Here is a 115,343-nt window from a genome sequence, read left to right as displayed (position 1 = left end):
CATTGTCCTTATCGGCGTCATCCGGAAGCTCGTAATTCGGCGGCGTCTTGAAGCTGAGCTGACCTGCGGTCGTAATATTGAAGCGCGATACGTCCGGGCCACCCGCGATCGAGAATGTGATGGCGTTACCCTCAGGGTCTGTGGCGGCCGCCAGATAGATCGCCCCAGCGCTGTTTTCCGACACGCTCGCCGCATTGATCGATGTAAACGAGGGCGCCTGGTTGGACGGGGAAGGCGAAGGGGTTGGCGCTCCCCCACCTCCGCCTCCGCCGCAAGATGTTGCCGTAGTCAGCGCTATGGCCAATACCGACGCGCGCACAAAACCAATCGGGCTTAAAGCCCGACAACCATCTTTGAACGCCACTCCGACTACCCCCGAATAAATCCCCTGACACATGACGTATAGTCAGAATTCGGCATTCTCAATAACTTTGAGTCTCCGCCGAAAGATTATACCGCGGTAAAGGAATCGGTATTTTCCGCGAGCAGTATTTGGCTCTATCACGGGTTCGTTGCTAAAGAGCTGGGCGTTGCTGCTCGTGTGCGCTTGGCTAGCCTCTATCGCTCGCCATATTGCTCCGCCTTCTACGCTCGGCTAGGCAGCGTCGCCGTGCCCCTGTGGTGGAATTGGTAGACGCGCTCGACTCAAAATCGAGTTCCGCAAGGAGTGTCGGTTCGAGTCCGACCAGGGGCACCATTTGTTCTTTTCATGACATCTCATATCGATCGACAAAACGGCAGAAATCTGCCACTTTCTAGCTTGTGCTGTCCCAATCGGTCTCATTTCGTTCTAGATCATCTGGAGGAAAGTGGGGCCACCGATGGGGCCATAAATGGGGCCATGGGATCGATGCCCATACGCATCGATCCAAGGGCTCGCGAGTTCAGGCCGATTCATCTGAATGGCCAGCTCGCTTTGCTAGGAAGGGAAGGCGATGGCCCTAAGAGATATCGAGATACGAGCACTTCGGCCGCAGGCGCGCGTCTATAAGCGAGCAGATGCGAATGGGCTCTTCCTAGAGATACATCCGAGCGGGTCGAAGCTGTGGCGCTTCAAGTATCGCCAGCACGACAAGGATAAGCGCATTGCCCTTGGACGCTATCCGGAGGTGGGACTGTCGGAAGCGCGCCGTCTTCGCGACGAGGTTCGACGAAAGGTGTGGGAGGGTGGAGACCCAGTGACCGAACGGCGCCACGCAAAGCTGGTCGCCAAGTTCAATGCAGCGAATACCTTCGGCGAGGTCGCGACGGAATATATCGACAAGACCGTTGCCGAAGGTCGGGCGGTCGCCACGATCTGCAAAGCGAACTGGCTCCTGGAACAGCTGTCGCCGCTAGCGAATTGCGCCATTGCCGATCTCAAACCCGTTGAAGTGCTAGCCGCATTGAAGCGCATCGATGCGTCGGGTCGGCACGAAACGGCGGCGCGTTGCCGGTCCTTTGCCAGCCGGGTTTTCAGATATGCTGTTGCAACGGGTCGAGGCGAAACCGATCCGACATCTGTGCTGCGGGGGGCCTTGACGGCTCCGAAGGCATGCCATCACGCTGCAATCGTCGATCCTGTAGTGCTTGGTGCGCTGCTTCGCGAAGTGGACAGATACGGCGGAAGTCCGGTCACGCGACTCGCCATGCAGATATTGCCGCATGTCATGTCGCGGCCTGGCGAATTGCGCTTCGCGCAATGGCGCGAATTCGACCTGGAGGCAGCAGTCTGGAAGATCCCGCAGGAACGGATGAAGATGCGCAGACCACATGCCGTACCGCTCTCGCGGCAGGTTCTGGCGCGCCTCGACGAACTTCGTCAGCTGACCGGGGAGGCGGGCTTTGCCTTCCCAGCTTATCACTCGTCTCGAAAGCCGCAGTGCGAGAACACGATCAACCAGGCATTTCGACGAATGGGGTTCGCGAAGGGCGTGGTGACGGCGCACGGTCTGCGCACGACTGCGTCGACGCTGCTCAACGAGAGCGGCCGGTGGAGCGCGGATGCGATCGAACGTTCGCTGGCTCATGCCGACGCCAATGCCGTGCGAGGTATCTATAATCGTGGGTCGTATTGGGACGAGCGCGTCTCCATGCACCAGTGGTGGAGCGACTATCTCGACGATGTCCGGGACGATGACGCGAGCGCTTCACCGCCGGGATAGAGCTATCGTTTCATCATCCAAACCCCTCGGGTAGACGCCTCTTTACGAAGACAATGCAGTATGCGTCCAAGCAAGCAGGCTCGGTTCGCTCATTGCCTAGGCTGAGTCGTCAATCGATCCCACCGAGCTGAAGCACTTTTGTGGACGCCAGTCAGTCACTTGGGGTGGTCTCCACTCGAAAACTTTGACTGCGTTCGCGGGAACGGCCGAAGCAGTCGTGGCGTTTAGGCGATATCAAATGAAGGGAGCGAGCCATGGCGACAACTACCCGTTCGCGGAGCAATTCGGCGCGCGTTTCCGACAACAAGACGAGCTTTCTCCTCGGTGCATTGGCCGCAGGCGCCGCGGCCGGCATCGCAGCCGTGGTGGCGCGGAAGGGCGCGGCGCAGGCGCCTAGCTACTTTGCCGGAGAATGGGACGAGGCCCTCAAGGCAGAGCATGACGCGGTCCGCGCAATTTTCGACGCGCTCGAGGAAAGCGGCGATGATGCTAAGATCAAGCGGACGGCGTTGCTGGCCAAGCTCAAATATGCGCTGACCAAACATGCGATCGAAGAGGAAAATGTGATCTATCCGGCGCTTCGGGAGAGCGGCCGTTCGGAAGAGGCCGACGAGCTGAATCGCGAGCATGGATATGTGAAGCAATTCCTGTTTGAGCTGTCGAACACGCCGGCGAATTCACCGAAGTTTCTCGAGACCGTCCGGCGCTTCCGCGCCGACATCGAGGATCATATGCGCGAGGAGGAAGAGAAGCTGTTTCCCCAATTGCGCGCACAGCTAGGAAACGAGCGCAATCGGGAGCTGACCCGGACCATTAACCTTGAAGGCTTCAAGGTCGCATGATTGCAGACGGCCGTAAATCGCCCGAAGCGCAGGAGCGCGGCCGGAAGCCGTGGATCGAACCGAATGGGGAGGTCCACGGTAGCGGCTCTGGCGCTGGCGGCGGCAACCCGGGGGAGGATTTCGATGACGACCTTGGGCCGATTAATCCGGCCCCGGACGAGGCGCCCGATGCCCGCTAGCCGCCATCCGCTTCCAGCTTCCGACGAGGCAAATATCGATGAGGTGCCGGCATCGGCAAAACGCGCAAAAGGAAAAGGAAGTGACGACGCCGAGCGTTCGCGGGATGATGCCGTCACTCCGTCGGGACGACCCTATCCTCCGGGCGCCGCAGGCAATTGCAAATCCTGATCTGAGTGAATGGTAGTCGTCGCTTGCTGCGTTACGGCGCGGGCAAGGAGATTTGCCCATGCTCACCGTGGCTACCGAATTGCGGCCAAGCGTCATTCACGGAATAGGAGTTTTTCTTCTGGAGCCGGTGAGGGCGGGCCAGCTCGTGTGGCAGTTCGATAGCAGAATCGATCGCGTGTACGCAGACTACGAGTTGGCGCAGTTGCCGGAAGGCTTGGGAAGCTTTCTGAGAACCTATTCGACATTGCACGCGGCTACGCGCCTCTGGGTGCTGTGCGGAGACAATGGACGCCATTTCAATCATTCGGAAACGCCCAATACGCTGTCCAAAGGCATCGCCTTCGGGGACGACGTGGCGGCGCGGGACCTTCGGGCTGGCGAGGAGCTGACCTCCGACTATCGAACGATTTGCGATACGTTCGCGGATGGTGCTCCTATCTTCCCCAGCTGATCAGATGAGGCCGAGTGACTGGACGCGTTCGAGATCGCTCCGGATCAGCTTATCGCCGATATCTTCGCGGTAACGCATGTCCGAGATGGCCAGCGCCTCCAGATGTTCATAGGCCGCGGACGCGGCGGAAACTACAGTCGGACCCGTGCCGGTGACGACCGCGGACCAGCCATACAGGCCGCTCGTGACCATCATGTCGTGCGACATCCCGACCTCGCCCCAGTGAATGTGTGCGCGATCCGCAGCGTGCAGCTTCTTGTCGATCCAGACCGGGAGACCGACCGGAGCCTCGACCTCCTTGCGCGAATAGGGAAAGGGCGGCGTCGTAACGACGACGCCGGCCGAAAAATCTGCGCTTGTTTCGAAATAGGTGCTCTCCGGATCGCTCATGCGAGCGAACAGATCCCCCCAACCACGGGTCTGAAGAGGATCGAGGACGGCGAAACCGGGGTAGCCGAAGCGACAGGTGAATTCGAGCGGGAAGATGCCGCTCTCGTTCACGATGGTGTTGAGATTGACGTAGCCGACATGCCCGTGCGCGCGCAGCGCCGGCTCGATCCGCTCCAATGTCTGGCGAAAGAATTCGCCATTGGAGCGATAGGTGGCGATCGTCCCCATCTCACCGGTCAGTTCGCCCAGATCGCCGGGAAAGAACCGCTTGTGCTCCCAGTCGAGACAGGTCGGCCGGAGAAAGCGTGCGCCGTTGAAATAGCCGCCGATGCCCATCTCGACGCCCGCCACAAAATCCATGAGTACGAAAGGCGGGAGCGATGCCCCACGCGCCGCACGCAGCACCGCCGCGACATCGGCTCCGTCGTCGCGCACGCCGACGAAGTTGCGCGCACTTCCGTCACCTGCTCCGTGGAACTTCAACGCGTAGCGATGCGGACGCTCCGCGATGTAGGCGTGGCCCGCCGCGGCATCGTCGAAGCGCCGCTGGGGCGCGGTTGCGAAACCGAGTTCTTCCAGCAGGCCGAACGCGAAATCGCGGTCATTCTCCAGACGATCGCCGAACGCGCTGCCGCCGATGACGCTATAGCCCTGCGCGCGAAGATCGTCCTCGAGCGCGCCCAAGCCTTCGGACACCGCTTCGAACAGGATCGCGCTTCCTCGGCCGCCGGCGCGCACCCAATCGAGCTCGGCGCGCCAATCTTCCGTTCTGGGCACCAGACCGCGCATCGTGCCATCGGCAAGCGGCTCGCTCACCGAGACGCGGACTTCATGCCCCTCCTCGATCAACCGAAGATAGAGCGAGCCGAGGTCGCAGGTTTCCGAAACACCAAGAAATCGCATCCGCCAATTACGCGCGACACTGAGATTCGACACGGAACTATTTGCATAACGCATGTAAAGGTATGGCAATTCTGCCGGAACAAGCGTGCGTCGCCCTCGTCTCTCCCTCATCAGATGGGGACAACATATTTTGGCGACGCAACTCAAATTCTCGAGCGCACCTGTGCTGGGCGACTATCGGGCCGACACACCGCAGCGCCGACTGGCGGCCTGGAACCGAATGCGGCTGGAACCGGGATTTCCGGCCCACGACTGGCGAGGCGCTCTTGCGCGTGACCAGGCAATGGCCTGCGAAGAAGCAGAATTCTTGGAGGCGCTTCGTGTCGAAGTTGCCGCTGAAGCGGCTTGCGTCCCGCGCGATCCTGCGGGGTTCGTCCGCTGGTTCGAGGCACTCGAGATCAACGGCCCCGGCCAGGGAGATCCGTTGTTCGATTGGCTGGCGACCGAAGCCGATGTCGAGCAATTTCGCTGGTTCATGACGCAGGAGGCGGCAGGCGAGGCAGGCTTCGACGATCTCGTGGCGCTCGCCCAGATCAAGATGCCGGTCCGCCCCAAACTGGAACTTGCCCGCAATTACTGGGATGAGATGGGCCGCGGCAACCGCAAGGGAATGCACGGGCCGATGCTGGATGCGTTGGTCGAACGCCTCGCACTGACGCCCGAGATCGACACGACCGTCTGGGAAAGCCTCTGTCTTGCGAATGCCATGACGGCGATGGCGACGTCGCGGCGACACGCCTTTCACGCGGTCGGCGCCCTTGGCGCAATCGAGCTTACCGCGCCGGGTCGTGCAGCCAAGGTCGCGCAAGGTTTGCGGCGGCTCGCCTTCACGGGCCGGGAACGGCACTATTTCGAGCTTCACGCGGTGCTGGACGTCAAGCACAGCGAGGCGTGGAACGCCGAAGTCATCGAGCCGCTGGTTGCCGAGGATCCCGATCGGGCGCTTGCGATCGCAGAGGGCGCGTTGATCCGCCTGCATTGCGGTGCACGCTGCTTCGAGCGGTATCGCCAGCATTTATGGAGCTGAGACCTCCGGCTGCCGCGGATCAGGTGCTTGCCGAATTGCTCGATCGGCTGGTAGCTCTCGATTATAATTTCGTCACGCCGACACCGGCGACGCATCAGCGGTACCTGCAGCGAAATCGGCGGCGCGCTCGGTCGTTGCGCGATATCTTCGGGTGGTCGCTGCCCTTCTCGCCCGCCGACATCGATGCTGATCTGCTGGCGCTCCTCGAGCGCGGCGCGTTTATCGAGCCGCAAGGCCACTGGCTTCGGCCGCTGATCCGCGTGTCGTCCTTGGGCGGGGCGCTGTTCGTTCATTCTGCATTCCCGACGCTGGAGCGGGACGCCGTTTTCTTCGGGCCTGACACGTATCGCTTCGCTGCCTTCATTATGCGCGAACTGCCCGCTTCGGACGGACATATTCTCGACATCGGCGCCGGGAGTGGCGCGGGTGGAATCAGCGCCGTGCGCGCCGGAAAGGCAGCGCGCGCGACATTGCTGGACATCAACGCGAGGGCTCTCTGGATGGCCGGGCATAACGCCCGGGCTGCGAATATCGCCGCGGAAACGACAATGGCCGACCTTACGGCTTTGCCGGACCAGACCTATGACGCCGTCGTCATGAACCCGCCCTACATGGTGGACGGCGAACATCGCCAATATCGCGACGGCGGCGAGGACCGGGGATTGGATCTGGCCGTAAGCTGGACGCTCGCGGCGACCCACCTCGTCAAGCCGGGCGGCCAGATCCTGGTGTATTGCGGAAGCCCCGTCGTGGAGGGCGAGGTGTTGCTCGCAGCCCGGCTCATGGGAGAATTGGGACCGGAGTGGCGGATGGAGGCGAGCGAAATCGACCCGGACATCTTCGGCGAAGAGCTCGACCGCGAAGAATATCGCGATGTCGAGCGCATCGCGGCTTTGGGCATCAGGATCGAAGGCGGTTGAACAAGGGTCAGCCGCCTTTGGCAGGCGCATTCGGATTGTCGGGGCCAGCATCCTGATCGCCGAGTTGTCCAGAGCCGTGATATGCGATCTCGCTCTGGCCGCCATGTTTCGAAGCGCCCTTTCGTCTGCGGCGGGGAGCTGGATAGGAACCGCCCGCGCTTTCGCCGCCGCCTTCCCATTTTTCCGCGCTGATCTCGGGTGGCTTTTTCAATTCTGTCATTGGCTTCTTCCTCAATCGGAATTCGAGGGCATGCAAGGCTCACCCTCGTCTGGACGACTCCAGGGGTCGACGGTTGCAGATCCCGCTATCTTTTCCGCGAGATATCGCGCGCCCGCTCATGCGGGCGGATGGGACCGGCAGCGCTGGGGGCGTGGGCAATGTGGGATCCAACCCGTGCTTTGGCATAAGGCTCAACGCGCGCGAGCGCTTCTTGGTGCGCAGGGACCTGCTGCCGCAGATACGCGTTGTCGAACCCGGCTCCGTTGGCCTTCCGCGGAGCGACGAAATTGCCCCGCTGCTTCGCATCCATTCGCGCAGCGAGGTCAACCGGGGGGCGCATTTCTTTGACCTCGCGCATCAGCCGCTCGATACATCCTGTGATTATTCTCGATCATGCCGACGAGGTTGCGCACCTCCGATTTCCGCCGCGATCCGCACCGCTTCGATCTCGTACCGGTCGCTGGCCGCCGCGCGTGCGGCATATTCGGCCGGTGCGACCCCAGCGCGCTGACCACGTTTCGCTACCATCCGCTGCGGGCCGGTTTGAGCATGCGCCGGGACTGCAAGCCAGCTGGAGCCGGCAATCATGGTGCAGAGACCGATTTTTGGGACATGTCGCAGCATTGGCCTCTCCCATCGAACCCGCAGAATCAGAAACTATTTGCCTTGGTTCCGTCAAATCAAATCTACAATACTAATTTTGAGGAACAGGATGATTTGTAACATAAGATAAATTTATCAAAAATTGATCTACGTAAATAATAATCTTTCCAGGTCTTCGGAACATTGCTGGGCTCTACTTGCTTATATCCTCATCAGGAGGCGGCATAATGTTCATTCACAACAAACGACTGCAATATACGGTACGTGTGGCGGAGCCCGATCCCGTTCTGGCGTCCTACATGCTGGAACAATTCGGTGGCCCGGATGGCGAGCTGGCCGCCGCCATGAGATATTTTACGCAAGGTCTCGGCGACGAGGATCCGGGCCGAAAGGACCTGTTGCTCGACATCGCGACGGAGGAGCTGAGCCACTTGGAAGTGATCGGATCGATCGTCGCGATGTTGAACAAGGGTGTAAAAGCCCGGATTTCCGAAGGTGCGATGGAGGAAGCGGAACTCTACATGTCGCTCAATCGCGGCGGCAACAGTCACACGCAGGCGATCCTATACGGAGGTGGCCCGTCGCTCACCAACTCCGCAGGAGTGCCGTGGACCGCGGCCTATATCGACAGTCGCGGCGATCCGACGTGTGATCTGCGATCGAACATCGCCGCCGAAAGCCGGGCGAAGATCGTCTACGAGCGGCTTATCAACGTGACCGACGACCCGGGCGTCAAGGACGCGCTCGGCTTTCTGATGACCCGCGAGATCGCCCACCAGAAGAGCTTCGAGAAGGCGCTATATGCGATCGAGGACAATTTTCCGCCGGGTAAGCTTCCAGGTGTCGAGCGCTACGCCAACGTCTACGTCAATACGTCGCAAGGCGAGGGAGACATGGATGGCCCTTGGAACAGCGGCGAGCAATGGGAGCGTGTCGACGATGTCACGAGCGAACTCCCGGTCGACGGCGGTGATGGCCTGGCGACCGTGGGACTCGGTGACGAGGACGGCGCAACGCTTGCCGCGCTTGCGAGCCGGACGAAGTCGCACGCGGGCGGCGATCCCGCGACCGGCGTCGAACTCGGTGCCGGCCCCGGTGCCGGCAAGGTGACGGGCGCGGATCACGGGGGCGCCGAGGATATCGACGATGCCCGGACCATGGCGCAATCGCTCACACCGTCCCGCTAAACCCCGATCCAGGAGATTTCCTATGCCTTCCCAAAAGGAAGTAATGCGCGACATCTTTGTCGTCGGGCTGCGCGACGCGCACGCTTTGGAGCATCAGGCGCTTGCTCTCATGAACCGGCAGGTGGACCGCCTCGCCAATTACCCCGAGATCGAAGCGCGTCTGCGCAGCCATATCGAGGAAACGCACGGACAAGTGGAGCGAATCGAGGAAATACTTGCCTCGCTGGACGAGAGCCACTCGTCCATCAAGGATGCCGGATTGGCAGTCGCGGGAAACCTCGCTGCCATTGGTCATGTCTTCGCCGGGGACGAGATCATCAAGAACAGCTTTGCCAATCACGCTTTCGAGAACTTCGAAGTGGCGAGCTACACCGGGCTTATCACACTTGCAGAGGATGGCGGCTTCACGTCGGCGATCACTGGCCTGAAGCAGTCGCTTGGCGAGGAGCAGGCCATGGCGGAATTCGTGCTCAGCGGCATTCCGGACATCACCCGAAAATTCGTTGCGCGGCGTGCCGCCGGCGAAACCGCCAGCCACTGAAAAAGGAAGATCCACCGAGAAGCTCAGGCGTTGCTTTGGGCCTCACCTTTTTCGGCCGGGCGTGGCCGAAGATCGGTTCGGCCCGGATGTCGCTGATGCCTGGTGAAGACGCTCGACCATCGCTCAGCGATCGGTGGTCGATAGAGCCGCAACGGCGCACCGCATTCTCGCGACCCCCGTCGGGTTGGGGAGCCGCGCAGCCCGGTGACGTACTTAACTTTTTTGGCGCTCCTGGAAAGCCTTCCCGGCGACCACTCAGACAGCCCACGAGTTGGGACGTGATCGCCTTTCGTTCTCGCTGCCGCCGTCGGCGTCCCCGTCGCATTGTGCATCGTTCGGGAAGCGCCGACGGCTGACTGCTGCGGGCTTGATTCAAATCAAAGACGTGCACGCTAACCTGCTGCAAGGGTCGGCAGCCGTTGCATTGAGGACTAGGGAATGCCGCGTTACTTCCTGCATGTGCTGAACGGCGACGGTTTGACCGAGGACGAAGAGGGCCTAGATCTTCCGGATATGGAAGCGGCAATCGAGGAAGCAAAGCAGAGTATTCGTTTCATCGTGGCGGAAGAGGCGCGGGCGGGTCATCTCCACCTTCGGGGATCGATACGGATCGACTCTCCATTAGGAGAGCGGCAGTGCGAGGTAGATTTCGCGGACGCGTTCGAGGCTCAGCAGCCGGGTGAGGCATCGTGATCGAGACATTGCTTGCACGGATTGAGGCACGGGACCCGCTTGCCGACCGCGAGCGGGACGCCCTTGTCGATGCGTTCGACTCTCCCACGTTGGTCGGCAGCGGCAGGGTCTTTATCCGCCAGGGCCAGCGGCTCGATCGTTCGACCTTGCTGCTTTCGGGGCTGGTGGGCCGTTTTAAGGACCTGTCGCGAGGCGAGCGCCAGATAAGCGCCCTGCATATTCCCGGCGATTTCGTCGACCTCCATAGTTTTTCGTTGAAGGCGTTGGATCACAACGTCGTCGCGCTCGCGCCCTGCATGGTGGCGGCCATCCCGCACACGCGTCTGGAAAACCTGACGCGCGAACATCCCCATCTCACGCGGCTTCTCTGGTTTCTGACCAATGTCGATGCCGCAATGCACCGCGAATGGGAACTGTCGCTGGGGCGCCGCGATGCAGTGGCCCGAATTGCCCATCTTTTTTGTGAGTTGCGGGCTCGGCTCGAGATCGTCGGCCTCGTCGACGAAGGGGGCTATACGCTTCCGCTATCGCAAGCCGCACTGGCCGAATGCACGGGGCTGACGCCGGTACACGTCAACCGGACGCTGAAGCAGCTACGCGAGCGGGACCTGGTCGAGTTCCGGCAAAAGTGGGTTTGTATCAAGGATTTCCAGGGCCTGCAGCAGGTCGCCGAATTCGATCCTGCCTATCTCTATCTCCGGCCCGAGTGTCAGTAGCGAGCTGCAGATCATAATCGACATTAGTGAAAGGCCGGTGTTGGTCGTCTTTGAGGCTCGCTCCGCCTCATTACTGATCTGATTTAATGACGAAAACTTTGCTGCGCGGGAGGCGGGCCACTGCGTTGCTGTGCCCGAACGAACCTCCAGACGGAGCTCCCCTTGGCTAAACTAATCGATTCCGCCGCCGCCGGCGGCGCCGCGCCGTGCGCTCCGCAATTGCCGGACTGCATGCTGCTATGCTTCTCGCACCTTCGTTGGAACTTCGTGTTCCAGCGGCCGCAGCATCTGATGAGCCGGTTCGCGCGCGAACGGCAGGTCGTATATTGGGAGGAGCCTTTCGAGGGGAAGGCCGGGGATGCGCCGCATCTCGTCGTGCGCGATTGTTCGGAGACGGGCGTGCGGGTCGTGACGCCGGGGCTGCCGCAGGGGCTGTCGGAGGACGGCCGCGACGCGGCGCTGCGTCACCTGCTGGCGGACTTTCTTGCCCAGCAAAGCAAGCCGGTTCTCGCCTGGTTTTATACGCCGATGATGCTGTCGTTCAGCCGCGACATGGACGCACTGGGCATCGTCTATGATTGCATGGACGAGCTCGCCAACTTTCGCTTCGCGCCGCCGACGCTCCTTCACTTGGAAGCCGAACTGTTCGAGCGCGCGGACATCGTCTTCACCGGGGGCTACAGTCTCTACGAAGCCAAGAAGGATCGCCACGCCAGCATCCACCCCTTTCCCTCCAGCGTCGATCGCGAGCATTTCGCAAAGGCTCGTTCTCCACAGGTGCAGCCTGGGGACCAGACCGGGATTGCGACGCCGCGCGTCGGCTATTTCGGGGTCATCGACGAACGCATGGACCTGGAACTTCTGGCCACGCTTGCCGACGCTCGTCCGGACTGGTCGATCATCATGGTCGGCCCCGTGGTCAAGATCGATGCGGAGAGTCTGCCGCGCCGCCCGAACATTCATTACCTCGGCGGGAAATCCTATGAAGAGCTCCCAGGCTATCTCGCCGGCTGGGATGTCGCGCTCATGCCGTTCGCGCAGAACGAGTCGACGCGTTTCATTTCGCCGACCAAGACTCCCGAATATCTGAGCGGCGGGAAGCCGGTGGTTTCGACACCGGTCATCGATGTCGTTCGCCATTACGGCTCGCTCGAAGCGGTGAAAATCGCAGCCGGCCCGGATGCGTTCGTCGGGGCGTGCGAGGAAGCGCTCGAACTGACACGCGACTGCGGCGCTTGGCTGGAGGAAGCCGACGCGCACCTTGCCGACATGAGTTGGGACCGGACCCATGCCGAGATGTCCGCGCTGATCGCGCTGTCGCTGGCGCCGCCGGCGGCCCCGGCCATCCACACCGGCCGGCGCAAGCGTTACGACCATGTCATCGTCGGTGCCGGCTTCGCGGGTTCGGTGCTTGCCGAGCGGCTTGCCAGCCAGCACGATGCGAAGGTGCTGATCATCGACCGCCGCGACCATGTCGGCGGCAATGCCTATGACCGGCTGGATGACGCCGGCGTGCTGATCCATCAATATGGTCCGCACATCTTCCATACCAATTCGGACGAAATCGTCGCCTATCTGTCGCAATTCACTAAGTGGCGATCTTACGAGCACCGGGTGCTCGCCGAGGTCCGGGGCATGCTGGTGCCCATCCCCATCAACCGCACGACGCTCAACCGGCTGTTTGACCTCGCCCTCGGCAGCGACGAGGACGCCGCCCGCTATCTTGCGGGGCGCTCCGAGCCCGTCGACGACATACGCACGTCCGAGGATGTCGTCGTGAATGCGGTCGGACGGGAACTCTATGAGATGTTCTTTCGCGGCTACACGCGCAAGCAATGGGGCATGGATCCCAGTGAGCTCGACCGGGCGGTTACCGCTCGCATCCCCACCCGGACCGGGACCGACGACCGCTACTTCGGCGATGTGCATCAGATAATGCCGGCCGACGGCTATACCGCCATGTTCGAGCGCATGCTCGACCATCCCAATATCGAGCGCGCGCTGGGGACCGACTGGCGCGACGTGCGCGATACTGTCGACGCCGCGCATCTCGTCTACACCGGCCCGATCGACGAATATTTCGATCACCGGTTCGGCAAGCTTCCCTACCGCAGCTTGCGGTTCGAGCACCGCACGGTAGAGGCCGAGCAATTTCAGCCGGTGGCTGTGATCAACTATCCGGATGAGGCGGTGCCGTACACCCGCGTCACCGAATATAAGCATCTCACCGGCCAGCAGCACCCTGCGACCAGCCTGACCTACGAGTATCCGGCCGCTGGCGGAGACCCCTTCTATCCAATTCCCCGACCCGAAAATCAGGTTCTATTCAAGAAATACGAAGCGCTGGCGGACGCGACGCCCGACGTCTCCTTCGTCGGGCGGCTTGCCACTTACCGCTACTACAATATGGACCAAGTCGTGGGACAGGCGCTGGCAACCTTCCGGCGGCTCGATCGGGCGAGAGAAGAGGCACGCCAGAACCTGATGGCGGCCGCAAGCTGAGCGGTGAGTAACGCCGCGCCGCCCTTCGCTAGCTATTACATGGCAGGCTTCGAGGCGGCATCGCACCGGAGACGGGACGGTCGACGGCTCGACCTGATCCGGGCGACCGCTCACGACAGCCATGTCCGTAGCGATTACGCCCAGTGCCGCGAGGCCGGTCTCGGCACGATCCGCGACGCTCTGCGCTGGCATTTGATCGATGCTTCGGCGGATCGGCGCGATTGGAGCAGCTGGCTGCCGATGCTTGAGGCGGGAGTGGCGGAGGGTGTCCAGGTCATCTGGACGCTTTTCCATTATGGGACGCCGGATCGGCTCGATCCGATGGCACCGGACTTTCCCGCCGCCTTCGCGGACTACGCGCGGGCAGCAGCGCAGCTGCAGCGCAGCGTCACGGGACAATCCGGTTTGTTCTGCCCGATCAATGAAATGTCGTTCTTCGCCTGGGCGGTGGGGAAGCGCTATTTCCTTTCAGCCTCCCGCACATCGGGAGCTGCCTTCAAGCGCCAGCTGGTCCTTGCGGCGATTGCCGCCGCCCGCGCCATCCGTGACGCTGACCCCGACAGCCACATCTTATGGGCCGAGCCTCTCGTTCACATCGCGCCGCGCGACCGTTCTTCGCAGGAGGTGCGGAGCGCGGAACGGCGCCGCCTGGCGCAATTTGAAGCCGCCGACATGCTGCTTGGCGTGACGCATCCGGAACTCGGCGGTCGTCCGGACCTCGCGGATTGGCTTGGGCTGAACTTCTATCCGCACAACCAATGGTATTATCGCGGCGCGACCATCCCGCTCGGTCACCATGAATATCGCCCGCTCGCCGACATGCTTGTCGAAGCCCAAGCGCGCTACGCGAAGCCCTTGCTCATTGCGGAGACAGGCGCGGAGGGCTCCGCGCGTCCGGCTTGGCTCCACTACGTGTGCGATGAGGTACGCGAGGCGAGGCGCCGCGGCGCGCGCGTGGAGGGCATCTGCCTCTATCCAGTAACCGCCTACCCGGGATGGGACAACGAGCGGCATGCCGAGGCCGGCTTGTTTTCGAGTATCATGTCTGATGGCCGCCGCCGGCTGTATGGCCCGCTTGCCGAGGAACTGAGCCGACAGGCGTTGTCAGGCTAACCTGCGCGGACCGGGCACTTCCGTGCTCGGGCGGCGAGCCGTCGCAGCCATCGCTGCGGGCACCTTCGCTTACCCTCGTTCGCCGGTTGGGAGCGTCAGTCAGGTCTCTGCCAACTCGGCGCGTTCGGCGCCATGGCGGGCCACGAGCCGCATCGGCCGTCCTCGCACCCAAAGCCTCTCGACCTCGATCGACCGCCATCCCTCCGGCAGAATGATCGGGCGGCGGGGCCAGCGATCGGGCGCTCCGCCGTCGATCGTCATGCCGCTAAACCCGTAGAGCAAGCCGGTGAGCATACCGCCGATATTGGCGAAAAATGGTCCCGCCGGCACTTCCGAATCCGGAAAGTCGGGTCGATACTCGAGACACTGGTGGAAGCGTCCATGGTCGTAGGCGGCATAGCCCTCCTCAAAGAGTTGAAGGGCAAGCCGCCTGTCGCCCGCCATGGCCGCCCATATTGGGTAGAGCGCGGGCAACATCGGCGATCCGACATAAGCGCGCCAGCGGGGGAGAAAAAGCGCGAGCGTCGCCGTCCTTTCCTCTTGGGACAAGGGATATTCCAGCGGGAAAAGGCCTGCGAGCGGCGAGGGCGTCGTTCCCTTGTCCTCGTCGATGCGAAAGTCGTCGTGCGACGCGATCGCACCGTCGCTGCGCCTGGGTAGGTAAAGACCGGCGAGCGCCTTCTGCCAGTCCGGCGGGCAAGGCCCGCCGAGACGCGCGGCCGCGTCGATCGCGCGCCGCAGCACGTCGTGCATCGCCATGAGCGTGAAGGCGTCATTGTTGGGCGGCACCGGCACCTCTGCCGGTCCCATTGCCCGGCAGAGCTCATACCCTCGCTCCGTTCTCGTGAGGCGGCTGACCGCCCAGTCCGCGGCGCCGGCGAGTATCGGCCAGGCCTTTTCGCGCAGATAGCGGAGGTCGGGGACGCTGTCGGCCAACATGGAGGCCGCGCGCGCCACGTGCAGGGTGACATGATCCTCGGTAGCAGCAGCGTCGCCGCCGCCGGGCGCGGACTCGTCGCCGGACGCCGGGCCGGACTGCCATGGGAACTGGACACCGCGGCGCCCTTCGAGGCGAGCCTTTCGCCGGGCGACATCCAACGTCCGGATTCGGAAGGACATCAGACCGCGCGCCGCTTCCGGCTGGAGCAGGGTCAGCGGCGGGACGCAGAAAGCGTCGATGTCCCACATCACATGGCCATAGTAATAATGATAATCCGGCCAGCTCGCGAGACCGAAGATCGATGTCGCCGCGGGCGAGGCCGGATGAACCGAGCTGTTAAGGTAGAAGAAACCGGCATCGATCAACGCCTGATGCTGTACGCTCGCGCCGTCGACCATGATGCGGGACTTCCACAGCTCCAACCAGGCCTCCCGATTCCGCGCGCGCAACAGATCGAACCCGAGCCTGCCCGCTTCGGCGACGCGGCGGACTGCTTCTTCGTGCGGCCGGTCATGGACGATGGAGGGGATGAGCGCGGCTATCTGGCGCAGACGCAGCGGTCGGCCAGGCCGCGCATCGGCGCCGTAGCGCGTTTGGAGAGGGCCCCGGGCGTCCCAATCGGCGACGCTGCGATCGGCCTCAGTGCCGTCCAGTGTGCTGAGCAGCGCAATCCCGCATCGGCTGAGCGCCCCGTGGCTTTCCCAATGCAGGCTACCGTCGCAAACGGCGCTCTTCTCGCCCGGTGTCCCGGTCCGGCGTTCGCGAATAATACCGCGCGCGGCTTTCGGATCGACCGCCGCAACAAGTTCGATTCGGCACGGCGCATCCACCGTCAGCGCGACCTCCTGCAGCACGAGCGGCGCATGCGATCTGCTAGCGAATGTCAGAATCTCCACCGTTGCGCGGCGGTCTCCCGCGCCAAAGGCGAAGCGGCTCGTAAGTTCGCCTGTTGCGAAATCATAGCTTTGGGCCAGGTCTTGGGCCGCCCAGGGCTCATCGCTGAGCCGCACGCCGTCGATCGCGATGTCGCCGGCAAGCGGGTAGGGGACTGGAGCCGCGGCCTCGATGCGGCGTTCGCAATGTTCGCCTGCGACGCCGCTCACGATGGCGCTCCCCGCGACAAGGGGAATTTCACGCACCCGCAGCCCAACGAGCCCGTTGCTCACGTAAGCAGGGAGCGCTCCCCCTCGGGTTCCTGAGCAGGACGGTGGACTGATCGGACCGGGCATGATGTTGGCCTCCGGGGGTCGAACCGTCACGCGCCCGATCGCGTTCCCCCGAAAATCCGGGCCAAGGCGCCCTCGATGGCTCGGAACCACTCGCGCGGGTCGCGCGCTGGCCCGGTACAGTCTGGAGTGCTCATGTCCCCACAAGAAATCTGCCCTGTCGAAGATCAGGTCCTCCTCATCACCGGCGCAACCTCGGGCATCGGGCTGGCAACGGCGCAAATGGCCGGGGGGCGGGGCGCGAAGCTTTTCCTCGTGGCCCGAGGGGAAGCGGCGCTCGCGCAGGTCGCGCGCGACGTGCGGTTACGAGGCGGCGAAGCCGACTATGCAGTTGCCGATGTTGCGGATGTCGCAGCTGTCGAAGCAGCCGCCGACGCAGCCCTCGTGCGCTACGGCCGGATCGACACCTGGGTGAATTGCGCGGGCGTCGCGATCTATGCGAAACTGCTCGAGCTGCCTGATGCCGAGCACCGGAGGCTCTTCGACACCAATTATTTCGGAGTGGTCAACGGTGCGCGCGCCGCTGCGCGCCGGATGAGGCGCGGCACAATCATCACCGTCGCATCGATCGCATCCGACTTTCCATCGCCGATCCTCGGCGCCTACGCCGCCTCCAAGCATGCGGTGGCGGGGTTCATCGGCTCGCTGCGCATAGAATTGGAATCTGAGGGATCTCCGCTCAGGCTGAGCCTCGTCAAACCTTCCGGCATGGCGACGCCGATCGCCGATCATGCGGTCAACCACCGGCCCGGCCGCGCACGCGTGCCGCCCCCGGCTTACGATCCCGACCTTGCGGCCAGCACGATCCTGGCCTGCGCAGAGCGATATCGCCGCGAGGTGACGGTCGGCGGGTTCGGGCGCGCGCAGACTCTCTTTGCCGCACATTTTCCCACGATTGCGGATCGCATTTCGGCGCTGATCATACCCTGGTTGTCGCGTGGTCCGCGCATCGATGCGCGGGATTCCTTGTTCCTGCCCGTCGAGAGGGTTCGTGTTCGTGCGCACAATGAGACCGGCCGGCGGGCCAGCGTCTATGGCACCCTCGACCGGCTCCGGGCGCCCGTTCTGCTGGCCACAGCCGGGGCGTCTGGCCTCCTCCTATGGCGCACATTCCGGTCGCGACGGCTCGCTACCTCCGAATAGACCGTACCGCCCAAGTGAACGGACCCACCCTTTCTCATGCACCGCGCGCGCCATTGGCGACGGGAGCCGCTACCGGCGTTACGCGCCATATCGTGTTGGAGAGATCGTCGGCGACAATCAACGCGCCGCGCGGATCGAGGGTGACGCCGACCGGGCGACCGCGGGTCTTCCCGTCCGTTCCCATGAACCCGCTCACGAAGTCGACAGGGGGACCGGCAGGGCGACCGCCGCGAAAGGGGACGAACACCACCTTGTAGCCGACCGGCTTGCGGCGGTTCCAGCTCCCGTGCTGGCCGACGAACGCGCCGTCGGCGAAGCGCGTGCCCATCGCCGCGCTGGAGAAGGCTATGCCGAGCGGCGCGACATGCGAACCGATGCTGTAGTCCGGCGTGATCGCGGTTGCGACTTTGTCCGGACGCTGAGGCATGACCCGTGGATCGACGTGACGGCCCCAATAGCTGTAGGGCCAGCCGTAAAATCCGCCATCTCGCACCGCGGTGATATAATCTGGCGCGAGGTTGGGGCCGATCTCGTCGCGCTCGTTGACTGCGGCCCAAAGCGCGCCGCTACCCGGCTGGACGGTAAGCGCGCTCGGATTGCGGATACCGCTCGCGTAGATGCGGTGCATGCCGGTGGTGCGATCGATCTGCCAGATCGTGGCGCGATCCTCCTCGATCTCCATGCCGCGCTCGCCGACATTCGAATTGGAGCCGTTGCCCACGTAGAGGAAGCGGCCGTCCAGGCTGGCGGCCATCGCCTTGGTCCAATGATGGTTCACCTTAGCGGGAAGATCGGTGACCTTGACCTGCGGGCCTTCCTGCCGGGTTTGTCCTTCGCGATAGGACAGACGAATGAGAGCGTCCTGATTGGCGACGTAGATGGCGTTGTCGACGAAGGCGAGGCCATAAGGCGCGTTGAGCCCCTCCGCGAAAACGGTGCGGCCCTCGTAGACGCCGTCGCCATCCGCGTCACGCAGCAGGGTCAGCCGGTCGCCGCCCTTTACCGACGTCTTGCCGCGGCTCTTGATGATGTTGGCGATGACATCCTTGGGTCTCAGGCGTGGCGCGGATGCTCCTGATCCTTCCGCGACGAGAATGTCGCCATTGGGCAGCACGAGCGTCTGCCGAGGCACTTTCAGATCGGTGGCGATCGCGGAGATGGTGTAGCCGTCTGGCACGGTCGGACGCGCATCCCCCCATTCCGCCGGATTCGCCACCGTCATGTGGGGCAGCAAGCTCTTCTCGGCTGCGGGAATGTCCGGCGAGGCGCCATATTGGGCCGGGTCGGGATCGCTGCCGCAGCTCGCAAGAAGGAGCGCTGCGCCGCTGGCGAACATCGGGAGGCGGCTCATGCTTCTGCTCCTTCGCTTCCCGCGTAGCCGATCCACGAGGCCACGAATGCGAGCAGGACGGTGACGATCGAGAGCACGAGCCCGGTCGGCATCATCGCCCAGCCATCGCGCGCATGGACCAGTGCGTTGATGAGGCCGATGACCCACATCGCCAGCAAGAGCATCGCGTAGATGCCGGCGCGGCCCTGTATCCGCTTCGTTCGGACGACGTCGACGAGCGCCCAGAGCACCGCAAAGGCGCTGAACAGCAACGCTCCGGCGATGAGCCAGGCGGCGAAATTCGCCCATTGGATCTGGTAGCTGTTGGCATAAGCGATGTCGCTGACGAGAGCGCCCAGAAACAGAGGGAAGGCGAACGACAACAGCATGGCATGAAGCGGATGGGGCGCACGCCTGACCCGCCGTGCTGCTGCGATGGTCGCCATAGTCCCGTTCCCCTCATCTTTGTGGTATCCTTGCTGAACGCGAGCGCGCCGGGGCGGTTGCATTCTGGGACGCGCTTAGCGAAACGCCCAGCGCAGGGTGCCGGCCAAACCGAAAGCGCCAGTTCGCACCAGGGGTTTCAGCAGGCGCGGCATGGCCAGCCCGTGCATCCGCGCCGCCCAGCGTGGCAGGAGATCGACGGCTGCGGCGCCCGCGATCCGTTGCGCGGGGAGGAGATGGACCGGCGTCTGCGGTGGCGAGAGGATGAGACGCGCGACCTCTTTGCTACGATCCGTGGCGATCAGCTCGGGCCTGAAACTCGCCACCAGCGCGATGGCTTCGCCGCGGTTCCGGGGGATCGGGTCGGCGCCCAGCGCGGCTGCGATGACGCCGAACTGAGTGAAATAATCGCTTTCTTCGCGAGTGGTCAGGCGCCGGTCGCCATAGCGCTGCCAGGCATCGAGGAAGCAGAGCCCCTCGGTGACGTGCACCCAGGCGAGCAGAGCGGGATCGCGTGCGGAATAGGGAATGCCGTCCGGCCGGGCTCCATGAACGTGACCATGCGCGGCATTGACCGACGCAATGGCTGCCTCAGCCTCGCTTCGCTGCGCATAAGTGGTGACGGCGATGAAACGCGCGGTACGACGGAGCCGTCCCAGCATGTCGCCTCGGAATCGCGAATGGTCCCAGATGCCGGCCAGCGCTGATGGATGGAGCATCTGCATCAGCAGAGCCGCGATGCCGCCGATTATCATGCTGGTCACGTCGGCGTGCACGCGGCGTATCGCCGTCTCGGGACCGAACAGCGCATCGTCGGAAGGGGCGACTGGCGTTTCGCCGCGCGCGGAATCGTTGAAGATCGCCCTCACGTCGCTGGCGAGGCCTTGCTTGAGATGGGTTGCGATGCTGGGCATGGGTCGACCGTCCAATGACCGGACCGCCCGGAGGTTGCGTCGCCCGCGTCCGGACTGTCGGAACCGCTGTGACACCCGTAGGTTCGTTGGGCAGATGCGGGAGGAGGCGGGCCGATGATTCCGGTAACGTCAGGATGGACACCCTATTGCGGCGCCGCGCCCGGCCCGGCGGAATTGCTCTCCCGCTGGAATGCCGATCCTGTCTTGCTGGCGGCGTTGGCCGCTGCGGCATTCTGGGCGGCGCGTCTGCCATCCGATCGCCGGCACTTCGGGATCGGCGCGGTTGCACTCGCGACCCTGCTGTTCGCATCGCCTTTCTGCGCACTGACATCTGCGCTGTTTTCCGCGCGCGCCGTCCACCACGTCGCGCTGGTCGTCGGACTGGCGCCGCTGATCGCGCTGACCCTGCGGACCCGCACATTGCTGTCCATCGTGCCAGCGACGATAGCCGGCGCAGCAATTTTCTGGATGTGGCATGCGCCCACCGTCTATGGCTGGGCGCTGTCGAGCGATCCCGCTTATTGGCTGATGCAGCTGTCGCTGACGGCAAGTGCGGCTATCTTCTGGCAGGCGGTCTTTCGGGCGCCGCCGCTGGCAGGCGTCGGCGCCTTGCTCGCGACCATGGTGCAGATGGGATTGCTCGGCGCGCTGATCACCGTTGCGCCGGGTCCGCTCTATGCACCGCATGCTTTTGGGCCGCAGCTCTGGGGTGTTTCGCCGCTGGAGGATCAGCAGCTCGCCGGCCTGATCATGTGGGCGCCGGCTGCGGCTCTCTATCTCGCAGCGGCGCTGCTGATCGCGGGCCGCTGGCTGCGCGGTGCTCGGCAGACGATATGAGCGTGGCGGGCATCCGCGCCTGGGCGGCACGTCATGCCGAGCGACGGCGCTATTCGCCGGTCGGCATCGCCTTCCACTGGATCATGGCCGCACTCGTGATCTTCCAGCTGGGCTGGGGCTGGTATGCCGGACGGCTGATGGCCGGGGGCGACAAGCTTCATGCTTATGAAGTGCACAGCGCGGTCGGACTTCCGATCCTGATCCTCGCGATAGGCCGGCTGGTCTGGCGCATCGTCATTCCCGGCCCCGAAAACGATGCCGACCGGCAGGGCGTGCAGACCCAGATCGCTTATGCCATCCACTATATCTTCTATCTCTGCTTTTTCGGCTTGCCCTTGAGCGGCTGGGCGATGTGGTCGTCGGTCGCAGAGCCCGGGCCGCTCTATCTGGCAGGCGTGCTTCCCTGGCCACAGCTACCGTTTCACGATCTGCCGCTGGAGACACGCTGGCAGATCATGAGCGCCGCGGAAAGCGTGCATCATGTGCTGGTGCTCGTCCTCTTCGTTACGGTTCCGCTTCATGTGGGCGCCGCGCTGAAACATCATTTCTGGGATCGGCACGACGTGCTCCGGGGGATGCTGCCAGAGATCCCGGACGATGTGGACCCCCGGCCAGCGTCCGAGCATAAGCCGCGAGATCCCGGGATTCTCGGGACGTAAGCGCGCGCGAGATTGCGAGCATCACGCCGTCTGGATCGGTGCGGCGATCGCTCGCGCGCCACGCGGCGATCTGCGCGTCGAGATAGAGCGGCGGCTGGCCGGCGAGCGGCGGATTGGCCGGACCTATCCCTTCGCCCTCGACCCCATGGCAATCGGCGCATGCGGCAATCCCGCGCGCGGGATCACCGCTTGTCCACAATATCGGCGGCAGCACACTGGCGGTTGGCGATGCCGCGAACGGCATCGCCGCATAATAAGCCGACACCGCAGCGCGTTGTTCGGGCGTCAGAGCTTTGGCAATCGCTTGCATCTGCGGATGAAGACGAAGGTTTGCCGCATAGCCCTCCATCTGCCGCTGCAAATAGCCGGCATCGATGCCGGCAAGCCGCGGCGTGCTGCCGCCGTCGCCGCGCCCCTCGAGCCCATGGCAAGTAAAGCAGGCGGCTGCAGCGCCCGCATCCCCGCCGCTCATCGCGACCAGCTTTCCGGTTTCGGTGAAGCGGTCGGCCGACGTCCGGTCGACCGCGCCGCAGCCCGCGCAGAGCAACGCGACGACGGCGAAGAAGACAGCAGAAGGCCGGAATCCCATCTGGCCGGGAACCGCTGCAACGCGGCGATGGTTCCGGTATCGACATGATCGACGATGAATGCGCACCAAGGGGGATCAAGATGTGCCGGCTGTTTCGTTCGTCCTCGTCCTGATGCTGTTTCTCGCGGCCTGCAAACCGCCGCCCGACGCCGGCACCGAGATGACGGGAGCGGATCCCGCGCGCGGCCTGGCCGCGATCGAGCGGGCGGGCTGCGCTGCCTGCCATAGCATTCCCGGGATTCGCTGGCCCGCCGGAAGGGTCGCGCCAACGCTGGAGGCATTCGGCAACCGCACACTCATCGCCGGGCGCCTGCCCAACCGGCCGGACCTGCTCGCGGCTTTCGTCCGCGATGCCCCGTCGACATTGCCCGGAACCACCATGCCGGCGATGCCGCTCGGCGAGACGGAGGCGCGCGATGTCGCAGCCTACCTCTACTCCCTCCGGTCTCGCTGACGCCCTGTCGGGCTGGCCGCCGCCGGTGTTCGATCCGGCGGGGCCGTTCGCCGGACCGGTGACCACGCTCGGCTGGACCCTGCTCGCCATGGCGGTCTTCGTGCTCGCCGTCGTCCTGTTCGGCCTGTGGGTCGCGTTGGCCGGGGGCGAACGGCTGCGCGCCCGCTTCGGCGGCACGCGCGCGGTGTGGATCGGAGGGATAATCTTCCCGGTCGTCGTGCTCACCTTGCTGCTGATCTGGGGCCTGTCGCTGACCCGCCATCTGACCGAGCCGATCCGAGGCGACGAGATGCGGGTGCGCATCACTGGCGAGATGTGGTGGTGGCGGGTCGATTATCTTGGCGCCGACGGCGGCATCGTCATGACCGACGCCAATGAGCTGCATATTCCGACGGGCGAGCCGGTGGTGCTCGATCTGCGCTCCAACGACGTCATCCACAGCTTCTGGGTGCCGCGCCTCTCCGGCAAGCTCGACATGATCCCCGGCCGCAGCAACCTCATGCGCATCCAGGCCGACCGCCCCGGCGTCTATGGCGGACAATGTGCCGAATATTGCGGCGGGCCGCATGCCCTGATGGGATTCGTCGTCGTCGCGCACAGCCCGCAGGATTTCGCGCGGCTGATGGTCGAGCGGCGAGCTGCTGCTGCTCCACCTCCGCCGCAGGCCGCACAAGGCGCCGTGCTTTTCGAAAGCGCGGGCTGCGCGGCCTGTCATCGCATCGCGGGCACCGCCGCAAACGGACTTGCCGGGCCCGACCTTACCTACATCGCGTCACGCCGCAGCCTGGGGGCGGGCATCCTGCCCAACAATCGCGGCACGATGATGGGCTGGATCGGCGACAGCCAGGCGATCAAGCCCGGCAACCGCATGCCGCCCTACAAAGTGCTAAGCGCCGCCGAGCTCACCGCGCTCGCCGCTTATATGGAAGCGCAGCGGTGACATCGGAGACGGGCTTCGATCCCGCGCTCTACGATCGCTTTCCTACCAAGGAACCGCGGCCCGAAGCCGAGCGCGAGGAGCTGGAGCGCATCTGGTGCGCACCCAAGGGCTGGCGGCTGCTGACCGTCGTCAACAACAATTATGTCGGCACTTATTATGTCGGCGCCGCCTTCCTGTTCTTCGTGTTCGCGGGTGTGCTCGCGCTGGTGATGCGCGCGCAGCTCGCACTGCCGCTGCAGGGCATATTGCCGCAGGAAACCTACAATCAGTTCTTCACCATGCACGGCACAGTGATGATGTTCCTGTTCGCCGTGCCGATGGTCGAGGCGCTCGGCGTGCTGCTGTTGCCGCAGATGCTCGCGGCACGCGATCTGCCGTTTCCGCGGCTTTCGGCCTACGCCTTCTGGGCCTATTTCGTCGGCGGTTTATGTTTCTTCGCGTCGCTCTTCTTCGGTCTGGCACCCGACGGCGGCTGGTTCATGTATCCGCCGCTTACCAGCCGCACCTATTCGCCCGGCATCAACGCCGATTTCTGGCTGCTCGGCATCGGCTTTATCGAGATATCGGCGATCGCCGGCGCGATAGAGATCCTCGTCGGCGTGCTGCGCACGCGCGCACCCGGCATGACCCTCGACAAGATGCCGATCTTCGCCTGGGCGATGCTCGCTTTCGCGGTGATGATCATCATCGCTTTTCCGGCGGTCATCCTCGGCACCTTGCTGCTCGAGCTCGAGCGGGCGCTGAACTGGCCCTTCTTCGACGCGACCCGTGGCGGTGATCCGGTCCTCTGGCAGCACCTCTTCTGGTTCTTCGGTCACCCGGAAGTCTACATCATCTTCCTCCCCGCGGCGGGCCTCGTCTCGATGATGGCGGCAGCGCTCTCCCGCACCCCGATCGTCGGTTACGAGCTCATCGTGCTGGCGATCGTCGCCACCGCCTTCATCAGCTTCGGCGTCTGGTCGCACCACATGTTCACGACCGGCATGCCTTTGCTGTCGGTCAGCTTCTTCTCGGCGGCCAGTATGGCGGTGAGCGTACCCGCCGGCATCCAGGTGTTCGCCTGGATCGCCACGTTCGCGACCGGCAGGCCGGTGATGAACACGCCTACGCTTTTCCTCCTGGGCGGTCTCGTCACCTTCGTCATCGGCGGCCTTACCGGCGTGATGGTCGCGCTGGTGCCTTTCGACTGGCAAGCGCACGACAGCTATTTCATCGTCGCGCACCTGCACTACGTGCTTATCGGCGGCATGGTCTTTCCGATGTTCGCGGCGCTATATTACTGGACGCCGATGATGAGCCGCAATGCGCTGTCCGAACGCGCGGGCAAATGGGTGTTCTGGCTGACGTTCTCAGGGATGCAGATAGCGTTCCTGCCGATGCACCTCACCGGTCTCATGGGCATGCCGCGCCGGGTCTACACCTATCTCCCCGGCCGCGATTGGGAGATCCCTAACATGATCTCGACGGTCGGTGCGTTCATGATCGGCGCCGGCGTACTACTCTTCGTGGTCGACCTTGCGCGACGGTTCCGTTTCGCGACGGACGGCAATGCCGGCAATATTTATGGCGGCGGCACGCTCGAATGGCTGCCCAACGGACTCTATTCCGCGCGCAGCATTCCGGTGATCCGCAGCCGCGAGCCGCTGTGGGACGATCCCGGGCTCGCCGACGACGTCGACGAGGGCCGCTATTTCCTGCCGGGCTCGGCGACCGGCCATCGCGAAACGGTCGTCACCAGCCCGATCCGCGCCGAGCCGCAATATCTGCAGATCATGCCCGAGCCTTCGGTTTGGCCGCTGATGGCCGCGGTGTTCACCGCGGGCTTCTTCATCCTTCTCACTATCCAGGCCTATGTGCCGTCGGTCGTCAGCGGCCTGCTCGCGCTGGCGGCGATGATCCGCTGGCTCTGGGAAACCGACCGGCCAGTCGCGGATTCGAGCGCCGACATCGGCGCCGGCATCCGCGTGCCTACCTACGTCACTGGCTCGGGCTCGCACGGCTGGTGGGCGATGGTGATCCTGCTGATCGTGATCGGCATGGTCTTCATCATGGCGCTGTTCAGTTACGTCTATCTGCTCGGCATCCATCCGGACGTCTGGCGCGCCCCGCCGGCCCCTGCCTGGCTGGCGCCGATCATCGGTGCAAACATAGGCGCGGCCGGTCTCGCGCTACTGGCGCGCCGCCTTCTGGCACGCGATAAAGTCACGCGCTGGACGCCCGCGACAATGATATTGCTTGCCGCTGCAGCGCTCGTGGTTGGGTCCGGTGCAGACTGGTCGAGCTGGCGTGCCACCGGTCTCGCCGGCCCCGACAGCGGGCAGGGCGCGACCGTTCATGCGCTGATGTCGCTGCAGTCGCTGCTCGTCGCCATTGCCGCTCTCATGGCGCTCTATCTCGCCGCCCGGACGGCGCGAGGCCTCGTGACGAAGCCGAGCAATTCGACGCTCGATCTGGCGGTGCTCTTCACCGTCTACACCGCGGCTCAGGGGAGCGTCGCGGCGCTCGTCACGCGCCTGGTACCGGGGGGTTGAGCGGGATGCGCACCTGGGCTTTCTTCCTGGGCGGCCTGATCATCTGGGCGGCGCACTTCTTCGCGCTTTATGCGATCGCCAGCCTGTTCCTCACCAGCCCCATCGCTCGCTGGCTGACGCTCGCCGCAACGCTGGTCTGCGCCGCCGCGGCCTCGGGATTGCTGATCGTCGCGCGCCAGAAGAGCGCCGGGTCCGATACCGATAACTGGCTGGCCCAGCTTTCGACCCTCTTCGCGGGAGGCGCGTTGATAGCGGTTCTCTGGCAGGGCCTTCCCGCGCTCATCATTTGATGATGTCTGGGCTTCGTTCGATCAGTTCCTGGCGCTGTTCAGCTCCACAAAGGCCATGGGATCGGCAAGCCATGTGTCGATGGCCGACTCTCTCCAACCCGAACAGCGGTGACTGAGTTGGACCTGGCGCGGGAAAGAACCTTCCTTGATCTTCCGATAGACTGTCGATCGACTGAGTCCGGTACGGTGCATGACGGCACCGAGACGAAGAATTCTGTCGTTGCCCGGCATCACGCGCTGTCCGCCCTGCGTTGCACGCCCGTCACGCCTGCCAACTGCGCTTTGCGCCAAGCCGAAAAGCCGCGATCGTTCGCCATGAACGCGGTCAGCATGGCAGGGGCAAGCAACGAGAGTGGCTCGTTCGCGTCATAGGTCTGGGCGTAGAATTCCTGATAAGTCTCCAGATCGCGTGCCAATTCGGGCGGGAGGCTGAGCGACAGCCTGATCGGGGTGCGGTCGGGCAGGCGTGCGAGCTTTATAGTCATTGCGGACTCCAGGGTTCGAGGAAGAGATCGGTCTCGACGAGCAGGCGTATCGGCGTTCCGGGGTCAATGGCGATCGTCGGCATTATGTCCAGGTTTCGCTGTACTAGCCTGTCGCCCGCACGTGATGTGCTGTCTTGCATGCCGCGTCGCAGCGCACCGACGAGTGCGCCGCCGCTGCCCAGCGAGAGTTCGGCGCCGACCCCGAGCACGGTCGCGATGGCGGCGCCTTTCAAAAGCATGCCGGTGTGAAGATCGACCTCGCCCTCGAGTCCGGCATTGCCTGCGGCATCGGTGGCGCGGGCGCCATCGATGAGGACGGTGGTGCCATCCGGAAGCAGCAACCGCTGCCAGCGCACGTTCAGGCGGCGCTGCCCGAAGCTGCCGACGCTGTCATAGTCTCCGAGCAGCCGCGTCCCTTGCGGGATGAGCAGAACCTGTCCTGTCGGGCTGTCATAGGCCGGACTGGTGACTTGGCCAATGACCATGCCGGGGACATCCGAACGGATCCCGGTCAGGAGGCTGGCGCTGACGACGGTGCCCGCGGACAGCAGAAGCTTGCCATCGTCTACGCCGGCGCCGGGCCGGATCGCGCCGGCCTCGAGCCGTTCCGCTGAGACGTCCCCAGCTATCGTGGCGGGGGCGCTGGCACGCTGCACGAGGAGCGGCGCCGCGGCCGCGGCCCGCCGTTCGTCAAGCAGTCGCTCGCGCTCGGCCGAGCGGCGCTGGGCGTCTTCGTCGCGGCCGCCTGCGGCCGCTTCTTGCGCGCGCTGTCGGGCAAGGATCGGTCTCCCGAGGTCGCCTGGAAGCGGCGGCCCGAGCTGCGGCACGTCCGCATAGCTCGACGGGAGATCGTTCAGTGCCGCATCGGGGCGCGCCTCCGGCGCGCGCGACGCTTCCGCTCGCAAATTGCCGGAGAGCGCCGGACGGAACGCGAGCCAGGCGACGAGGGTCAGCGCGAGCGCGGCTGCGGCGGCGATTGCGATGATCAGGTTTCGCCGGAATCGGATCGCGCGGACGGGGCGGCCACGCAGCGCGAGGCTTTCGGGCGGCATCTTGGGTGGCGGGCTATCGTCCTCCATGGTCATTTCCGGCCTCGACGTTCCGCTGCGGATGCTCCGGCGCGGGAGATGCGGACGACCTTCGGCTTGCGGCTCCCCAAGCGAAGCTCGGCGGCATCGAAGATGCGATCGACGACATAATAGCGGCCGCGCATGCGGTAGTTCACGAGCTCGGGACCGTCGGGGCCGAGCGCGAACAGCGGCGGCGCATCGGTCGCGGTTATGCCATCAGGGAAAAGGATATAGGTCTGACGCCCGTCGTCGAATGCCAGGATCGGTCGCCACGGCACGCGGTCGCCCTCGATCGCATAGTCGAAGCGCAGCCGGTCCATCGTCAGCGTGTCCAACTCGGTTCTGGGAGCGGCCGGCGGTGCCGGCCGCGAGAGGGATAGGAGGGCGGTCTCGGGATAGATCCAGGATATTGCTATCGCCGGATCCTTCGCTCTGCTCTTGAGCGCGAGGTGATAGACGCGGCGGTCGGTGGTCACGACAAGGTTGGTGGCGAGGCCGGCCGCAACGGGCTTCACAAGGATGTGCGCACGCGCGCCGGGGCCGTTGCCGCTCGTCGTGTCGCCGATCACCCATCGCACGGTGTCGCCGCTGGCCACCGCGATGAGCCTCTCACCCGGCTCCAGCGCGATGTCGGTGATGGCGCCCGGCGCCGCGCTGACCGCATAGACCGTTCCCGGGTGATAGACTCGATGGCCAGGCCCGTGTGCCGCGATCGGCGCGAGCGGATGCGGTGCGACGGGCGCTGCGCCACGTTGCGGAAGGGGTTGCGCAGCATGCGCGGTCGCCGTCACGAGCGCGAGCGACATTGCTAAGACAATCATGGGCGGAGCTCCTCGGTTGGACGGGACAATTCTGGGTCGAGCGGCGAGCCGAGCGGGAGGCTGGTCTCGCCTTCGGCGTCGCGGAAAGGCAGCCGCGCGCGCGATGTCGCGGGGCGCGGCGCTGGCGGCTCGAGCTCGCGGCTCCAGTCGATCGCGTCGACGTAAAGTCCGAGCGGATTCTTGCGCAGCGTCTCGGCATCGCGCGGCGGACGTAACTCGAGAGTCAGCAATGCCGTCCAGTGACTGGTGCCTGCCGGACTGCCGCGCTCGAACGCATTCTCGATCCATTTGACCTGGAACGAGCGGTCCGACGCGCGAACCACGCTGGTCACCTGCACCGCGACGCTACGCTCGCCGACCTGCGCGAAGGGATCCGCTGACCGCGCATGCGCGGTCAGGAAGGCGCCCCCGCGCGGAGTCGCATGCGCATAAGCGACGAGCCAGTCGCGGCGCATGAGCACGGGATCGAGCGATATGGTGCGCACCTGCTCGATGAAGCGCGAGAGATGCCAAGCGATTTCGGCATCGCCGGGGCGATGGTCGGCTTCGGCCGGGCCGACGGCGATCGGTGCGCCCAATCGGTCTACCGCGACGACATAGGGGACGACGCGGCTCCGGCCCGCCGACCAGACCAGCGCCGCCGACAGGCCCATGGCGAGCAGCATCGCGCCGAATGCCATCAGCCGCCAGTTGCGCGCCTGGACGCGCGCCGATCCGATCCGCTCGTCCCATAGCTGCCCGGCGCGCTGATAGGGCGTCGCCGGCTCGGGGGTGGTGCCGTAACGCTGGACGCTTCGCTTGAAGATCATGGGCGGTCCCTTTCGCTGATGTCGGGCGCGATCCCGCCGCCGCCGCTTGGGCCGTCCTTGAGCGTCTGCATTGCAAGCTGGCGGCGGTGGCGCATGGTCTGTTCGTTGCGGATGGCGCGCGCCCAGCCGGGCGCCTGTCCCGCTTGCGGCGCGCCACCCGACGGTGTGGCGTTGAGCCCGTCCCAAGCGGCGGCACGGCCGCGGCTGGCCGCGTCGCCAAGGCCGGTCGCCGAGGCGGCTCGTTGACGGGCAGTGCCCGCGGCGGCGCGGGCGACGCCGCCGAGGCCTGCCCCGAGGCTCTTGCTGCCGGCCGCCTCTTGCCCAAGCCCGTAGGCGGCTTTCGCGCCCGCACCCATCGCGGTCCCTGCGCGGATCGCGCCCAATCCTGCGCCGGCCGCGGCGCGCGCGGCGCCAATCCCGGCCGCTCCGGCAAGAAGGGTCATGCCCGCGGCGCCCGCGGCCGCGCCGGCCGCAGCGCCGGCGCCGAGCTGCGGTGCGCCGGCGACCAGTCCCGTCGCGATGGCCGGCCCGAAGATGCCAAGCCCGAACAGCGCGATGCTCGCGAGCACGAGGCTCATCGCCTGGCCGATGTCGGGCTCGGCGCCGTCGAGCGCCGCCGTGAACTCGGCGAAGAAACCCGATCCGATTCCGACGATGACGGCGAGCACCATCACCTTGATGCCCGACGAGACGACGTTGCCGAGCACGCGCTCGGCAAGGAAGGCGGTGCGGTTCCAGAGGGCGAAGGGGACGAGGATGAAGCCCGCAAGCGCGGTCAGCTTGAACTCGACGATGGTGACGAACATCTGCACCGCAAGCAGGAAGAAGGCCGCGATGACCACCGACCAGGCGAAGAGCAAAATGGCGATGGTCAGCACATTGTCGAAGAAGCTCGCGATGCCGGTCATCTCGGCGGCCTGGTCGAGCAGCGGCCAGGCCGCCTCGAAGCCGATGCCGGCAAGCCGTCCTGGCCGGAGCAGATCCTCGGCCGCGAGCGTGCCGCCGCCCGCGGTGAGCCCGGCCTGCGCAAACGAGCGAAAGATGATGTCGGCGAGGCTCGCGAAATTGGTGAGGAGGAAGGCGAAGGCTCCGACGTAGAGGATCTTGCGCAGGAGCTTGGCGATCACGTCGTCCTCGCCGCCGAGCGCCCAGAAGAGGCCGGCAAGCGTGATGTCGATGCCGATCAGCGTCGCTGTAAGGAAGGCGACGTCGGGCCCCAGCAGCCCGAACCCGCTGTCGATGTAGCGGGTGAAGGCGTCGAGAAACCGGTCGATAACGTTGAGATCGTTCAATTCGTTTCCATCCCGGTTGCCGCGGGGCGCGGCGGTGGGCTTTGACACCGCGCCCCGCGGGCGCGGCGGCGGCCAGGGGGCAGCCGCCGCCGCATCGCGGATCAGTCGGGCCGGTAGGCGCGGCCGGATCCCAGAAATCGGCGGGTCGCCGCGCGCGCTTCGGCCTCGCCCTGGGCCTGGCGCGCGGCGTCGAGGCTGCGCGCCCGGTCCTGCGCCGCGAGCAGGGTCTGGACCTGGAGCTGCTGCTTGGCGGCGAGTGCGAGGAGCTGGTTGGTGGCCTGGCTCGCCTGGAGCTGGCCTTCGGCCCCCTGACTGCGTCCGACGATCGCGCCGAGCGCGTCGGCGTCGCGCGCCACTTCCTTCGCGATCCGCGCCTGGAGCCGAAGCGCCTGGCGATGGGCCGCGATCGCCGCCTCGAGGCGCGCAGCGCCGCCGCGCGCCGCGGCGCCAGAAGTTCCGGCGACCGCACCGATATCCGGAACCAGCGTCGTCATCTCGCGCTCGAGCGTGGCGGGATCGAAGCCGAGGCCGCGCGCTTCGCGCAGCAGCGCGCCGGTTTCGGCGATGTTCGCGCGGAGCTTGGCGAGCTCGGGAAAATCGATGCGGCTGAGGTTGCGCGCCTGGTTGAGCAATCCCGTCGATTCGTTCTGCAGCGAGCGCACCTGGTTGTTGATCTGCTCGAGGGTGCGCGCCGCGGTCAGCACACTCTGGCCGTAGGTGCTCGGATCGAAGACGGTGAGCTGCGCAGCCGCCGGTGCCGGCAGCGCGGCGGCGAGCGCTGCGGCGAGCGCCGGTATCGCTACGATCGCCCTTGTGCGGTGCGGCCTACGCGGGCGTCGTCCGGTGCCGGTTGCGCGCGGGCGAAGGGTGCGGCGGATCATTGGTCTGTCTCCTGGCTGGCGGGGTGGAAGTCGGCGGCAAGCGCGGCGGCCCAGTCGAGACCCGCGCGGCGCAGCAGACCGCCGGCGAGGTCCTCGGGACCGTGGTCGGCGAGCAGTGCATCGATCGCGCGCTGCGCGTCAGGATCGGAGGCGGCGGCGAAGGCGAGCGCGACGGGTCCGAGGTCGAGCTCGAACATCCGGTTGCCGCGCGCCGACTGGAGATAATATTGGCGCTTGGGAGTCGCCTCGCCGATCAGCGCGATCTGGCGGGGATTGAGCCCGAAGCACTGATAGGCTTCGCGCGCCTGCGGCTCGACGGCGCGGTCGTTGGGCAGGAAGATGCGTTGCGGGCAGCTTTCGACGATCGCCGGCGCGGCGCTGCTCGCGGCGATGTCGGCGAGGCTCTGCGTCGCGAACAGCACCGCGACATTCTTCTTGCGCAGTACCTTCAGCCACTCGCGGATGCGCGCCGCGAACAGCGGATGGTCGAGGAAGATCCAGGCTTCGTCGAGGATGAGTAGCGTCGGCTGCCCGGTGAAGCGCGCCTCGAGCCGGTGGAAGAGATAGGTCAGCACCGGCGCTGCGGCGGGCTGATCGATCAGCGCCTCGGTCTCGAAACATTGGAGGTCGCCGAGCGCGAGGCTCTCGTCGGCGGCGTCGAGCAGCCGGCCGTGCGGCCCCGAGAGCGTGTAAGGCGCGAGCGCCGCGCGCAGCGCGTTGGACTGCAGCAGCAGCGACAGGCCGGTGAGCGTGCGCTCGGCCTGCGGCGCCTCCGCAAGGCTCGCGAGCGCGGCCCAGAGCATGTCCTTGGTTTCAGGCGTTGGCGGTGCGCCCTCGTGCGCGAGGAGGCCGGCAAGCCAGTTCGCGGCCCAGCCGCGCTCGGCCGGATCGTCGATGCGCGCGAGCGGCTGGAAGGCGAGACTGCCGGCCTCCGCGTCGCCATGGCCGAGCGCGTGATGCGCGCCGCCCATCGCCAGCACCGCGGCGCGGGCCGACCAGCCCTTGTCGAAGATATAAATCTGCGCGCCGGGATAACGGCGGAACTGGAGCGCGATGAGCGCCAGCAGCACGGACTTTCCGGCGCCCGTCGGCCCCACCACCATCATATGGCCGACGTCGCCGACATGTGTCGAAAGGCGAAAAGGGGTCGCGCCGCGGGTCTCGGCATGGAGCAGCGGCGGGCCGCCGAGATGGGCGTTGGCGGCGGGTCCTGCCCACCGCCCGTGCAGCGGCATCAGATGCGCGAGATTGAGGGTATGGACGAGCGGCTGCCGGACATTGGCATAGGCATGGCCGGGGAGCGATCCGAGCCAGGCCTCGACGGCGTTGATCCGCTCGCGAATGGTGGTGAAGCCGAGCCCGTTGATCACCCGCTCGACGGCGCGGAACTGGCGCTCGGCTTCGTCGCGGTCTTCGTCGGCGACGGTCACCGAAATGGTGAGATAGCCGAACGCTACATGATCGCCGCCGAGCGCCTGGAGCGCGAGATCGGCGTCGGCGACCTTGTTGTCGGCATCTGAGTCGAGGAGCTGCGCCGGCTGGCTGGTCAGCATCTCGCGGAACAGCGCGGTGATCGATTTGCGCTTGTTGAACCATTGTCGGCGGATCGCGGTCAGCGCGCGCTCGGCCTGCGGCTTGTCGAGCGGCAGGAAGCGTGTCGTCCAGCGGTAGGCGAAGCCGAGCGCGTCGAGCGCTTCGAGGATGCCGGGGCGGCTCGCTTCGGGAAAGCCCAGGATGCTGAGCGTGCGCAGATGCCTGTCGCCGAGCATCGGCTCGAGGCCGCCGACGAGTTCGGTGTCGGCGAGGATGGCGTCGAGATGGACCGGCGTCGCGGGTGCCGCCACCGGATGACGACGGGTCGAGATGCAGCCGTGGAGATAGGTCAGCGTCGCCTCGTCGTCGAGCGCACGGGCCTCGGGCATGAAAGCGGCCAGGAGGTCGATCGCGCGATCGGTCTCGGTAACGAAATCGGCGAGCTCGGCGCGCCAGTTGCGTCCGGGCCTGGCCTCGGGCGCATCGACGAGTGCGCGGCCCGCCGCCGCCGCGGTGTCGGGGCGGGACAGCCGGCAGAGCGTCAGATGATGGACGGTCTCGAAGTGCTGGCCTGCGGCGCGGAACGCGGCGCGGCGCTCGCGCTCGACCAGCCAGCTCGCGACGTCGGGGAACGCGCTGTCGGGATAGGAAGAGACGGCGCGCCGTTCGGCCTCGCAGAACAAGGCCCAGCCCGAGCCGAAGCGGCGAAAGATATTGTTGGCGCGTGCCGCGACCGCGACCAGTTCGGCCGGGGTCGCGCTTTCGAGATCGGGACCGCGAAAGCGGATCGTACGCTGGAAGCTCCCGTCCTTGTTGAGGACGACACCGGCGGCGACCAGCGTCGCCCAGGGGAGATGATCGGCGAGCCGGTCCGCGCGCCGGCGATATTCGTGGAGCATCAGCATGAAAGATGCGCCTTCTGGCGGAGGTGGCGGAGCGTCACCGCGAGAAAGTCGGGGTCCCGGCGCGCCGCCGCGACCGCCAGGCTGTGGCAGAGCGCCCAGAGGATGATGCCCGCCAGCCATTGCTGCAGCCCGAGACCGATCGCTGCACCCGCGGTGCCGATGGTGATGGCGAGCGCACGCGGGGCGCCGCCGAGCAGGATCGGCGCGCCGAGGCTCGCATGGATGGGCACGATGAAGCCCGGCACGTCTTCGCTCCCCGCACTCATCCGACCAGCGCTCCGCCCGCGAAGCTGAAGAAGCTCAGGAAGAAGGAGGATGCGGCGAAGGCGATCGAGAGGCCGAAGACGATCTGGATGAGACGCCGGAAGCCGCCCGCGGTTTCGCCGAACGCAAGCGTGAGGCCGGTGACGATGATGATGATCACCGCAACGATCTTGGCGACCGGTCCTTGGACCGATTGCAGCACCTGCTCGAGCGGCTGCTCCCACGGCATGCCCGAGCCGGCGGCCTGCGCGGCGGCGTGCTGCATCAGGGAGGTCGCAGCCATCGCGCTGGTGGCGAGCCGGGCCGTGATGTTGCGACACCGGCCGCGGCTCGGTTGCACGCAGCAGGGGCGGGAGCGGGGGCGAAGACGATGCGCGAGGTCTCGAAGATGCGGCGTTCTTGCGGTCATGATCAGGGCTCCTGGAAGTGCGGATCGTCGCCGAGTGGTTCGGTCCGGTAGCGGCCGTCGGGCAGCAGCCCGTCGATCCGAAGAATGGTCTCGACTCGGCGGGCAGGGCCGCGGCCGGCGATGAAGGCGACGACATCGATCGCCTCGGCGATGAGCGCGCGCGGCACGGTCGCGACCGCCTCCTGGACGAGCTGCTCGAGCCGGAAGAGCGCGGCGAGCGCGCTGTTGGCGTGGATGGTCGCGATGCCGCCGGGGTGACCGGTGTTCCAAGCCTTCAGCATGTCGAGCGCTTCGGGACCGCGCACCTCGCCGATGATGATCCGGTCGGGACGAAGACGGAGCGTCGAGCGGACGAGATCGGCCATCGCGACCCGGCCGGTGCGGGTGCGCAGCGCCACCAGGTCGGGCGCAGCGCATTGCAGTTCCCGGATATCCTCGATGAGGATCACCCGCTCGTCGCGGGTGGCGAGCTCGACGAGCAGCGCATTGGCGAGCGTGGTCTTGCCCGAGCTCGTGCCGCCGGCGAGGAGGATGTTGCGACGTCCCGCGACGGCCAGCGATAGCCGCCGCGCATCTTCTGCGGCAAGGATGCCGTCGGCGACATAGTCGGCGAGGCTGTGGATCCGCCGCGCGGGCTTGCGGATCGCGAAGCAGGGTGCGCTCGCCACCGGCGGGAGCAGCCCTTCGAACCGTTCGCCCGCAGCGTCGTCTGCGCGCGGCGGCAGCTCGGCCGAGACGATCGGCGCATCGGCATGCGCTTCGCCGCGGACATGCGCCGCGACCAGGCGGATGATGCGCTCGACATCGGCGCGCGCCATCCGGATGCCGGTATCGGCACGGCCCTCGCCCAATATGTCAAGGCGCAGCGCGCCGTCGGGATTGACCATGATCTCTGCGACGCGCGGATCGGCGAGCGCCGCGGCGATCGCAGGACCCATTGCGGTCGCGAGCATCGCCCGGGCCCGCGCGCTCGACTGGTCCGCGGCGCTGAGCGCAGGCGGGAGCGAGGCGGCGGGGGCGGGGGCGGAGGCGGGCCCGGGGACGGTGCGCTGGCCGCTCATGTCTCGCCGTCCGATCCGGCATCGAGCGTCCGCTTGCCGCCGGCGATGCTGCGGCCGACCTGGGTGATGAAGGCCTCGAACCGTCGGCGTGCCTGCGCGCGGCCGGCGGCATCCTCCTCGGCGAGCGGCGCGCGAACCGAAAGCTCGTAGCGGATGAAGAGCGCGAGCGATTCGAGGAGAATGTGGAGGTCGCGCTCGATGCGGCCGAGACTGCGCGACAGCGTGTCGAGCCGGGGTCCGAAGCGATCGTCGATCTCCGACGCGCCTTCCAGCTTGAGCATGCGGTCGAGCGCTTCGGCGAGCAGCGCCGATTTGGTCACGCCCGGCGCTGCAGCGAGCGCTTCCAGACGGTCGCTGAGCGGCTTGCCCAGAAACAATTGATGGCGGATGCGCTCTGCCATCTCAGAAACCCGGGAGCATCTGCTGGGACGGCGCCAGCGCCTGGTCGACGCCGAAGGCGCGCGTTGCGCTCAGCGCCCGGAAGCGCGCGAGTTCGCCGTCGCCGGCCGCGTCGAGTTCCTCCTCACCGAGCCCGAGCGGGTCGGCGGCCGGCTCCGGGGCGGGCGCGGCCGGCAAGTCGAGCGGCGGCATCCGCGACTGCTCGAGACCGCCGTCTGCTCCGTTGGCGGCGACGGGTTCGGCCGCTGCGCATGGCTGGCCTGCCGGCGCGGCCGTCCAGTCGTGGCCGCGCCGCGGCGGCAGGTCGGCAGAGCGGCCCGGGACGGGCGGGTCGACGACGCGGCGCGCCAGTGCGGGTTCTTCATAGTAGCGTAGCTTGTGTGCGCGGACCGGCGGCGCTCCCGCTGCGAAGATGATTTCGGCGTCTGCCGGGAGCTGCATGACTTCGCCCGGCGTCAGCAGTGCACGCGCTGTCTCCTGGCGGCTGACCATGACATGGGCGAGCCAGGGCGCGAGCCTGTGGCCGGCATAATTGCGCATTGCACGCTGCTCGGTGGTGGTGCCGAGCGTGTCCGAGATGCGCCCCGCGGTCCGCTCGTCATTGGCGGCGAAGGCGATCCTCAGGTGGCAATTGTCGAGGATAGCATTGTGCTCGCCATAGGCCTTTTCGATCTGGTTGAGCGATTGGGCGATGAGGAAGGCACGGACGCCATAGCCGGCGAGGAAGGCGAGGCTGGTCTCGAAGAAGTCGAGGCGGCCGAGCGCGGGGAATTCGTCGAGCATCAGGAGCAGGCGATGGCGCGGCGCGTCCGCGCCGGGCAGCGTCTCGGTCAGGCGCCGGCCGATCTGGTTGAGGATGAGCCGGACGAGCGGTTTGGTGCGGCTGATGTCCGAGGGCGGTACGACGAGATAGAGCGTCACCGGCGCCGCGGCTTCGACGAGATCGGCGATCCGCCAGTCGCAGTCCGAGGTTACCGCGGCTACGGTCGGGTCACGGTAGAGACCGAGGAAGCTCATCGCCGTCGAAAGCACGCCGGAGCGCTCGTTCTCGCTCTTGTTGAGGAGTTCGCGCGCCGCCGCGGCGACCACCGGGTGCGGTACCGGCGCTGCGTCGGAGCCGAGATGATTGGCCTTGAGCATCCGCTTCAGCGTCGCGGTGAAGGGCCGCTTGGGATCGGAGAGGAAGGCGGCGACGCCCGCCAGGGTCTTGTCGGCCTCCGCGTAGAGGACGTGGAGTATCGCGCCGACGAGAAGCGCGTGGCTGGTCTTCTCCCAATGGTTGCGCCGTTCGAGCGCGCCTTCCGGGTCGACCAGGATGTCGGCGATATTCTGGACGTCGCGGACTTCGAGCGCGCCGCGGCGGACCTCGAGCAGCGGATTGTAGCGCGCCGATCGCGCGTCGGTCGGATTGAAGCAGAGGCAGTGCGAGAAGCGGTTTCGCCAGCCGGCGGTGAGCTGCCAGTTTTCGCCCTTGATGTCGTGGACCACCGCCGAGCCGGTCCAGCTGAGGAGGGTAGGGACGACGAGGCCGACGCCCTTGCCCGAGCGGGTCGGCGCGAAGGCGAGGATATGCTCGGGCCCGTCGTGGCGGAGGTATTCGCCGTCGTACCGGCCGAGCATGACGCCGTCGGGTGCGAGAAGGCCGGCGCGGCGGACGTCGCGCCGGTCCGCCCAGCGCGCCGAGCCGTAGGTGGTGACGTGGCGCGCCTGGCGTGCGCGCCACAGCGACCCGGCGATCGCCGCGGCGCAACCCGCGAAGCCGCTTGCGCCGGCGATGGCGCCGCCGGTGTCGAACACCCCGGGCGCATAGGCCTCGAAGCGGAACCACCAGGGGAAGAGCGACCAGGGATGATAGACGGGCCGTTCGAACAATTCGAACCAGGCGGGTCCGAGCTCGCTTTGATGGCCAAGCGCGCCGGCAACCCATTGGGTCGCGATCCACAGGCCCGCGACGACGATCGCGAGCGTCACGAGGATCTGGCCGACAAGGAGTTTGGTGGGGGTCATCGCTTCGAGTCCGCGGCCGGCGGGGATTCGACGGCTGCGGGCTCAAGGTGGCCGATCGGGCGCCGCGCGATGAGATGCCGTACGGGGACTTTCGGGCCCGTTGCGGGACATTGGGGTCCGGCGGCCCGGCGACGTCGTCTCATGCGGGCGGCAGACGACGCCCTGCTGTCGGCGCAACGGCGACGGGAGGGGTCGAGCCGGCGCCGGCAATCGAGCCGGGCCGGTCCGCCGGACGGCCACCGCATCATGCGAGAATATGGCTGCGGCGATCCTGGAAATTTGCCGCCTTGCATGGACCTGCTTATGCAGGACGCTTGTCCCGGATAGGCAGCGAGGCGAATGGCTCTGCTTAAGGTGATGGGCCGTAAGAATCTGATCTGGCAGGTTATCGCCCTGGCGGTGGTGCCGATCTTTCTGGCGATCCTGACGCTGCTCGTTTCGCGGGGCTTCGCCGAGACCGAAGCCCTCCGCGGCGACGTCATCCGCTCGTACGAAAGCCGGTCCCGGCTCCAGCGGATCCTGTCGTTGCACCAGGATATCGAGACGGGACAGCGCGGCTTCGCGTTGACGTCCGACCGGCGCTTTCTCGAACCCTATGAGGCCGCTGGCAGCGCGCTGGATCGGGCGTTCCGCGGCCTTTCCGCGAGCGAGCTGGCAGGCGCCAGCGCCGCTGCCGATCTGTCGGCATTGCGGCAGGCGTCGCAAAGGAAGCGCGCGTTCGCCGACGATGTGGTGCGCCTGACCCAGCAGGGCCGTGCCGACCAAGCGCGGCGTCTCGTCGGCGCGGGTCGCGGCAAGGGGCTGATGGACGAGATCCGGACCGTGATCGCGCGCATGGACCGGCATGAGCAGGCCCAGCTCGCGGCGCGCACCGCCAGTGTCGTGGAGGCCCGCGACCGGCTGAAAAGCCGATCGCTGTCGCTACAGCTCATGCTCGTCCTGCTGTTGGCGCTGGCGGCGGCGATTGCCCTTCGCCAGGCGCGCGAGCGCAATGCGGCATTGCGCCGCATCGAGGATCTCGCCGCGCGCCAGGAGGCCATCTTCGACGGCGCGAAGGACGGCATGATCGTGCTCAATCCGAGTGGCGGCATCGAGAGCTTCAACCCCGCGGCCGCGCGCATGTTCGGCTATGACGACGGCGATCTCCAGCGCCGCGATGTCGGCATCCTGTTCGATGCAGCGCCGGATCGCGGCGTCGTCGAGACCTTTCTCAAGCGGCTGAGGGCCCGGCGCGGCACCGCATCGACCGAATTCCAGGAGTTCATGGGGCGCCGCAAGGACGGCGCGGTATTTCCGGCCGAAGTGTCGATCAGCCCGGTGCAGCTGCCGGACGATGTCCGGTTCCTCGCGATCCTGCGCGACATCAGCGAGCGCAAGGAGGTCGACCGCATGAAGACGGAATTCGTGTCGACCGTGAGCCACGAATTGCGGACGCCGCTGACATCGATCGCAGGCTCGCTCGGGCTCGTGGCCGGCGGGGCGGCGGGGACGGTACCGCCATCCGTCGCGCGCCTGGTAGAAATCGCCCGGTCGAACTGCGCGCGGCTCATTCGCCTCATCAACGACATTCTGGATATCGAGAAGATCGAGGCCGGACGCATGACGTTCGACCTCCGTCCGCTCGCGCTGGCGCCGTTGCTCGCGCAGGCCGTCGAGGCGAACAAGGCTTATGCCGCCGAGCAGGATGCCACCCTGTTTCTCGGGCCGGTCCGCGAGGATGCCGTCGTGCTCGGCGATGAGGACCGGTTGATGCAGGTCCTCACCAATCTCCTGTCGAATGCTGCGAAATTCTCGCCGCCCGGCGGCGCGGTGCGGATCGCGGTGACTCCGAACGGCACGTTCTGGCGGGTCAGCATCACCGACGAGGGACCAGGCATCCCTGAAGCGTTCCAGTCGCGCATCTTCACGAAATTCGCGCAAGCCGACTCGTCCGATACCCGGCAGAAAGGGGGCACGGGCCTCGGCCTCAGCATCGTGCGCGAGATCGTCGCTCGGCTTGGCGGCTCGGTGCAGTTCGAGACGCAGGCAGGGCAGGGCACGACATTCCATGTCGATTTGCCGCCGCCCGTCGCTGCGCGCCCGGCGAAGGTGGACGAGCCGCTGGGCCGCCTCGACGGCAAGGGCCTGCCTTTGATCCTCCATGTCGACGACGATCCCGATATGCTCCGGGTGGTCGCGGAGCTGTTCGAGGGACGCGGCCAGGTCCATTCGACACCGAGCATGGTCGAGGCCCGGGCATCGCTGCGCCGCTATGTCTTCGATGCCGTGATCCTCGACATCGGCATGGAGGACGGCAACGGCCTCGATCTCATTCCGGCCGTTCGCGAGAATGGCGACAGCGCCGTCATCGTGTTCACGGCACAGGAAACGGAGTCGCCGCGGCTGGGCGAAGCAGACGCGGTGCTGATCAAGTCGCGCGTCGCGCTGGAACGGCTCGTCGAGGATGTGCTGCGGCTGGCGCGAGACGGACAGGCGACGGAAGGTCGGATGTGATGCGCATATTATATGTCGACGACGAGGCGGACATCCGCGAGGTGGCAGCCATGGCGCTGGAGCTGGAGCCCGGTTTCGAGGTCAGAAGCTGCGCCTCCGGCGCCGAGGCGCTTGCAGTCGTGACGGAATGGCATCCCGACCTGATCCTGCTCGACGTGATGATGCCGCAGATGGACGGACCCGCCGTGCTGGCGCGGCTTCGCCAGCGTCCCGCAACTGCCGATACGCCCGTGCTGTTCGTCACCGCCCGCACTCAGCAGCAGGAGGTGGCGCAACTTCGTGCGCTCGGGGCTCAAGGCGTGATCGCCAAGCCATTCGATCCCATGACTCTCGGGCGCCAGGCGCGGGATGCGCTCGGATGACGGACTTCGAGGCGAAAATGGCGGCCCTGAAGATGCGTTTCGCGGCGCGCGCCGCCGAGGACGCGGCCGGGCTTGAGCGCGCCGCCGGCGCGGGCGACTGGGACGCGGTGCGCGAACGAGCGCACGGACTTGCCGGCCGCGCCGGCATGTTCGGCCATCCCGGGATCGGCGACGCCGCCCGTTCGATCGAGGAAGAGATCGACGCCGGGGGGAGCCCGGTCGGTGCTGTCGTCGCGCTTGCAGCCCTTCTGCGCGGGATCGATCAGGGGCTTTGAAAGCCCTTGCGTGTCATCTCGCCCCAGCCCTGCTGCTTGCGTAGGAATTGCCAGTAACCCTTCACGCGCCAGAGATTGTTGATCTGGCGATAGCCGAAATTCTCCAGCACAGCGACGAAGGTGAGGATGGCGAGATCGCGTGCGCGGGGCAGTCGGCGCAGCTGCACTTCCTCCAGCACAAGCGCCGCCACGCTGACGAAGACACCGAAGGAAAACACGACGGCGGCGAACGCCAGGACATAGTCGAAGGCGATGAGTCCGAGGGCCCAGAGCAAGGGTATCAGAAGATAGCCCGCGACCTCGACGAGGGGGCCGATCACGTCGACGACGAGCACTTGCCCCATACCCAGGAAACCAATGCGGCCGTAGCGGGGGTTGAAGCACATGTCGCGATGCTTGAAGAAGGTCTCCAGGCTGCCGCGCTGCCAGCGCGCGCGCTGGCCGCCAAGGATCTTCAGGGTTTCGGGTGCTTCGGTCCAGCTCACTGGGTCGGGGATGTAGGTGACGCGATAATCCTGCTTCCGGTCGCGCAAGTGGCGGTGCAGCTTCACCACCAGCTCGAAATCCTCGCCGACCGTGTTCTGGCTGAACCCGCCGACGTCCACGGCCGTGCTGCGACGGAACAGTCCGAAGGCGCCCGATATGATCATCAGCGCCTGCATCTGGCTGAGCCCGAGCCGCGCCATCAGGAAGGCGCGCAAATATTCGACCGTCTGGACGAGCGCGAGAAAATTGCGCGGCAGCCGCCCTTCGATCACGCGGCCATCTTCGACGCGGCAGCCGTTCGCGATGCGGATCGTGCCGCCCACCGCGACGGTCTTGACGGGCTCCTCGACGAACGGCCGGACCGCGCGGATCAAGGCGTCCGGCTCCAGCAGGGTATCGGCGTCGATGACACAGATGATCGGCGCGCGGGCGACATTGATGCCCGCGTTCATCGCATCGGCCTTACCTCCGTTCTCCTTATCGACCACGATCAGCCTGGGAATGTCGGGGTTGGCATAGATGCCGCGGATCGTCCGGCATTGGACGGCCGTGTCATGGTAGCGCCGCACGGGGCGCACGCCAAAGGCGTCCATCATCACGTCCAGCGTGCGGTCCTTCGATCCGTCGTTGACGACGATGACTTCGAAGTCGGGATAATGAAGCGCGAGCAGCGCCTTGGTGCTCTCCACGATCGTCAGCGCTTCATTATAGGCGGGGGCGATGATCGCGATCGGGGGCGCCAGATCGGCGTAGCGCTGCCAAAGATCCGCGGTCGACACGGTGGGCGGGCGCTTGTGTAGGGCCCAGCCTGCCATGGCGAGCTGGATGACGTAGAGCGTCACCTGAATGAGTCCGGCAAGGATGATCAGCAGCGCGATGACCTCGGCGGCGGCCATCGTCCAGGCCGGAAGCTCCGGGGTCATCGTGCCTCGCCCCGTTCCGCCAGCACCGTGGCGGCGGCATCCCGCGCGACGATCGATCCGAGACAGGCCGCCTCGCGAAGCCGCGTCGCCCCGGATTTGCCGAACGCCATGAGCGCCTCGGCCGCGCGGAACCGCACCCACCACTCGCGATCGTCGAGAAGCGCCGTCAGCCGGTCGGCGGCCTCCTCGAGGCCGATCTTTCCCGCCGCGGCCGCTGCTGCGGCGCGGGCGCTCACCGATCGGCGTTGCAGGCCGTCCAGGATCGCGTCGCGCGCCGCGGGATGACCGAGCAGGCCAAGTGCGCGCAGATAGCGCGGCAGTTCCTCCGAATCGTCCGGCGCGTCGAGTGCGAGCCGGGCGATCGCGGGGACGAGCGAATAATCGCCAGTCGTGGCGAGCGCCTCGATTGCGGCAAGGCGTGCCTGACGGTTGGTGCGGTCATCGAGCACCAGCGCCTTGATCTCGTCAGGCCGATCTTCGGCGATGATGCGGAAGAGCGTCACCATCATCATCGAATCCTGGCCGTCGCCAAGGCCGAGCCGGCCGATCAGCGCATGGATGTCGTCGGCCTCGCCCGCCTCGGCAAGCGACAGGGCCGCGGCGAGACGAACATCCTGGTTGTGATCTTCGAGCGATGCATGAAGCCGCCGAAGGCTTTCCTCGTCGTGGAACTGCGCGAGCGACTGTACCGCGACCAGCCGCCGCCGCGCCGAGGCCGAGCGGGTCAGCCGGCCGAGATGCTCGGCAACGCCAAGCTGTTGCGCCTGCGCGACGAAGGATGCGCGCTCGTCGCCGCGAACGAGCCGGATCAGGTCTAGAAATGTCTCGGCGACGAGGTTGCGGGGCAAAGCCTTCAGCTCTTGCGCGGAAAGGGGGGCGCCCCGCATCAGATTGTGCGCCAGCTGACGGCCATGACGCCGCCGCTTCTCGTCCCGGCGCTGGGTGACGACGCGCGCGATCATGAGCGCGATCATCATGGCCAGCGCGGTCCCGGCCAGCAGCAGCGAAAGCTCCCAGATGAGGAGCAGCTCGGTCAAAAGCGAAGACCCAGCCCCAGACCGATCTGGGTGCGGTCCGCACCGGTGTCGCGATCCTCATGGGCGAGCGACAGGCGCAGCGTGGTGGTCGAACTGACATCGAAGCTCACGCCGCCGAAAAAGCTGCGCGTGTCGATGACGAGACCTTCGGACGTGTCGGGCGCATCGCTCAGCCCGGCGAAAAGGCGGAGGCGGTCGGTGGCCTGGCCATCGGCCCGGACGAGATAGCCCGACTGATGCCTGCCCGTCTCGTCGAACAGATGGATCCAGCGAGCGGTCAGCCAGAGGCGCCCCCCGGCGAAATATTGCTCGATCCCGGGCGCGAGCGTCTGAACATCGCCGCCCGCGAATTCGGCCTGGCGCGCATCGAGGGTCAGGGCGGTCGCGTCGCCGCCGTCCGAAATGCGGACCGATCCTCCGGCGCCGATCTGGTAGCGGGGACGGAAATCCGCCCCCGGCGTGCCTCCCAGGGTGAGATAGATGCGAGCGCGGTCCGACAAACGGTGATCAAGGCCGAGTTCGGCGTAGACATCGCTGTTTCCGAAGCGGCGCGCGATCTCCGCGCGGCCGTGAAGACCGGTCCGGCCGTTCGCCTGGCGGCGGATCTGCAAACTCCCCTCACGCCAATCGGGCTGCGGATCCTCGACAAAGCTGTAGCCTCCGTCGATGTCGAGCGACCAGAGATAGGCCTCGCCCGGGGCGCGCAGCTGCGCGCGCAGCGCCTCGGCGTCTGCATTGTCCCGGCCGACGGGCGAAAGCGCGCGCAGCGCTGCGGCGCGATCGCCCCGGCGCTGTGCGATCCGGGCCTGGCCGATGTGCGCGTCGGCATAGCCGGGCGCCGCCGCGAGCGCCGACTGGAAGGCCCGTTCCGCATCGTCGGTGCGGTCGAGCGCCAGGAGGGCATAGCCCAGCTGGACCTGCGCATCCGCGTTCGCGGGGTCCGCAGCGACGAGGGGTCCCAGCAGATCCACGGCGCGCTGCGCGTCGCCGCTCTGCCGCGCCGCGACGGCCTCGCGATAGGCAAGTTCGGGCGTGAGGGTCTGCGCAGGGAGCGGCGCGGCCATCAACGCGGCCGCGAGCGGCAGGATCGCCGCTCTCATGCCTTGGCCTCTATCACCCGGTTGAGGCGCGTGATCAGTTCTTCGGGAATGAACGGCTTCACGAGATAATCCCGGGCTCCGAGCTCCAGTGCGCTCAATATGTCCTTCTCCTGCTTGCGCGCGGTCAGCATGATCACGGGGATCGACGCCGTCTCCTCGCGCCTGCCCAAGCGGCGGAGCACCTCATGGCCGTCGAGCACGGGCATCATCGCGTCGAGCACGATCGCATCCGGTCTTTCACTGCTGGCAGCCGCGACCGCTTCGCCACCATCGCGCGCCACGATCACTTCGAAGCCCCGCGCGCCAAGCCGGTGCTCGAGCAGATCGACGAGCAGATCGTCGTCGTCGCAGACAAGGATTTTTCGGTCGCCCACAATTCTCAATCCGCTACCCGGGTGCTCACCCATATTGAGGACATCAATACCTCTTTCGACGTTTCGTTGCGTAAGCGTGCCGGGTGAGGCGGGGGTTAACCACGATTTCCGATCCGAGGGTGCAAAGGAGCATCCCGCGCCGGGGTCGCTGGTGCGCGGCAAAGCGCAAGCTTCAGCCCAGCGCGGGCCTGCCCCGCTTGCGGCCGTCCGACCAGGCGAGGCCACCGTCGCTTCGCACCCTGGCGCTGATGTGCTGCCCGAGCTTACGCTCGAGTGACGGCTTCCAGGGCAGCAGCGTGAAGTCGTGGGCACGCTCGACGAGCGCATAGCTTCCGCCCGGATGATCGATGCGCCGGGTGAGACGGCCTTCGACCGGCATGTCGCGGCCGGCCGGCGTGTGTGGTTTGCCGAGGGCGGCGGCGATCGGCGCCGCCGCGGCGCGAAGGCTTTGTCGCTCCAGCTGGCGGATCGCATCCGCGCGCAGATGTACGGTGCCGCCGGTCTCGATGGCGAGCTGGCGGGCGACGAGCCACCGCCGGCGCAGCTCCAGCGCATTGCGGAGCTCGTGTCCGAACCCCGTGTCGCGAACGATGAGCGGCGCTTTTGCAGCAAGCGTGCGATCGAGCCAGGTCGCGCCTTCCGCGCCGGCAAGCTGGGCGAGATCGCCGGTCGCAAGCAGAGTGACGCGGTCCGCGGTCTGACGGCGGGCGCCGTCCCCGGCGGGCGCAGGAGGTGCCCGGACCTGGACGATAGCATTCTCGGGCGTCGGCGCGTTCGCGTCGCCGCGACCGATGTCGACGTGATGGAGGCGGCCATCCACGCCGTCGATCAAGAGATAATGGCGGTCGCGGTGCTCGTCGGCGAGACCGCGGGCAAGCACCCGTCCGATGATCGTGCCGCGCTCTCCGATCGCAATGTCGGCCGTGCGGACGTCCCGGCCCTTGGCGGTCAGAGCGCGCTGCATCGTGCGGACGATGTCGCCGCGCTCGCCCATCGTGCGGAGCGTCGCGTCGAGGCCCTCGGCGAGCCGATAGCGGCCGCCGCCGATATCCTCGGCGAGACCCAGCGCGATCAAGGTCTTGAGGCGGCCGGCGTTCAGCGAGCGCCGAAACGGATCGCGGTCGTTCGCCGTCACGATCCGGTCCGCGCCGGCACGGGCGAGGAGGCTCCGGTCCGTTGGCGTCAGCCGTTCTGCGCCCATGTCGCGGCGCAGCCGCTGCTCGATCTCGAGCGTGGCGCGGGGACCGAGATCGCGCGTAACGATGTCCGATGCCCGTGCGCGAAGGCCATGCGCGATATAGTCGCGGGCGATGACCAGATTGGCGCCATTCTGGTCGACGCCGCGCAGTAGGATATGGCTGTGCGGCTGCCCGGTGTCGCGATGATCGACCGCGATCCAGTCGAGCCGCGTGCCCAGATCCGTGCTGGCCTCGGCCATGAGCGTGCGAACGAAAGGCTTGAGGTCCGGATATGCCGCGCCGTCCTCGGCCGAGACGATGAAGCGGAACTGGTGCCGGTCGGCGGAGGCGCGTGCCAGGAATGGTTCGGCAGGCGCGTGATCGCTGTCCGGGCCATAAGGCGTACCCGTCTCCCCGGGACTGGAGACGCCATCGCGCTGGATGTAGCGGAGATGCGCCCGCGCGGCGGCAAGGCCCGGACCGGCGAGCCGGACGAGACTGGTCTTGATGATTACCCGGCGCGCGCGGAAGCGCGCGAGCCTGTCGCGGGAACCAAGAAAGCGCGCGGTGCCCGCACCGCGGCCGATGCGGCTGCCGTCGAAACGGACGGCGCGCTTGGGCGCGCCCGAACGCGCCAGCCTGACTGCGGCGGCGACGCGGCTCTTGAAGCCCCGACCTTTGCCCTTGCTGCCGATCCTGCCCAGGCGGGGTTCGAAATCGTCGTCGGCCATCGCGACGCTCGCCCTGCAGGCATCAGCGAACGGGCCGGATCACGAACAGCGGGTCGGGCGCGTCGACTCCGCCAGTCTCGTCAGCGTCCAGGCGGGGCGATCGCTGCAGAACCACGAGCAGCCGATCCGGAGGTTGAGTAGTGGTCGGGGCCCCGGCCGCGGCGCCGGCACGGACGCCACGCCCGGATCCGCTGGCGTCCGGCGCTACCGCAGCGAGATAGGCCCGCGTCTCGGCCGGAAGCGGAGCGCCCGTTGCGAGATGGCGCGCATAACGGTCCGGGCCGGCATTATAGGCCGCGAACAGGCCGGGATAGCCGAACCGCCGATACATCTCCGCCAGATAGGCCGCACCGGCAGCGACATTGTCGGGCGGATGGTCGGGATCGGGACCGAGCGTGTGGCGGTCCCGGAGCTCCGCCCAGGTGCCGGGCATCAGCTGCATGAGGCCCATGGCGCCCTTGCGCGACCGTATCGGCGCGCCGCCGTGCGTTGTCCGGCCGCGGCTTTCGGCCAGCATCACCCGCTCGATCCAGGCTTCGGGAACGCCGAAGCGCGCCGAGGCGGCCGCTATTTCGACATGCCAGCGGACAATGGCGGGATGGCGCGACCGGGCTTCGCCCGCCGCGGCCGGACGACCATGACTGTGCGAAACTGGCGGATCGGTAATCGGTATCGCCGGGTCGGCTTCGGTTGCGCCGGCTCCGCCATTCGCAACCTGGGCCAAAACGCCGAAGACTGCGCCGACCCAAGCGCGGACCCACCGTCGTCGGCCGATGGCTGGGCCGACCGGCGATGCCGCGCTCGCGGGCATCACCATTTGCGGGCCAGTCCAATGATGTCCCGGCGATGGCTGGGACCGAAATAGCGTCCGTCGAAGGAATGGGACGCCGGTGCCAGCAACAACAGTTCGTCCGGGGCGAGCCGACGACAACCCTGCCAGTGCGGCAAGGCACGGCCCGCGCGATCCGCGCTGCGGCGAAGCGCGACGAGTGCGCCGTTCACGAACAATCTGTCGCTTCGTGCACAGAGATGGTCGGGGGATATGGCGGCCACACGCTTGAGCGCGGGCAGTCCAGCCGGGAGATAGTTGCGCGCGCTGGCGAGCGTGCGCGACGCAGCGGGCAACCGGGCCGCGACGAGATCTCCTTTCCGCCATCCTGCGCGCTTGGTGACGACATAGAGGCCCGTCGGCACGCTGGCGCTCGCGTTCCAGAGCAAGCCGGGTGAAGGCGTCAAGACCGACGGTACCGAAAGAGCCGCCATCGCGGCTGTGGCGACTACGAGGAGGCGTCGCCGCCGGGCGCGCGAGAGGCGGCTCGAGCGTAATGCCCGCCCCCACGCGTTCAGCGGCCGGTCGCAGACCTGGGCGCGCCACTCACTCGCCATGCTGTCCGCTTGCGTCCGACCAGGCCGTCAGGTCGTCGATATGATAGCGGACGACGCGGCCGTGCCGCCGGAAGTGTGGCCCTTCCGCGCGACGGCGCATCCGCTTCAGGAGTTTCGCCGACACCTTGAGCCAGGCCGCTGCCTGCTCGGTGTTTAGGAATGGCGAGCCGCGCTTCGCCGCCTGCGCACGCATGATGCTGTCGTCGGTACCGGCCACGCCTCGTCGTCCCGTCAGTGTCGCTGGACGGTCTTCGGCGGCGTTGCTGCCATCGGTAAGGCTCGCATTTGGCGAGCGGCATTTTCGAGCCCCCCCGCGGCGTGGCGATCAGGGGGGAAAACGCGCGGCCGCTCAGTCGCGCGGCTCGCGGCGCGTCGCGTCGGTCACTTCGCGGTCATGGCCGCTCTTGTCGCTGAAGAAGGCGGCGGCGAACAGGCCGCAACCGAGCAGTACCGAGACGAAGATGCCGGCGATCGCCGCCACCACCATGTGCAGTCGGAGCGGACCGTACAGGGACAGGTAGCAAAGCGAGGCGATGACCATCAGGGCACCGGCCAGCGCGATCCATCCCATCATGCGGCGGAATTCCGAGGCGGCACGCTCTCTGTCGGGCTGCATAGTCACGATCCTTTGCTGCGCGGTGAATACCCCTTCGCTGCTTCGCTCCGCCAACGGGATCATGTCGTCGCACTGATCGGATCTGTCACTAAGACCGGCGAGCTTCCGGCGAATAGCCGATCCACCATTCGGCGAGATCAGAGAGGAGGGAGCGCGGGCGGACCGAACCGGTGCGGCGATGGTGCGGTGCCGAGCGCGGAGACGCATCATGGCCAGTGTGCCCCTCCTGACGGATAACGGTTTCACGTCATCTGCCCCTCATGTCGAAGCGGCCTATCGGCTTCGCGACCTGCTTAAAGCCCGCAAATCTCTTGACCGGCGTGATCTTAGCGCCGTCCTGGCGGCTGTCGCCGGTGCGAGCGATGCAGACGCCGCGTACAATCTTCGGGAGGCCTATGATGCTCTCGAGCTTGGAGTCGCGCTCCTGCTGGCGTCTCCGGAATTTATCTCTGCGAGCCAGCAGCCGCGGGATGTGCTGGCAACGCTTCGCGCGTTCGCCTCCAAGCTACCGGTGCAGAGCTTTCGCAGCGAGCGCCAAGTGGCGCTCCAGCAATTCTCGACGCCGCTCGGGCTCGCCTATCTGGCATCGCGGGCGGCAAGGTTGCACGCCGCGGATCTCGTCCTTGAGCCCTCCGCGGGCAACGGCCTTCTCGCTTGGCCGGCCCACCACGCGGGCTGCAATCTGCTGCTCAACGAGATTTGCCCCCGGCGGACGGCAGGGCTGCGGGCGGCTTTTCCTGAGGCGAAGGTCTTCCCGCATGACGCGGAGCTCATCGACGACCTCCTTGATCCGGTATTGAGGCCGGACGTCGTCCTCATGAACCCGCCCTTCGCGCGCAGCCTCGGCCGGGGGGCGGATCGTCATGCCGCCGCGCGGCACCTCGTCTCGGCCTTTGCACGGCTTCGGGAGGGAGGCCGGCTAGTCGCAATCATGCCGGAGAACTACAGGCAAGATGGCGACTGCATAGCGGCTAGCGAGGCGTTCGGCGTTAAGGCTACGACGCGGCTCGATGCGCTGATCGCGCGTGGCCCTTTCCTGAGACATGGCACCGGCGTCGCGGTCCGGCTGCTCGTCATCGACAAGGCGGCTGCCGGCGCCAACGCTTCCCCGATCGCGGCCGATAGCCTCGATCATCTCTGCGAATTGATCGAGGCCCTGCCGGCGCGCGAGCGCGCGGTCCAAAGCAATGAGCCTCGACCGACCGCACGCAGCTGCAGGCGCTTGCCGACATTTTGCGCCAGCGCTCCAAAGCCGCAGGCCGCCCCGAGCCGCGCCATCGCAGGCGGCGACGTGGAAGCCCTGCGATATTCGGTGTTGGTCAGTGCGGCGGCCGCGGCCGATGCCGTCGGCCAGTATCTACCCTACAGGCCAAGCCGCATCCGCTTCGCGGGCGCTGCAGCGCATCCGACGCCGCTCGTCGAGTCCCTGGCCATGGGCGCCATATCGGCGCCCCCGCCCGCTTACGTCCCGCATCTGCCTCGCCGGCTCGTCGCAGAAGGACTGCTCTCCGACGCGCAGCTCGAAACGCTGATCTATGCGGGAACCGCTTTCGATCGTGACCTTCCGGGCACTTTCGCGTGTGACGACGGCTGCACCCTGCAACCCGACGCGGCCGGTCAGACCTACCGGCTCGGCTTCTTCCTGGGGGACGGAACGGGCGCGGGAAAGGGGCGTCAGGTCGCCGGCGTCATTCTCGATCGATGGCTTCGCGGGGAGTCGAAACATATCTGGATCAGCAAGAATGAGGCGCTGCTCGAAGATGCCCGGCGCGACTGGTCCGCGCTCGGCGGCCTGCCGATGGACATCCAGCCGCTTTCGGCATGGAAAATCGGCGCCACCATCCATCACTCGGGCATTCTCTTCGTCACCTACCCGACGCTCCGATCGGGGCGCGGGGACGCGACGCGTCTGGCGCAGATCCTGGAATGGGCAGGGACCAGCTTCGAAGGCGTGATCGCCTTCGACGAAGCTCATGCCATGGCCAATGCGGCGGGCGGCGAAGGCAAGCGTGGTGCCGTCAAAGGATCGGAGCAGGGCATTGCAGGCATCCGGCTCCAGAATTCGCTAGCTCGCGCGCGTGTCCTTTATGCATCGGCGACCGGCGCGTCGGACATCAACAACTTGGCCTATGCCGCCAGGCTCGGTCTGTGGGGGGCCGAGACGGCGTTCGCAGACAGGGCGCAATTTGTCGCGTCGATCCGCTCCGGCGGTATCGCGGCCATGGAGTTGGTGGCGCGGGACCTGAAGGCCCTGGGCCTCTACACCGCGCGCGCACTCTCCTTTGCCGGGGTCGAATATGATGTCCTCGAACACCGGCTGACTGGATCGCAAATCGCCGTCTACGATGCTTACGCCGACGCCTGGGCGATCATTCACAATCATCTTGATGCCGCCTTGGCGGCGACGCGCGTCGTCGATGCAGCGACGGGCGACACGCTCAATCCGCAGGCCAGGTCCGCAGCAATCTCGCGCTTCGAAAGCGTCAAGCAGCGCTTCTTCGCGCAGCTGCTGCTCGCGATGAAGCTGCCGACGCTGCTGAGCGCCATCGACGCCGACCTCGCTGCCGGCAACAGCGTCGTCATCCAGCTCGTCTCCACCGGCGAGGCAATGCTCGCGAGGCGCCTGGCCGACCTCGACCCTGCCGAGCGGGCGTCGCTTGCGATCGACCCGTCGCCTCGGGAATATGTGATCGACTATCTCGCGGCCGCCTTTCCGACCCGCCTGATGAACGTCTTCACGGATGCCGAGGGAAATCAGCGCTCCGAACCGATGTCCGATGCCGAAGGCCGACCGGTCCATTGCCAGGCGGCGGTCCGGTCCCGGGACGATCTCATCGAGCGCCTGTGCGCGCTGCCGCCGATTGCAACGGCGCTCGATCGCCTCGTCGAGATATATGGGACCGCACAGGTTGCCGAAGTCACGGGCCGCACGCAGCGGCTCATTATCGGCAGTGATGGCGCCCAGAAGGTCGAGCGCCGCGGCGCCGGTGTCAACCTTGCCGAGGCGCAGGCCTTCATGCGCGGCGACAAGCGCATCCTCGTATTCTCCGACGCTGGCGGGACAGGCCGCAGCTATCATGCCGATCTTGATGCCGCGAACCAGCAGCGCCGCATCCATTATCTGCTGGAACCGGGCTGGCGGGCCGATGCCGCGATTCAGGGGCTCGGTCGCACCCATCGCACGCGCCAAGCCGCCGCGCCCTTGTTCCGGCCGGTGACCACCGACGTTCGCGGCGAACGCCGTTTCATCTCGACGATCGCGCGGCGGCTCGATGCGATGGGCGCGCTTACCCGCGGGCAACGTCAGACCGGGGGGCAGAATCTGTTCGACCCCGCCGACAATCTCGAAAGCCCCTATGCGCGCGAGGCGTTGCTTGGCTGGTATCGCTTGCTCCACCGCGGCAAGCTCCGCTCGATCGCGCTGACCGCCTTCGAGGCGGCCTCGGGCCTGCGCCTCACGATCGAGGGTGGGGCGTTGCGCGAGGACCTCCCGCCCATCCAGCGCTGGCTGAACCGCCTGCTGGCTTTTCGCATCACGCTCCAGAACGCCATCTTCGACGAGTTTCTTTCACTCGTCGAAGCAAGGGTGGCTGCAGCGCGCGGGGCGGGCACGCTCGATATCGGTGTGGAAACGCTCGCGGTCGAGGATTTCCACGTCCTGGACGACCGGCTCTTACGCACCGACGCCAAGTCCGGCGCCACCACCCACCTGCTCCGCCTCGAGGCAAGGTTCCGGCAACGGCCTGTCGGCCTTGCCGGACTGGAACGGGACCATGGGACCCGCGCCGGCATGCAGCGCTTGGTGAACAGCCGGTCGGGAAAGGCTGCCCTTCGGATTCCGGCGCGAAGCTTCCTGTCGGACGAAGGCACGGCAATATCTCGCGTCGCGCTCATCCGGCCTCTAAAGCGCGAATATCTCACGTCCCAGCAACTCGCGGAATCCTGTTGGGAGCCAGCGTCGGACGAGCGCTTCGCCACCGCCTGGGCCGCCGAAGCCGAAGCCATCGCCGCCACGCCTCGAACGGAGGTCCTGCATCTTGCCACGGGACTGCTGCTTCCCGTCTGGGACAAGCTGCCCGAAGATCATCTGCAGGTGATCCGTATTGCCGCCGACGATGGTAGATCTCTGCTCGGCCGCGCCGTGCCGGAAGCAGCGCTGGCGCAGCTCGCAGCGCGGCTCGGGCTCGATCTGCCCGAGAGCCAGGATGCGGCAAGCATCGTAAGAAGCGTGCTCGCGGGGGGCGCGCCGCTGCCGCTTCAGGCTGGCAGCGCGCTCGTCGTGAAGCGGAGCCGCGTCAACGACAATTACCGGCTGGAGCTCACCGGCTTCGATGCGGCACGCCTCGGCTGGTTCAAGGCGCAGGGCTGCTTCACCGAGATCATCCGCTACCAGACGCGGCTCTTCGTGCCCGTCACGGGCGCGGACGCGGTCCTGACGCGCCTGGCCGCCTGACAGCGAGGCTTTCACAGCGGCGAGCCGCCACCGGGCAAGAGAGAGGAGGGAGGCGGGCGGTGGGTGAGCCGAAGGCGCAGGAGTGGCTTGCGCCGGGCTCATGAAGGAGTGCCACCGATGATCGTCTCGCTTCCTCTCGATACGCTATGTCCGTCGCCCCGCAATGTCCGGCAATCGGCCGACGCGGCCGCCGACCTCCAGCTCAAGGCCGACATCGCCGGCCGCGGACTCATTCAGAATCTGGTGGTCAGCAAGGCCAAGAAGCCCAAGGGCCGCTATCATGTCGAGGCGGGCAACCGGCGGCTCGCCGCGCTGCAGGCGCTGGCCGCGGAAGGCGCGATCGCACCCGACACGGGTGTGCCCTGCCTCGTCGTCGAGTCCGATCCGGTCGCAATGCGCGAAGCCGGTCTTGCGGAGAATTTTCAGCGGCTCTCGATGACCGCTGCCGACGAGTGCCGCGCCTTCGGTCAGCTGATCGCCGACGGGGCCGATGTCGAGGGTGTCGCACGGCGCTTCGGTCTTACGGTCCGCTTCGTCGAGGGCCGCCTTCGCCTGTCCGATCTCGCGTCCCCCGTGTTCGATGCGCTCTCGCGCGGCGCAATCACGCTCGATGTCGCCAAGGCCTATGCCGTCAGCGCCGATCGTGAGCGGCAAGCCTACGTGTACGAGCAGCTGGCCAACGGTTATGGCGCCACCAGCCCGGACACGATCCGCCGGATGATGACGGAGGCCAGCATCCGGGCCGGCGATCGCCGCGCACTCTTCGTCGGCGAGGACGCCTATGTCGCGGCGGGCGGGCGCATCGAACGAGATCTGTTTGCCGACGAGACGGAGGCCCGCTGGCTCGATATCGCGCTCGTCGATCGTCTTGCCGGCGAGAAGCTCGCCGCGCTGGCCGATGCAGCCGCCTCCGAACAGGAATTGGCGTTCGTCCGGCCGATCCTCGATCCCTGGGTCAATGGCGACCATGTCGCGGGCCTCCAGCGGATCGATGTGGCGCCGATGCCCTTGACCGATGCGGAGGTGCAGCGGATCGATGCCCTGGAGGCCGAGATCGCCGATCAGATCGCGATCCTCGAGGACGAGCGCAGCAGCGAAAGCGAGCTAGTGAAAGCCGAGGCCGCGGTGCAGGACGCATCGCAGGCCCTTCGCGCGATTACCGACCGGCCGCCTGTGCTCGATCCGGAGCTGCAGTCACAAGCAGGCACATTCCTGCTGATCGACGAAACCGGCACGGCGGCCCTTCATCGCAGCTACTTCCGGATTGCTCCTTCGTCCGCCGACGAGGCGGAGGAGGGCAATGATCGCGTGAGTGATACTGTCGATGCCGCGCCCGGGCGCGGCCTGTCGCAGCGGCTGATCGACGAACTCACGATGCAGCGACGCGATATCCTCGCCGTCCATATCGCTGCCGATCCCGCGCTCGCGCTCGATCTTGCGATCTTCCTCGCAGTCGTCAAGGCAGAGACACGGACGCTGGAACAGACGGGCTTCGCGCTTCGCGCAGGGCCGGTGGCCGATCCGATCGGCGACTTCGCGACGCCGGATGCGGCGGCAAGCATCGCGCGGTCTCAGGCTGCCGATGGGCTGGATCGAAGCTGGTTGGCGGGCGACACGCTCGCCGAACGGTTCGACGCCTTCCGAAGGCTCGACGAGCCGGCGCGCGGCGCGTGGCTCGGCCACGCCGTCGCATCGACCCTGGACGCCAGTCTTGGCGGAACGGCGCACCGCTGCGCTTTCCACGATCATCTCGGTGGCCTTCTCGGAATCGATGTCGCCGCCTGGTGGCGCCCCACCGGCGCGAATTATTTCGACCGTGTGCCCAAAGCCGTAGCCTTGAGCGCACTGGCTGCCGTTGGCGGCGACGAGCTTGCGCGTCGGTACGACAAGGCGAAGAAGGCGGAGCTCGCCCAGTCCTGCGAGCGTATCTTCGCGGGTGACTTCATCGCCGACGTCGCGGTCAAGGAAGCCGCGCTTGCGTGGCTGCCCGACGCGATGCGTTTCCAGCCGCCGGCGCATCTCGTCGAGATCTTGGACGAGAGTGACCTTGCGGACGGCCCCGATGGCGAAACGGGTGACGGCCCTGCGCGGCGTCCTGCAGGCGAGATCGCATCGGGCGGCTCATGCGACGGTGCGCCTGAGTGCGAAGCCGCCTGAGCGAATTTGTCCCCATATCGGCGGCCGCTCGGTTTCGAGCGGCCGCCGCTTTCCCGGCACTGGCCGGGAGCGGTGACCGGACCTTGTGAGAAGTGGCCACTGGAAGCGTCCAACGGAACATGCAGGCGCCTTCCAACTTTCCGCCGCGATCGACCCCGGTCACAGGACCTAGCTGAGATGCCTCACTGAACAGCTGGAGGGTGCCCGTCCGGACGGGCCTCCGGCGCTTCACAGGAGATTGGCGCCGATGGTCCGACGGCCGGAATGGATCGCCGCCCGGAGTTCTCACCGCTCCCAACCTGTGCCGGTGGACGTCCTCTCCCTCCTCGCGATGCGCCGACCGGCGCCAGAGGGTCGCCCTGCACGCCTCGCCGCCGCCGCCCGCAACCCGCCGACCTGCGGCCCGTGTTGCCCTTGCGGGCTGCCCGCGCCGGCCTTGGCCGGGGGTGTCCCGGCGCGCCTGGCGCGCCGGTGCGGGAGGGCACCGCCGCCGTGCCTGGTGGCACCCGTCGCCGGACGGTCCGGCGCATCCTTGAAGGAGACGAAGCCATGCACACGACGCTCGCAGCCCAGCTCGCCCAACTCGAGCTCGGCCATATCCATATCGCGCGGATCGAAATTGCCGCCACCGATGTCCTCCCGGATCCCGGCGCCGTGGAGCAGACCGTCGCGGCCATCTGGTCCGATCTGTTCGCGCTCTTTCCAGGAACCGCGCTCGAGGAGGATGTCGAGGAGCTCGCCTGGGGTCTCGTCAATCTCTTCCACCGCGCCGCGTCCAAGCGCTCGGGCCAGCTCGATCGCGCGACCGACGAAATCCGATGCCTGCTCGCCAGTGCCGACGGCTCCGAAGTCCATACCGGCGAACTCGAGAAGCAGATCGACCGCGCACGCGGCGCCGAGGCCGCGATGGTCGGTCTCGAGAGCTTTCGCGAAGCCGCGGCCTTGCTCTACACCCGCGAGACCGGATCGTCCTGGCGTCCGGCAGGTAGCTCGCGCTTCAATCATGGCGAGGGTCTGACATCCGCCGTGGTCGATGGGCGTGCGTTTCTCAAGGCACGCGCCGAAAGCCGCCGTCGCGCCGCGATGCCCGAAGGCACGCCGATCGTCTTCGGTGGCGGACGACAGACCTTTGCGACTACGGACGAAGCCAAAGCCTATGGCGACGCGATCTGGGCGACGCTCGACAAGGTCTATGACCGCGTTCCTGACATGGTCCTCGTCCATGGCGGCGACACCAAGGGCGCGGACGGTCTGGCCGCTTCGTGGGCCGAGCAGCGCAAGGTGTCGCAGATCGCTTTTTCCCTCGACCGGCGTCTGGGCGCCCGCGCGGGCTTCCGCCGGAACGAGCAGATGCTGGCGCTCGACCCGCGCTACGTCGTCGCCTTCTCGGGCAATGGCGTGCTCGAGCGGCTGGTGATCGACGCTAAGGCAAAGCGCATCGCGGTGGTCGACCGGCGCGGGCCGGGCGGCACCAATCCCAAGCAGGCGGCGCGCGCTGCGGCTGCGGTCTGACCGCGAGTCGCGCCGGGCCGGTCTCATCCGGTCCGGTGCGATCGCGCTTTTTGCTTGTCCTTTCATCCCTCGGAGGCGAGTCTCATCCCATGCGAAGCGGCACCGATTTCCTGCCGGACGGCAAGCAGCGCGAGCTCGCGTTCGTGGTCGATGCGATCCGCGAGGGTTTCGACTTCGCGATTGCGCGCCGGACGATGCCCAGATTGCGCGGCGGCAAGCTCCTCAAGATCATCCTCTTCGGAAGTTATGCGCGCGGCGACTGGGTCGAGGATCCGGTCGGCCGCTATTTTTCGGACTATGATCTGCTCGTCGTCGTCGATCGCGAGGAACTGACCGACGTTCCCGAATTCTGGGCGAAGACCGAAGAGCGATTGCTCGCCGAACTGGCCGGTGGGACGACGCTGCGCACGCCGGTCAGCATCGTCTATCACAGCCTCGACGACGTGAACGAGAAGCTCGCGCTCGGCCGCTATTTCTTCATCGACATCCTGCGCGACGGGACGGCCCTGTTCGAGGAGCCGGGTCATCCATTCGCCGAACCGCGGCCGCTTTCGCCCGCCGAAGCGCTGAAGGAAACGCAGGATTATTTCGACGAATGGTTCGAGAGTGCACGAGATTTCGAAGAGAGCGCGCGGGACGCAATTGGAAGGGGCAAGAGTAAGCTGGCGGCGTTTCTGCTCCACCAAGCGAGCGAGCGATACTATCATTGCCTTTTTTTGGTGCGCACGTTGTACAGCCCGAAGACGCACAATCTGAACCAGCTGCGGCAGCTCGCCGAGGACATTGAGCCGCGGTTGAAGCAGGTGTGGCCGCGCGAGACCAAGTTCGAGCGGCGCTGCTATGAGCTGCTCCGCGAGGCCTATGTGAAGGCACGCTATTCACGCCATTACCGGATCAGCGCCGAGCAGCTCGAGTGGCTGTCTGCGCGGGTCGCTTTGCTCCACCAGATCGTGCGCGAAGCTTGCGAGGCGCGGATCGCAACCTTGGCGGAGGCCGCCTAGGGCTTTTCTAGCGCAACGAGTGCGATGGGTTGAGGTGTTTGCTTCTGCGGTCGCGGACCACCCCGTTCCTGATTTCCAGCCCGGTGTGCCGCGGCGTCGCCGGTCCGCAACCCGCGGCCCTGCGGCCCGTGTTGCCCTGACGGGCTGCCCGCGCCGGCCTTGGGCCGGGGTTCCCCTGCGGTGCGGTCCGGCGCCCTTGCCGCGGCTCTCGTCGGGCTGTCGCTCGGGACGGTCCGGCGACTTGCAGGAGAGCTACCATGACCAACATCGTCCTTCTCGTCGGCAATCTCGGCGCCGACCCCGACCTCCGGTCCACCAATGGCGGCACCGATGTCGCGAGCTTCAGTCTCGGCACGAGCCGGCCGAAGCGCGACAGCGAAGGCAAGACCTTCAAGGATGCGAGCGGCTTCACGGCCAAGGAGACCGAGTGGCATCGCGTCACCTGCTTCAACGGTCTCGGACGGATCGTCGCGCAATATGCAACCAAGGGACAGCTCGTCTCGGTCCGTGGACGCATCCACAACAGCAAGTGGACCGACCGCGAGGGCATCGAGCGCTACGGCTACGAGGTCATTGCCGACGACGTTCAGTTTCTCGGCGGCCGCTCGGGCAACCGCGACGACGATCCGCCGGAGGCCGGTAACGACGTCGATTGATCTGATGGCCCCGGTGGAAACGCCGGGGCCATTGCTTTGCTTGAGTGCGGCAGAGGGGAGGGGGCGGGAGAGGGTCGTCACGTGGAGGCCCAGCGTGGCGGCCGGCGCTGCGGCTCTCAAGGATGCGCGGTCCCCCCAATTTGCTGGCGCAAATCGGCTCCCCCACGCCCCGCTGCGCGGCGCGCTGCGCGCGTCCCTGACAGCCGCATCGCCGACCGCCTGCGAAGGGTCATCTTCAATCCCGAAGATCGAGGAGAGGGCAATGACCACGATGGCGATGATTTCGAAAACCGGCGAACGGATGGATGCGATGCGTGTGGAGTTCGGTGCGATCCTGGCCGACAGGATCCTCGAAACCGAGCTTCTGGACTTTCTGTGGGAGGCGCGGATCGGCGAGCGATATCTGGGTCAGCATTTCAGCGAGGATTGGATCTGTGATGGTGATGGCGAGGAGCTGTCGCGCGTGGCCATTATGAGCGTGTTGAACGGTCGGTTCCAAATCGCGGCCTGCGTGGTGGACGGCGAGGGGGTGCCGAGCGAGCTGATCTGGCGGCGCGATTGCCACGGATCGGATGAAGCAAATTCGATGTTCGCGACAGCGCATTGAGCGAGCGACTTTGGGGGCGGTGCAGGTGCATCGCCTCCGCTTCGTTTTTGCGGCAGACGGGAAGTGGGGAGGGAGACAGTTAGGAGACCGGAGGGCAAGATAAAGGCAGAGTCTCTCGATCGCGCCTAGCACGCTGCGATAGCAGGGAAATTTAGAGAGACATAGACTCGACGAGCGAGACAAATTGTCTCTTTATTTTTGGGAAGCTCTGACACTGTCGCTTTTAAATATTTTTCGCATTGGTGTGCCCGGAATGGCGGCTTTGCGCCCTAATCTCGGTCCTTTAGTATGCCATCCGACTTCCCTAAAATTAGCCGTTTGCCTGAACGTTCCCGACTTTGGCCCCGATGGCATCGGTCGGAGGTGCGCCGCCGCCCAATCTGATCGAGTGGTTGCGATAATTGCCTCAATGTCTATCCCGTGCGGGAGGGTGGCAACTTCATGTCGATGAGTGTGAGGCAGCAGAAATGGAGGGAAACGGCTGAAAGCTGTCTGCTCGACTTGGTCGCGCATTTCGAATCCGGGGGATCAGCGGTCGAGGTCAACTTCCGACAGCTCGTCAGTTCGGATGGCGGCACGAGTAAGAGCGCGCACGCGATTCATCCCTATCCTGCTAAGCTGCTCGTAAACATCCCGCAGTTTTTCCTTGCCGCACTACCAACTGTGGCAGGAAGCGCGCTGCTCGATCCTTTCTGTGGCTCGGGGACAGTGCTCTACGAGGGCGCGCTGGCTGGCATGCGTCCCGTTGGCTCGGACTCAAATCCATTGGCCCGGCTGATCACTAGGGCCAAGCTTACGCCGTTGGATCGAGAGGTCGCCCGACGGCAACTCGACGAGGTGATGGCGGCTTATCCCTCGGCATCGCCGACGATTCCGGATGTCGTGAACCGCGACTATTGGTTCTCGGCGAGGATCTCTGATTGTCTAGGGAGGTTGAAGACAGCGATCGAGCGAAGCGTACCTGCACCGCATCGGCCGGTGTTCGATGTCAGTTTCTCAGCGACGGTAAGGCGCGTCAGCTACGCTGATCCGAGATTGTCGGTCCCGGTCAAAATCAATCCGGACCGAAGCGCTAGATACGGGGCGAAGGGCGACGAGGTCATCCGCCGCCTCGGACGTCTCGCCAAGATCGACGTGGGAGCGGTGTTCTGGAGCATCGCCAACCAAAACATCCAGCGTTGCCCCGAACTAGGACAAGGGTTCCCGGTCGGTCAGCCGGAAATTTTCTCCGATGCGCGGTCACTCAGGCTTGGAGAGGCCTCGGTGGGCCTCGCCATCACCTCACCGCCCTACGTTGGGGCTCAGAAGTACGTGCGGGCGTCCAGCCTTTCGCTTGGATGGCTCGGCCTGACTCCGGATTGCAAGCTGCGTCCCATAGAGCAGCAATCGATCGGGCGCGAACACCTCGCGGCTCAAGATGCGCTCGAGCCTTCTGGGACGGGCTTGGCCGAGGCCGATCGCCTCCTAGACGAGATCGTCGAGCGTAACCCGCTTCGTGCACGAATTGCACAGCGCTACCTGCTCGAGATGCGAGACGCCTTGTCTGAGCTTTCGCGCACGATGAGGCATGATGGCAGCCTGATCCTCGTGGTGGGGCCAAACCTTGTCGCCGGCCTCGAGTTTCCAACGCCGTTCTTCCTGCAACGGATCGCTGAGAGTCTTGGCTTCTCCACCCAGCTTCATCTCACGGACTCCATAGATTCGCGGGGCCTGATGACGAAGCGCAACCGCACAGCGGGGGTGATCCAGCAGGAGTCCGTCTTTCTCTTGAAGCGGGTGCGCACCGGTGCGTAGCGGTCCCCGCCATGATCCCATCACTGACGAGCTGCAGTCAAAGATCAAGACTCTGCACAGCTCCATTTGGGAGCGAAGGGCGGACTGGCCCGAGGTGCTCAACTGGCTCGGCCAGTTTGAAGAGCACGACGATCCCGACGCCGATGAGCAGCTTCAGGTGCTCCGGCTGCTTTCAAGCTTCATGTATTTCGGGGTGAACGAGATTCGAGCTCTGCTCCGCTCTCTCTTTCGCGACACTTTCCGCCCGCAGGTCGCCAAGGAGGTGCGCTCAGGACTGCATTCCTCGACTACCCTTGGCATAGTCGGCAGCATGGTCGACGTCGAGCTGCGGCGCACCCGCTTCGTGCCGCTTGGCAACCCGTCTGAGAGCAGCGCGCTTCTTATGTACTACTTCCGGCAGGAGAACGCCCTGCCGAAAAACCTCTTCCTGCACGGTTCGGACATATTCGATCTTTCGGCCGTCGGGTCCGGTGGCGGCCTGAAGGTTCGCGATACCGATATCACCCGCTACGTCTTCATCGACGATCTGTGCGGCTCAGGACATCAGGGCCGGGAGTACTCCGATCGGGTCGTGAAGCCCCTCAAGAGCATCAGCCCGGGCGTGAAGACCTACTACTATCCGATTTTCGGGCTGTCCGATGGGATCGAACATCTCCGCACGCACTCGGCCTTCGATGAGGTCTATCCTGTGGTCGAACTCGACCCAACATTTCGGGCCTTCGCAACGGATTCCCGCCTCTACGTCGAGCCGAAAATTGCCCCACTTCGGTTGCCGACGGAGGCCACCTGCCGGCGCTACGGACGCGAACTAGTGCCCGCGCATCCGCTGGGTTGGGAAGACGGCCAGCTTTACATAGGCTTCGCGCATAATACGCCGGACAACAGCCTCCCGATATTCTGGTGCGACCATACCGGTCCACGACCATGGCGGCCGATCTTCCGCCGATACCCTAAGGTTTCCTGGTGATGTCCGGTTTAATATCAAGCAACCCGTTCAGCCTCACGAAGGCTAACGACCTGAGCGACGACCAAATTCAGGAGCTTTGGGTGGATATCGCCCCGCCCGACAGCCCGGACTCACTGTTTAGCGCTGGTAGGTTCGCATCGCCGATGCCGACGTTCATCCTGGGCAGCAAGGGTAGCGGCAAGACCCACCTCATGCGCTACGCTTCGTTTCCCTTGCAGAAGAAGCGGTTCGAAAGGGATAAACAGAGGCCTCTCGTCGGTGCTCGGGTAGACGGCTACGTGGGTATATACACCCTCTGCAGCGGGCTCGAAACCGGCCGTTTCCAAGGCAAGTGTCAGTCCGGCGAGGCTTGGCTCGAGGTGTTCTCCTACTATCTCGAGCTTTCGCTCGGGATCGCGGCGCTCGCGGTAATAGACGATCTGCTGGACGGAGACGTCCAAAATAATATCGAGCCGATGTTTTGTGCGGCGGTCGGCCGGCTTTTCGATTCCGATCCGCCCGCCGCCAGTGACGTGGGCGCTTTGATCGACGAACTCGAGCGGCGCAGACGCGAGCTCGACTACCAGGTCAACAACGCCGCGTTCACGGGTGAGCTGTTCCCGAACGTCACAGCTAGCCGCGGCAAGCTAATCTTCGGCATTCCCCAGGCCTTCCAGGACTGCTCCAGCGACCTCGGCGGATTCCTCTTCGCCTATCAGCTGGACGAGCTTGAGAATCTGACCGAGGCCCAGCAGAAGCATGTGAACACGCTCGTGCGCGATCGCCGCGGGCCGGCCACCCTCAAGATCGGTGCACGGCAGTTCGGGATTAAGACCCACGCGACGATGAGCGCGGGCGAGGAGAACATCAGGGACTCCGAGTTTGAGGAGTTGCGGCTGGATCTCCGGTTCCGGCGGAATGAGAAGACGTACAGGGATCTCGTGGCTTTACTGGTCGAACGCCGGCTTCAGAACTTCTGGCCACAGTCGTCGACTGGCGCGGCCGGCCGGGGCCGCCGTCTCACAGACTGGTTCGAGGAGCCTAAGCGCGATCCCTTCGATCCGTTCTTCATGAAACTGGTTAAGGGCGCGCCATCCCCGGAGAGGCCACATATGGCCCATCTGCGGGACGCACTGGCGGGCCAGCTTTCGCGCGGCGGCATTCGTGGGGTCCGGAACGACGAGGATATCCAGGCCATCATGAACGCGATTACCGTTCCCGATGCGCCTCTACTGGAGAAGCTGAACACCTTCCTCATGTTCAATGCATGGGCAAAGGGCTTGGACCTCGCACAGACGGCGACGTCGATCAGATCTGACTGTGAGGCGTTCGTCAGCTCGAAAGGCGTTGGACGGTATCGGCAGAAGCTTGACCACTACAAGTCGGACCTGATCGCCCAGATGTTTAGGGACGCCTCCTTCAGACACAACTACGGCGGTCTCGACGAATTCACTCGCATGTCCGAGGGACAGCCTAGGGCGCTGATCACATTGCTGAAGCAGACCTTTGACTGGGCCACCTTTCAGGGTGAGCGACCTTTCGAGGCCGGCAGCATCAGTCTTGATGCGGAAAGCAAGGGCGCGCTCGCCGCGGCGGACTGGTTCTACAACAACATGAGGAAGGCCGGTGGCGAGGGGCAAGCGATCCTTATCGCCGTGGATCGGTTGGCGGAACTCTTTCGAATCAACAGGTTCGCGGACAATCCAATCGAGTGCTCGCTCATCGGCTTTAGCGTGAGCGCACGCGTTGGTTCCGAGACGTCCCAAAGGAACCTGCGGCTTGCTCTCGACCACTCTTTCCTTGTCGAGATTCTCGGGGGGCAGTCCGAGCGGAACTCCGAGCAGGTGACGGGCAAGTTTCAGCTCAACAGGATGCTGGTGCCCAAATGGGGGCTCGCGACAGGACGCAGGGGCATTAAGCCCCTGAGCGAGGTGGAAATGAACGCGATCTTCGATCCGGAGATGGGTGAGACTTTCGAGAAGGTGAAGGCTGACTGGGCGAGTCGGATGAATGCTCCCTTCGAGCGGGCGCGCCGTGCGTCCAAGGATTTCGCCAACAGCAGCACCGGCGACAGCCAAGACGACCTTTTTGGCGACTGAGCTCATGGCGCACGACTACGGACTTTACCTGCGCGAGGAAATCTTCGGTGCCCGGGGCTGGCAGGCAACTGACAGCTACGACCTGTTTCTCTCTGCGTTCAACCTCGGCGAACGGACCGTCGAGGTATACGGCCGCATTGGGGCGACCGAGAAGATCTGGCTTATACACGAGGAATACGGGCTCTCCGGCGGCGAAGTGCCAGATGGGCAGAAGTTCCAACTCGCGGGCTCGGACGAGGCGATCTACTGCAACGCCCTAATCGACAGTTTGCTCGCGAATGGTCAGCTCGACGTTGCGCGGACAAGGCTCTGCATAGACATCACCGGAATTCTCCGACCCCATCTGCTGTTCATCACGCTCTACTTGAAGCGTCTCGGTGTCCGCGTCGTCGACATGCTGTATGCGGAGCCCAAGCACTACGCGCTCAAGGAGAAGACGCCTTTCTCGACAGGATCGATTCTTGAGGTGCGCCCTGTTCGGGGTTTCGAGGGGGCTTCGAGCATGCGCGGTGGCGAGGACTTTCTCGTGATCGGGATGGGATACGATGATCGCCTGCTCGCCGCGGTCGCCGAAAACAAGGACAAGGCTGAGAAGCACCAGCTGTTCGGCCTCCCGTCGCTGCGGGCCGACATGTATCAGGAAAGCGTGCTGAGATCGCGCCGGGCGGCCGACGAGCTCGGCGACTCCAACTTCTCCGAGACGCATCGTTCGTTCGCACCCGCGAACGACCCGTTCGGGACGGCATCGGTGCTAGGCGAAATCATCGAGCAGAGACTGGCCCGACAACCCGACACCAGCTTGATGCTATGCCCGCTGGGCACGAAGGCGCAGGTGCTCGGCTTCGCGCTCTATCACATCTTCGAGGGCGGCCTACTCGGCGCACGCATCGTTTTCCCTTTCAGCGAGGGTTACTCGCCCAAGACAGGGACCGATATGGCGCGTGCTTGGCTCTATCGCGTCGAGCTTTGACCACGCCGTCGGCTGTCGAAGATGGCGGCAGCCATTCTGAGCTGACAAGTTACCAGACGCCGCAGGGCGCATCGTCAGCTAACGGTAGTCTTTTTAGAAGTCACCAGTCGGCAGACGACCCAATTTCGGTCGTTTGCTACTGAGCCTCATCAACTGGCAGCTTTTGGGGCGGAAGCAGGCAATCCGCCTTTAGATTGTAAGCTGAATTCGCGGACGTCCGCCGGTTTAGCAGCATTATAACGCAATCGATCTATTGCGGCCATTAATGCCCGCTGACACGATGCACTCATGGATCGCTCACATCTCTCATTGGCCTCGCTTTTTTTGCTGCGAGTGAATTCGGCGCCCCTAATCCAGGTGAACCCGTGGGAACTGTTTGATCACGTCCCGGCATCGCCGGCGCGGGAGCGCTGACCGTGGGGCCCTTCGACATCACGAAAGAGATGGTTGCCGACCTGTCCGATGAAAGCCTGCGCGAACTCCTGCGGCATCTGCTCGAAACGGAGGCGAAGGCGCGCGGGATCGCGGCGGCCGGGATCTCCGTCGGTGGCAATCAGACCGCAGGGGACGGCGGCGTTGACGCGTCTATCGTCTGGACCGGCGATCCCAAGCCGCAGGGCTGGCTGCCCCGCCGGATGAACGTCTTCCAGTCCAAGGCCGAGGCCATGGGTCCTGCCAAAATCAAGAAGGAGACGCGGCGCCGGGACAAGCCACGCCCGATCTTCACCGAACTGGCGAGGACGCGCGGTTCCTACATCATCTTCTCGACCGACGATCCGTCGGCGTCGGCCTACGACGCGCGGATCACCGCGATGCGCGAGGCAGTCGCGGACGTGCCGAACAACGACCGTATCGCACTCGACTTTTACGGTGCGGACAAGATCGCTCGGTGGGCCAACGAGCACGTCGGCATCGCCGGCTGGCTAACCGGGAAGCTTGGGCGGCCGCGTGGCGGCTGGGAACCTTACGGGAACTGGTCGAGGGCGGCCGATCTCGGCGGTAGATACGTCCTTGACGACACGAGCCGCGCCAAGGTCGGCGGGGCATACGTACCGGTCGCCGAAGCGATATCCCGCATACGGACGCATCTCGCGGTGCCGGGAAACGCGGTTCGGCTGATCGGGCTCTCGGGAATGGGCAAGACGCGCTTCGCGGAGGCGCTGTTCGACAAACGCTTGCAGGGCGGTTCCGAACTGCCACCTTCCTCCGCGATCTACGCCGACGCGGGTCTCCAACCCGAGGTATCCCCCGCACTGCTGACGGAGCAGCTCGCGGCCAGCCGCACTCCGGCGATCATCGTCGTCGACAACTGCTCGCAAAAGCTGCACGGGCAGCTTGCGGAGCTCGTGAAGCGCGACACGAGCCAGACAAGCCTGCTCACGATCGACTACGACGTGGACGGCGAGGGCACGGCCGGGCTGCTCGTGTCGCTCGCCAACAACAGTGAGGTCGTACTTGTCGATCTGCTCGGGCAGCGCTTTCCAAAGCTCAGCCGGGCCGAGCGGGCCCACCTCGCCAAATTCTCTGGCGGCAACGCCCGCATCGCATTGAAGATCGCGGAAGCCAGTCGGCCCGGCGTTGACGTCTCCAAGCTGAATGACTCCGAGCTATTGGACCGCCTGTTCCAAGTCGAGCGCGAGGGCGCCGACGACGATGCACGGCTGTGCGCCGCCGTCGCGTCGCTCGTCTACGCCTTCTACGCGAAGGATCATGGCAACTACGCCGCGGAGTACCCGACGCTCGCCGGGATCGCGGAGACGACGGCGGCCAGGTTTCATCGCGCCGTCTCGCGCTTCCTCGATTGGGGCATCGTGCAAATGCGCGGACCTCAGCGTGCCGTAATGCCTCAACCCCTCGCCAATATGCTGGCGGCCCCCTTCATCCGCCAAAGCGACCCGGCGGTCCTCATCGCAGCATTTAGCTCCGGCCCGCGTCGACTCTTCGCGTCCTTTGCCCGTCGGATCGGTCAGCTGCACGACGTTCCGGAGGCCGTGGAGATCGCCCGGCTCCTGCTGGACGCTGCCGCCCCGTTGGGTCGCCCCGGTCTCCTCGACGACGTGGACAGCGGCGCCTTTGTGCACATCGCGCCGTGCAACCCGGAGTCCGCGCTCGCGGCGATCGAGCGCGAGCTCGCGGGGCCGGACCGAGACCGCCTGCTCATCCCGGATGAGCGGCGGCGCGACTTCACGCAACTGCTTGTACAGATCGCGCACGACGCCCGCTTCTTCCAACGCGTCTTGGCCGTCCTGACAGAATTCACGCTCGCCGACGGGGACGTGCGGGAGGAACTGCGCGCCCGCAACCATCTGCTCGAACGGTTCTGGCCGATCTTCTCCTTTACGCACGCCAAACAGGCGCAACGGCTGTCGACCCTCGACGAGATGCTTGCCAGCAAAGACGACAGGGTCGTGTCGCTCGGTGTGGAAGCGCTGGACCACATGATGGACTCGAGGCACTTCAGCTCGTCGTTGAACCTCGAGTTTGGCGCACGCGCCCTGCTGAGCGAATGGCGACCGTACAACGGTGACGGTTACGGACCCTGGTTCAAGGCAGCGTACGACCGTCTCGTAGCGGCTTCCCGCGGTAAGGGCGCACTCGCCGACAGAGCGCGTCAAGTGATCGCGCAGCACTTTCGCGAGCACGTCTCCGCCAACTTCGCTGATCTCGCCATGGAGGCGATGCGCCAAGTCGGCGGCAACGACTTCTGGGAGGAGGGCTGGCGCAACGTGAACGACGCGCTCCACTTCCAGAAACGGCGTGACGGCAAGGCAGACAGGGCCGACCTGATCCGCCTGGAGCAAGACATGCGTCCCCGCACGATCGACGACCTTTTCAAGGCCTTCGTGCTCGGAGAACCGTGGAGACACTGGCACCCGAGTGGCCGCGAGAGGTCCTCGATCCGCAAGGTTGGGTTGCTCGCTCGCGCCATGGGCAAGTGCCTCGTCCGTGATGAGGTCGAGCTGGGCCCCTACATAGCGCGCGCAACGAGCCGCGGAGGCTTCAACAGTGCCAGGCAGTTCGGCGTCGGCTTGGCGCGTGCGACGCGCGATCCGGAAGCCCTATGGCGTCAGGCTTACGGGGTGCTCGAGAGGCACGAGCCGGAGGAGCGCGATCCATCGATACTGGATGGCATGTTGCAGGGCTCGCGACTGCACAGTCCAGGCTGGGTGTCTGGCAAGCTGGACGAGATCATCGACGACCCCTTGCTCGGTCAGCATCTCGTCGAACTCCACACTGCAGTACCCTTGGACGAGGCGGCCGTCGAACGCTTCCGGACCGCGCTGAAGCAGCGCCGGGTCGCGCCGGACCGGTTCGCGTTCCTTATGTCCGGCGGGGTGACCCAGACCATCCCCGCTCCGGCACTGGCGCGATTCCTGCGGGAACTGTTTGACCACGAGGGCGGCCAGCTTCCCGCGATGCAGGTGCTCCACATGCGCATCTACGGCGACCGCAGCGACGGACTGGAGGTCGATAAAGCGCTCATCGACCTCGGACGCGACCTTCTCGCCCGACCGGAGATTTACTCGGAAAAGTTCGCACGGCAAGACCACGGCATCGACGTCATCGCCAATGTTGCATTGCGTGGAGATAGTGCCGCCGAGGCTGCACGCAGAATCTGCCGCGCCATGGTCAGCGCAGCCACAAACAAGCCATATTCCTATCCGGACCTCGGCTCGACCTGCCAGACGCTCATGCGGCTCCATCCCAGGGTTGTCCTCGAAGAAATCGTCGCCCGGTCCGACAACGACCACCTAATCGAGGGCTTTTTCGGCGGTTGGCGCCGGAACGATGAAGATTTTGAGCCGAACGAGATCGAGATAGACATGGAGGTCGTGTTCGACTGGCTCCGTGAGGATCCGGCAGAACGCTCGGTCAAACTAGCCAACTTCATCCCGTACACTACAAAGCACGCAGACGGCTCAAGCCTTGGCTGGTCGCCGATGGCCCTCGAGCTCCTAACGCTAAGTCCCGACCGGGTGGCGGTGCTGCTCACGTACGAGAACCGCTTCTTCTCGGGCGGCGGCAGTGGATCCTTCGCGCTGCGCTTCGTTCGACGTAGGCCGCTCGTCGCCGCGATGGCGAAGCACGAAAGCGACGCAGTGCGGGGATGGGCCGCGGCGGCTTCGGAGCGCCTCGAGGCGACCATCGTGCGGTGGGATGAGCGAGAGGCCGCCGACGACAGCCTCTTTGAATGAGCAACGACCCTCCGGTCGGATGCTCAAGGCTGCTGTCGCAACGCGCCAGCGTGCGAAAACGTGCAGATTGATTACGCCGCTGCCTAAGGCTCCGCCACACCCAAATAGTCGAATACCTCGCCTAAAAGCGCGCCCAGACGGTCGAACTCCGCCCGAACACGTGCTTCGGCGAGCCTAGCCACGTGGTTAGCCACGTCGACTTTCGTACCCGCGCGGAACCGCCGCGTAACGTACATTCTGTAGGCTTCATCGACCTCGACGTTTCCGGCGCCGCCTTTCAGGATTTCCTCGACCATCACAGCCGGATAGGTGTCAGCAAGCAACCTATCCTCGAGCATTCCGCGTGCTTCCGCCCACTGCCAAACATCGAGACTGTAAAGCACTTCCAGGGTTACCGGCAGACGGAAGCCGGCTCGGAGCGCTGCGATCGCATGATCCGGCTTGGGATAGCAGAAGCATTTTGCCGACGCGGTATTTCCGACACCCGCGTTCCATTCATTCTTCGTCTTGATCGCGTCCACGTCCAGAATACCTGCAGCCCGCGGGCCGTCCTGGTGATGCTTGTGCTGGCAACGCCAGCCGTTGAGCATATCGATGACGTAGCTGTGTCCCGCACCTTCTCGTTTGGTTTCAATGTCCACGAAGCCCGCCCGCGCCGCGTGAAAGACCGTTGCGCAGCGTCCGAGCACAATCTTGTCACTTTCTCCCTCAACGAATATCTTCGGCCGGTTCTGCCGGGCGAGGACTTCGGCGCTGTGCCTAGCTTCAACCTGCTCCCGAACGTTAAGCACAAGCTGCTTTACGCGGGGCGCCAGCAGGGCCATGGTGCCCATCTTCTCGTCAACGGCGCAGCCACTCTCGCTGACGGACGTACCTTCGTCGTCAGTGTCCCGATAGACGTGCGCACAGGCGACGCCTTCAGGACATGTATCTCCAAGATCGTAGAAAACAGGGGAGTGAGTGGTGAGCAGGATCTGGGCAACGCCACGGGAGGCGAAGTCGGCAAGCTGCACAGCGAGTTCGACGGCACTTGAAAATTCGAGGTTGTTCTCCGGCTCCTCATAAGCCCAAATGTAGCTGTACGGTGCCGCCCCCCGCACCTGCAGCGATCGTTTTTTCTCGGCCATGAACTTCAGAATCAGCGGGATATGCCGCGTCTTGATCCCGTCTCCCCTGTGATCGAGCGAAATACCTTTCGCACCGCTCAGGAAGTCGAGCCGTTGGAAGATGTGGCTTAGATCGCGCGGCAACGCGAGACGGGTTTCAATGCCGAGACTGTGGCCGATTCCCGTGGTTAGGTCTGCCAGATGTTCTCCAATCGAGTCTTCAAACGCGGTGCTGGAGGTGCGGAAGGTCCGCGCCGCAACTTCGGCAATTATGCTGTAAATCCGCCCGCGGAGGTCATCGAAGTAGCCGGAGTCCTTGATGGCAGGCACATATTCGAATTCAATTTGCCTGAGCAGGCCGTGCGCGTTCGACCTTTCCGGTATATCGACCTGCGTCCGGACTTCCCGTCCGCGGCGGTTTGTCGACAAGCGATAGCCCCAGTAATGATTCACGTGTAGTCCACCGCTTCGCCATCGTTTCTCCCACACAATGATCTCGCCGTTCGTTGAGTAGTAAGACGAGGGGATGTTGAGCTCGAGGCGGACGACTACCTCTTTTGCCGTCTTAGCTCGCTCGGGAACGAAAAGGTTGTAGTCGTCCTCGAAGTCGAAAGACTTGCCGGCGTTGGTCACCTCATTAAAAAAAAGATTTAGGGCGCGGAGGATGTTAGATTTTCCGCTGTCGTTTTTGCCTACCAAAACGGAGAGCTTGTCCGCAGGTATAGTCAGGCGCTGGATGGAGCGAAAATTCTCGATGTGAATCTGGCGAATGGTAACGCTCATCAAGACCCCCTCGCCGCGGCTGCTCCGCGCGGAAGTCAGTTAATTATCATGTATTTCGCCGTCGCCAAGGAGTTCCGACCACCGGCGCCTAAGGTGCTGCTCCATGCTCACGGATGCTGCCTGCACGAGGCGATTACGCTCACTGTGCCCGTGCGTGAACTTCCCGTGAATTCTTCATAAGGGCCTAGGCCGGAATAAGTGTGAGAGGCTGGCGCGAAGGAGACGTGCGATCACCGACCAAATGCGTCGGTAAATAGGGCGCAGCGCGGTCAAGCCGGAGCAGCCAAGAATGTGGAACTGACCAGTCGAATTTGGATGTTGAAAGTCTCACGTCGATCCGTGATGGCTCATACGAGCTCGCTAAAGCGCAAACAAAGTGTGGGACGAGTTGTGGGGTCGGACTCTGACGGTTGCGCCGTTTTCGGCGGAACTCAGCCATTTTCCGGCTTGACTTTGGTGACCCCTACGGTCGCCCAACCTACGTGTCAGATTGTGCCAGAAACTGCCTGTCGCATGCGTATTTTGGATGATCGCGCGGTGTTGCGTGCCCGTACGTCGCGGTACGGCTCGCTCGAGCGCTGCAAAAGTGTGGGACCGATTGAGGCTGGCAAGTGCATCGCCGAAGGCAATTCGCGTGTGTTCGGGGAGGTAGAACTGAACGATTATCGCTTTGACCGGGTCACCGTCGCGGATCTTCCGATGATCGATCGCTGGCTGCAGACGCCGGCGGTTCGGGAATGGTGGATCGATGCCGAAGGGAACCCCGCGGATCCCATCGGAGCAAGCGATCTTGGTCAGAGAGACGTCGATATGTGGATCGTGTCTTGGAAGGGGCTCCCGTTCGCTTTCATGCAGGATTATGATCCGCATGCCTGCGAAGGACATCATTTCGCGTACCTGCCGGCGGGCTCGCGCGGCATCGATCAATTCATCGGTGACGCGGCGATGCTGGATCGGGGACATGGGTCCTCATTCATCAAGGCGCGTATCGCTACCCTGTTTGCGTCTGGCGTGCCCGCCGTCGGTACTGATCCGCATCCGAGGAACGCGCGAGCTATCCGCGCCTATGAGAAGTCGGGCTTTGTTGCGAAAGAGATATGCTCGACCGCCTGGGGCATGTGTCTCCTGATGGAAGTTCAGGCTGGTCGGTCATGAAGCGTCGTTCGGCCACTGTCTGGCCGCTGTTCGCTTAGTTGGGCAGACGCTCGGTACCGACGCTCGCTTGCCTCAGGCGAGAACGCTGAGACTGGCGACGGGGATTGGCGCGCGTTCGAAGGCGAGAAACGCAGGGTCGACTTCGGGATCGTCCGGCAATGCGGTGCCGGTCACCGCGCGAGCGATCATCGCACCGATTGCCGGTGCGAGCTTGAAGCCGTGCCCGCTGCAGCCGTTCGCAACGAAATAGCCTGGAACCGGCGTTGCGCCGACGATCGGATGAACGTCCGCGCGGTTCATGGTGTAGAGGCCGCTATAGCCCCTAACCCCTCGGATCGTCGTCAGTTGCGGCAGGCGATGCTGAAGCGCGTGGAGCTTGGCCGCTGCGAAGCCGGCATCCAGCGTTCGGTCGAAACGGTCCGGATCGACCGCCTCGCGCTCGTCCTCCTCCAGAACGGACCCGACGATCAGCTCGCGGCCGTTGTTGCCGGTTCGAAAATAGATGCCGCCGGCGGGATCCCCGCATACCGGTATCATTCCCGCCAGATCGCCCGGTCGTTCGATCTGGACAATCTGGATCCGCGTCGGCTTCAGCGGCCAGGGGTTGGTGAGGCCGACCATCGCGTCCAGTTCGCGGCACCAGGGACCGGCTGCGTTGATGACCGCGCCGCAGGCAATGTCGCCTTCGCTGCTTACTATCAGCAAGGCGCCGCCCTCCGGCCTGACATCTTGCACCGTCGTACCGAAGCGAAACTCCACACCCAATGTGCGCAGCGCGCGGACGAGGTCGGCCGCCGCGTCCATCGGCTCGACGTAACCGGCCTCGGTTTCCAGCAGATGCCCGCCGCCGCCGTCGCAGATATGCGGCTCGCCGTGGACCAGGTCGGGCGCGATGGGGCAGGGGTTTATCGCCGGAAACAGGGCCTTGAGTTGCACATCGTCGAGGACTTCGACAGGCCATTGCAGCGCGCGCAGACGCTCCGCGTCGCGCCGGGCGCGAGGTGCGTCGCCGTCGCCGATCCACAGGTTGCCATGGCGATGATAGCGCGCCGCGGGGTCGCTCAGTCCGACGAAGTCGGGCCAGTTGCGATACGCGCGGATGCCCTCCCGGGCCAAGACGACGGTCTCTGCAAGGCTATATTTGGCGCGGCAGACGGCGGAGGATGCTCCGGTCGAACCGGCGCCGATGCCCGGCGCGCGCTCCAGGACGGTCACCTTGCAGCGCGCGCGTCGTGCGATCTGGAGCGCGGAGCACAAGCCGATGATGCCGGCGCCTATGATCACGACATCCCGGATGTGCTTCATTGCCAGCCGCCCGCTCCATTCACTCATCGCCGCATGGCCGTTCGCATATGTGCCAAGGCACGAACCTTCGGATACATCACTGTTCTTGATGGCCGCCTCATTCAGGCCCGTCGTCAAGGCAGCCGATCAAAATCTCCAGACGTCCTTTACTGTGTTCCACGATACACACATGTATTGTAATGCGTCAATTGCGGCGTTATGGATCGGTCGGAGATCATCGGGAGGGACATATGCGCAGGCGGGTCGCGAGGGACGTGTTGGTCGGGCTTGCGTTGGGCGGCACAGCGCTATCCACCCCGGCATATGCGCAAGCGGGCGACGTCGATGCGGCCATGCCCGGTCCCGCCGTCGCGGACGCCACGGCCGGAGACATCATCGTCACCGCAAGGCGGCGTGAAGAACGGCTCCTCGACGTGCCGGCGTCGGTCTCGGCTTTCTCGAATGCCGACATCCAGAACCGGGGCGTGACGACCCTGAACGAGTTGCAGACGTCGGTGCCGGCGTTGCGGATCGTCGATATCGGCCCGGGATCCCAGCGCATCCAGCTGCGGGGCATTTCGCAATATCTGGGGCTGCCGACCGTCGGCAACTATATCGACGAATTCTCGGTCAACAACGAAGGCGCTTCGGGATCGGCCGAAATCCGCCTGCTCGACATGGAACGCGTCGAGGTGCTGCGCGGACCGCAACCGGCCTTGTACGGCGAAGGGTCGATGGGCGGCACGATCCGCTACGTCACAGCCAGTCCCGACCTGACCGCCTGGAGCGGTACCGCATTGGCGGAGCTCAGCACCGTCCGGGACGGGAAGGCAGGTTATCGGGTCGAAGGCGTGCTCAACGTCCCGATCGTTGCCGACGTCGCCGGCCTCAGGCTGGCTGCGGCGCAGGAACGGCTACCCGGGTGGACCGACGGCATCCTCGGCCGCAATCTCAACGACCAGAATATCACCACGCTGCGCGGCAAGCTTCTCGTCGAGCCCAGCCCGCAGCTCAGCATCTCGCTGCTCGGCTTGTATCACAAGACCGGACAGGACGTGAAAAGCTACTCGCTCGAGGACCGGACGACCGAACAGACCGTGCCGTCGGTCGCCCGCCAGGATTATTATCTCGGCAATCTGGTCGTCAGCTACGACGCGGGCCCCGTGACGCTGCTCAGCTCGACCGGCTATCTCGACCAGGACGGCCGCAGCGTCGACGACAGCGTGAAATTCTACAACGTGCTGTTCGGCGCGCCGCTGCTTGCCAGCGCGATCACCGACACGACCGGCACCTTCAGACGCTGGGCGCAGGAATTCCGCCTGAGCTCCAACGGATCCGGCCCGCTGCAGTATCTGGTGGGTGCGAGCTATTCGGAGGCGCGTAACCGCGGCCTGATCGACGCTTATGGCGAATCCCTCGTGCCCGGTCTTCCCGCCGAGGCGCTCGGCGTGGTCTTCGAACAGACGTCGCGTGTCACCTCTAAGGTCCTGGCCCTGTTCGGCAACGTCAGCTACGAATTCGCGGACCGGCTAACGGTCGATGCGGGCGGCCGCTATTTTCGCGACCGCCGTTCGGTCGCGAGCGGTCTCACCCTCATCGGGTTGCCGGTGCCTCCGTCGCAGCTCGACGACAGCGCGGTGTTCGACAGCTTCAATCCGCGCGTGAACCTCTCGCTCAAGACCGGGACGAGCGGCGTGCTCTACGCCAATGCGGCGAAGGGATTCCGGAGCGGCGGTTTCAATCTCAGCGTCGATCCCGCAACGCCTCCGACCTTCGGACCCGAGAAATTGTGGAGCTACGAGGTCGGCACGCGCCAGAGCCTGATCGGAAGCACTCTCATCGTCGAGGCGGCGGTCTATTATAACGACTATAAGGACATCCAGGCGACCATCGTGCAGGCGAGCACGGGTGCGGTGGTGGCCGGCACGCGCAATGCCGGCAAGGCGCGCGGCTTCGGCGCCGACCTCACCTTGCTGGCGCGACCAAGCCGCGACTTGAGCATCACCGGCACGCTGGGCTGGAACAAGGTCGAGTATAAGACGCTGTCGCCCGACCGGTTTCCCGGCGACCCGCTTGACCTGGTGCCCGAATGGACCTGGTCTGCTTCGGTGGATTACACGCCGCGGCTCAACGACAGCGTGGGCCTGATCCTTCACGCCGACATCGGCTTTACCGACGCCGCCCAGATCACCCTGCGCAACCTCGTCGCGCTTGGCTTCGACGCGGCGGAATTTTCGCAATCGCGCGCCGTCCTCAACCTGCGGGCGGGCGTCGATCTCGGCACGTACGACATCTACGCGTTCGCCAACAACGCGCTTGACGAAAATCGCATCGCCAACCCAAGCTTCGGTGCGTTCTTCGAAGAAATCCGTACTCGCCCTCGGACGCTGGGGCTGGGCGTGAGAGCACGCTTCTGACGGGAGTTGGTCGGCGAGATGCGCGAGCGGGCACAGGATTTGATCGAGCGGTCCTTCGTCTGGGACAATCATGCCTGCATGCCGCTGCGCTACGGGGACGAGACGTTCCTGCCCGAGCTTGCCCGCGCCAAGGAGAGCGGTTTTTCGGCGGTCACGTTGAACCTGGGGTTCGGCGATCAGGCGCCCGAAGAGCATCTGCGCATGGCCGCGTGGTTTCGCCGGTGGCTAAGGCAGCACAACCGGGATTTCATGCTGGTGACGTCGGCGCAGGAGCTGGACAAAGCCCGCCGCACCGGCCGCGTCGCAGTCTTGTTCGACATAGAAGGCGCCGTGGCGATCGGCGACCAGCTCAGCCTGATCGAAATGTATCGCGATCTGGGGGTGACCTGGATGCTTCTGGTCTACAACCGGTCGAACAGCGTCGGGTCCGGATGCATGGACGAACATGATGGCGGTCTGACCGCGTTCGGACGGGAAGTCGTCGCCGAGATGAACCGGGTCGGGATGACCCTGTGCCTTTCGCATACCGGCGAGCGCACCGCGCGCGAGGCATTGGATGCATCCGCCCGGCCAATGATCTTTTCGCACTCGAATTGCGGGGCGGTTTTCCCGCATCCGCGCAACATTTCGGACGACATGATAAAGGCCTGCGCTGCGCGGGGCGGCGTGGTGGGGATCAACGGCCTCGGTAATTTCCTCGGGGAGGATGGCGCGCCGCTGGTGCCCGCGATCCTGCGTCATATCGATCATGCGGTGCAGCTCGTCGGGCCAAGGCATGTCGGGCTTGGGCTCGACTATGTCTACGATCAGGAGGAGCTACGCGAATATCTCCGCTCCAAGCCGGAATTGTTCCCAGGCGGCCTGCCGGACAGCCTCCCGTTCGTGGCGCCGGAGGCGTTGCCGGACATCGTCGAAGGCATGCTCGCGCTTGGCTATTCCGACGACGACGTCGCTCTTGTCCTCGGCGGGAACTGGCTACGGGTGCTGGGCGGGAACTGGACGGCGACGCACCCGGATTGACGTTCTAGAATCCGCAGAGGATCCGGTCGTAAAGCGGAGCGAGAGTTCGCCGCCTTTCGCGCGTCTCGCGAATACCGAGCGCATAATAGCCGATCTGGTGGAAGTAGACGATCCGGGCGCGGATCATCGCTTCGTCCTCTTCCTGGCCCGCATCCAGAAAGACGCGCCGCAGCGCGTCGATCCGCTGGTCGTCCGCCTCGCGAACTTTATCCGCGATGGCGGGGTCGATCCCGCCCCATTGCCGGATTGCGGCATCGAGGGCCGGATCGAATTCGCGCTCCTCGATAAACATGCGCACCATCCGGCGATATCGTTCCTGCGGCGTGCCGGAGCGCTGAAGTGCAAGAAGGAAATGGCGGGTATTGCTGTTCTGCCAGTCGGCGAGCAGGTGATCGAGCAAATCCTGCCGGTTGCGAAACCGCCAGTAGAAGCCGCCGCGCGTGACCCCCAGGCGCTGGGCGAGCGGATTTATCTGGACCGCGGCCACTCCGCCTTCGATCAGCATCGTGCGGGCGGCAGCTATCCAGTCCGCTTCCAGCGGCGTCGCCTGCTCGTCCTTGTCGGCAGCGGAGCGCGTCTTTGTCTGTTTGCTAGCCATGCGGGGGCGCGCTGCTCCTTCTCGCCATTCCTGTATCAGAAGCCGCTGCGACCGCTAAATTCTGCTGTTGTGCCAAGATGCCGGTCCAGGAAATGCCGCACAGGCGGCACGACCAGATCGGGCCTGTGCGCCACCTCATGGCCATGATGCGGGATTTCGTGTGTGGTCCAGCCTGCCGCCGCCAGCGCCGGGCGGGACGCGCGAATCCGGCTGGCGATCGGCAGCGGCACGCCCGCTTCCACCAGATCGCCGTCGCCGCCGAAATAGATCATGCGGGGGATCGGCGCGGGCCGCGTCGCCGCAGTCTCCGGCCAGCCCAGCACACTGCGGTAGAAGTTGCTCCATTGTGCATATTGCTCGTCATTGCGAAGCACGACGCGCGCGCCCTCGTCGAACTTCCCGATCTTGCGCGTCGACGCTTCGAGAGCCTCGGCATAAGGCGCGCCGAGGGCCGGCCAGCCTCCGATCACCAGCGCCGAAAGTCGATCGGTCCTCGCCGCAAGCTGAAGGCCGACCGCACCGCTCCAAGAGTATCCCCAGAAAGCGAAGCGATCGAACCCGGCTGCGTCGGCGACGCTCAAAAGGTCCTGGCAGACGCGATCGGCGGTCAAAGCGTCGGGCGCGATATCCGCGCTTCGGCCGATGCTGGGATAGTCGAGGGTGAGCACCTGGTAGACGTCGGTCAGCCGGTCGAGATAGCCCGTCAGTATCGCCGCACTTTTCGGGCCGAATATCTCGACGTGCGAGGCCATGAGGGGCAGGCCGATCATCAACGGACGGCCAGCGCCGTGAAGTTCGAAATGGACGCCGCTGCGCGGATCGACCGGCATCGCCGTCAGGCCGCCGCGCGCGACTGGTCGATCCAGTCCTGAACGAGATCGTCGAGGAGCGGCAGCGTCACCGCGCCGGCCGTCATCACTGCTTCGTGAAAGTCGCGGTGGCGAAACGCGTCCCCGAGTTCCTGTTCGGCGCGGGCACGCAGCGCGCGCATTTTCAGATTGCCGACCTGATATCCCAGCGCCTGGCCGGGCATCGCGGCATAGCGATCGACCTCCGCCGCTATCGTGTCCCGCGATAAGGCGAGGCGGCTGTCCATATAGTCAATCGCGGTTTCGCGGCTCCAGTCATACCAGTGGATGCCGGTGTCGACGACGAGGCGCAGTGCCCGCCAAAGCTCCATTTGCAGACGCCCGAACTGCTCGGCCGGGCTCGCATACAGTCCCATCTCGTCGGCAAGCCCCTCGCAATAGAGCGCCCAGCCTTCGATGCAGGCGGTATATTTGACAGCACCATAGCGGCGGAAGGCGGGCAGCGTGTCCAGTTCCTGAAGGAGCGCGATGTGCATCAGATGGCCCGGCCAGGCCTCATGGACGGCAAGCGCCGGATGCATGAAACTCGGGCATTTATCGGGCAGGCCGCTCACCCAGAACATGCCGGGCGCCGATCCGTCGGCGGGACCAGGCTGGGCATAAGCCGGCGGCAGCGCGGACGAGGATGCCGCCGGGATCGCGGCCACGCCGTACGTTGCGCGCGGCACGCGTCCGAACCATGTCGGGATGAGGCCGTCGATACGCTTGCAGAGCGCCCGAATGGAGTCGAGCAGGGCATCCGAGGACGGCGAGATGAAGCTTCGATCGGCTACAAGTGCGGCGCGATAATCGCTCACCGACTGGCCCGATGCGGCCGCGATTTCCGCCAGTGCCTTTTCGATGCGCGCGACTTCTGCGAGTCCGAGCTGATGAATCTCGTCCGGCCCCTGATCCGTGGTCGTGAAATAGCGCACCATCGTCCGGTAGAAATTCGCTCCACCGGGGGCGTCCACACAGGATAGATTTTCGCGCGCGCCTTGGCTGAGGGGCCCGGCGAGCAACGCCGCGTAACGGCCGAGCGCCGGCAGCAGCCGATCTTTGATTACTCTTAGCCCCTCCGCCGCGGCCGCCTCCAGCGAGGGACCGCTCGCGGCGGCGCGGACGAAAGGGCCATGATAAGCCGACTGGGCCGGATCCGCGGCCGCGGCCGCCGCGGCGCTCGCGGCGGCGGCCTTGAGCACGACTGCGGGGAAGCGGATACCCTTGGCATGGCCGGCCCGCAGATTGTCAGCGAGATCGTCGACGGCCGCGGCAAGGCTCGCCAGCCGCCGCACATATCTGTGCGCCGCGCCGGCATCGCTCAGCACGGTCGAGTTTGCGAAAAAGGCGATGTTGAATTCAGGACCGCCAGGCAGCAGCCAAGGCCGCAGATGGAGGTCGGCGGCGTGCAGATCGATGACCGCCGTAAGCTCCCGCTCGAGCAGTTTCAGCGTTGCGCGGTCCTGCGACGCGAGATCTTCCCCCGAGATCCCGAGTACCTGCGCCAGAAGCAAGCGAGCCCGCACAATTCGGCGTTCATGGTCCGCTGCGGATTCGCGAAGCACCGCATCGCCCGCCACCGGTTGACCGGCGAGGATCGCGCCGAATGGCGTTTCTTCTCGCTCGAAGTCCCAGTAGCGCTCCGCCAGATCGGCCAGTCTCGATGTCGCCGCGTCATCGCGCATTCCCGCCAATCTCCTGGTCCTCGGCCTTTCCAAACCGCCGTCCGGCCACCTGTCGCTGGACAGCCACTGATCAGTACAATACACTAATGTATCGGATAGGAAAGGCTGGGGAGCGGCATGAGCGACTGGGTGCTGGGGTTGCTGAGCCATGATGCTGCAGGTCTGCTCTTGGCGGCAATCATGCTCCTGCCGGGACTCGCACTGATTAAGTCAGGGCGAAGGCGCGTGGAACGGCGCGGGCGATGGGCAGCTTTTGCGGTCGGCTTTTCGATGTCCCTCCTAAGCGGGCTGATGGTGATCGGCGCGCTGGTGCATCTCGCTCAGACCCGGCAAGTCGCAGCCAAATATCCGCCGCCGGGCCGGTTCGTCGATGTCGGCGGGCATCGCGTCCATATTCTCGCCGAGGGTGAGGCGCGTGGACGTCCTACGCTCGTCTGGTTCGCGGGCGGGCACACCGGCGGCTATGCGATCCACAACCTGCATCGCCGGATGGTGGGCCAGTTCCGCTCGATCCTGATCGACCGGCCGGGCACTGGCTGGAGCGACGTCGGCACCTTCCCTCGCACCACAGCGAAGGAAGCGGACGAAATGTGGGCAGCCCTGGACGCCGCGGGAGAGAAGGGACCGTTCGTACTGGTCGGCCATTCGTTCGGCGGATTGCTGTCCGCCAATATGGCGCGTCGTCATCCCGAGCGGGTAAAGGCGCTGATCCTTCTCGATGCGACTCCCCCCGACACGATCGTCTACGGTCCCGTGCTGGGCGCGTTGGGAGACATGCGGCGCGATGCTTTGTTCGGCGGCCTGCTCGGTCTGTTCGCGATCGACTATGAGAAATTGAAGGGTACGCCGCCGCCGCCGCCGCCGGTCGCGAAGCTGTTGGCGACGATCGACCGCGAGCTCGGCGCACCGGGGGAAGCGGTTCGCGAACTGGAGAAATCGCCGGCCGCACACATGGCTTCCTATTCCATCTACCGGGAACTGTCTCCCGCCGGGCTCGCCAGCGTGGCGTGGAACACCGTGGTCTATGATGGCGATCTTAGTCCTTTGCCGGTCTTTCTGGTTGCTCCGGGCGACCTCAAGGAATTCGGCACGCTGAACGAAGCGGCCAACGCCGAACAGCGTGAGGCGATGCGTATGCAGCGGTTCTTCGCCGCGACGCGAGAACGCTATCTGGCGACGTCCGTCAACAGCGAGCGGGTCGTTGCGCCCGAGGGCACCGGGCACAACTTTCCCTATGAGGCACCCGCCTTCGTCGTGGCGACGGTCGCCCGGGCGGCGCTGCAATGAAATGGGCCGCCGTGATGGCCGGTCTGATGGCATGGGCCGGCGCGGGGCCCGCGGGCGCCGCCGTCGTTCCCCCCGCGCTGACGGCGCCGTGGGGCGGCGCGCACGGTCTTCCCCGGGTGCGGGGGGTGACGGCCGCCCAGCTCGAAACCGAATACGCCGCGGCGATCGAAACGATGCGGAGCGAAATCCGGGCGATCGCGAACAACCCGGCGCCCCCAAGCTTCGAGAATAGCGTTCTGGCGCTGGAACGCAGCGGCGACGCGCTGGAGCGCGTGCACGCCGTCTATTCGATCTATACGGCCACCAAATCGGACGACTCCATTCGCGCCGTAGCCGCGAAGATCGCGCCGCTGCGTCAGGCTCTCGACGACGAGGTGGCGCTCGATCCGGTGCTGTTCGCAAGAGTGGAGGCGGTCTATCGTCAGTTACCCAATCTGGACCTGTCACCAGACGCCCGGCGCCTGACCGAAGTTATCCGCGACCGGATGCTGCGCCGGGGTGCGCGGCTCGATCCTGCGGCAAAGTCCGAACTGTCGCGTATCAATGCCGAGCTGGCGGGCCTGCAGCAGCGCTTCGCCGCGAACGTTGCCAAAGACGAGGCGACGCGGTTCGTCGAGGTTCGCGACGAGGACCGGCTCGCCGGCATGGACGAGGCGGACAGGCGCGCCGCGAAAGCCGCGGCGATCGAGTTCGGCAAATCCGATAGCTGGGTGATCCGCAATAGCCGGCCAGCGGTCTGGTCCGTCGCGAAGCGGGCGAACGATCCAAGTCTACGCGCGGACGTCTGGCGGATGTGGATGAGCCGCGGCACGCACCAGGGTGAAACCGACAATGCTCCGGTGGCGTCGGCGATCCTGAAACTTCGCGGCCAGAAGGCGAAGCTGTTCGGAAAGGCGAACTATGCCGAGCTCGCCTTCGAAGGCCGGATGGTGCCAGGTCCCCGCGCCGCGCTCGATCTGCTGACGGATGCCTGGGAGCCGGTAGCGTCGGAAACCGGGCGACGGCTGGCAGCCATGTCGGAGATCGCCCGCGCGGACGGCCTGCCCGGTCCCATCGCGGCGTCCGACTATCTCTATTACGCCGAGAAGCTGAAACAGGCCCGCTTCGGCTTCGACAGCAAGAGCGTCGAGCCCTATTTGCAGGTCGCCAGATTGCTCGATGCAATGATGTGGGCGGCCGAGCGTACCTATGGCGTCTCGTTCAAACCGCTGCCGGACGTCGATGTCGTCAGTCCCGATATCCGCGTTTTCGAAGTCAAACGCGATGACCGAGCCATCGGCTTTCTCTACGTCGACCTGTTTCGCCGAGACGGCAAACAGCGCGGATCCTGGGCCTCGCAATATCGGGCCGGACGGTCGGGATCCGTGCTTCCGGTCGTGGCGTTGCATTCCAATGCCGAGCCCGGCCTCGAGGGCGCGCCGGCGACAGTCGATTACGAAGTCGCGAATGTCCTGTTCCACGAGTTCGGCCATGCACTGCACTTTCTCGCCAACAGCTCGCCCTATGCCGCGACTGGCCCGCTGGCCCTGCCATGGGATTTTGTCGAGACCCCGTCGCTGCTGAACGAGCGCTGGCTTCTCGAGCCTGCCACCCTGTCGCGCTTGGCGATCCATAGTGACACTGGCGAGCCGATGCCGGTCGCTCTGGCGGAAAAACTGCGCCGGGTCGTTCGGTTCGATCGCGTGTTCAGTGTCAATCTCGACTATCTCGCGACCGCGCTTACCGACCTGCGTCTGCACATGATGGCAGACGGCCGCGAGATCGATGTCGCCGCCGAAGAAGCCAAGCTGCTCGCGCAGATGCGGCTGCCGGGCACGGTGGACCCGGTGATGCGCGCATTGCAAAGTTTCCATAGCTTCGCCGCCAGCGAATATGCGGCGGGCGTCTACACCTATCTCTGGTCGGATATGCTTGCCGCCGATCTGGCCGAAGCGTTCGTTCGCGCACCCGGCGGCTTCTTCGACGAGAAGGTCGCGAAGCGATATTATGACACGATAATGTCGCGCGGCGCACGGGTCCCGGCCAGCCAGGCGTTCAGAGATTTTCGTGGGCGCGATCCGGAGGCGAGAGCCTTGATGCGCCGGTTCGATCTGGGCTCCGGCGAGACGCGCGGTGACTGACATCCTCCCAGATCACCGGGTCAGCAGGGCGGGCCGTCCGTCGGCGGGTGCCTGGTATGCGCTGATCGTCCTGGTGATGATCGGCTTCATGTACAATCTGTCGCGCCAGGTGATCGTCCTCGTGACCGAACCTCTGAAGCGCGATCTGCTGCTGAGCGACACGCAGATCGGCATGCTCAACGGCCTGGCCCTGTCGCTGGTCGCTGCGCTCGCGGTCTTTCCGCTTGGGTGGCTGTGCGATCGCGCCGACCGAAAGATCCTGCTGGCGGTCTGTATCGCGATCTGGCTCGTCGGGACGGCGGGATTCGGTCTGGCGCAGAGCTTCGGCGCCCTGTTCGCATTCGCGATGGGGATCGCGGTGCTCGAGGCAATTCTCGGGCCGATCACATATTCGATCATCCCGGATCTGTTTCCCCGCGAGCGCTGGATCAGCGTGAACTATCTGTTCTACGTTTTGAGCGTGGTCGGCGTGTCGGTCGGGCTGACGGCAGCAGGCGCGGTTATGGCGGCAGCGGACGGCGGCAGGAGCCTGATGCCCGAGGTGGCCGGCACTCTGGCGTCGTGGCGCCTCGCGCTAATCGTCGTTGCCGCCGTGGCCCCTGTGGCGATCCTGTCGGTACTGCTGATGCCTCTCAGTCGCCCGGCGCGCCCGGCGGGGGCAACCCGACAGGCGCCGGTCGGGCTCCTTGCCTATTTCCGGACCCACGCCCGCTCCCTCATCGGCGTCTTCTTCGGTTTCGGTATCGTCTATTCCGCGAATGGCGTCCTGATGATCTGGCTTCCGCCCGCGATCAGCCGCGTGTTCGGGGTCCCGCCGAGCGAAGTCGGCATGGTGCTCGGCCTGGTGCTTTCGATATGCGTGCTCGCCGGCGTGATCCTGTCGGCGGCGCTGGTGCGTTGGCTTCGCTTGCGCCACGGTGCCATAGCGCCCCTCCACGTGGCCCAGTTGAGCGTCGCGCTCGCCGCCATATCGACGCTCGCCTTCGCCTTCGCACCGTCGCCCACTTGGCTCTATGCCGCGGCGGGCCTCAAAACGGTTTTCGTGACAGCGTGCCTCTCACTCTCCCCGGCTATCCTTCAGTTTATCGCGCCTGGGCACATGCGCGGCCGCGTGATTGCGCTCGGCGGGCTGGTCTCGATCTTGTTCATGGCGCTGAGCCCGGCAGTGGTCGGTTTCGTGTCCGACAGGTTCTTTCCCCAGCCGCATCTGCTGCTGCGCGCGATCGTGGTGGTCAGCGTTCCCTGTTTTCTTACCGGAATTCTCCTGCTGCGCTTCGGGTCCGCCACGCTGCCGGCGACATTTACGGCAGCCGACGAGAGCTAGGTGCCTAGCCGCTGCTGACGTTCGCCGAGCAGCCTTGACCGCTTTGAACCCTTCCCGGTCGTTCGAGCCCGGCTAGCAGCGATGCAGGAGCAGCCCCGGGGCTGACCAGATTGGCGGGACGCGGCGGCGCTCAGCCAGCGAGCTGTGCCTGCAGCATGGAGAGAAAGCGCGGATGACCGAGCATCACGGAAGCTGCCATTGCGGGCGGATTGCCCTGACACTCCGCGAAACCCCGACGGACGTGGGCGAATGCAATTGCTCGATAGGCCGGCGTACCGGCGGTCTGTGGCACCAGTGCCCTCCTGAAGCCGTTACCGTTGTCGGCGAAGGCATTTCCTACCAGCAGGGCGATCGCGCGCTCGATCTGTGGCACTGCCCGACCTGCGGCTGCACGACGCACTGGTCGCCGACCGATCCCGCCTATCCGCGCATGGCGGTGAACCTGAGGATGTTCGATTCGGCGCTCTGGCGCGATCTGCCGCGCCGCCTGATCGACGGCGCGCGCTACTAGCGCCTCGTCTGGCGGTCCGCTTTCCACCTACCAGCAGTCGTTGTCTGCCCACCCGAATGCACGGCTGCTCTCGGGATTATAAGCAAACGTCCGACCGGCCGAAATTCGGATGCTAGGCCGAATGACTGAGACCGGGCCGGGAGCTGGCCAGTCGGCTTGCGTCGAGAGCCTAGAAAGACGGGAGGCCCGGACCGACTGGTGAGGGAGGAGCGGAACCCGGGGGGTCCATCACCGGTTCAGGAGCGGAACCGGCACGGGGCATTCATGACTTTCTCGATCGTCGCCAAATGCCCCCAGACCGGCCAAATTGGGATTGGAGCCGCCACCGCAGTGCCGGCCGTGGGCAAGCTCCTCACCCATGCGTCCGCTGGCGTTGGCGCGGTTGCGACGCAGGCCAAGCTCAATCCTTATCTCGGGATCGACGGGCTCCGGCTTCTGCAGCAAGGGCGCTCCGCAACCGAAGTGCGCGACATCCTTGCGCGGGATGATCCCCGGGCGCAGCACCGTCAATTCGCGATACTGGACCGGGACGGTTCCACGGCCGTGTGGACCGGAGAGGCTTGCATCTCTTGGGCCGGGGCCCGGTCATCGGAGAATCTCTCGGTGCAGGGCAATCGGCTCGCTGGACCGCACGTCGTCGACGCGGCCTGGCACTGCTTCCGCGCGAGCTCGGGTAAGCCGATCGACGAGCGATTGATGGAAGCGCTGGAAGCAGCGGACCGCGCGGGTGGGGACAAGCATGGCGAGCACAGCGCTACCATCTACATCGTCGATAAAGAGGAATATCCTTTGTGGGACATTCGCGTCGATGCGCATGATCAGCCTTTTGCAGAGTTGCGCAGGCTGCACGATATTTTCAGCCGCTCCGTCATACCCGAAATCCTGAGCATGCCGACGCGCGCCTGTCCGGGCGGGGAGGAAGCCGAGGACGACGCGTGAAATGCTGCGGCCGACTATAGCAGCAGAATGCGTTTCAGGACGAGAGATGTGTAAGTCGCGCCAGTGCGTTGCTGATGCATCTAAACGCACAGGTAGCACGGATCTTACTTGACCGATGCCATCAGCAGGGCTGACACGCTGGTACGCGATCGGCGCGGACCGGATCCTATTCGGCTGGCTGGTCGACCGGCTGGTGTCACGCTCATATGCTGTTTCGGCGGCCGCTGCGCGCGCGTCTCGCGCTGCGGCGCATCATGGCGGCGAGCCCGATCGCCGCTAGGATCGCGACGAGATCGACACCGATCACTCGCATGTCGGGGTACCAGAACGAACCCGCGGTAAGACTTGCTAGCGGGATGAGCAGCATGGCCAGCACGGAGGCGCCGAGTTGCTCGCTGGCGGCGCGCCGCGGAGCAGGGCCCAACCGATGAAGGCGAGAAACAGCGCGCAGGAGATCATGCTGTGCAGTCCGTACGTGGCGGCCGTCCCGGCGATCTTCGCGGCAGCGACAATGATGGAAATCCCGCCGACGCAGCCAAGGGAACCGCCGATGGTGCCGCGAGTCCGCTCACATGCTCAGCGGCGGTCGGTTGGTGCAATGCTTGCCGGAAAGTTCGCGCACCCGTTCGAAATGGAGCGAAGACAACCGCAGGTGGGCACGGGCGGCCTCCATGGACTGACAGATCAAGCCCTTGTCTAGCTCCGAGATCGCACGCTTCGAATGATAGTCGATGTCGTCCTGATCACCGTACACATCCCCCTCGCAGACGTTCTGAGAGCCTGATCCGCCAACCGGACAGCAAGCGCATTTAACTCGGTTAACGTACTTGGAAATCGAGCTAATCTAGGTCAGCAGCTACGCGAGTAGCTCGTAAGTCCGGAACATCTCACTGTGGGTGCCGTTGCTTTGCGGCGCATCAACTGGAACAGAGCTATGACCGTTTGTCGGGTGATGATTATCGGCGGCGGCTTCGGCGGCCTGGAAACGGCGAAGGCGCTGGCGCGCGAGCCCGTGGATGTCACCCTGATTGACCGCCAGAACCACCATTGCTTCCAGCCGCTGCTTTACCAGGTGGCCACCGCGACGCTCAGCCCGGCCGACGTGGCATGGCCGATTCGGGGAATCCTCTCCAGGCAGGCCAATGCCAGGGTCCTTATCGCCAATGTCGAAGCCGTCGACACCGAGCAGCGCTTGGTGCGGACCGATGGCGGCGACTATGCATATGACCAGCTCGTAGTCGCCACCGGCGCCACGCATGCATATTTCGGAAACGAGGAGTGGGCGCGCCACGCCCCGGGCCTCAAACGCATCGAGGACGCGACCGAGATCAGGCGACGCGTGCTCTCCGCATTCGAGCGGGCGGAATTGGCCGATGATGCCGCGCATAGGGATGCGCTCACCACGTTCATCGTCGTAGGCGGCGGGCCGACAGGCGTGGAGATGGCGGGCGCGATGGCCGACATGGCACGCGAGGCCCTGTCCAACGATTTTCGCAATGTCGACCCCGCGCGAGCGCGCGTTCTTCTGGTGGAGGCAGGGCCCCGCGTGCTGGCCGCCTTCCCGGAGGCTCTGAGCGCCTACACGCATGACGCGCTCGCGCGACGTGGCGTCGAAGTCCTCACCGACACAACCGTCACGGACATAGGTCATGACACCGTCTCAATCGGGGAGAAAAAGATTCCCGCTGGCGCGGTGGTTTGGGCCGCCGGCGTCGCCGCCTCATCGGCCGGCAACTGGCTGGGCGCCGACTGCGACCGTGCGGGTCGCGTGAAGGTGCTGCCCGACCTCGCCGTGCCGGGCCGTCCCGACATCTTCGTAATCGGGGATACAGCTGCAGTTGCGGACGAGACAGGCACGCCAGTACCAGGCATCGCCCCTGCCGCGAAACAAATGGGTCGGTACGTCGCCTCCGTCATCAAGGCCCGGCTCGCCCACGAACCCGCGCCGGCGGCTTTCCGTTACCGGCATCATGGTGACCTGGCGACCATCGACCGAGGCGCCGCCGTTGTGAAGTTGAGCCGGCTCACATTGAAGGGATTCCCGGCGTGGGCGTTCTGGGGCATCGCGCATATCTATTTCCTGATCGGCATGCGCAACCGGATCGCCGTCGCCTTCAGCTGGTTATGGGATTACGTCACCTTTGGCCGACGCGCCCGCCTGATTACCCAGCCGGCAATGCTTGGCCCGGACGCCATGGGAACCTCCCCCTTCAGACCTCCATCACCGACGTGCGGGCCGCGCGCCCAAGCATCGAACCATCCCGCGGTGTGACTTTCCGGCGGCGCGTTCAAACGTGTCCAAGCCTGGCTTGATTTCCTGATCCGAACCTTATCCAGGTCGGGCGCTTGCTGACCTTTGCGTGCTGACGCTGTTCAGCGCTGGTGTCGATCCTGGCCGCAGGCGACTGTGAGGCGCGAACGCTACCGCCCAGCCGGAGAGCTTATGTCCGCTTCTTCCGCTCTTCTTCCGATTAATCGCGGGGCGCTGCCTCGCTGTGGAGGGTGCTGCTGCTCGACACCATTGCCTTTCGCTTGTCCGATATGAAATCCAAGAGCGCTAGCGTGATTTCCTTCATGCGACGGGCATTGTGATGCTTCGGTCGGCTCGTCCCACTGCAGTGGGCTTGCATCCATCGATCGCCCAAAGAATGTAGCAGGCGTCGATCGCGCACAGATCGTTAGACCCCCGGTCATGTCGCGGGCATGGCGGACGCATGCGAAACCTCGGTCTCAGACCGCAGGGCACAGCCGCAGGCGATCGAGTCCGGGCCGCCTGGTCCGACCCCAGATTCGATTTTCCCTCCCTACCTCCTGCGTAATCGCATGCTTGGCGCGGCCGTGGCATGGATCGTAGCCCGACTTGCCGTGGGTCCCGCAGCCAGCCGCGAAGACCTGGTCCGGCTCGGTTATCTCTTCGAAGGGGGCATCATCCCAGCATTGAGCGACCTGCTAAACCACCCGTTACGTTCGCGGCGTTCGAACCTTGATCGGGGCGTCGCTATCTTCCCCGGCTGTCTTGGAGGTTTCATGAGACGCTTAAATTCGGCCTGGCTTTCTGCTTTGGTTGCCATGTCCGCCTGGCCGCCCGCCCCGGGCAACGCAACGCCATACCCTCAGCAGCCCCGCGCGGACGTACACGCTCTTGATCGGGCCATTTCAGGAAAGGACCGGGTCCTCGAGCGCATCGTCGCTGACGACTTCATTTGGGTGCGGGGCAGTGGCGAGACCGGGGGCAAGGCCGATTTCATCGACGCGCTCACGCGCTCAGACCTCAGCATCCTTCCCTACCAGTCGTCCGACACCCTGCTCTATTCGAGCGAAACGCTGGAACTGTGGACGGACACAAATGTCCTGCGCGGCAAGGATGCTGGCTTGGAGTTCGTCGATCGACACCATTTCGCGGATCTGTGGGAAAAGCGCGACGGTCGCTGGGTGCTCGTCTACGTCCAGGTCACGCGCGTGCTGTCTCAGCCTGCCGACTGACCGTCGCGGCGCCCTCATGTTCGGGATGCGGCGGATCCGATCGCCCAGTCTTGCATGCACCGGCAGGCATGGCCCGTCAGTAGCGGCGCACCTGCACGGTGCCTACAATTCCGGAAAGGGAAAGGACAGGCCCTCCGGAGCCGACGCGGACTTTATGCTGGTGGGTGCCTCCGACGGCCCTGATGTCTGGAGAAAGGGTGCGAACCCTGCCCATCAGGCCGCTGACATTGACGTCGGCATCTATCCCGTTTCCAAAGGCAAGGTCGACCGTACCGGTGATGCCGGATATGTCGGTGCTCCATGGCCCGGGTCTTTGGAGCCTAACCGACAGTGGCCCGGCGATTCCCGAGATTTTCGCCGAACGCGCGCTCGCGAGGCTGGTCTGGCCTGCGATGCCTTCCAGCTGCACCATTCCGTCCATCGCGCCGATATCGACGGGACCGGCAATGCTCGACAGATGGACGTCGGCCGCCTTCGGCAATTTCAGCGTTACTTGCTGCCGCGCCTCGATCATCGCGCAGCCGGGTCTGTCCTTCAATTGCACGGTTACGATATCGATGCGTTGGGGGCTCGCATCGACATCGACGCGATAGCAGCCGAGCTCGCGCTGAGACGCTGCCAACCGCGCGACATGGATTTCGGCCTTTCCGGAGTTTGAGGGCTGGACCGAGACGGCGCCCGCGATGGATTTGATCCTCACCCGAGCGCCCGATGCGAGCGCGACTGTTTGACGCTTGTCCTCGCGGGCCGCCATGCGACCCTTGCTCTTCATTGCCGCCCCGCTGGTCGCTATCTCCCGGTCTGCGAACCCTGCGGCGCCAGCAAGGCTCGCGGCGCCTGCGAGCGTTCCGATGGCTGCTGTCACTGTTATCGTAAGGCGAGGACGCTTTGGCATTTTGATTGGCTCCCTTGCCGTCGAGGTAGCAAGGGTTGTGCCATCGCTAGAGGACCCGGAGGACGTAGGGATTCTTCGCGCTCATCTGGCGTGACGACCGGGATGAAATGTCCGAAAGCGTTCAGCTGTACGGTTTCGGACGCCGCGCTGGCCTGTCAACCTAACCGGAGTGGCGGACTTTCGTGCCTCGGCGCCGCAGCGTTGCGTTGAGGGCGCCGACCGCGCAGCTTCGCTGCATCCACAGAATTTCAATGAGCATCCCTCTGCCGCGCTCTCACGCTTGTTAGCGCGCCGGCCCGGCCTGTTGCGATGCGATGGCGCACCTCCCATGAGGAAAGAGATCCAGCGACCGGGAAGCAGAATATTGCCTGTCCTCGCTCGGTGAGTACGATGACATGCGTCGCTTGCCGCGTTTCCATCAGATCCTGCGCATGGATCTTCGCCTCGGAAAGGAGATTTCCGCGGCTCGGAGTGAGATCCAGCGCCTCGTCTCCGCGAAATGGAAGGAGTGTGTAGGGCATATACAGCTCCACGACCGACGGGAGCTGAAACTACCGGCCCTCAGGCGATTGGCGTGTCGGGAATGGGAGCCAATGCTCCATCCGTAACCGGCAGCGAGGCAATATCGTTCCGCCGCGGGTCAGAAGGTGATGCGCTCCCGTTGCCACTTTAGGGACGGAAGGGCACAAGTCGGGCAGCGCCTATGCCGTTAGCGAGGCGGGGTCGATGTGAGATCGGCATCAATTTGTTGATGAGCCGAACGAGACAGCGCCGGAAGATGCTCGAAATAATGCGCGCGTCACTCCGGATATCCTGGACATGGCCTTATGCTCCGGCGCCGCCGATCTGCACCGTAAAACGGCGCGCCAATTCGGTCGGGCGGCACCGAGCAGGAACTGTCGGTCCATCATTTGTCCGAGCTCGTCATTCGAGCAGATGCGCGAACGCCGCAACGAGCGCCTTGCAATCGCTTTCGTCGGCCCAGGGTTCGTCGGTGGCCAGCACGAAGCGGGCGAGGAGATAGCCGAGGTTCGTCGAGAAGAAGAGTCCGGCAAGCGTGGTCGCCGAAATCTTGCCAGAAAGATGTCCGGCCTCGATCATGGCGGCGAATTGCGCGGCCATCGGCTCGAAGACCGCCGCCCTCCAGCGTTGCTTGAACAGCGAGCGGAAATGGGCATCGCGGAAAAGCTCGCGAAACAAGATGAGATAATTTTCCGGCCGCGCCTTTCCCTGCTCGAGGCGGTTGGACAGGAATGAGATGTGCCACTCGGCGAAGGATGCGCGGGTGAGGGGCTCCGGCTCGAGCACGCGGGGAAATACCGAACGGTCGAGCAAGCCGATCACGGCATGGTCGATTACCGCGCGGACGAGGCCTTCCTTGCTGCCGAAATGTTTGAACAAGGTCCGCTCCGAGGCGCCGGCGCGCGCTGCGACCTCGCGCGTGGTCATCGCATCGACGCCTGCCTCCGACAGGATCGCGACAGCCGCGGCTACCATCGCCTGGCGCCGCTCCGGCGAGGGCGGCCGGCCGGGCTTCGCCCGTATCGCTGCCGTGGTGCCTGCGGGGGCAGGATCGGACACCGTATTCGCTCCTTGCTGCCGGATATATATCTCGTGCCGGCCTGATCGATGCCAGCCCTATCGGCGTCAAGCTTGCATCGAGAGCCCGATCTTTCCGGTCACAACTCCGGCCTCGCACGCCCGGTGCGCGGCCGCCACCTGCTCGAGCGGATAGCTGCGGCCGATATGAGGAACGAGGCGCCCGTCAGCCATCCAGTCGGCAATGCGCTGCAGCGCCCGCCGGTCGCAAAGCTCCCCCATCAAGCCCCCGACGAAGCGGTAACGTCCGCTCCATCGTCGCACGGAAAGGCGGGCGAGCAGCTTTAGGGCGGCGAGCGTGCCGAGATCCTCGCCCGCTCGGGCCGGATGCAACGCGGGCACTGCGACGGCGACGAAGAGGCCGTCGGGACGGAGCAGGCGAGGGGCCAGCGATGTCCAATAGGCGTCCCGTCCGACAAGATCGACGATGAGATCGAAGCTTCCCGGCCAATCGCGCGCGTATGTCAGGATATCGATAGGATCCGCCAGCCGATCGTGCGCGATCGCGACATGCGCTCCGCAAGCGCGAAGAAAGCCGGAATTGCGGGCGCCGGCTATGCCGACGACGAGCGCAGCGTTCAGGCAGTGGCGCGCGATCTGGACGGCGAGGTGGCCGACGCCACCCGACGCGCCGACGATCAGCACCCGTCTGCCGGCAAGCGATCTCCTGCCAAGTGCCTTGAACGCGGTGAGCCCTGCCCAGGGCACCACGCCCGCCGAACTTGCGCTGATCCCGAGCGGCCGGTGAACGACGACCGCTCGCGCCGGATCGACGAGGGCGAAGTCGGCATAGGTGCCACCATAAGGACGGATACCCATCACCGCGTCGCCATTCCGCCAGCCGCGGCAATTCTCGCCGAGCGCGGCCACCGTTCCGGCGAAATCAATGCCCAGGACGCGCTGGCGTCCGATCCGCCATCGCCACAGCCAGCGCGGCGCGCCCATGCCCTCGCGCATCTTCCACTCGATGGGGTTCACGCTGCTCGCTACGATACGAACCAGCATCTGGCTGCTGCCGGGCGAGAGATATTCGCCCGGCATCGGCGCGCATGCCAGCTGCTCGGGGCCCCCGAAACCCTTCAAAACGATCATCCGCGGATCAGAATGCAATGGCGTCGTCCCAGTGCTGGCCGCGAACTTCATGTCGCAAGACCGTGGGATATCTAACGCACAAGCTGGCATATGTAAAGCATCCGCTTTACATATGCCAGCAGGCCGCGTAGTGGCGTGCCGCGCCAACTGGACAGGAAGCTGCTACATGATCTTTCACCTTTCGCTGCCGGCCCGGCGGCCTCAGCATGCCGCGTGCGTCGTTGCGGATCTCTGGGGCGGCCAGGCGCTGCCATTCCCTCCGGTGATGAATGCCTGGATCGCGATGGCGGACGATGAACGTCGAAGCGCGATCGAATTCTATCCGGACGGGATGGCGCTGTTTCCGGCCTTCGGCGCCCGGGACGCGGAAGGCCGTCGCATCGCCGCCGTCCCGTCTGGCCACCATGCCGGACATGCTGCGATCGCCACTCCGCTCGAGGAAAAGGCCGTGCATGACATCGCCCGGCGGGAGGGCTGGACCGCCAAGACTTTGAACCGCGGCGGTCTCTTCCGGGTGGTCGAATTCTGGGTGGAGGACCGGACATTGCTGGAGGTGCTCACTGCGGAAATGCAATCCGAATATCTCGCGACCATGACCTCCGCCCATTGGGCGGCGTTTCTAGACGACCATGGCGGTGCGGCCTGACCGGATTTTGTCGAGCGTGTCGCTGGCCCTGGTCCGCCGGGCCTCGCCGGAGCGGATCCCGAATAGCGCTTTCGACGCCGTCCCTCAGGTGCCGACTGCAAGGAAGTTTCGCACAATGGCAAAGTCCATGCCTCCGCTTATTCCCCGTGCAAACGGCGAGGGCATCCTGTCTTCGCTGAAGATGACCCGTGCCTATCTTCGCGATCCGCCTGGCGTGATGCAGCGCCTCTACGAGCGCCACGGACCCGTCGTTGAGATCGGCCTGTTCGGGATGCGGGCAATCGTGCTGCTCGGTCCAGACGCGAACGAGCTCGTGCTCCTGAACCGCGACGGCGCCTTCTCCTCCGAACTCGGCTGGGACCCGGTCATCGGGAGTACGTTCCCGCGGGGTCTGATCTCGATTGACGATGGCCACCATCGCGACCATCGCAGATTGATCGGGGCGGCGTTCAAGGCTGAGCCGATGCAAGCCTATCTCGACGGCATGCGCGCGGGTATCGGGCGAGACCTGGAGAACTGGCCGCTCGCGCTCGCTTTTTATCCCGAGATCAAGCGGCTCACCCTCGACCTCGCGGCGCAGTGCCTGCTCGGGCTACCGCTCGGTACGCGAGCCACGCAAGTCGGACGCGACTTCATAACGATGCTCGGAGCGTCGACGGCCCTGATCCGGCGTCCGATCATCGGGGGCGGGCTTTGGCGCGGAATGCGGGCGCGTCGGCGATTGCATCGGACGCTGCTCGCGGAAATCCCGCAGCGTCGGCGATCGCCGGGTCCGGATATCTTTAGCGCCATCTGCATAGCGGTCGACGAGCATGGCGCCCATCTCGGCGAAGAGGCGATCGTTGACCATATGAGCCTGCTGCTCATGGCGGCGCACGACACGACGTCCTCCGCGCTGACCTCCGTCGCATTTCTGCTTGGTCGGCATCCCGAGTGGCAGGAGCGTGTCCGCGCCGAATTGCGCGTCTGGACCCGCGACAATCGCGGGCGTGTCACTCTTGCGAGTCTTCGCCAGCTCGAGCTTTGCGAAATGGTGATCAGCGAAGCCTTGCGACTCATGCCCCCCGTTCCGTCATTGCCGCGAGGCCTGACCCGGGACGTCGAGTTCGCCGGCCACAGGCTGCCAAAAGGCGCATCGGTTGGCATCCACATTCTCCATACCCATCGAATGGAAGAACTTTGGCCGGACCCGGAACGCTTCGATCCCATGCGTTTCACGGCGGAAGAGGTTCGACGCCGACACAGATATGCCTGGCTTCCGTTCGGCGGCGGGGCGCACATGTGTCTGGGCCTGCATTTCGCCACCGTACAGATGAAACTGTTCCTCGCCGAACTCCTTGGCCACCGTCGCATCGTCCTGCGCGAGAACTATTCACCCGAGATGCTGTGGCTGCCCATTGCGCATCCCAAGGATGGGCTGAACCTACTGCTGGAAAAGATCTGATGCTTGCAACCAACTCGCGCGAATGAGGATGTCGTGCCCGTTTCCCGGCTTGCCGCTGGCAGAGAGCAGGACGGCTTCCTCGTCTCCAGGCGAAGGCCCACAGCGCTACCACTCGCCGGTCACCTCCATAGCGCTGGCACTGGACGGACCATAAGGAGGGCAAGAATTCCGTCCCGCGCGATCCGGTATGGCGCGCTCGATGGCTACGGCGCGCCCGCATGCGGATGCTTCGCAGCAAACGCGTTGGCCAGCGCTCACAAGAGCCGGAGGTCTCGCATTGTCGCGTTCGCGAACGCCGGGGGGAGATCAAGCCTGTAAACGCCGGTGCCGATCGCGAAGGCCCGGCGGCGTCCGCCCTCTCCGACAAACCGGATCTTGTTGACGGCCTGGCCCATCTCGACCGGAGACCAGGTCGTGCCGCCGTCGCGTGTCTCGAGGCCGCCGATATTGCCGCCGACCCAGCCGAGCGTTTCGGACGCGAAGCCGACGCCGAAGCTGCGCCAGCGTGCGTTGCGTACGAGGGGCATCTCTTTCCAGGAACGCCCGCCGTCCGTCGTTTTCGCTACGAAGCGTTGAACATTTGCCGGGTCGCTGTCGTAGCTCTGGATCGTGCCGAAGCCGACACTTGTGGACGGGAAGTGAAGCTTCCAGACGGTCTCAACGTCGCGAGTGCTCCGAAACACCTCGCGCCAGCTTGCGCCGCCATCGTCGGTGCGGAGGATCAGCCCGCGGGCCCTGGCAAGGTCGCCATCGCTGCTTCCAGCCAGAAAGCCGATCGACGGGGAGATGAATTTCACGTCGAAGATCGCCGCGGTAAGCGCACCGAGATTGGTCGACGACCAGCTCCTTCCACGGTCTAGCGATCTGAGATAATGGGCCGGACCGCCGACCCGACCCGCGGCATGGATCGTCAGCCGCTCAGCGCGCTCCCCGCGATCGATAAAGGGCGCGCGCACGATCTCGATCGCGCAAATGCCTTGCGGCCTCTCACCGTCGATCGACGCTGCGGTCCAGCTGACGCCGCCGTCTTCGGTCCAATATAGAGGAACAGGGTCGCTGACGCCGGGGAATGAGCCGATCCCGACATTGCCGAACACGCCTTCATTCTCGTTCCAGAAGCCCAGTGCGCGAACGAATGTGCCCGGCTTTTCGCAGACCCTCGCCCAGCTGTCGCCGCCATCGTCGGTGCGGTAGATCAGTCCCTTGCCATTTCCATACCATCCCCGCCTGTCCGAGGCGAACGCGATGTCGTCCTGCTTCCCGTCATAGGGCTCTGCCGCAAGCTTTTCCCACAGGAGCGGTGCGCGCTCCTGCGATGCCGTGACACAGGACGGCAGCAATCCCAGAGCCGCTCCCCCGATCAGGCTCTGGCGGCGCGTGAAGCCGATCTCGTTCATGCCGGTCCTTTGGAGGTGGCTCCAGCGGTTGGCTGCGCCTTCGCATCGAGCGCAGCCTTTTCAAGCATGGCGTCGAGCGACGCCCGATCGAAAGTCCTGCCGGCTGCGATCACGATTTCGGGTCTCGCCAGCGTCGCGAGATCGCGCGAGGGATCTCTCCTGAGCAGGATGAGGTCGGCACGCGCGCCCTTCGTGACCGTGCCGAATTCGGGCTTCCACCCGAGGCCTGACCCGCCGTTTGGAAGCCCGCGCATATAATCGCGCGGAACGACGGTCGCGCTCCGTAGCGCGTCGATCGGCGCCAGACCCGCGGCACCCAGCGACTGGATCTCTTGGATCAGGCCCGGCCCCCAGATGTGGAAGGACTGCGCCGTGTCGGAGCCCGCCATCAATGGAACGCCGGTGCGGTGTAGGGCGGCAGTGATCCGCTGGCGAAGCGCACGAAAGCGCTCGCCGTCGGAGGAGGTGAAACCCGCCTTCTGCATTTGACCGCGCTGTTCGGACCATTGCTGTAGGGCCGCGTCCGGCACGTAGCGCATGTCGGGGTGGCTCAGCAGCACCGAGACAGGACGCTCAAGCTCGGTGATGCGTTCGAACAGCGCCAGTGTCGGAACATGATGGCCTTTCGCTTGCGCGGCGATTTCTGCGATCCGGAGGTCGCTGGCGGCGGCGGCAGCCTGGATTATGGAGGACGGCGGGATCTGCCCGAATTCGACCGATCGGAGCGGCGAGCCTTCGGGAAGTAGCGCCAGCACGAAGCCGTCGAGATGCTCGATTTGCTGGCCCGCCGCCAGCGCGCGCGCAAGCCCTACCGGATTGGTCACATGCCCCGCCGTCGGCAGACCCAGTTTCCGCGCCTCTTCCTGCACCGCCTCCCAGATGCCGGGATCGACAATATGGTGCGCCTTGATGAGGTCGTAGCCGTCCGCCTTCGCCTGACGCACCTTTTCCCGGGCCGCATCGGCATCATCGGCATTCTGTAAATGGATCCCCGGTGCGGCGACATAGAAGCGCGGACCCGTGAGCCGACCGCGTTCGATCGCGTCGCGGACCTGCAGATTGGCTGGAGAGCCAGCCATGCCGCGCGCGGTTGTAATGCCATGCGCGAGCATGACCGCGAGTGCCCGTTGCGCTGCATCACCATCGACACCGGCTACGGGGGCGAGGTGAACGTGCATATCGACGAGACCGGGCATGAGGGTCATGCCATGCGCGTCCAGCCGCTTCGCTCCGGCAGGAATGCGCACGGACCGTCGCGGTCCGACTTCTATGATCCTGTCGCCCGCGACGATGACGGTCTGATCGAGCAGTCGTTCGCGATCCGTCATCGGGAGGACGTCCGCGCCGACGACAGCGGTGATATCGGCAATCGGCTCAGCCGCCGCCGGCGCCGCGACAATCAACGACACCCACAGCAGTCGCAGCAATGCGAACATGTGACCTCCCGAAAGATTTATACCTAGCTTAGCTGTTGCGCTGCCGGCGATGTTGACGATGCCTGCGCTATTGGGAGTGCTTGGAACGGACCGGAAAAGCGGGAGGGCTCCGCATCCTCGGCTCGCTGCGCTGTCCGGTCTGCGATGACCGGTTCTAGTCCGCAAACTCAGATAGGGTGGGGCCGTCCCGAAATGGCTGTCTTCAGAAGGTGCGGCACCATGTAAAGGCTGATGAGCCAGAAGGGTGCGACCAGGATCGTGACCACCAGCATGTAGACGAGATTCGACGGAGCGAGCGCGGCGACGGCGGCCGACAACGGCGTGAGCAGATCCTGTAGCTCGAAAGCAATGGCCAGGTTGTTCGCAACGGCCATGGTACGGACCATGAGCAGGCTGATCGCTATCGCGATCCAGTGGAAGACCGCACGCGGCTGATTGGCTGGCTTGAAGGGGTTGAGGTAGGTCAGCCAGCTGAGCGCAGCCTTCCACGGCGCGGCGAGATAGGATGGATCGGCACGTTCCGCGCGCGCCATTGCCCAGCCGAACATCCCGACAGTGACCATTCCAAGCAATGCATTCAGGCCCACGAACCGCTCGACGTCGATGCGTCCGGAAACCGCGAGTGCGGGATTGAATTCGGTCGCTCCCGCCAGCCAGTGGCCCAACAGGCTGGACGTAAGGTCTGCCAAGGCAAGTAGCGCAAAAAGCGAAGCGTAGATCACGATGTATAGACGAACGTGCATCACTATCTCCTGCCGCATTTCTTCCACGGCAGGATTGGTGGTGCTATCGAAATTTATGAGCCCGGCGCAAAATAGCAGGAGACGTCAAGAGGCGAGAACGGCCGTGAGACGCTCTTGCCCCCACCTACGCGATATACCCCATGAACTCGTGAAATGAGCGCATGCTGGCGCGTATTGGACATTCTACCGGCCGAGTCCGTTCTGGCGGGATACGCTGGTCACGATGCCTGGTGGATCGTCGGCTTATCCTCGGTGGAAGATCAAACATCCGTTACCGGTCGGGCTAATTTACATTGGTCGCGGTCTTATGCGGGGTCCGGCATGACTTCAGACGCATGACGGCGCTGAACTTCGCGAATTTGCTGGCGGTGAGTTTCATCATCGAGTGACAGCGCGGCCCCTTCAGGGCGGGGGAGGACGCCGGCCGGACACCTATCGGGACGTGACCACAATTAGATAGGTCTTCGGCTGAGGTTGGAGCACGCGGGCCATCCGAACCGACCCGCGCGCTCCGCCGGTGCTTCCGAGCAGTGGAGCGCCGACAGTATGAGTTCAGCGTAAGTTGCTCGATAGATCAATATTGGAATTTGCCTGTGCCGCTAAGAGCCATCCGGGCTCCGCCACGGTGTGGAGACTTGCGCCGTACCTCTCCTGGCAATGCTGGGCTGAATTCGTTCCGGCTTCGCATTTCTCGGCGGGGGGCGAGCTGCCACCTATCGGCGGGCGATGCGTTGTCCGGGGTGAAGGAAATGCCGTCACTTCGGCATTGGCAAGTGGAGAGTGAAATGTCCGACAGTAATCGTAGCGATCATCGCGACATGCATCGTCGCGAGGATCGCCAATCGGAAACCGACCGTCCCAATGAGTATGAGCCCAATGATTCCCGTAATGTGACGGGAATGGCACACACCAAGGATGGCCGTTGGAGCGGCGACGCCCAGGGACCGCATGGCGGTGAATATGAGCCGGAGGATTCTCGCAATGTAACCGGCGTGGCGCAGACGCGCGGCGATCGCTGGGCCCGGAAGAACGATAAGGAGGGCGACGACAACTCGGCCGGCAGTCCGGAGGGCACTGGCTAGCAGACGCGGTACCGATCGTTTGTCCAGGGTAGCACGCGGGAAAGCTTCCGCGGCGCGGCGACGCCGGCACTATGCCCCGACGGAAGAATTCCTGCATTTGACGGTGGCTGCGGCCGGCCGCTGCTTGCTTCGCGATTCCACTATCCTTTCCCTCTTGCGGGTCCTTGCAGCGAAAGCCCTTGCCTACGGCTACTGCAGTGTCTGTCCTTCGCGACCGCCGCCGGTCGCGCGCAAGTCTCCCCCCTTCACCTTAATCGCGTCGGCAAAATGCACGGTGAAGAGATATTTTCGGTTCTCATCGTCCACTTCGATGAAAGCGGACAGGTCGAGCGTGCCGGTTCTCAGGTCGCTCGCCATGATGCTTCGCGCTTCGCTGATGGCGGTCTGGCGCGCCACCGCGGCGTCGGTGAGCTCACTACCCTCGTCGTCCTTCAGGAAATCGCCGCTGTCGCAAAGGTGGAGGTAGAAACGAGGCATGCTGGATAAAGCCGGGTCTGCACGCGGGGTTTCGTGTCCGTGATGCAGGTTATGTCGAATTTGCGGGAATGCGCGTCGCTTCGCCGTGGCGCAACGTACGCACGTCACTGCGCCCGCCACGCCTCCATGGCTCGTTCAAAAGTCGTTCGCGCTCGATCGATTGCGCGCTCAAGTTTTGCTTTTTCTCGTTCCTGTCGTGCCTCGAGCGCACGTATCTCGCGATCGATCTCGGCTCGCTTTCTTCGGAGCCTGGAAAGGTCCGCCTGGTGCGATGTCCCGGCAACGGCCAGCGCCGCTTCGGCTCTGTCGAGCGCTGCGCGGCTGGGGCGAGGCTTTGGCTTGGCTGGCTTGGGCGACGCCTCTGTTTTGCTGTTGGCCTTCTTTGTTCGTGGCGAGCGCTCGGGCGATCGACTCGCCTCGGGAAGGGCCGCGACATGCTCTGCCAAAGTGCCGCGGACGCGCCGTATCACCTTCCCGGGATTGGCGAGCGGTTCCGCCATGAGTGCTGGATCGTCCACCCGATCCGCGATGCCGGCTGTGAAAAGATTGCTGTCCGCGCCCCACGCCTCGAGCGCGGCCTTTTGGCTTGGCGCGGCGACGAAGGCGTCATGAAAGCCGATAGGCGTGCGGAAGACCTTCAACTTCTTGGGAGGCGGCATGCGATCTTGCTCGATGATGCTGGTCGTCTGCCCCGATCATGGCCTGTTTGCCGGCTCACGTTAAGTCCGGGCAAACTTGCTGGCCACGCCGTCTTCGCGCACGCTGCGCACGGCGTGGCCAGGCCACGTAATCCTGCACTTAAGTCGAAGGAATATCCTCTTCGGTGAAAGCGTTCATGACTGCGCCCGAGGGGATCACTGCCGACCGGCCCGTGACGACCCATGAAGCCAGCAAAGCGGCCGCTGTATTGCCGCGGCCTTCCTGCCGATGCTTGCCCTTGAGCAGATAGGCTTTGCCGCCAACGGTCACTTCCTCGAACTCGATCTCGAATTTTGCCGACTTGCCGACGATGCCTTTGCCGGTGCGCCAGATGATCTTGCCTTTCACCGGCGCACCACGCGGTATGATGACCTTGCCGTTTTGGGCAACGTCAGTAGCGATCTGGAGCATGTGCTGATCGCCCTCCTTCATGTCGATTGACGTGATCTCGTTGACTGCGGCAACCTGGACGATCGTGTCCTTCGGCAGCATGATCGCGCCGCAGCTTCCCGGCTGGCTGCAATCGCTCGCCGTCGGAACGGCTGGCACCGTGTTCGCATCGACTATGGCAGGCGGTGCCGGTGCCGGCGCTGCGCTGCTCGTGAGATTGTCCTGGGCGTGCGCAGCGCGCGCCATCGAGGCCGCAAGCGCGACCGCCCCCATAATAGGCATCTATATTCTCCCCGTTTCGCCTGATTCGGCGAACAAGAAAGCTAGCGGCAAGTCGTTTGTAGAAAAGAGGAAATTCGCGTCTTGTCATGCTAGCGAGTATTTTCCTGCTCGACTGTCGAGAGCCGGAGGTGATGTTCGTTGATCCTCCTCGCCGTGACTTTCGGGCGCAGTCGTCCGCCGTCGCTGCGGTTTATGGCCAAAGAGACGCCTTGCTCGCAATCCAGTCAATTGAGCTACATTTCATCCCCAACTACGGCGTCGATCGCTGCGGCTTCGATGACGACGAGCGACAGTCCGCTGTCTCGCCAGCGGGTCGGGTCTCCAGCAGGCGTCCGCCCGTCCGGAGCTGTCTTACGATGCCATTATAGGCGGCATGCAGACCTTGGCTGCGGCCGATGTCGTGGCCGGAGCCGGCCGCGTCCCAGAAAGCGCAGAGCCACTCGTCCGGGCATCGGCCGCGCAACACCCATAAGGCGAGGGCAACGCCGCGTGTCTGCGTGCGGTCCTTTGCGGCGGTGGCTTCGCGAAGTACGTTGAGCGCACGCTCGGTGGTGCCGGCGTCGCGCGTTGCTGCCCTAATGGAAGTCATGGCTGCGGATCGGCACGATCGCGTCCGGCATGCCTGTCCGATAAGGCGCGGAGGCGAGAGTGCGGCCATTCGGGAAGGCGGGGTCGCGCGGATCCGGACCGCCCCCGTGCGCGGCGCCGTCGCCGCGCCCCTGGGTCAGCGCGAAATCCATGTTGCCGATCGAGCGCAGCATCGCGTCATGATCGACGATACGGTCGCAGATGATGTGTACGACCTCGCCTTCCTTCTGAAGACGGCCCCGCATCGCGATCATCGAGGCGGACATGATCTGCCGGCGGTAGGTCTCGAACGTGTCGGGCCACAAAATGCCCTGCGCAACGCCGGTCTCGTCCTCGATCGTCACGAACAGTACGCCCTTTGCCGAGCCGGGGCGCTGCCGAACGAGAATGACGCCGGCGACTTCGACATTGCGGCCGTCTCGGATCGATCGCAGATCGGCGCACCGGACGATGTTGCGCCGCTCGAGCGCGGCACGCAGGAACTGGAGCGGATGACCGCGCAGCGAGAGCTGCAGCGCGCGGTAATCCTCGACCACCTCCCGACCTTCGCTCATCGGACGAAGCACCACGTCCGGCTCGCGGCCCTCGGGTGAAAATGCCCGTTCGCGCTCGTCCGCCGCTGCGAAAAGAGGAAGCGGCGCTTCGCCTAGGCCCTGCGCCTTCCACAGACCCTGGCGCCGGCTTTCGGCGAGACAATGGAAAGCGTCCGCTTCGGCGAGCCGCTCGATCGCCGCGCGGGGAACGCCGGCGCGGCGCCAGACATCTTCAACGCTGTCATAGGGCGTGCCTGCCCGGGCACCGACAATCGCGGCGCCGTGACGGTTGGCGAGGCCGCGGGCCTGGCGGAAACCGAGCCGGACCGCCATGCGGCGGCCACCGGCCGGTTCGAGCGTGCAGTCCCAGTGACTATCGTTGATCGACACCGGGCGCACTTCGACGCCATGGTCGCGCGCGTCGCGGACGATCTGGGCGGGTGCGTAGAAGCCCATCGGCTGCGCGTTGAGCAACGCCGCACAGAAGACGTCGGGATGATGGAACTTCATCCAGCAGGACGCGTAAGCGATCTTTGCGAAGGAGGCCGCGTGGCTCTCCGGAAAGCCATAGGAGCCGAAGCCTTCGATCTGCTTGAAGGTGCGCTCGGCGAAGTCCTGCGGGTAGCCGCGGGCGACCATGCCGCCGACGAGCTTGTCGTAGAAATGGCTGACCCCGCCGGTCAGCTTGAAGGTCGCCATCGCCCGGCGCAGCTGGTCGGCCTCGACCGGGGTGAAGCCGGCACCGACGATGGCGACCTTCATCGCCTGCTCCTGGAACAGCGGCACGCCGAGCGTCTTCTCGAGAACGGCGCGAAGCTCGGGCTTGGGATATTCCGGCGTCTCGCGCCCCTCGCGGCGCCTCAGATAAGGGTGGACCATGTCGCCCTGGATCGGCCCGGGCCGGACGATCGCGACCTCGATGACCAGATCGTAGAATTCCCGGGGCTTCATGCGGGGCAGCATCGACATCTGCGCTCGGCTCTCGATCTGGAATGTGCCGAGCGTGTCGGCCTTCTGGATCATGCCATAGACCTCCGGATCGTCGTCCTGGAGATCGGCCATGGTCACGCGGATGCCCTTCTTGTCCTCGAGCAGATTGAAGGCTCGATTCATGCAGCCCAGCATGCCCAGGCCCAGCACATCGACTTTCATGAATTTGAGCGCGTCGATGTCGTCCTTGTCCCATTCGATGATCTGGCGGTCCTCCATCCGCGCCGGCTCGATCGGCACGAGATCGTCGAGCCTTTCCTGGGTCAGCACGAACCCTCCCGGATGCTGCGAGAGATGACGCGGCGTCCCGATCAATTGCCGGGCAAGGTCGAGGGTCAGGCGGAGCCGGTGATCCTGGGCATTGAGGTTGAGACTTTCGACCTGCTCGGCAGGTATGCCGTCCATCGACCAGCCCCAGACAAGACCGGTCAGCATCTTGGTGAGGTCGCGTGGCAGGCCCAGTGCCTTCCCCACCTCGGCGACAGCGCCGCGCGTCCGGTAGCGCGTCACAACCGCAGTCAGCGCCGAGCGGTCGCGCCCGTAGGTCTCGTAGATCCACTGGATGATTTCCTCGCGCCGCTCGTGTTCGAAGTCGACGTCGATGTCAGGCGGCTCGCGGCGCTCGCCGGAAACGAAACGCTCGAACAAGAGCTCATGCTGGATGGGATCGATCGACGTGACGCCGAGCAGGAAGCAGACGCAGCTGTTCGCCGCCGAACCGCGGCCCTGGCACAGAATACCGCGTCGCCGGCTCTCCGCGACAATGGCGTTAACGGTTAGGAAATAGGGAGCGTAACCCAACGCACCGATGAGCTTGAGCTCATGATCGATCTGGTTCCGGTAGCGGCGGGGCACGCCATTCGGGAAACGGCTGCGGGCGGCCTCCTCGGTAAGTGATGCCAGCGCCTGTTGCGCGGTCCGGCCGGCCATCACTTCCTCATAGGGATATTGGTAGCGGATCTCGCCCAGATCGAACCGGCATGCCTCCGCGATGTCGGCGCTCGCCTGGATGGCATCGGGGAAATCAGCGAAGCGGCGCTCCATCTCGGCCGGCGCCTTCAAATCGCGATCGAGATGACGCTCGCGCCGGAAGCCAAGCTGGTCGATCGAGCATTTCTCGCGGATCGCGCTTACCAGGTCCTGGAGCGGCCGGCGGTCATGACTGTGATAGAGGACGTCGCCGGTTGCGACGCTGCGGACGCCCGCCGCGCGCGCCTCGGCGTCGAGCCGGTGGAGACGCTCGGCATCGTCCGGGCGCCGCCTGAACGAGAGCGCGCAATATCCCCTGTCACCGAACGCATCGGCCAGGTCGCGCAGGCGGGCCGCATGGCATTCGCCAGGCATGTCGGCAATCAGGATCGCGATCATATTCGCGCAATGCTGCAAGACGTCCCGCCACTCGAGGATGCAGCAGCCCTTGCCGCCGCGCGCTTTCCCGATCGACAGGAGCCGGGTGAGTTGCGACCAGCCGGCGCGGGCCTGGGGATAGAGAAGCAGCGCGCGACCATCGGCAAGATCGACGCGGCTGCCGGCAATCATCCGGACGCCCGTCGTCTTCTGGCCATCCCAGCCGCGGACGACGCCGGCGACGGTGTTCCGGTCGGCGAGCCCGAGCGCAGTCGCGCCCTGCAGCGCTGCGGCCGCGAACAGTTCCTCTGGAGACGACGCACCGCGCAGGAAGGAGAAGTGGCTGGTAACCTGCAGTTCGACATAGGTCGGCATCAGCCGAACAGCCCGTGCAGATACCAGCTGAGATCGCCGCTGGCCGCAGTGACGCCATCGCCGCGCCGGAACAACCAGAAGCGAGCGCCCTGTTCCGACTCCACGCGGAAATAATCGCGCACCGCCCACATCTCGCGATCATTGCGCCACCATTCGCCATGAACCCGCTCCGGACCATCCCCCGCGATCACGCGGAAGCTCCGCGCCCGCCAGGTGAAACGACGGGGTGGATGATCGGGCATCAAGGCAACGACGTTGAAGAGCGGCTCGGGTCGTCGCAGCATTCGCACAGGCCGCTTCCACTGCGGCCAGCCGTGCGGGGCGACGAGCGGAGGCGTGCATTGCACAGCGCGCTCGGGCACGTCGCTTTCGACCGACGTGACCCGGAAGAGCGACTCCGGTCCGGCACGCGTGGCTAACCGGTCGACCAGGGGTGCAAGATCCGCGCGCCTCGAGCCGCCAGCGATCAGCGTGCCAGCCGCTTCGGCGGCAAGCGGTTCATCGCGGATCACGGTGAGCGTTACAGCCTCGATGCCGAGGCCAGGGTCGAGCTCCGGCAGCTTCAAGGTGAACATGCGGACAAGGTGCCGGGCGTCGCGGGTTGGCCGCGACGCTCCGATGGCAAGATGCAGGCGTTCGCCATCGACCCGGTTGGCTGCAAGGACGACGAGCCGTACGCCGCGGCCGCGTTCGCGCATCAATGCAACGAGATCGGCGGCCAGATCCTCCACGACTTTGGCAATTGATTCCGCAGTCCCGATGGGCTCGACGAGGCGCCGGCGGACCTGCGGTGTGTCCGGCGGGACGAGGGGTGTGATCGGCTCGGCGACATCGCCGCGCGCCTGGTCGAGCCGCTCGATGGCGGCCAGCCCAAGCCGCCGTGCAAGCGGGCCGCGCGGCATGGCGTAGAGGTCGCCGATACGATCGATCCCGAAACGCGCGGCTGCGTCCAAAGCATCGGGCGTGAGCCGAAGGGCTGCGAGCGGCAGATCGAAGATCGCGCGGCCTTCCGCGCCCGGCGCGATCCGAATGACGTCGGCCTCGCCATGTCGGGCAAGCGCGTGAGCGGCCCCCGGCGTCCCGGCAATGGCGATGCGCGCGGTGAAGCCGAGGCGCGCCAGGAAGGCGATTACCCTTCTGCAAAAGCGCGCCTCGCCGCCGAAGAGATGCGTCGTGCCGGCAAGGTCGAGCCAAAGGCCATCCATGCCCGATACGCTGGCAATCGGTGTCCAATGCTGCGCGGCGTGAAGCGCGAGACGATCGAGCAGCTTCTTGTCAGCTTCGGGCGCGGCCTCCCGGACGTCGAGCCCGCTCACCAATGCACGGGCGTGCGCGGCGGCCATTCCCGGCGCGATGCCGAGCGCGAGCGCCGCCGGGCAGGCCGCTGTGATGATGTCGCGCTGGCCCGACCGCCGAACGATGATAGTCGGACGGCCGCAGCCGGCCGCTGTGACCGGGATCGGAAAGCGGCCGCCGCCCTTGCTGGACGGACTCGTCCGGAACGGATGTCCGGCATGCTCGCTGCGCCGCCCCATTTCCCGCATCGTCGGGCGCCGGTGCGCTGGCAGGGCATCCATATGCGGCTGCTGCGGGGCGTGACGCCCAGGGTCCTGCGCCCAGCGCGCGCCGGGTCGCCAGCCTCCGCCGCGCGGAACCGAGCAGGCGCCCGGATGGTCGTGGGGTGAAGCTGCAAATCGCGGCCCCGGCGGAAACGCCGGTTCAGGCGGCGCGACGAACTGCTCGTTCCGCCGCAGTCGCTCGATCGGCAGCTGCGGCAGGAAGAGCGAGGCGACCCTCGGCATCGCACGCCTCCAGTTCGAGAGAGAAGGGCGCGCCGTTCCGCTGGCGAACCAGTTCGACCCGCCAGCGCGGACGGCCGACACCCGACCAGGGGAGCGGCGCCGAGGCTGTCGAACCGATACGCCAGCGCGTCATCGCGGCAGACGGCGTCTCCAGCGGGCAGCGACCGCGCGACCTGTGCCGGCGAAACAGCAAAAGTGGCGTTTCGCTGTCCGCGGCGGCAAGCTGCAGCCGTCGGGTCGCGGTCATATCGGCCGAGCTGACTTCGGCGACCACACAGCCGAGTGCGCCATCACGCAATGCGTCCTCTGCAATCGCAAGAATGTCGACATTCCTGCGACCCTGCGCGAAAAATACCTTCGTAGGCGACAGCCCCGCCTGTTCGACACCCGGTGCATACAGGTCGAACGCGGTGACCGCCCACAGCACCTGACGGTCCCGTCCGCCGAACCGGCTGGCAACCCCCGCGAGGAAAAGGGTGGCCGCGGCGTCGTCCCAAAGTTCCGCACTCGCCGCCGCGAATTCATGCAGACCGCCACGCGCCAACCCGCCTCCGGCGAGTCGGTCATCGAGGGACGCGAGGCCGAACGAAAGAACGTCAGTTGGCCTGCAATGCGCGCCGGTGATTTCGGAGCGCAAAGCCTCGAGCCTATCGGCGACGGGCTGGGGCGAGGAATTTTGGGCTACGGACATCGGGAACAAGACTCACACGTTCCCTTTATGTTCCTTATTCATGCGCGTCGCGTCAAGATCGCGAATCTCGGTGGACCATGTCGATGGGCGAGAATCCTCTTGCCGCGCAGCCCTTACCAACTCGCCGCGAAGGCAGGAGCGGCGATGAAGCTTGCGGGCTGCGGCGAGGTGGGCGGTGGGTCGCAGACCCCTTCGACGATATAATTCATCGCGGCCATCAGCCCGCTGCGCGAAAAGGGCTTGGGTATGACACCATGCGCTTCGCAGAAATCGTCGGGTATCTTCTTGGGATTGGCCGTCACAAAGACGATGAAGGCGTCACTCCATCGCTCGCGGATCAGCCGGCAGACGTCGAGGCCGCTTGTGCCTTCGGCAAGCTGAATATCGACAAGCGCAAGGTCGAGCTTCAAATCTCGCCCTAGCTGCTCGACGTCGTACAGCGACGCAGCTTCCGCCACGACGCGATGCCCGGCGTCCTCGAGCATGGCTTCGATATCCATCGCAAGAAGGGCTTCGTCCTCGACCACGAGGATGTCGAGAGGCGGCGATGGACGTTCCATCACGATTGGACCGGAAAGCGCAAGGTTACGCAGGTGCCGGGCGCGAGACAGTCCCATTCGACGCTTGCCCCGATCTGTTTTGAAAGCCTTTTGATGAGCATTGCACCCAAGCCGCCCGCGGGCGGCGCTCCATCAAGACCCGGACCATCGTCGCATATCGTCACGCGAGCCGTCGAACCCTCGCTGCGCGCTGCGATGCTGATCTTTCCCGGCCGCCCGTTGGCAAAACCGTGCTTGATCGCATTGGTAAGAATTTCGTTGAGAATGAGGCCGAGGGCTGCGGCATTTGCGGACCGTATCTCGATAGGCTCGATATCCGTCCCGATTGCTATGTCCGACCGCCCGCTGGCACCGACGACGTCGAGAACGAGATTCTGCGCGAAGGCGCCGACGTCGAAATGCAGGACGTCATCGGATTGATACAGCCGCCTGTGCACCGTCGCGAGCGCATCGACGCGCTCGAGCATCGCTTCGAGTTTACCCGTAACGGCAGGATCGCCGATCGTCCGCGCCTGGAGCCGGAGCAGAGAACCGATCATCGTAAGATTGTTTTTCACGCGGTGATCGACCTCGTGAAGCAGGAGCGTCTTGGCCTCGAGCGCCTGCTGGAGGGCGATGGTCCGGCGCTCCACCTCGCGTTCGACCGCCGCCTTTTGCTCCGCGATCTTCGATTGCTCGAGAATGCGGTCGGTGATGTCGAGCTGGGAGGCGAAGAAGAATTGGATGGCGCCGCTTTCTCCCCTGACCGGGCTTAGATAAAGCGCGTTCCAGAAAGTCGACCCGTCCTTCCTATAGTTGAGCAGTTCGATAGCGACATCCTCGCCGGCGGCGATGGCCTCGTGGATGCGGCGGACCGCCGCCGGATCGGTGTCGGGGCCCTGGAGGAAGCGGCAGTTGCGGCCGATGATCTCCGGCCGCGAATAGCCGGTCAGCGACTGGAAGGCGGCGTTGCAGAAGATGATGGGATTGTCGGGCTTCGCCGGATCGGTGATCACCATCGGCATCCGCGTCGCACGAACCGCTGCTGCGAATGGATCGCCCGAGCCGGCTTCATGCTTGATATCGTCCGTCAGGTGCCAGTCGTCGCGATCGTCCATCTGTTTTCCTCGGAGGCGCAATTCCAGCGCGTCCCTGCCCAAAACATCTTTTGCGCGGGCGCGTTCCAGCCCCTGGCTAAGCGGCCGCCTCTGGCATTATGGCCCGGGCGCCGGAGCGCCCGGGCCGGGGCATCATCAGGCGGCTTCGCGTTCCGGCTCTACGGTGCTCAGCTGCGGATTGGCACCTGCGATCGGAATCTTGCGCGGCTTCATGGCCTCGGGGATCTCGCGTTCCAGCAAGATCGTGAGGAGGCCGTTTGCGAACTCCGCCGAGCGAACCTCGACGAAGTCGGCCAGCTCGAAGCGGCGCTCGAACGGCCGGGCCGCGATCCCGCGATGGAGATAGTCGCCGTTGCCGCGGTCTTCGGTCTTGCGGCCCGTGACGAGGAGTTCACCCTGCTTCGCGACGATCTCGATATCGTCCGGACCGAAGCCTGCGACCGCGAGCGTGATGCGATAGCGGTCGTCGCTGAGCTTCTCCAGATCGAAGGGCGGGTAGTTGTCGCCCGCTTCGGCGCGCATGCGACCTTCAAGAATGTCGAAGAGACGGTCGAAGCCGATGGTGGAGCGGCGATATGCGGTCAGGTCGAAGTCGTTTCTCATTTCCAAATCCTCCTGTTGAAGCAATTTGGGCGTGAGATGCGCCGGTGAGAGCCGGCGCCCTCCTGTCCCAGCCAGGCCCCCGAGGGGCACCCGGCGGTCGAAAAATTAGGAAGGAGATTTCCTTGTTCAAGGGGGACAAAATGAACCTTTGGTCGAAAATATTCTCGCTGAAACAATCCGCCAGGCGAACGGCGTACCAGACGGTTGTGTTGGGGATCCGTCGGCCGGATGAGCAATCCTATTAATCCATATCAGCTCTCATCACGCCTCCTAAGGCATTTTCCGCAAAGAATTTTATCGTCGGTGGCACTTGCCGGGCATTTGGTCGTTCGACGGCAATGCGGGGTCCTGGCGAAGTGCGACGATTAACGGCTCGGCCCTCCCGAAGACGCATCGCGCTGTTGAATCGACTGCTTGAATGCAGCTGGAGCCAGGGCTGGAGCAAGGTGCCCAGCCTGGAGCCGGAAGCTCTTGTGCGGAAGGCGGTGTCTCGCGCGGGAGTCGCGGCCGACATCGATATGGTCGGATGGCGCGACCGGCTTACGATCCTGTGCAGCGATCTCCATGAACATGCGCGGCTCTCTCCGCTCGGACGGACGATAGCGCACGGACAATTGGTCGGCACGCTAGTCAGCCGTTTCCGGGCCCACGCATTACGACGCCGCTACGCCGAGATAGATGAAGTTCCAATCACCGCTCCGATCATCCTTCTGGGACAAATGCGGTCCGGCTCGACGCGCATGCAACGGTTGCTTGCATGCGACCCTTCTCTGGATTCCACCCGCTTTTACGAAAGCTGGAACCCGGTTTCAGCCGGTTGGCCCCTGCTCGGGATGGACGATCGCAAGTTGCGCGGGTGGGCGGGGATGGCCAGCGCCCGGCTGCTCAATCCCGAATTCGATACCATTCATCCGACCGGCTGGAATGTGCCGGACGAGGAGATCGGACTGCACAACCTGTCGATCTTCGGTACGGCCTTCGAGGCGCAGTGGCGCGTGCCCAATTATGCGGCCAAAGTAGAGGAGGGCGACAGCAGGGGCGTCTATAAGGAGTTCCGCCGCTTCCTGCAGATCATCCGATGGTCGCGTCGCGACCGACGCGACCGGCCCTGGGTGTTGAAGGTGCCGCAATTTGCGCAGGATGTCAGCTCGCTCGCCGAAGCATTTCCTGACGCACGCTTCCTCTATCTCGCTCGCGACCCGGCTCAAGTCATCGCCTCGTCGGCGTCCCTGGTGTGCAACCAGATGATGATTCAGTCGAACGAGGTCGATCCGCGCTGGGTCGCCCGGGAATGGTTTCGAAAGGTGATGCTCAGGAGTGAGCGGCTATCCGCGTCCAAAGCCTTGCTCCGCCCGGCGCTCGAGATTGGCTTCGAGGAAGTCGCGAACGACTGGAGGCAACAAATTAAGCGTGTCTATCACATGCTCGGGCGAGACCCACAGCCCCAGGCTCTATTCGCAATGGAACGATACATGCGTGCGTCTGCGGCGCATGGCAAAGGCCATCGCTACGTTCAGCCGGACATCGACCCTTCCGTCCTGGCGAACGTTGGTAGGGCTGCGCTGCAATCGGCATGACCTAAGTGCGATCTACGCCGGGCCTCTGCACCGACATTGCCATGGCCGGCGGGAGCTGGAAACACACGGGCTCCAGCTCTATCCAGCAAGATCGCAGAATGTTTCAGGCCTCCTGCAAGAGCTTCACGGTAGCTCGCAGAAGCTCACCGGATGCCGCGGCCACCAAGCAGCCATCAGCAAAATCATGCTCGCCCCGCCAGTTGCTGACCGCTCCCCCAGCCGCGCGTACGACGGGGATTAGAGCGTTTCGGTCATGTGGTTCGAGACCAGATTCGAGGACGAGATCGATGTCGCCGGTCGCAAGGCGAGCGTAGGCGAAGCCGTCGTGTCCGAAGCGGGTCAACAGCGCTGCCCTGCGCACGCGATCGAACGCATTTCGTTCTTGATCCGAGAAAAGATAGGGATCCGTGGTTGAAATGCGCGCCTGCTCGAGGGTGCGGCAACCACTGGCCTTCGCGATCGCGCGCTGTTCGCCCTTCTGTCGCCAGCAATGGCTGGCCCAGCCGATGAGCCGCTCGCCAAGCATCGGAATGTCGATGACGCCAAGGACCGGCTGTTCCTGCTCGAGCAGAGCGACGAGAATGCTCCAGGAGGGGAGATTGCAGAGAAACGATCGTGTACCGTCGATCGGGTCGAGGCTCCAGCCGTAGGGGCTGCTTCCGGCCACGGCGCCCATTTCCTCCCCGTTAATTCCATGGTCGGGATAATGCCGCTCTATATAGGCGCGCATCGCGGCCTCCGTTTCCCGGTCGGCGCGGGTGACAGGATCGAAGGCGCCGTCGGCCCGCTTGTCGCGCGTCTCCAAAGCCTGCTCGCGCCAGTGGAGCGCGCTGCGCCGCCCGACGTCCGCCAGCCGCTCCGCAAAAGCGGCGAACTCACGAAGGTCGGTCACTTCGATTGGCTTTTCTTAGCATGGCGGATCTGCAGTTCGTGCACCACATCGTCCCAGCCAATGTTGCGTGCTTCGAGAAGGACGGCGACATGATATAGAAGGTCTGCCGCTTCGCTCACACACTCCGCGGCCGTGCCCGCTGCACCCGCGAGCGCGAGCTCGACACCCTCCTCGCCGACCTTCTGGGCAATGCGTTGCGGGCCGGCGGCGAGCAACCGCGCCGTGTAACTCTCCGACCCGGCGACGCGTCCTCGCGCAGCAATGATGCGGGCCAGATCAGCGAGCCAGCCCGGACCGGCATGGGGAGCCGCTGCGAAACAGCTCGCCGTGCCTTCGTGGCAGACCGGCCCGGCCGGCGTCGCCAACACCAGCAAGGCATCGCCGTCGCAATCGCAATAGACGTCGGCCCCGGAGAGGATATTGCCGCTAGTCTCACCCTTCTTCCAAAGTCGAGCCTTGGAGCGGCTCCAGAAGGTGACCTCACGAGTGGCGATCGTCGCCTCGAGGGCTGCGCGGTTCATATAGCCCGTCATCAGCACGCGGCGCGAGCCGCGATCCTGGACTGTCGCCGGCAATAGCCCGTCCATCTTTTTCCAGTCGAGCGCGGCGACCGCGCCCCGGTCTAGCGGCGCATCGGGAGACCGCATGACGCGAGATACTCCTTGAGATTTGGGATCATGATCGACCCGTCATGAAAGACGCTCGCGGCAAGCGCGCCGCTGGCGCCGGCCATGAGTACGTCGCGGAAGTGATCGGGACGTCCCGCGCCGCCAGAGGCGATGACCGGGATATCGACCGCCTCGACCACCTCGCGGCTATGGTCGATATCATAGCCTTGGCGGACGCCGTCGCGCTGCATGCAGTTGAGCACGATTTCCCCCGCACCGCGCGTACTTGCCTCTCTCGCCCAGTCGAGCGTCTCCCGGCCGCCGTCGCGCTCACGCGTCTCGGAGCCGCTATACTGTCGAACGCGCCGCCCATCCGGTGTCGCCAAACTGTCAATGCCGACCACCACGCACTGACGCCCGAAATCGCGGGCTAGTTCGTCGATCAGCGAGGGCCGCTCCAGCGCCGGAGAATTGATCGACACTTTGTCCGCGCCGGCATCGAGACAGGCTGCGGCATCGTCGCGGGTGCGTATTCCGCCGGCGACGGCAAAGGGTATGTCGAGCATGCGCGCGATGGCGCGGATCCATCCCGCGTCCAGCTTGCGTCCATCTGGGCTCGCGGTGATGTCGTAGAAGACCAGCTCGTCCGCGCCCGCGTCGCGATAGCGCGCTGCAAGCGTGAGGATATCGCCAGCATCCCGGTGATCGCGGAAGCGGACGCCTTTGACGACCCGGCCGTTGCGCACGTCTAGA

The 115,343-nt window shown here is 65.1% G+C and carries 102 protein-coding genes, 1 tRNA gene and 1 pseudogene (2 of these 104 cut by a window edge); 49 read left to right on the top strand and 55 right to left on the bottom strand.

Annotation, left to right across the window (positions count from 1 at the left end; genetic code table 11):
* Positions 1–184 carry the beginning of a PQQ-dependent sugar dehydrogenase gene (locus B9N75_RS01080; protein ID WP_172840776.1) on the bottom strand. Its footprint begins 1,127 nt before the window's first position, so the window shows 184 of its 1,311 coding nt (coding positions 1–184); the start codon lies at positions 182–184; its stop codon lies off the left edge, out of view.
* 428 nt (positions 185–612) lie between these two features.
* Here B9N75_RS01080 and B9N75_RS01075 point away from each other — a divergent pair.
* The 4 genes from B9N75_RS01075 to B9N75_RS01055 all read left to right on the top strand — a co-directional run bounded on the left by B9N75_RS01075 (position 613) and on the right by B9N75_RS01055 (position 3,785).
* A tRNA-Leu gene (locus tag B9N75_RS01075) sits at positions 613–697 on the top strand.
* A gap of 238 nt (positions 698–935) precedes the next feature.
* Positions 936–2,144, top strand: a complete 1,209-nt coding sequence (locus B9N75_RS01070; RefSeq protein WP_085217128.1) for a tyrosine-type recombinase/integrase — start codon at positions 936–938, stop codon at positions 2,142–2,144.
* Positions 2,145–2,398: 254 nt separating this feature from the next.
* Positions 2,399–2,986 (top strand): hemerythrin domain-containing protein, encoded by a 588-nt coding sequence (locus B9N75_RS01065; protein ID WP_085217127.1) that lies wholly within the window; start codon positions 2,399–2,401, stop codon positions 2,984–2,986.
* Between the two features lie 406 nt (positions 2,987–3,392).
* Positions 3,393–3,785, top strand: a complete 393-nt coding sequence (locus B9N75_RS01055) for an SET domain-containing protein (protein ID WP_085217125.1) — start codon at positions 3,393–3,395, stop codon at positions 3,783–3,785.
* Here the strand turns inward: B9N75_RS01055 and B9N75_RS01050 are convergent, their stop codons facing one another.
* Positions 3,786–5,225: a phosphoribosylamine--glycine ligase gene (locus tag B9N75_RS01050; protein ID WP_157123633.1), complete on the bottom strand. Its 1,440-nt coding sequence runs from the start codon at positions 5,223–5,225 to the stop codon at positions 3,786–3,788. It lies immediately after the preceding gene.
* Here B9N75_RS01050 and B9N75_RS01045 point away from each other — a divergent pair.
* A complete protein-coding gene (locus tag B9N75_RS01045) occupies positions 5,209–6,105 on the top strand; it encodes an iron-containing redox enzyme family protein (protein WP_425292414.1) in 897 nt (298 codons plus the stop codon). The genes B9N75_RS01050 and B9N75_RS01045 overlap by 17 nt on opposite strands.
* On the top strand, positions 6,096–7,025 hold the full coding sequence (locus tag B9N75_RS01040) for a methyltransferase (RefSeq protein ID WP_085217123.1): 930 nt from the start codon (positions 6,096–6,098) through the stop codon (positions 7,023–7,025). The genes B9N75_RS01045 and B9N75_RS01040 overlap by 10 nt, the downstream gene beginning before the upstream one ends.
* A gap of 7 nt (positions 7,026–7,032) precedes the next feature.
* Here the strand turns inward: B9N75_RS01040 and B9N75_RS01035 are convergent, their stop codons facing one another.
* On the bottom strand, positions 7,033–7,281 hold the full coding sequence (locus B9N75_RS01035) for a hypothetical protein (protein WP_157123632.1): 249 nt from the start codon (positions 7,279–7,281) through the stop codon (positions 7,033–7,035).
* 49 nt (positions 7,282–7,330) lie between these two features.
* Positions 7,331–7,585 carry a DUF4142 domain-containing protein gene (locus tag B9N75_RS14445; protein WP_425292413.1) on the bottom strand — a complete coding sequence of 85 codons (255 nt, stop codon included), beginning with the start codon at positions 7,583–7,585 and terminating at the stop codon, positions 7,331–7,333.
* A 53-nt stretch (positions 7,586–7,638) separates the two neighbouring features.
* Here B9N75_RS14445 and B9N75_RS13850 point away from each other — a divergent pair, with 53 nt between their 5' ends.
* The 7 genes from B9N75_RS13850 (at position 7,639) to B9N75_RS01000 (ending at position 14,600) form a co-directional block, all read left to right on the top strand.
* The gene (locus tag B9N75_RS13850) at positions 7,639–7,968 is read left to right on the top strand and encodes a hypothetical protein (RefSeq protein ID WP_157123631.1); all 330 of its coding nucleotides are present in this window, start codon (positions 7,639–7,641) and stop codon (positions 7,966–7,968) included.
* 107 nt (positions 7,969–8,075) lie between these two features.
* The gene (locus tag B9N75_RS01025; RefSeq protein ID WP_085217120.1) at positions 8,076–9,035 is read left to right on the top strand and encodes a manganese catalase family protein; all 960 of its coding nucleotides are present in this window, start codon (positions 8,076–8,078) and stop codon (positions 9,033–9,035) included.
* A gap of 43 nt (positions 9,036–9,078) precedes the next feature.
* Positions 9,079–9,576, top strand: a complete 498-nt coding sequence (locus B9N75_RS01020; protein WP_244552387.1) for a ferritin-like domain-containing protein — start codon at positions 9,079–9,081, stop codon at positions 9,574–9,576.
* 438 nt (positions 9,577–10,014) lie between these two features.
* Complete coding sequence (locus tag B9N75_RS01015) at positions 10,015–10,269, top strand: DUF6894 family protein (RefSeq protein WP_085217118.1); 255 nt, start codon at positions 10,015–10,017, stop codon at positions 10,267–10,269.
* A complete protein-coding gene (locus tag B9N75_RS01010; protein ID WP_085217117.1) occupies positions 10,266–10,985 on the top strand; it encodes a Crp/Fnr family transcriptional regulator in 720 nt (239 codons plus the stop codon). Before B9N75_RS01015 ends, B9N75_RS01010 begins: the two co-directional genes overlap by 4 nt.
* A 162-nt stretch (positions 10,986–11,147) precedes the next feature.
* The gene (gene glf, locus B9N75_RS01005; RefSeq protein ID WP_244552386.1) at positions 11,148–13,487 is read left to right on the top strand and encodes a UDP-galactopyranose mutase; all 2,340 of its coding nucleotides are present in this window, start codon (positions 11,148–11,150) and stop codon (positions 13,485–13,487) included.
* Between the two features lie 3 nt (positions 13,488–13,490).
* The gene (locus B9N75_RS01000) at positions 13,491–14,600 is read left to right on the top strand and encodes a phospholipase D-like domain-containing protein (protein ID WP_085217116.1); all 1,110 of its coding nucleotides are present in this window, start codon (positions 13,491–13,493) and stop codon (positions 14,598–14,600) included.
* A gap of 99 nt (positions 14,601–14,699) precedes the next feature.
* Here the strand turns inward: B9N75_RS01000 and B9N75_RS00995 are convergent, their stop codons facing one another.
* Complete coding sequence (locus B9N75_RS00995; protein ID WP_244552385.1) at positions 14,700–16,643, bottom strand: glycoside hydrolase family 65 protein; 1,944 nt, start codon at positions 16,641–16,643, stop codon at positions 14,700–14,702.
* A 201-nt stretch (positions 16,644–16,844) separates the two neighbouring features.
* Between B9N75_RS00995 and B9N75_RS00990 the strand changes: the two genes are divergently transcribed.
* Positions 16,845–17,909: an SDR family oxidoreductase gene (locus B9N75_RS00990; RefSeq protein ID WP_244552384.1), complete on the top strand. Its 1,065-nt coding sequence runs from the start codon at positions 16,845–16,847 to the stop codon at positions 17,907–17,909.
* 34 nt (positions 17,910–17,943) lie between these two features.
* Here B9N75_RS00990 and B9N75_RS00985 read toward each other — a convergent pair whose 3' ends face one another.
* The 3 genes from B9N75_RS00985 to B9N75_RS00975 all read right to left on the bottom strand — a co-directional run bounded on the left by B9N75_RS00985 (position 17,944) and on the right by B9N75_RS00975 (position 20,672).
* A complete protein-coding gene (locus B9N75_RS00985; RefSeq protein WP_085217114.1) occupies positions 17,944–19,260 on the bottom strand; it encodes a PQQ-dependent sugar dehydrogenase in 1,317 nt (438 codons plus the stop codon).
* Positions 19,257–19,685 carry a DUF2231 domain-containing protein gene (locus B9N75_RS00980; protein WP_085217113.1) on the bottom strand — a complete coding sequence of 143 codons (429 nt, stop codon included), beginning with the start codon at positions 19,683–19,685 and terminating at the stop codon, positions 19,257–19,259. The genes B9N75_RS00985 and B9N75_RS00980 overlap by 4 nt, the downstream gene beginning before the upstream one ends.
* Positions 19,686–19,760: 75 nt before the next feature.
* Positions 19,761–20,672: an oxygenase MpaB family protein gene (locus tag B9N75_RS00975; RefSeq protein ID WP_342039334.1), complete on the bottom strand. Its 912-nt coding sequence runs from the start codon at positions 20,670–20,672 to the stop codon at positions 19,761–19,763.
* A gap of 39 nt (positions 20,673–20,711) precedes the next feature.
* Between B9N75_RS00975 and B9N75_RS00970 the strand changes: the two genes are divergently transcribed.
* Both B9N75_RS00970 and B9N75_RS14300 read left to right on the top strand, forming a co-directional pair.
* The gene (locus tag B9N75_RS00970) at positions 20,712–21,434 is read left to right on the top strand and encodes a cytochrome c oxidase assembly protein (protein ID WP_085217111.1); all 723 of its coding nucleotides are present in this window, start codon (positions 20,712–20,714) and stop codon (positions 21,432–21,434) included.
* Positions 21,431–22,093: a cytochrome b gene (locus B9N75_RS14300; RefSeq protein ID WP_085217110.1), complete on the top strand. Its 663-nt coding sequence runs from the start codon at positions 21,431–21,433 to the stop codon at positions 22,091–22,093. The genes B9N75_RS00970 and B9N75_RS14300 overlap by 4 nt, the downstream gene beginning before the upstream one ends.
* Before the next feature lie 13 nt (positions 22,094–22,106).
* Here B9N75_RS14300 and B9N75_RS14440 read toward each other — a convergent pair.
* Positions 22,107–22,565: pseudogene (locus B9N75_RS14440) on the bottom strand (c-type cytochrome); the annotation flags it as partial.
* 175 nt (positions 22,566–22,740) lie between these two features.
* Here B9N75_RS14440 and B9N75_RS00955 point away from each other — a divergent pair.
* The 4 genes from B9N75_RS00955 to B9N75_RS00940 are packed head-to-tail and all read left to right on the top strand — an operon-like array spanning position 22,741 to position 26,897.
* Positions 22,741–23,136 (top strand): c-type cytochrome, encoded by a 396-nt coding sequence (locus B9N75_RS00955; RefSeq protein ID WP_085217108.1) that lies wholly within the window; start codon positions 22,741–22,743, stop codon positions 23,134–23,136.
* Positions 23,099–24,076 carry a cytochrome c oxidase subunit II gene (gene coxB / locus B9N75_RS00950; protein WP_085217107.1) on the top strand — a complete coding sequence of 326 codons (978 nt, stop codon included), beginning with the start codon at positions 23,099–23,101 and terminating at the stop codon, positions 24,074–24,076. The genes B9N75_RS00955 and coxB overlap by 38 nt, the downstream gene beginning before the upstream one ends.
* Positions 24,073–26,607 (top strand): cbb3-type cytochrome c oxidase subunit I, encoded by a 2,535-nt coding sequence (locus tag B9N75_RS00945; RefSeq protein ID WP_085217106.1) that lies wholly within the window; start codon positions 24,073–24,075, stop codon positions 26,605–26,607. Before coxB ends, B9N75_RS00945 begins: the two co-directional genes overlap by 4 nt.
* A gap of 5 nt (positions 26,608–26,612) precedes the next feature.
* Positions 26,613–26,897 (top strand): hypothetical protein, encoded by a 285-nt coding sequence (locus B9N75_RS00940; RefSeq protein WP_085217105.1) that lies wholly within the window; start codon positions 26,613–26,615, stop codon positions 26,895–26,897.
* A 21-nt stretch (positions 26,898–26,918) separates the two neighbouring features.
* Here B9N75_RS00940 and B9N75_RS00935 read toward each other — a convergent pair whose 3' ends face one another.
* The 13 genes from B9N75_RS00935 to B9N75_RS00875 form a co-directional block, all read right to left on the bottom strand.
* Positions 26,919–27,128 carry a helix-turn-helix transcriptional regulator gene (locus tag B9N75_RS00935; protein WP_085217104.1) on the bottom strand — a complete coding sequence of 70 codons (210 nt, stop codon included), beginning with the start codon at positions 27,126–27,128 and terminating at the stop codon, positions 26,919–26,921.
* Complete coding sequence (locus B9N75_RS00930) at positions 27,128–27,382, bottom strand: DUF2274 domain-containing protein (RefSeq protein WP_085217103.1); 255 nt, start codon at positions 27,380–27,382, stop codon at positions 27,128–27,130. Before B9N75_RS00930 ends, B9N75_RS00935 begins: the two co-directional genes overlap by 1 nt.
* Positions 27,379–28,467, bottom strand: a complete 1,089-nt coding sequence (locus B9N75_RS00925; RefSeq protein WP_085217102.1) for a TraB/TrbI/VirB10 family type IV secretion system protein — start codon at positions 28,465–28,467, stop codon at positions 27,379–27,381. Before B9N75_RS00925 ends, B9N75_RS00930 begins: the two co-directional genes overlap by 4 nt.
* Positions 28,464–29,273, bottom strand: a complete 810-nt coding sequence (gene trbG / locus B9N75_RS00920) for a P-type conjugative transfer protein TrbG (protein WP_085217101.1) — start codon at positions 29,271–29,273, stop codon at positions 28,464–28,466. Before trbG ends, B9N75_RS00925 begins: the two co-directional genes overlap by 4 nt.
* Entirely contained in the window at positions 29,270–30,082 is an 813-nt protein-coding gene (gene trbF, locus B9N75_RS00915; RefSeq protein ID WP_085217100.1) for a conjugal transfer protein TrbF, read from the bottom strand. Before trbF ends, trbG begins: the two co-directional genes overlap by 4 nt.
* Positions 30,079–31,374 carry a P-type conjugative transfer protein TrbL gene (gene trbL / locus B9N75_RS00910; RefSeq protein ID WP_085217099.1) on the bottom strand — a complete coding sequence of 432 codons (1,296 nt, stop codon included), beginning with the start codon at positions 31,372–31,374 and terminating at the stop codon, positions 30,079–30,081. Before trbL ends, trbF begins: the two co-directional genes overlap by 4 nt.
* A 101-nt stretch (positions 31,375–31,475) precedes the next feature.
* The gene (trbJ, locus tag B9N75_RS00905; protein ID WP_085217098.1) at positions 31,476–32,255 is read right to left on the bottom strand and encodes a P-type conjugative transfer protein TrbJ; all 780 of its coding nucleotides are present in this window, start codon (positions 32,253–32,255) and stop codon (positions 31,476–31,478) included.
* Entirely contained in the window at positions 32,252–34,693 is a 2,442-nt protein-coding gene (trbE, locus tag B9N75_RS00900; RefSeq protein WP_085217097.1) for a conjugal transfer protein TrbE, read from the bottom strand. The genes trbJ and trbE overlap by 4 nt, the downstream gene beginning before the upstream one ends.
* Complete coding sequence (locus B9N75_RS00895; RefSeq protein ID WP_085217096.1) at positions 34,687–34,959, bottom strand: VirB3 family type IV secretion system protein; 273 nt, start codon at positions 34,957–34,959, stop codon at positions 34,687–34,689. The genes trbE and B9N75_RS00895 overlap by 7 nt, the downstream gene beginning before the upstream one ends.
* Entirely contained in the window at positions 34,956–35,267 is a 312-nt protein-coding gene (locus tag B9N75_RS00890; RefSeq protein WP_085219327.1) for a TrbC/VirB2 family type IV secretion system protein, read from the bottom strand. Before B9N75_RS00890 ends, B9N75_RS00895 begins: the two co-directional genes overlap by 4 nt.
* A 101-nt stretch (positions 35,268–35,368) precedes the next feature.
* On the bottom strand, positions 35,369–36,319 hold the full coding sequence (gene trbB / locus B9N75_RS00885; protein WP_085219326.1) for a P-type conjugative transfer ATPase TrbB: 951 nt from the start codon (positions 36,317–36,319) through the stop codon (positions 35,369–35,371).
* A gap of 104 nt (positions 36,320–36,423) precedes the next feature.
* On the bottom strand, positions 36,424–36,828 hold the full coding sequence (locus B9N75_RS00880; protein WP_085217095.1) for a CopG family transcriptional regulator: 405 nt from the start codon (positions 36,826–36,828) through the stop codon (positions 36,424–36,426).
* A 1-nt stretch (position 36,829) separates the two neighbouring features.
* Complete coding sequence (locus B9N75_RS00875) at positions 36,830–38,833, bottom strand: conjugal transfer protein TraG (protein WP_085217094.1); 2,004 nt, start codon at positions 38,831–38,833, stop codon at positions 36,830–36,832.
* A gap of 339 nt (positions 38,834–39,172) precedes the next feature.
* Here B9N75_RS00875 and B9N75_RS00870 point away from each other — a divergent pair, with 339 nt between their 5' ends.
* The 3 genes from B9N75_RS00870 to B9N75_RS00860 are packed head-to-tail and all read left to right on the top strand — an operon-like array spanning position 39,173 to position 41,963.
* Positions 39,173–41,326, top strand: coding sequence for an ATP-binding protein (locus B9N75_RS00870; protein ID WP_085217093.1), 2,154 nt, complete (start codon positions 39,173–39,175; stop codon positions 41,324–41,326).
* The gene (locus B9N75_RS00865; RefSeq protein ID WP_085217092.1) at positions 41,326–41,688 is read left to right on the top strand and encodes a response regulator; all 363 of its coding nucleotides are present in this window, start codon (positions 41,326–41,328) and stop codon (positions 41,686–41,688) included. The genes B9N75_RS00870 and B9N75_RS00865 overlap by 1 nt, the downstream gene beginning before the upstream one ends.
* Positions 41,685–41,963: an Hpt domain-containing protein gene (locus B9N75_RS00860; protein ID WP_085217091.1), complete on the top strand. Its 279-nt coding sequence runs from the start codon at positions 41,685–41,687 to the stop codon at positions 41,961–41,963. The genes B9N75_RS00865 and B9N75_RS00860 overlap by 4 nt, the downstream gene beginning before the upstream one ends.
* On the opposite strand, the gene B9N75_RS00855 is transcribed toward B9N75_RS00860, so the two are convergent.
* From B9N75_RS00855 to B9N75_RS14290, 9 genes are all read right to left on the bottom strand, one after another.
* Positions 41,951–43,372, bottom strand: a complete 1,422-nt coding sequence (locus B9N75_RS00855; protein WP_085217090.1) for a glycosyltransferase family 2 protein — start codon at positions 43,370–43,372, stop codon at positions 41,951–41,953. The genes B9N75_RS00860 and B9N75_RS00855 overlap by 13 nt on opposite strands.
* Positions 43,369–44,409, bottom strand: a complete 1,041-nt coding sequence (locus B9N75_RS00850; protein WP_085217089.1) for a HEAT repeat domain-containing protein — start codon at positions 44,407–44,409, stop codon at positions 43,369–43,371. Before B9N75_RS00850 ends, B9N75_RS00855 begins: the two co-directional genes overlap by 4 nt.
* Positions 44,406–45,509 carry a YaiO family outer membrane beta-barrel protein gene (locus B9N75_RS00845; protein ID WP_085217088.1) on the bottom strand — a complete coding sequence of 368 codons (1,104 nt, stop codon included), beginning with the start codon at positions 45,507–45,509 and terminating at the stop codon, positions 44,406–44,408. The genes B9N75_RS00850 and B9N75_RS00845 overlap by 4 nt, the downstream gene beginning before the upstream one ends.
* Positions 45,506–45,916 carry a response regulator transcription factor gene (locus tag B9N75_RS00840; protein ID WP_197685140.1) on the bottom strand — a complete coding sequence of 137 codons (411 nt, stop codon included), beginning with the start codon at positions 45,914–45,916 and terminating at the stop codon, positions 45,506–45,508. The genes B9N75_RS00845 and B9N75_RS00840 overlap by 4 nt, the downstream gene beginning before the upstream one ends.
* Before the next feature lie 139 nt (positions 45,917–46,055).
* On the bottom strand, positions 46,056–47,792 hold the full coding sequence (locus B9N75_RS00835) for a DUF3363 domain-containing protein (RefSeq protein WP_085217087.1): 1,737 nt from the start codon (positions 47,790–47,792) through the stop codon (positions 46,056–46,058).
* A 22-nt stretch (positions 47,793–47,814) separates the two neighbouring features.
* Positions 47,815–48,384: a lytic transglycosylase domain-containing protein gene (locus B9N75_RS00830; RefSeq protein ID WP_244552463.1), complete on the bottom strand. Its 570-nt coding sequence runs from the start codon at positions 48,382–48,384 to the stop codon at positions 47,815–47,817.
* A 218-nt stretch (positions 48,385–48,602) separates the two neighbouring features.
* Complete coding sequence (locus B9N75_RS00825) at positions 48,603–49,178, bottom strand: S26 family signal peptidase (RefSeq protein ID WP_085217086.1); 576 nt, start codon at positions 49,176–49,178, stop codon at positions 48,603–48,605.
* The gene (locus tag B9N75_RS00820) at positions 49,168–49,371 is read right to left on the bottom strand and encodes a helix-turn-helix domain-containing protein (protein WP_085219323.1); all 204 of its coding nucleotides are present in this window, start codon (positions 49,369–49,371) and stop codon (positions 49,168–49,170) included. The genes B9N75_RS00825 and B9N75_RS00820 overlap by 11 nt, the downstream gene beginning before the upstream one ends.
* A 156-nt stretch (positions 49,372–49,527) precedes the next feature.
* On the bottom strand, positions 49,528–50,004 hold the full coding sequence (locus tag B9N75_RS14290; RefSeq protein WP_244552381.1) for a hypothetical protein: 477 nt from the start codon (positions 50,002–50,004) through the stop codon (positions 49,528–49,530).
* On the opposite strand from B9N75_RS14290, the gene B9N75_RS00810 reads away from it, so the two are divergent.
* The 11 genes from B9N75_RS00810 to B9N75_RS00760 all read left to right on the top strand — a co-directional run bounded on the left by B9N75_RS00810 (position 50,003) and on the right by B9N75_RS00760 (position 70,185).
* Positions 50,003–54,247, top strand: a complete 4,245-nt coding sequence (locus tag B9N75_RS00810) for a strawberry notch-like NTP hydrolase domain-containing protein (protein ID WP_172840775.1) — start codon at positions 50,003–50,005, stop codon at positions 54,245–54,247. The two genes, B9N75_RS14290 and B9N75_RS00810, sit on opposite strands and share 2 nt — an antisense overlap.
* Positions 54,248–54,364: 117 nt before the next feature.
* Entirely contained in the window at positions 54,365–56,404 is a 2,040-nt protein-coding gene (locus tag B9N75_RS00805; RefSeq protein WP_085217085.1) for a ParB/RepB/Spo0J family partition protein, read from the top strand.
* Between the two features lie 549 nt (positions 56,405–56,953).
* On the top strand, positions 56,954–57,916 hold the full coding sequence (locus B9N75_RS00800) for a DUF2493 domain-containing protein (protein ID WP_085217084.1): 963 nt from the start codon (positions 56,954–56,956) through the stop codon (positions 57,914–57,916).
* 89 nt (positions 57,917–58,005) lie between these two features.
* A complete protein-coding gene (locus B9N75_RS00795; protein ID WP_085217083.1) occupies positions 58,006–58,917 on the top strand; it encodes a HEPN domain-containing protein in 912 nt (303 codons plus the stop codon).
* A 257-nt stretch (positions 58,918–59,174) separates the two neighbouring features.
* Complete coding sequence (locus B9N75_RS00790) at positions 59,175–59,573, top strand: single-stranded DNA-binding protein (RefSeq protein WP_085217082.1); 399 nt, start codon at positions 59,175–59,177, stop codon at positions 59,571–59,573.
* A gap of 262 nt (positions 59,574–59,835) precedes the next feature.
* On the top strand, positions 59,836–60,180 hold the full coding sequence (locus B9N75_RS00785; protein WP_085217081.1) for a hypothetical protein: 345 nt from the start codon (positions 59,836–59,838) through the stop codon (positions 60,178–60,180).
* A gap of 441 nt (positions 60,181–60,621) precedes the next feature.
* The gene (locus tag B9N75_RS00780; RefSeq protein ID WP_157123628.1) at positions 60,622–61,974 is read left to right on the top strand and encodes a TRM11 family methyltransferase; all 1,353 of its coding nucleotides are present in this window, start codon (positions 60,622–60,624) and stop codon (positions 61,972–61,974) included.
* Between the two features lie 94 nt (positions 61,975–62,068).
* Positions 62,069–62,941 (top strand): phosphoribosyltransferase-like protein, encoded by an 873-nt coding sequence (locus B9N75_RS00775; protein WP_157123627.1) that lies wholly within the window; start codon positions 62,069–62,071, stop codon positions 62,939–62,941.
* A complete protein-coding gene (locus B9N75_RS00770) occupies positions 62,941–65,019 on the top strand; it encodes an ORC-CDC6 family AAA ATPase (RefSeq protein WP_085217078.1) in 2,079 nt (692 codons plus the stop codon). The genes B9N75_RS00775 and B9N75_RS00770 overlap by 1 nt, the downstream gene beginning before the upstream one ends.
* Positions 65,020–65,023: 4 nt before the next feature.
* The gene (locus tag B9N75_RS00765; protein ID WP_085217077.1) at positions 65,024–65,989 is read left to right on the top strand and encodes a hypothetical protein; all 966 of its coding nucleotides are present in this window, start codon (positions 65,024–65,026) and stop codon (positions 65,987–65,989) included.
* Between the two features lie 416 nt (positions 65,990–66,405).
* On the top strand, positions 66,406–70,185 hold the full coding sequence (locus tag B9N75_RS00760; protein ID WP_085217076.1) for a hypothetical protein: 3,780 nt from the start codon (positions 66,406–66,408) through the stop codon (positions 70,183–70,185).
* Between the two features lie 83 nt (positions 70,186–70,268).
* Here B9N75_RS00760 and B9N75_RS00755 read toward each other — a convergent pair whose 3' ends face one another.
* The gene (locus B9N75_RS00755; protein ID WP_085217075.1) at positions 70,269–72,074 is read right to left on the bottom strand and encodes an ATP-dependent nuclease; all 1,806 of its coding nucleotides are present in this window, start codon (positions 72,072–72,074) and stop codon (positions 70,269–70,271) included.
* A 513-nt stretch (positions 72,075–72,587) separates the two neighbouring features.
* On the opposite strand from B9N75_RS00755, the gene B9N75_RS00750 reads away from it, so the two are divergent.
* The gene (locus B9N75_RS00750; protein WP_197685120.1) at positions 72,588–73,229 is read left to right on the top strand and encodes a GNAT family N-acetyltransferase; all 642 of its coding nucleotides are present in this window, start codon (positions 72,588–72,590) and stop codon (positions 73,227–73,229) included.
* A 72-nt stretch (positions 73,230–73,301) separates the two neighbouring features.
* Here B9N75_RS00750 and B9N75_RS00745 read toward each other — a convergent pair whose 3' ends face one another.
* On the bottom strand, positions 73,302–74,651 hold the full coding sequence (locus B9N75_RS00745; RefSeq protein ID WP_085217074.1) for an NAD(P)/FAD-dependent oxidoreductase: 1,350 nt from the start codon (positions 74,649–74,651) through the stop codon (positions 73,302–73,304).
* Between the two features lie 215 nt (positions 74,652–74,866).
* On the opposite strand from B9N75_RS00745, the gene B9N75_RS00740 reads away from it, so the two are divergent.
* Both B9N75_RS00740 and B9N75_RS00735 read left to right on the top strand, forming a co-directional pair.
* Positions 74,867–76,930 carry a TonB-dependent receptor gene (locus B9N75_RS00740; protein ID WP_210189343.1) on the top strand — a complete coding sequence of 688 codons (2,064 nt, stop codon included), beginning with the start codon at positions 74,867–74,869 and terminating at the stop codon, positions 76,928–76,930.
* Positions 76,931–76,936: 6 nt separating this feature from the next.
* Positions 76,937–77,950: a dipeptidase gene (locus B9N75_RS00735; protein WP_085217072.1), complete on the top strand. Its 1,014-nt coding sequence runs from the start codon at positions 76,937–76,939 to the stop codon at positions 77,948–77,950.
* 4 nt (positions 77,951–77,954) lie between these two features.
* Here the strand turns inward: B9N75_RS00735 and B9N75_RS00730 are convergent, their stop codons facing one another.
* From B9N75_RS00730 to B9N75_RS00720, 3 genes are read right to left on the bottom strand one after another with little or no spacing between them, the layout of a single operon-like run.
* On the bottom strand, positions 77,955–78,548 hold the full coding sequence (locus tag B9N75_RS00730) for a TetR/AcrR family transcriptional regulator (RefSeq protein ID WP_085217071.1): 594 nt from the start codon (positions 78,546–78,548) through the stop codon (positions 77,955–77,957).
* A 35-nt stretch (positions 78,549–78,583) separates the two neighbouring features.
* Positions 78,584–79,378: an alpha/beta fold hydrolase gene (locus B9N75_RS00725; RefSeq protein ID WP_085217070.1), complete on the bottom strand. Its 795-nt coding sequence runs from the start codon at positions 79,376–79,378 to the stop codon at positions 78,584–78,586.
* Positions 79,379–79,383: 5 nt separating this feature from the next.
* Positions 79,384–81,231, bottom strand: a complete 1,848-nt coding sequence (locus tag B9N75_RS00720; protein ID WP_085217069.1) for a DUF885 domain-containing protein — start codon at positions 81,229–81,231, stop codon at positions 79,384–79,386.
* Positions 81,232–81,351: 120 nt separating this feature from the next.
* On the opposite strand from B9N75_RS00720, the gene B9N75_RS00715 reads away from it, so the two are divergent.
* From B9N75_RS00715 to B9N75_RS13845, 6 genes are all read left to right on the top strand, one after another.
* Entirely contained in the window at positions 81,352–82,368 is a 1,017-nt protein-coding gene (locus B9N75_RS00715) for an alpha/beta hydrolase (RefSeq protein WP_172840772.1), read from the top strand.
* A complete protein-coding gene (locus tag B9N75_RS00710) occupies positions 82,365–84,488 on the top strand; it encodes a M3 family metallopeptidase (RefSeq protein WP_085217067.1) in 2,124 nt (707 codons plus the stop codon). The genes B9N75_RS00715 and B9N75_RS00710 overlap by 4 nt, the downstream gene beginning before the upstream one ends.
* Positions 84,481–85,812 (top strand): MFS transporter, encoded by a 1,332-nt coding sequence (locus tag B9N75_RS00705; protein WP_157123626.1) that lies wholly within the window; start codon positions 84,481–84,483, stop codon positions 85,810–85,812. The genes B9N75_RS00710 and B9N75_RS00705 overlap by 8 nt, the downstream gene beginning before the upstream one ends.
* Before the next feature lie 172 nt (positions 85,813–85,984).
* Complete coding sequence (locus B9N75_RS00700) at positions 85,985–86,323, top strand: GFA family protein (RefSeq protein ID WP_085217065.1); 339 nt, start codon at positions 85,985–85,987, stop codon at positions 86,321–86,323.
* Positions 86,324–86,587: 264 nt separating this feature from the next.
* Positions 86,588–87,262: a DUF1028 domain-containing protein gene (locus B9N75_RS00695; RefSeq protein ID WP_085217064.1), complete on the top strand. Its 675-nt coding sequence runs from the start codon at positions 86,588–86,590 to the stop codon at positions 87,260–87,262.
* A gap of 115 nt (positions 87,263–87,377) precedes the next feature.
* Positions 87,378–87,542, top strand: a complete 165-nt coding sequence (locus B9N75_RS13845; protein WP_157123625.1) for a hypothetical protein — start codon at positions 87,378–87,380, stop codon at positions 87,540–87,542.
* A gap of 288 nt (positions 87,543–87,830) precedes the next feature.
* Here the strand turns inward: B9N75_RS13845 and B9N75_RS00685 are convergent, their stop codons facing one another.
* A complete protein-coding gene (locus B9N75_RS00685) occupies positions 87,831–88,016 on the bottom strand; it encodes a hypothetical protein (protein ID WP_085217062.1) in 186 nt (61 codons plus the stop codon).
* Positions 88,017–88,169: 153 nt separating this feature from the next.
* Between B9N75_RS00685 and B9N75_RS00680 the strand changes: the two genes are divergently transcribed.
* On the top strand, positions 88,170–89,534 hold the full coding sequence (locus B9N75_RS00680; RefSeq protein WP_244552380.1) for an NAD(P)/FAD-dependent oxidoreductase: 1,365 nt from the start codon (positions 88,170–88,172) through the stop codon (positions 89,532–89,534).
* Positions 89,535–90,085: 551 nt separating this feature from the next.
* A complete protein-coding gene (locus B9N75_RS13840; RefSeq protein WP_157123624.1) occupies positions 90,086–90,745 on the top strand; it encodes a nuclear transport factor 2 family protein in 660 nt (219 codons plus the stop codon).
* A 76-nt stretch (positions 90,746–90,821) separates the two neighbouring features.
* Here B9N75_RS13840 and B9N75_RS00670 read toward each other — a convergent pair whose 3' ends face one another.
* The 3 genes from B9N75_RS00670 to B9N75_RS14395 form a co-directional block, all read right to left on the bottom strand.
* Positions 90,822–91,517: a DUF4097 family beta strand repeat-containing protein gene (locus tag B9N75_RS00670; protein WP_085217059.1), complete on the bottom strand. Its 696-nt coding sequence runs from the start codon at positions 91,515–91,517 to the stop codon at positions 90,822–90,824.
* A gap of 1,047 nt (positions 91,518–92,564) precedes the next feature.
* Positions 92,565–93,221: a TetR/AcrR family transcriptional regulator gene (locus B9N75_RS00660; protein ID WP_157123623.1), complete on the bottom strand. Its 657-nt coding sequence runs from the start codon at positions 93,219–93,221 to the stop codon at positions 92,565–92,567.
* A 66-nt stretch (positions 93,222–93,287) separates the two neighbouring features.
* The gene (locus B9N75_RS14395) at positions 93,288–94,478 is read right to left on the bottom strand and encodes an NAD(P)-dependent alcohol dehydrogenase (protein ID WP_157123622.1); all 1,191 of its coding nucleotides are present in this window, start codon (positions 94,476–94,478) and stop codon (positions 93,288–93,290) included.
* 19 nt (positions 94,479–94,497) lie between these two features.
* Between B9N75_RS14395 and B9N75_RS00650 the strand changes: the two genes are divergently transcribed.
* Together B9N75_RS00650 and B9N75_RS00645 are read left to right on the top strand one after the other, a co-directional pair.
* Entirely contained in the window at positions 94,498–94,977 is a 480-nt protein-coding gene (locus B9N75_RS00650) for a hypothetical protein (RefSeq protein WP_085217055.1), read from the top strand.
* Complete coding sequence (locus B9N75_RS00645; protein ID WP_085217054.1) at positions 94,961–96,421, top strand: cytochrome P450; 1,461 nt, start codon at positions 94,961–94,963, stop codon at positions 96,419–96,421. Before B9N75_RS00650 ends, B9N75_RS00645 begins: the two co-directional genes overlap by 17 nt.
* Before the next feature lie 254 nt (positions 96,422–96,675).
* On the opposite strand, the gene B9N75_RS00640 is transcribed toward B9N75_RS00645, so the two are convergent.
* From B9N75_RS00640 to B9N75_RS00630, 3 genes are all read right to left on the bottom strand, one after another.
* Positions 96,676–97,818, bottom strand: coding sequence for a WD40/YVTN/BNR-like repeat-containing protein (locus B9N75_RS00640; protein WP_085217053.1), 1,143 nt, complete (start codon positions 97,816–97,818; stop codon positions 96,676–96,678).
* Entirely contained in the window at positions 97,815–99,254 is a 1,440-nt protein-coding gene (locus B9N75_RS00635) for an amidohydrolase family protein (protein WP_085217052.1), read from the bottom strand. Before B9N75_RS00635 ends, B9N75_RS00640 begins: the two co-directional genes overlap by 4 nt.
* A gap of 167 nt (positions 99,255–99,421) precedes the next feature.
* The gene (locus B9N75_RS00630; RefSeq protein WP_157123620.1) at positions 99,422–99,997 is read right to left on the bottom strand and encodes a hypothetical protein; all 576 of its coding nucleotides are present in this window, start codon (positions 99,995–99,997) and stop codon (positions 99,422–99,424) included.
* 785 nt (positions 99,998–100,782) lie between these two features.
* Here B9N75_RS00630 and B9N75_RS13835 point away from each other — a divergent pair.
* Entirely contained in the window at positions 100,783–101,079 is a 297-nt protein-coding gene (locus tag B9N75_RS13835; RefSeq protein WP_157123619.1) for a hypothetical protein, read from the top strand.
* Between the two features lie 189 nt (positions 101,080–101,268).
* Here B9N75_RS13835 and B9N75_RS00620 read toward each other — a convergent pair whose 3' ends face one another.
* From B9N75_RS00620 to B9N75_RS00580, 9 genes are all read right to left on the bottom strand, one after another.
* Positions 101,269–101,556, bottom strand: a complete 288-nt coding sequence (locus B9N75_RS00620; protein ID WP_085217049.1) for a DUF6894 family protein — start codon at positions 101,554–101,556, stop codon at positions 101,269–101,271.
* A gap of 104 nt (positions 101,557–101,660) precedes the next feature.
* Positions 101,661–102,215 (bottom strand): hypothetical protein, encoded by a 555-nt coding sequence (locus tag B9N75_RS00615; protein ID WP_085217048.1) that lies wholly within the window; start codon positions 102,213–102,215, stop codon positions 101,661–101,663.
* A gap of 139 nt (positions 102,216–102,354) precedes the next feature.
* The gene (locus tag B9N75_RS00610; RefSeq protein ID WP_085217047.1) at positions 102,355–102,918 is read right to left on the bottom strand and encodes a hypothetical protein; all 564 of its coding nucleotides are present in this window, start codon (positions 102,916–102,918) and stop codon (positions 102,355–102,357) included.
* A 584-nt stretch (positions 102,919–103,502) separates the two neighbouring features.
* The gene (locus B9N75_RS00605) at positions 103,503–106,760 is read right to left on the bottom strand and encodes an error-prone DNA polymerase (RefSeq protein WP_085217046.1); all 3,258 of its coding nucleotides are present in this window, start codon (positions 106,758–106,760) and stop codon (positions 103,503–103,505) included.
* The gene (locus B9N75_RS00600; RefSeq protein WP_244552379.1) at positions 106,760–108,295 is read right to left on the bottom strand and encodes a DNA polymerase Y family protein; all 1,536 of its coding nucleotides are present in this window, start codon (positions 108,293–108,295) and stop codon (positions 106,760–106,762) included. The genes B9N75_RS00605 and B9N75_RS00600 overlap by 1 nt, the downstream gene beginning before the upstream one ends.
* Before the next feature lie 184 nt (positions 108,296–108,479).
* Positions 108,480–109,199: an ImuA family protein gene (locus B9N75_RS00595; RefSeq protein WP_244552378.1), complete on the bottom strand. Its 720-nt coding sequence runs from the start codon at positions 109,197–109,199 to the stop codon at positions 108,480–108,482.
* Between the two features lie 167 nt (positions 109,200–109,366).
* Entirely contained in the window at positions 109,367–109,780 is a 414-nt protein-coding gene (locus B9N75_RS00590; protein WP_244552377.1) for a response regulator, read from the bottom strand.
* Positions 109,781–109,812: 32 nt separating this feature from the next.
* Positions 109,813–110,910 (bottom strand): PAS domain-containing protein, encoded by a 1,098-nt coding sequence (locus B9N75_RS14390; protein ID WP_085217042.1) that lies wholly within the window; start codon positions 110,908–110,910, stop codon positions 109,813–109,815.
* A gap of 135 nt (positions 110,911–111,045) precedes the next feature.
* A complete protein-coding gene (locus B9N75_RS00580; protein WP_085217041.1) occupies positions 111,046–111,513 on the bottom strand; it encodes an Hsp20 family protein in 468 nt (155 codons plus the stop codon).
* Positions 111,514–111,914: 401 nt separating this feature from the next.
* Here B9N75_RS00580 and B9N75_RS00575 point away from each other — a divergent pair, with 401 nt between their 5' ends.
* Positions 111,915–113,090: a sulfotransferase family protein gene (locus B9N75_RS00575; protein WP_172840770.1), complete on the top strand. Its 1,176-nt coding sequence runs from the start codon at positions 111,915–111,917 to the stop codon at positions 113,088–113,090.
* 103 nt (positions 113,091–113,193) lie between these two features.
* Here the strand turns inward: B9N75_RS00575 and B9N75_RS00570 are convergent, their stop codons facing one another.
* The 3 genes in view from B9N75_RS00570 to hisF are tightly spaced (each overlapping or abutting the next) and all read right to left on the bottom strand, a layout consistent with a single transcriptional unit that may run on beyond the window.
* Complete coding sequence (locus B9N75_RS00570; protein ID WP_172840769.1) at positions 113,194–113,982, bottom strand: inositol monophosphatase family protein; 789 nt, start codon at positions 113,980–113,982, stop codon at positions 113,194–113,196.
* Positions 113,979–114,629 carry a bifunctional phosphoribosyl-AMP cyclohydrolase/phosphoribosyl-ATP diphosphatase HisIE gene (gene hisIE / locus B9N75_RS00565; protein WP_085217038.1) on the bottom strand — a complete coding sequence of 217 codons (651 nt, stop codon included), beginning with the start codon at positions 114,627–114,629 and terminating at the stop codon, positions 113,979–113,981. The genes B9N75_RS00570 and hisIE overlap by 4 nt, the downstream gene beginning before the upstream one ends.
* Positions 114,605–115,343, bottom strand: partial view of an imidazole glycerol phosphate synthase subunit HisF gene (hisF, locus tag B9N75_RS00560; RefSeq protein WP_085217037.1) — the 3' portion only. It continues 26 nt past the right edge of the window; only the last 739 of its 765 coding nucleotides appear in the window; its start codon lies beyond the right edge, outside the window; the stop codon is at positions 114,605–114,607. Before hisF ends, hisIE begins: the two co-directional genes overlap by 25 nt.

The sequence above is a fragment of the Allosphingosinicella indica genome, from assembly GCF_900177405.1.
Taxonomy (GTDB): domain Bacteria; phylum Pseudomonadota; class Alphaproteobacteria; order Sphingomonadales; family Sphingomonadaceae; genus Allosphingosinicella; species Allosphingosinicella indica.
Note: the sequence above shows the minus strand (reverse complement) of the source record. Positions and strands in the feature narration are given on the sequence as shown.

Bases quoted from the DNA above. Each gene is read 5' to 3' on its own strand.
- trbB (WP_085219326.1), bottom strand. From the start codon at position 36,319: ATGCTCGCGACCGCAATGGGTCCTGCGATCGCCGCGGCGCTCGCCGAT.
- B9N75_RS00940 (WP_085217105.1), top strand. From the start codon at position 26,613: ATGCGCACCTGGGCTTTCTTCCTGGGCGGCCTGATCATCTGGGCGGCG.
- B9N75_RS00710 (WP_085217067.1), top strand. From the start codon at position 82,365: ATGAAATGGGCCGCCGTGATGGCCGGTCTGATGGCATGGGCCGGCGCG.
- B9N75_RS13835 (WP_157123619.1), top strand. From the start codon at position 100,783: ATGTCCGACAGTAATCGTAGCGATCATCGCGACATGCATCGTCGCGAG.
- B9N75_RS01070 (WP_085217128.1), top strand. From the start codon at position 936: ATGGCCCTAAGAGATATCGAGATACGAGCACTTCGGCCGCAGGCGCGC.
- B9N75_RS00955 (WP_085217108.1), top strand. From the start codon at position 22,741: ATGCGCACCAAGGGGGATCAAGATGTGCCGGCTGTTTCGTTCGTCCTC.
- B9N75_RS01065 (WP_085217127.1), top strand. From the start codon at position 2,399: ATGGCGACAACTACCCGTTCGCGGAGCAATTCGGCGCGCGTTTCCGAC.
- B9N75_RS00860 (WP_085217091.1), top strand. From the start codon at position 41,685: ATGACGGACTTCGAGGCGAAAATGGCGGCCCTGAAGATGCGTTTCGCG.
- B9N75_RS00640 (WP_085217053.1), bottom strand. From the start codon at position 97,818: ATGAACGAGATCGGCTTCACGCGCCGCCAGAGCCTGATCGGGGGAGCG.
- B9N75_RS00980 (WP_085217113.1), bottom strand. From the start codon at position 19,685: ATGGCGACCATCGCAGCAGCACGGCGGGTCAGGCGTGCGCCCCATCCG.
- B9N75_RS00635 (WP_085217052.1), bottom strand. From the start codon at position 99,254: ATGTTCGCATTGCTGCGACTGCTGTGGGTGTCGTTGATTGTCGCGGCG.
- B9N75_RS01020 (WP_244552387.1), top strand. From the start codon at position 9,079: ATGCGCGACATCTTTGTCGTCGGGCTGCGCGACGCGCACGCTTTGGAG.
- B9N75_RS00645 (WP_085217054.1), top strand. From the start codon at position 94,961: ATGGCGGTGCGGCCTGACCGGATTTTGTCGAGCGTGTCGCTGGCCCTG.
- trbG (WP_085217101.1), bottom strand. From the start codon at position 29,273: ATGATTGTCTTAGCAATGTCGCTCGCGCTCGTGACGGCGACCGCGCAT.
- trbJ (WP_085217098.1), bottom strand. From the start codon at position 32,255: ATGATCCGCCGCACCCTTCGCCCGCGCGCAACCGGCACCGGACGACGC.
- B9N75_RS13850 (WP_157123631.1), top strand. From the start codon at position 7,639: ATGCCGACGAGGTTGCGCACCTCCGATTTCCGCCGCGATCCGCACCGC.
- B9N75_RS00805 (WP_085217085.1), top strand. From the start codon at position 54,365: ATGATCGTCTCGCTTCCTCTCGATACGCTATGTCCGTCGCCCCGCAAT.
- B9N75_RS00985 (WP_085217114.1), bottom strand. From the start codon at position 19,260: ATGAGCCGCCTCCCGATGTTCGCCAGCGGCGCAGCGCTCCTTCTTGCG.
- B9N75_RS00865 (WP_085217092.1), top strand. From the start codon at position 41,326: ATGCGCATATTATATGTCGACGACGAGGCGGACATCCGCGAGGTGGCA.
- B9N75_RS00810 (WP_172840775.1), top strand. From the start codon at position 50,003: ATGGCCAGTGTGCCCCTCCTGACGGATAACGGTTTCACGTCATCTGCC.
- B9N75_RS00720 (WP_085217069.1), bottom strand. From the start codon at position 81,231: ATGGCTCAGCAACCCCAGCACCCAGTCGCTCATGCCGCTCCCCAGCCT.
- B9N75_RS00700 (WP_085217065.1), top strand. From the start codon at position 85,985: ATGACCGAGCATCACGGAAGCTGCCATTGCGGGCGGATTGCCCTGACA.
- B9N75_RS00630 (WP_157123620.1), bottom strand. From the start codon at position 99,997: ATGCACGTTCGTCTATACATCGTGATCTACGCTTCGCTTTTTGCGCTA.
- B9N75_RS00765 (WP_085217077.1), top strand. From the start codon at position 65,024: ATGGCGCACGACTACGGACTTTACCTGCGCGAGGAAATCTTCGGTGCC.
- B9N75_RS00800 (WP_085217084.1), top strand. From the start codon at position 56,954: ATGCACACGACGCTCGCAGCCCAGCTCGCCCAACTCGAGCTCGGCCAT.
- hisIE (WP_085217038.1), bottom strand. From the start codon at position 114,629: ATGCGGTCTCCCGATGCGCCGCTAGACCGGGGCGCGGTCGCCGCGCTC.
- B9N75_RS13840 (WP_157123624.1), top strand. From the start codon at position 90,086: ATGCTTGGCGCGGCCGTGGCATGGATCGTAGCCCGACTTGCCGTGGGT.
- trbF (WP_085217100.1), bottom strand. From the start codon at position 30,082: ATGATCTTCAAGCGAAGCGTCCAGCGTTACGGCACCACCCCCGAGCCG.
- B9N75_RS00855 (WP_085217090.1), bottom strand. From the start codon at position 43,372: ATGACCCCGGAGCTTCCGGCCTGGACGATGGCCGCCGCCGAGGTCATC.
- B9N75_RS14445 (WP_425292413.1), bottom strand. From the start codon at position 7,585: ATGCGCCCCCCGGTTGACCTCGCTGCGCGAATGGATGCGAAGCAGCGG.
- B9N75_RS00875 (WP_085217094.1), bottom strand. From the start codon at position 38,833: ATGACCCCCACCAAACTCCTTGTCGGCCAGATCCTCGTGACGCTCGCG.
- B9N75_RS00895 (WP_085217096.1), bottom strand. From the start codon at position 34,959: ATGAGTGCGGGGAGCGAAGACGTGCCGGGCTTCATCGTGCCCATCCAT.
- B9N75_RS00820 (WP_085219323.1), bottom strand. From the start codon at position 49,371: ATGCGTGCGCAGGCGGCGAAGCGCGGCTCGCCATTCCTAAACACCGAG.
- B9N75_RS00715 (WP_172840772.1), top strand. From the start codon at position 81,352: ATGTCCCTCCTAAGCGGGCTGATGGTGATCGGCGCGCTGGTGCATCTC.
- B9N75_RS00730 (WP_085217071.1), bottom strand. From the start codon at position 78,548: ATGGCTAGCAAACAGACAAAGACGCGCTCCGCTGCCGACAAGGACGAG.
- B9N75_RS00780 (WP_157123628.1), top strand. From the start codon at position 60,622: ATGTCGATGAGTGTGAGGCAGCAGAAATGGAGGGAAACGGCTGAAAGC.
- B9N75_RS13845 (WP_157123625.1), top strand. From the start codon at position 87,378: ATGCCATCAGCAGGGCTGACACGCTGGTACGCGATCGGCGCGGACCGG.
- B9N75_RS00845 (WP_085217088.1), bottom strand. From the start codon at position 45,509: ATGAGAGCGGCGATCCTGCCGCTCGCGGCCGCGTTGATGGCCGCGCCG.
- B9N75_RS00990 (WP_244552384.1), top strand. From the start codon at position 16,845: ATGGCTCGGAACCACTCGCGCGGGTCGCGCGCTGGCCCGGTACAGTCT.
- B9N75_RS00650 (WP_085217055.1), top strand. From the start codon at position 94,498: ATGATCTTTCACCTTTCGCTGCCGGCCCGGCGGCCTCAGCATGCCGCG.
- B9N75_RS00880 (WP_085217095.1), bottom strand. From the start codon at position 36,828: ATGGCAGAGCGCATCCGCCATCAATTGTTTCTGGGCAAGCCGCTCAGC.
- B9N75_RS00790 (WP_085217082.1), top strand. From the start codon at position 59,175: ATGACCAACATCGTCCTTCTCGTCGGCAATCTCGGCGCCGACCCCGAC.
- B9N75_RS00615 (WP_085217048.1), bottom strand. From the start codon at position 102,215: ATGCCGCCTCCCAAGAAGTTGAAGGTCTTCCGCACGCCTATCGGCTTT.
- B9N75_RS00755 (WP_085217075.1), bottom strand. From the start codon at position 72,074: ATGAGCGTTACCATTCGCCAGATTCACATCGAGAATTTTCGCTCCATC.
- B9N75_RS00930 (WP_085217103.1), bottom strand. From the start codon at position 27,382: ATGACTATAAAGCTCGCACGCCTGCCCGACCGCACCCCGATCAGGCTG.
- B9N75_RS00695 (WP_085217064.1), top strand. From the start codon at position 86,588: ATGACTTTCTCGATCGTCGCCAAATGCCCCCAGACCGGCCAAATTGGG.
- B9N75_RS00925 (WP_085217102.1), bottom strand. From the start codon at position 28,467: ATGACCATGGAGGACGATAGCCCGCCACCCAAGATGCCGCCCGAAAGC.
- B9N75_RS01055 (WP_085217125.1), top strand. From the start codon at position 3,393: ATGCTCACCGTGGCTACCGAATTGCGGCCAAGCGTCATTCACGGAATA.
- B9N75_RS00935 (WP_085217104.1), bottom strand. From the start codon at position 27,128: ATGCCGGGCAACGACAGAATTCTTCGTCTCGGTGCCGTCATGCACCGT.
- B9N75_RS00620 (WP_085217049.1), bottom strand. From the start codon at position 101,556: ATGCCTCGTTTCTACCTCCACCTTTGCGACAGCGGCGATTTCCTGAAG.
- B9N75_RS00610 (WP_085217047.1), bottom strand. From the start codon at position 102,918: ATGGGGGCGGTCGCGCTTGCGGCCTCGATGGCGCGCGCTGCGCACGCC.
- B9N75_RS00605 (WP_085217046.1), bottom strand. From the start codon at position 106,760: ATGCCGACCTATGTCGAACTGCAGGTTACCAGCCACTTCTCCTTCCTG.
- B9N75_RS00970 (WP_085217111.1), top strand. From the start codon at position 20,712: ATGATTCCGGTAACGTCAGGATGGACACCCTATTGCGGCGCCGCGCCC.
- B9N75_RS01025 (WP_085217120.1), top strand. From the start codon at position 8,076: ATGTTCATTCACAACAAACGACTGCAATATACGGTACGTGTGGCGGAG.
- B9N75_RS14300 (WP_085217110.1), top strand. From the start codon at position 21,431: ATGAGCGTGGCGGGCATCCGCGCCTGGGCGGCACGTCATGCCGAGCGA.
- trbE (WP_085217097.1), bottom strand. From the start codon at position 34,693: ATGCTGATGCTCCACGAATATCGCCGGCGCGCGGACCGGCTCGCCGAT.
- B9N75_RS14390 (WP_085217042.1), bottom strand. From the start codon at position 110,910: ATGGACGATCGCGACGACTGGCACCTGACGGACGATATCAAGCATGAA.
- B9N75_RS00750 (WP_197685120.1), top strand. From the start codon at position 72,588: ATGCGTATTTTGGATGATCGCGCGGTGTTGCGTGCCCGTACGTCGCGG.
- B9N75_RS00870 (WP_085217093.1), top strand. From the start codon at position 39,173: ATGGCTCTGCTTAAGGTGATGGGCCGTAAGAATCTGATCTGGCAGGTT.
- B9N75_RS01015 (WP_085217118.1), top strand. From the start codon at position 10,015: ATGCCGCGTTACTTCCTGCATGTGCTGAACGGCGACGGTTTGACCGAG.
- B9N75_RS00740 (WP_210189343.1), top strand. From the start codon at position 74,867: ATGCCCGGTCCCGCCGTCGCGGACGCCACGGCCGGAGACATCATCGTC.
- B9N75_RS00670 (WP_085217059.1), bottom strand. From the start codon at position 91,517: ATGAAGAGCAAGGGTCGCATGGCGGCCCGCGAGGACAAGCGTCAAACA.
- B9N75_RS00725 (WP_085217070.1), bottom strand. From the start codon at position 79,378: ATGCCGGTCGATCCGCGCAGCGGCGTCCATTTCGAACTTCACGGCGCT.
- B9N75_RS00580 (WP_085217041.1), bottom strand. From the start codon at position 111,513: ATGAGAAACGACTTCGACCTGACCGCATATCGCCGCTCCACCATCGGC.
- B9N75_RS00785 (WP_085217081.1), top strand. From the start codon at position 59,836: ATGACCACGATGGCGATGATTTCGAAAACCGGCGAACGGATGGATGCG.
- B9N75_RS00600 (WP_244552379.1), bottom strand. From the start codon at position 108,295: ATGGGGCGGCGCAGCGAGCATGCCGGACATCCGTTCCGGACGAGTCCG.
- B9N75_RS01040 (WP_085217123.1), top strand. From the start codon at position 6,096: ATGGAGCTGAGACCTCCGGCTGCCGCGGATCAGGTGCTTGCCGAATTG.
- B9N75_RS14290 (WP_244552381.1), bottom strand. From the start codon at position 50,004: ATGATGCGTCTCCGCGCTCGGCACCGCACCATCGCCGCACCGGTTCGG.
- coxB (WP_085217107.1), top strand. From the start codon at position 23,099: ATGTCGCAGCCTACCTCTACTCCCTCCGGTCTCGCTGACGCCCTGTCG.
- B9N75_RS00835 (WP_085217087.1), bottom strand. From the start codon at position 47,792: ATGGCCGACGACGATTTCGAACCCCGCCTGGGCAGGATCGGCAGCAAG.
- B9N75_RS00840 (WP_197685140.1), bottom strand. From the start codon at position 45,916: ATGGGTGAGCACCCGGGTAGCGGATTGAGAATTGTGGGCGACCGAAAA.
- B9N75_RS00795 (WP_085217083.1), top strand. From the start codon at position 58,006: ATGCGAAGCGGCACCGATTTCCTGCCGGACGGCAAGCAGCGCGAGCTC.
- B9N75_RS00825 (WP_085217086.1), bottom strand. From the start codon at position 49,178: ATGGCGAGTGAGTGGCGCGCCCAGGTCTGCGACCGGCCGCTGAACGCG.
- B9N75_RS00770 (WP_085217078.1), top strand. From the start codon at position 62,941: ATGTCCGGTTTAATATCAAGCAACCCGTTCAGCCTCACGAAGGCTAAC.